We start from the raw sequence: 112,035 nt of genomic DNA, 5'->3' as shown, positions 1-112,035 counted from the left end.
CAGCGTTGCTGCGGCGCCGGCCAGCAACACGCAAATAATCAGCCAAAAAGCCATTAGGGTTTCTTCCTGTCAGTCTCTTGCAACAGCGCCGCCAGGCGCTGCCGTTCCCGTTCAGAGAATTCATCGTCCACCGCCGCGTCGGGCCGGCGACGGGTGCGCAGGATCACCACCGCCCCGCCTATCAGCACGAACAGCAGCGGGCCGATCCACAAGATCAGCGTCGCCGGCGTTACCGGCGGTTCGTAGGTGACGAAATTGCCATAACGCGCCACCATGTAGTCGATGATCTGCTGCTTGCTTTGCCCCTGCATCATCAGCTCATACACCTTGGTGCGCATGTCGGCGGCGATGATGGCGTTGGAATCGGCAATGCTGTTGTTCTGGCATTTAGGGCAACGCAGCTGTTCGGTCAACTCGCGATACTGCTGCTCCTGCTCGACGGAGTTAAAGCGATAGGTATCGATCGCCGCAGCGGCGCTCCAGCTCAGCAACGCGGCGCACAACAGGACAATCAGCCTCATGCCTCACCCCCGTACTTTCTATACAGCGGCAGCACTTCCTGCTGCCAGACGCGCTCGTTCATGTCGCCGGCGTGGCGATAGCGAATAATCCCCTGGCCGTCGATAAGGAAGGTCTCAGGCGCGCCGTACACCCCGAGATCCAAGCCCAGCATGCCATCGCCGTCATACAGGCTGAGGGCATAGGGATTGCCGAGGGAATTGAGCCAGGTCACCGCCTTGGCGCGATCGTCTTTATAGTTCAGGCCGACCACCCGCACGCCGCGCGCCGCCAGCGTATTGAGATACTGGTGCTCCGCGCGGCAGGTCGGGCACCAGGTCGCCCAGACGTTGAGCAATATCGGCTTGCCGTCGCGCAGCACCGCCTGATCGTAGGTTTTGCCCGGCTGATCCAACGATTCCAGCCTGAAGGTCGGCACCGGTTTGCCGATCAGCGCCGACTCCAGCATGGTCGGATCTTCGCCGCCGGCGTTGCGCGTCAGTTGCACCATCAGGGCCACCACCAGCAGCAGGAAGAGCACCAACGGGATAAACAGCAGCTTACGCTTCATGATTGCGCCTCCAGCTTGCCTTCACGCTTGAGCTTTTTGCTCATGCGATAACGCGGGTCGAGAATGCACAGCAGGCCGCCGATCGCCATAAAGACGCCGCCGAACCAGATCCAGCGCACGAAGGGTTTGTAATACAGGCGCACCGCCCAGGAGCCGTCTTCCAGCTCCTCGCCCAGCGCCGCGTACAGATCGCGGCTGAACCCGCCGTCGATCGCCGCCTCGGTCATCATGCTGCGCGCCACGCTGTAGTAGCGTTTCTCCGCGTGCAGCGTCGCCTCCGGCTTGCCGTTGCGCGTGACGTCGATGATACCGACGCCGCCGCTGTAGTTCGGACCGCGAATGTCGTGCACGTCGCGGAACACGAAGTGATAGTTGTGAATATCCACGCTGTCGCCGGCCTTCATCCGCACGTCGCGCTCCACGCTGTAGTTCTGGCTGAAGGCGATGCCGATCACCGTCACCGCCACGCCGAGGTGGCCGAGCACCATGCCCCAGTGGCTGCGGGACAGCTGCCGCAGGCCGCGCCAGAAACCGTGACGATGGGTGGCGCGCTCATGCAGCTCCATCAGCGTCAGGATGATCACCCACAGCGCCATAATCAGGCCCACCACCGTCATGCCGGCGATGCTGTCCTGCAACAGCCACGGCAGCAGAATCGACAGCACCAGCGTCACCAGCAGCGCCACGCCGAGGCGGCGCCACAGCTTGCCCGGCTCATCGCGGCGCCAGCGCACCAGCGGCCCGATGCCCAACAGCAGCGCCAACGGCGCCATCAGCCAGGTGAACATGGTGTTGAAGAACGGCTCGCCGATCGAAATGCTGCCCAGCCCCAACTGTTTGTGCACCAGCGGCAGCAACGTGCCCAACAGCACCACCAGCATGGCGGCGATCAGCAACACGTTGTTGCCCAGCAGGAAGGTCTCGCGCGAGAAGGTCTCGTGCTGCACCCGGCTGCGCACCTGGCCGCCCTTGACCGCGTACAGCAGCAGCGAACCGCCGATGACGATCACCAGATAGGCGAGAATAAACATGCCGCGCGCCGGGTCGGAGGCGAAGGAGTGCACCGAGACCAGCACGCCGGAGCGCACCAGGAAGGTGCCCAGCAGGCACAGCGAGAAGGCGGTGATCGCCAGCAACACCGTCCAGGCTTTGAACGTGCCGCGTTTCTCGGTCACCGCCAGCGAATGCATCAGCGCGGTGCCGGCCAGCCACGGCATAAAGGAAGCGTTCTCCACCGGATCCCAGAACCACCAGCCGCCCCAGCCCAGCTCATAGTAGGCCCAGGCCGATCCGAGCACGATGCCCAGCGTGAGGAACACCCAGGCGGCGGTGGTCCACGGGCGCGACCAGCGCGCCCAGGCGGTGTCGAGCCGGCCGGCCATCAGCGAGGCGATGGCGAACGCGAAGGCGACCGAGAAGCCGACATAGCCCATGTACAGCAGCGGCGGGTGGAAGATCAGGCCGATATCCTGCAGCAGCGGGTTGAGATCGCTGCCGTCGATCGGGAAGTTAGGCAGCGTGCGGGTGAACGGGTTGGAGGTCATGATGATGAACAGCAGGAAGCCGGCGGTGATCATGCCCATCACCGACAACACCCGCGCCACCGCGTCCTGTGGCATCGCCCGGCTGCACAACGCCACCGCCAGCGACCAGCAGCTCAGCAGCAGCACCCACAGCAGCAGCGAACCTTCGTGCGCCCCCCAGGTGGCGGCGATGCGGTAATACACCGGTAGTTGGGTATTGGAGTTGGTGGCCACGTAGGCGACGGTAAAGTCATTGACTACGAAGGCATGCACCAGGCACAGGAACGCCAGCGCAATCGCGGCGAACATGCCGTAGGTCAGCGGGCGGGCCACCGCCATCATGCGGCTGTCCTGCCGCGCCGCGCCCCACTGCGGGTAAATGCTCAGCAGCAGCGCGATCGCCAGCGCCAGGCACAGCAGAAAACTGCCCAGTTCCGGCATCATGACTTGGCGCCCTCCGCCTGCGGCGCGTTATACGCTTCCGCCGGCCCTTTGTGATTCTCTTTCATCGCGTCGGCCACTTCCGGCGGAGTGTATTTCTCGTCGTGCTTGGCCAGCACTTCGCGCGCATTGACCACGTTGCCCTCGCCCAGCACGCCCTGCGCCACCACGCCCTGCCCTTCGCGGAACAGGTCCGGCAGAATGCCGGTGTAGGTCACGCCGATCGCGCCGCGCGCATCGTAAATCTTGAAGCTGACCTGCAGCGTATTGGGATCGCGCTTCACCGAGCCGGGCATCACCATGCCGCCGATGCGCAGCCGCTGGCCAACCTCGGGCTTTTCATGGTTTTCGCCCTTGCCCTGCAGGATTTCACCCGGGGTGTAGAACAGATCGATGTTGGAGCGCAGCGCGTACAGCATCAGGGTTGCGGTCAGCGCGATGCCGATCAGCACAACGATCGCCAGATAAAGGCGGCTTTTACGACGTGGATTCACAATGATTTCTCCCGCGGTGCGGCGGATTTTTGTTTTGATTGTTGCGCATGGCGAATGCGCCGCTCGCGCGCCTGACGGCGGCCGATCTCGGCGAGCAATAGCCGCCGCTGCCAGACGGTGTGCGCCACCAGCCCCAACAGCGAAATCAGCGTGACGGCAACCGCCAGCCAGACATAGAAGGCATAACCGCCCATGGCGAAAAACGCCGGCCAGGAATCGAACGCGGCATTCATGACTGACGCTCCTTATTCACCAGCCCGGCAACCCACGGGCGTTGGCGCTCCTGGAACAGGATCAGATTGCGCAGGCGCATCAGCGTCAGCGTGACGAACAACAGCAGGTAGCCGAGGATCGCCCAGCGCAGCGGGGTGCGCATGCTTGGCGCGATGGATTGCTGCATGTTGGTCGAGCCCTGATGCAGCGTATTCCACCATTCGACGGAGAAATGGATGATCGGAATGTTCACCACGCCCACCAGCACCAGAATGCCGGCGGCGCGGCCCGCCAGGCGGCGGTCCTCGAAAGCGTTATACAGCGCGATGACGCCCATATAGAGGAACAGCAGCACCAGTTCGGAGGTCAGACGCGCGTCCCATACCCACCAGGTGCCCCACATCGGCTTACCCCAGGCGGAGCCGGTCACCAGCGCGATAAAGGTGAACACCGCGCCGATCGGCGCCATCGCCGCCACCACGGTATCGGACATTTTCATCTGCCACACCAGGCCGATAAACGCCGCCACCGCCATCGAGGCGTAGATGCCCATCGACCACATGGCCGCCGGCACATGAATATAAATGATGCGGAAGCTATCGCCCTGCTGATAATCCTTCGGCGCGAAGCCAAAGCCCCATGCCCAGCCAAGCAGCAGGCAGGCCGCCGCCGCCAGCCCCAGCCAGGGGATAAAGCGGCCGCAGACGTGATACAGCCGTTCGGGCCGCGCCAGTTGATGTAACCATTTCCACATTGTCGTCAGTGCTCACGGTAATTTTTATGCGTCGGCCGCTCCGAACGTTCGAAACGGCGAAAATCTTCTGTGGGGTACGCTCTTGTCGGCCTTGCCCCGTCTGTTCTCAATACGTTAGCTAGTGCACGCTCACTCGCAGCGCCGCCGCGGTGGCAAACGGCGCCAATGTTACGCTGCCCGCCAGCATCGCGCCGAGTATCGCCAGATAACCGTCGATCGGCATGCCCATCGAGGCGGCGTCGATCGCGCCGGTGGCGAAGATCAGCACCGGGATATACAGCGGCAGCACCAGCAGGCTGAGCAGCACGCCCCCTTTGCGCAGGCCGACGGTCAGCCCCACGCCGATAGCGCCGATCAGACTCAGCGTCGGCGTGCCGAGCAGCAGCGTACCCGCCACCGCCAGCCAGGTTTGCATATTAAGCGACAGCAGCAGCGCCACCAGCGGCGACAGGATCAGCAGCGGCAATCCCGTCACAACCCAGTGAGCACACACTTTGCCCAGCACCGTCATCGGCAGCGGCGTCGGCAGCAGCAACAGCTGCTCCAGCGAACCGTCGAGAAAGTCGTCGCGAAACAGCCGCTCCAGCGACAGCAGCGAGGCCAGCAGCGCCGCCACCCACACGATGCCCGGCGCAATGCGCGCCAGCAGCTGCGGTTCAGGGCCAATCCCCAGCGGGAACAGCGTGATCACAATCAGGAAAAACCACAGCGGGTTGACGATCTCCGACCCTTTACGGCAGGCGATCTTCAATTCGCGACGCACCAGAGTCAAAAACATCACAAACTCCCCGCGTCGTGTTCCGCCAAACGAATTTTGCCCACCGTTTGGCTGACGCCGGCCAAATCCTGGTGCGTGGTCAACAATACCATGCCGCCCCGCTGCGCATGTTGTTCAAAAAGGCTAATCAACTCGGCCACGCCCTGTTTATCGATTGCCGTCAACGGTTCATCGAGGATCCACAGCGGCGCCGCGCTCAGCCACAGGCGCGCCAGCGCCACGCGCCGCTGCTGCCCCGCCGACAGCTGCGCCACCGGCAGATCTTCGTAACCCACCAGCCCCACCTGCTCCAGCGCGCGCCAGATGGCCTGATGCTCGGCCGCGCCGCGCACCGCCTGATAAAACTGCAGATTTTCGAAGGGTGTCAATACGGCTTTGATGCCCGGTTGATGGCCGATAAACAGCAAATCTTGCTGATACGCCGCGCGATCGCGCAGCGTGTTGCGCCCGCGCCAGCACACCTCACCGCCGTCCGGCCGCGCCAGACCGGCGAGGATGCGCAGCAAACTGGTCTTGCCCGCGCCGTTCGGCCCTTCTACCTGAATGATATCGCCCGGCTGAACTGAAAAGCTTAGCTCGCTAAACAGGATGCGCTCATCGCGCACGCAACTCAGACTTTTGGCTTCCAGCATCAGGGAACTCATATTTTTCTTTGGGATAGCGAATCATAGCATAAGCCTTTCCCCACACGCAGCCTGCGGCGGGCGCGCCGAGGGGCCAATATGGCGAGCAGGATCAAGAATGCGTGGAAAAAATCGGCGGATTTTAACTCTTGTTACCTTTTTCTGTATTTCGCCGCATTTAGGCCGGGCAACTACGCTTAATGACGTGAACTCACCCTTATTGAGCAGGAGCGACAGCATGAACGAACAGCCACGCCAGAAGCACGAGCCGGATGAGACAATGCAGGTAGAGAGCGAAGAGCAGGAACAGGGCAAACGCGAAATCGAAGTCAGGGAAGAAAATTTGCCTTCGCGCGCGGCGGCGGTGCATGAGCAGATCCGGATGGAAGGCGAAAAAGAGCTGGAGCGCGACGGGCTGGCGCTGCTGTGGTCGGCGATCGCCGCCGGGCTGTCGATGGGCGCCTCGCTGGCGGCGAAAGGCATTTTCCACGCCCGCTTGCCGGACGATCCCAGCCGCTTTTTCATTGAGAACCTCGGCTACACCTTCGGTTTTATCATTGTCATTATGGCGCGCCAGCAGCTGTTTACCGAAAACACCGTCACGGCGGTGTTGCCGATCATGCATAAGCCCACGCCGCGCAACCTGCTTATCCTGCTGCGCCTGTGGGGCGTAGTGCTGCTCGGCAATCTGATCGGCACCGCGCTGGCGGCGCTGGCGTTTACCCATATGCCGCTGTTCGACGCCGAAACGCGCCGCGCCTTCATCAGTCTGGGCGAAGAGGTGATGCGCCATACGCCGGGAGAAATGTTCGCCAACGGCATCCTGGCCGGCTGGATCATCGCCACCATGGTATGGATGTTCCCGGCCGCCGGCGCGGCGAAAATCTGGGTGATCGTGTTGATGACCTACCTGGTGGCGATTTGCGATTTGACGCATATCGTGGTCGGCTCGGTGGAGATCCTGTATCTGGTGTTCAACGGCGCGATGGGATGGCAAGCATTCGTTTATCCGTTCGCCCTGCCGACGCTGGCGGGCAACATCATCGGCGGCACCTTTATCTTTGCGCTGATAAGCCACGCGCAAATCCGCAACGATTTGAGCGCCAAAAATAAGGCGGCGCGCGTGCAAGAGAAAAAACGGCGCCACGGCGGGGAAAAACCGTGATCGCCGTCGGTTAGCCGAGGAAATTTCGGCGCGAACTGGCGAGGTATTGAGCAAACGCGCCGCTAAGCGCTTATTCTGCGGGTAAAAAAAGGTATAATGCCCCGGCAGCTTTGGTTGCCGGTCCGCAGCGTCCCCGTAGTTAAACGGATATAACAAGCCCCTCCTAAGGGCTAGTTACTGGTTCGATTCCAGTCGGGGACGCCATTTTTCCTTATCGAGCCAATGCGCATCGACCGCCCGCGGCCCCTGCTTCAATCCCTTGCTCAGCCCTAATTTCATCCCTGCGGGTGCAGGCACGCCATCCAGGTCATTCCTGCCAACGCGATTGGCTGATGTTCCCGATTATTGGTCATCGCATTTCCTGAAAACATGAACAGAATAAATGCCAGCGTGAATTGAATGGCCCGTTTTCCTAAACCGGCAACGATGATTCGTCCAAAGGCAGACAGCCTTAAATACAGTAGCAGGAGTGCGTGGTGCCGTTTATTCATCGAATCGGGGCGATTTTCTCTATTCATGACGTCTCCTTTTCCATCACTACGTCACAGGAATAAGTATATCGACATTGATAACCTTACTGTTTGAATTTTCATCTCTATATAGCTCGATAAAGAAGCTTTCTCTCATTTTGACGTTGATAGCCGGCAAGTAAGCGTCATATATCCCCTCAAAAAAATTAACGTACTCAGGCAACTCGCCCATAAAGGGAATAACAATATATTTGCCCATTGGGATATAGAAGTTGAAGATGGAGTGAAAAACTGCCTGATCCTTGCCATTGGCATGGCATTTATTCCCCCTGCTTTTCTCTACATTATATGCCCCCCAATTTTTGCTTAGCCGTTTCTCATTAGTCTGCGCAATATCATTGGCATCTCTGTATTTCCTTATAGAATGGAAAATTAATGTTTTGTAATGCTTCAGCATCTCGATGTCATCCGGCATGACCGTATGATAGAAATAGGGTTTATTATCGTTGCCGTACGGGGGGATCTGCGTGGAAAAATCCCATCCCCGGCTGTTTCTAAAGCTGTTGGGCGTTTCGCCAAAGAAACGTTTGAATGCCCGGGTGTAGCATTGCTGAGAGGCAAACCCCGATGCCAAGGCGACATCCAATATGTTCCCTTGATGCTGTTTGAGCAAGACAGCCGATCGGCTCAGCTTTCTATTCCTGATATACGTCCCGAGCGTAATGCCAAAATAATGCTTAAACAACCGCTGTAAATGCCATTTAGAGTAACCCGAGATAATTGAAACCTTCTCAACCGAAAGTCCCTCCACAATATTCTTTTCCATATACTCCAATACTTGTAAAAGAATATCTCTTCTGTAATCCATGTGCGCTCCTTGCATTTATAAAATCCGTATCCTTTTCATTAAAATCGTTAAGCGAAGAAATTAAGTCATTAAGATTAATCCTAAAAAATCACACCCTCTTCTTTTTATTCTCACACCCTCCAAGAGGTCATTATATAAATAACTGAAAACGATCATGTTATATAAATCCACCCACAAGAAAATCGAAAAACAAAATTTAACGACACAAAGTGCATCTATTAAAGGAGCACTTGCGCCGCCAGTGAGAATCACACTTTCTGTTAAATTTTTTATCTTAAAGTGTTTTTTTATCGCATCAATTGCATGGCCGAATAGGAATTTCATCATCAGAAATGAAATCGCATTTTATAGCCTTGATTGTTGATAACACTTATTGCAGCTAATGGGTAAAGCCTGAGCCGTGGCTAAGGAAGCTGAGAGGAATAAACTCAAAGCCTGAACATCAGGCTTAATAATCACCTGTCGCAACAGTGAGTTTCTTTTTTATCTTTCCCTGCACAGAAAAAGCGGATGCATCAACAAATCATGTTAGAGGTCATATATTGCCTTCCCGTCCGGGGGGCATGGATGCTCCCGCACCGCGCCAGCCTCTCCGCCGTCAAGCGCCAAGCCGATACGCGCCATAGTTTGTTACCCTAACCGCCCGCTCCTCAAAAAAAAGCCCAGCACGCAAGGCTGGGCTTTTCATCCAATGTACGGATTAGTCCGTCAGGTTGTCGATCTCTGCCGCTCTGTGCTTACGCAACAGATACAGCAGCAAGGACACCCGTCGCTCGGTCCGTTCCGGGGTATCCGGCGGCAAGTTATAGCGCAAGGTGTAGCGCTCGTTGTTCTCGTTGCAAAAATCGATGACCAGTACGGGCGCGGACGCTCCCGCCACTTTTCGATAATTCAGCGAGATGCACGACAGGTTTTTGCCCATCTCAACTCACCGTGACGGTACGGCGGGTTGACTCGGCAATTCGCCCCACGCCGGCGCTCAACGCAGCGCCGAGCAGCAGTATCAGCAGTGAGCCCCACGCGGCGCGAGAGAGTTGCTTGGCCGCTTCATCAGCCGCTTCACGCGCTTTCTGCTCGGCCTCGGCCTTGAGTTTTTCCACCTTCTGCACCGCCTGCTGATAAGCCTGGGCGTAGTTATCGACGATTTGGCTCGCTTCATCACGGCTCTTGCCGGTGCGTGCCGCAACAATATTCACCAGCGCGTCCTTATCGGCGGCGCTCAACGTCGGCTCACCGGACTGCTTAACGCGCTCGAACCACTGCTTAAGCTCAGTGGCGGCCTGCGCCGGATCGGCCGCGGCATCCACGGCCGACTGTTTGCCGTCGGCGGCCGCCCGATTGGCTTTCTGCTCCAACCGAGCCGGATCCAGCTCCGGCTTACCGGTCTGCTTAAGCGTTGCGTTCAACTGGCTTTCCAGGTTTCCCCAGTCCAGGCTGATGCCCTTTTTATCCAACTGTTGCTTCAGGCTGTCGCCCACGCTTGGCGCCGCCGCCGCCAGGCCGCTGCCCGCCAGCGAGAGCCCTTTGCCAACCGCGTTGCCAGCCAGCCCCACCACACCGCTTGCCAGCGACACCATCAACCAGGTGGTCAGCAAGGTGGTGATCGCCCAGCTCAGCAGGCCATGCAAGCCGCCGCGATTCGGCGCGGTGCGGCCAGCGACGAATGCGCCCGCGGCCAGCGACGCCAGCGTTGAAACCAGCAGCCAGATCCCGGTGCCGGTGCCAAATCCGCTCAGCGGGTTGCCCTTTTGCATCATATCCACGGCCTGGGCACCGATCGCCGTCCCCAGCACGCTGAATATCAGATAAGTCACCAGCGCCACGGCACTCCCGGCCAATATCGAGCCCCATGACACCTGAAACGCAAAGCGATTTGATTCATAGACAGTGGTCATCGTTGTTCCTTATATTTTCTGGACAAGTGATTGCACGCACGGCACAAAACCGCGCAGACAAATTCAGTCTGCCGCGCGGCATCATCGGCCGTCCCGGTTCATTTGCACCAGAACGCCTGGTGCATTCACACCCTGCGAATACGCACGTTATGCACTAAGCTGCTCAGCGAGTAGCGTAACCCGCGGCCGCCTTAAGAGGCCGCTCCCCTTCTGTCTAGCGGAGAACACATGAGCCAATCCGTCTTGGCCAGCGAAACCAACCGCGGCCACCTGCAGCAAATCATCTCCGGCTTGTCCGACGGCGTGATCCTGACGGATACCGATCAAACCCTGCTATGGGCCAACGAGGCCGCGTTAGCCATGCATGGCGTGAGCCACCAGCAAGCCCTGGGGGCCAATGCCGGTGAGTACGCGGCGCGTTTTGCCCTGCGCTATCGCAACAACCATCCGCTGACTTTGGAACAGTACCCTTTGAACCGGGTTGCCGATGGCGAGACCTTCACCGATGTGGTGGTGGAAGTTCGCCAGGTCGACGATCCGGACAGTTTCTGGGTGCACCGCCTGCGGAGCCTGATCGTCACCGATCCGCAGGGGCAGCCGGAGCTGCTGGCGCTGATCATGAGCGACGCGACGGAGTGGGCCAGCGCCGAACAGCGCTTTGAAAAAACCTTTAACGCCAATCCGGCGCCGGCGGTCATCTGTCGGCTCAGCGATCTGCGCTACGTCAAGGTCAATCAAGGGTTCCTTGATATGACCGGTTACCAACGTGAACAGGTCTTGGGGCGTTCGGTTTATGAACTGGACGTCCTGCAACAGGCCGAGCATAAAGAGCTGGCCGTGCAGCGCCTGGGGGAAGGCGCCACCATTCCGCAGATGGAGGCCGAACTGAAACTGCCCGACGGAGGCAGCAAGCTGGTGGTGGTTGCCGGTCAGCCGTTGGACATCAATGAAGACGACTGCATGCTGTTCACGTTTACCGATCTCGAACCCCGGCGCCAGGCTGAATCGGCGCTGCGAGAAAGTGAAGAGCGGTTCGCCAAGTCTTTTCGCCTGAGCCCGGTGCCAACGCTGGTGTGTACTGCAGACGGGCGGCGCGTGCTGGATGTTAACGAAGCCTTCGTCCGCGCCATCGAATACAACGCCGAAGCCTTGATCGGCAAATCGGTCGACGAGATCCCGGTTTTTGACGATCCCGAGGCGGGCAGCCGTTTGTTTGCCGCCCTGGAAAAAACCGGCAATGTTGAAGGGATGGACATCCGGGTGCGCAAGAAAGGGAGCGAGTTAATCGACTGCGTGGCCTCGGCGGATGCCGTCAGCATCCATAATGCGCCCTGCTATCTGTTGGTGCTCATGGACATTACCGAACGCAAGCGCTCGGAGCTGGAGCTGGTGAACGCCATCGAGGAAGTGATGCAGGACGCCTCGTGGTTTAGCCAAACCCTGATCGAAAAACTGGCTAATGTGAAAAGCATCAATCGGTCCAACCAGGCCGGGTTTGCCGCCAGCGATCTCACCCCGCGCGAGCGCGATGTGCTGGGTTTGATCTGCGAGGGACTGCCGGACAAGAAAATCGCGGCGCGCCTCAATCTGGCGCTCAACACCATTCGCAATCATGTCGCGACGGTCTATTCCAAACTCGGCGTGCACAGCCGCAGCGAAGCCATCGTATGGGCCAGAGAACGCGGGCTGTTTACCGGCGGACCGGCCTCGATGAATGGCAAGTAGCCTGCAAATGCACTAGCCATACCGATGCAAACGCCCCTTATGAGCACCGAGTGAAGTGCATAACATGGCGGTGCAAATGCAGGCTTTCGCCCTGTGCGAATGCCAAACGGATCGAACCTAAGGAGCGCATCATAATGAACAGCGAAAAAGCCAATGGCATGATGGAAAAAGTGGCGGGCAAAGCGCAGGAAATCGCGGGCGACGTCAGCGGCAACGAACGTTGGCAGGCCGAAGGCGTCACGCGCCAGGCAGTGGGCGCGCTGCAAGAAAAATACGGCGACGCCCTGAGCTGCGCCGGCAGCATGATGAAGAAAAATCCCCTCGCCGCGTTGGCACTCGTTGCCGGCGCAGGTCTGTTGGCCGGCCTGCTGCTGCGCCGCCGTTGATGGGCGCCGACGAGCAAACCGCTTTTCCCTGAATGCCGTGTCCGGTGGGCAGCCACCGGGCACGGTTCTTTGGCCAGGCGGGGGATTGCGGCCTCCCTCTCGTTGGCATCCGGGCTTAACGCGTGCTCTGCGTCGCCATGCCACGGATTATTACGGCGAAACCGTTATATCCCGCAGGGAACATGAGCCTTTATCGTTCAGGCTGCCGCACACCGCCTTTACTGGCGGCTTAACGGCGCCTCTTTTATTATATTCGTCCTATTGCTGATTATCATCGCTCTCTCAATCAACGCCCCCAGCGCCTGTTATTTCCGCTTGTTATGCAAGCAAGTTAATTTACCCTCAACATAACGAAATTCCTCGACATAAAAACCGAACATATCAATCAGGCTGGGTTTATCCTCCGCGCCATTAAATGTTAATATTGCCGGATTATGCGCACGGAGAAATAGCATGTTCCCCAGTAAAAAACATTCGCAGCGGGCGACCCCGCTGACCAGCTATCAATTTTCCAGGCTGCATACTTTCGAATGCGTCGCCCGTCATTTATCTTTTGCGCTGGCGGCACAAGAATTGTCGATCACCCCCAGCGCCGTGAGCCACCGCATTAATTTGCTCGAAAAGGAATTGGGGTTTCTGCTATTCCAACGCTTTCATCGCAGAATTACGCTGACGCCGGAGGGCGAGCGCATGCAATGGGCGCTGAACAGCTCCTTCAACACCTTGAATCAGGAAATTCTGGACATCAAAAATCGCGAGTTGACGGGGACCTTGACCCTCTACTCGCACCCGTCCCTGGTGCAATGTCTGCTGCTGCCGCGCATCGGCGACTTTATCGCCCAGTACCCCACCATTCACCTCAACATTCTGACCGGGCAGGAAATCATCAACCTGGCCAACCGCGGCGTGGATCTGGCGATGTACTTCGGCAAACTGCGCTCGGGGCGGCATCTGGAAGAAGTCTTTATGCAGGAATCGATGGTGCCGATCTGCACGCCGCAGTACGCCGCCGCACACAATCTGTATGATGCGCCGGAAAACCTGGCTCACTGTACGCTGCTGCACGATCGCTACAACTCCGGCGAAGATGAGTGGCAAACCTGGTCACAACACTTTGCGCTGGGGCTGGATACCGACAGTAAAAGTATGGAGTTCGACCGCTCCGATCTTGCGGTGCTGGCCGCCACGCGGCACCTTGGCGTCGCCATGGGGCGGCTCAATCTGGTGCAGGATTGGATCAAAAGCGGTGAGCTGATCATCCCGTTCAGCAATATGACCGTGCCCTGTGAGCACTGCTATTTTACCTCGACCATCTCCGAGCGGCAGTGGCCGAAGATCCTCGCGTTTAAGCAGTGGATCATGAAGACCTTTCCTCTGGCCTGACGGCCAGAGGCTTATTTCCATATGTTGGGGGAATAAGAGAAGTGCAGCGCACAGGAATAAATGCGCCCGTCTTTTGAATAGGAGATGTATTTCCGATTTTTATCCCAGGTCAGCAGGGAATTATTGGCAAAGTAATAAACCTCCAGCGGCATCCCGTTAGCCAATTTCGACCAACCTCGGTTTCTTATCACGGTAAAGTCACCGTTATCGCTGAGCGTAATCAACGGCACGCCCCAGGCATAGCGGGATATTTGCATCTGAATAATGAATTGGCTTGCGCAGCTTATTTGGTAATTTTGTACATCAACATCCATAATTTATATTTTTGGTGCCACCCTACGGTCAAAATAAATAAGATATGAACAACTCACCACGATTAACCCCAGTACGATCAGCACGGCACCCAATACAAACTCAATTTGCAGCGGCTCGCCGAGCATGACGACCCCAGCCAGGATGCCGAATACCGGCGTCATAAAGGTGAGAATGCCCAGCGAAGAAGCCTGATAGCGGCTCAACAGTGAAAACCAGATCAGGTAGCTGAAAAACGACACGATCACCGTTTGGAACAGCAAACTGCTCCAGGCCACCGTGCTCATGACGACGTGCAAATTGCCCGACGCTATCGCCAGCAACGACAGCAGCACGCAGGCGCCCGTCAACTGGAACAGCAGCGTCTGTTTAGCCGGGCACTCCGCCAGACGCGTGGTACGGATCACCAGCGTAGAACCGCCCCAGGCGATCCCCGCCAGCAGGCCGTAGAGATCGCCCTTTAACCGAGCTGCGTCGCCGCTGCCCTCAGCCATGCCCGATATGGCCAACACCACGCCGCCAAAGGCGATGAGCATGCCAAGCCACTGCACCGGCGACAGGCGTTCCTGGCGAATCAGAAAATGCAGGCCGAGAGCGGAAAACAGCGGCGCGGTGTACAAAAACACCGCCATATGCGAAGCGCTGGTATAGCGCAGCCCTTCGGAGACAAAAAAGAACTCCAGCGCGAACAATGCCCCTACGCTCAAACCGGCGCTCAGCGTGGCGCGATCCCAGGTGAAGCACTCGCCGCGGCAACGCGCCAGCAGGTAAACCCCCAGCGCGGCGAGACCGGAGCGAATGGCAATTTGCAGCACCGCCGACACATCCGGCTCGGCGGCCTTGATCGCCACCTGCTGCATCCCCCAAATGGCGCATAGCATCACCATGGCGGCGGCAGCCCTGCCGTCGATACCGATTCTTGCATTCATAATAGGATTCCCGCCGCCGTTGAAATAATTACAGGCTGCCGTCGCGTTATTCTTTATACACCACGATTTCCTGATAAAGCTTAATAACTTCGCCATCGCTGTCGACGGAGTCGGTATATTCAGTTTGCTGCGCCAGGTGAATCACCTTCCAGCCTTTTCGCGCCAATTCAGGGATCGTCAGGCGTCCCACGTCGCGGCAGAAAAACAGCGTGTCGTCAGACAACCTTAACTTACTAACCTCTGCATAATCATAAGCTTGAGAATGGCAAACGTGCGACTCCGCCGCCATCGCCGGTAATGAAAACAGCCCCACCAACAGCATTAACAGATTTCTCATGGCGACCTCCCAATCGCTTATTCCTGCCAACCGATTACGCAAAAATGGCTCACGTTAATACGGCGGTGACAGGCTGGAATTAATTATCTCTTGCATGGCTGAAATTACAGGCTGGGGTTGGTGACTGACAAATGAAAAATATAAACCTTGGCGTTAAATGAATTCATCCGAGTGGAGAGAGAGGCAGAGCGGCCACTTTCACCGCACGAAATGGTCAAAAACCGGCCAATAATTAGCAAGAAAAGTAATTATTTATTTTACCGTTTATGCTACAAATGCCGCCCGCCGCTAAAAAACCAAAAAAACCGTCAAAATGCGCAAAAATGCAGCTTTCTGCGCAAAACATCGGCATGGCGGCGCTGATGAGGGCGGTCATACCTAAAACAGGGATAACACATGGCAATGAAATTGCGCGTAATGACTCAAGCGGTGGCGCTGGGTCTGGCGATCGGCAGCGCGTCGTTCGCCGCTCAGGCGGAAATCACCCTGCTGAAGCAAGATCCACAGGCCGGCGATCCGCTCAGCCGCCTTAACTTCACCGTTGGCGGCAGTATTCGTCCGCAGTTCAACAACATGACGGGCGACGGTGACAAGGGCTCGTACAAGCGTAACGGCTTCGACGGCGGCACCCGCTTCCGTTTCGCTGCGGACTACTATCTGTTCGACGATATCAGCTGGATCAGCTACTACGAGCTGGGCGTGAACATTCCGGCGCTGTTTGACTGGGATCACCACTATGCCGACGGCGCGAGAAACACCAGCCGCCGCATGCTGTACACCGGCCTGAAAAGCAATACCTGGGGCCAGATGACCTTCGGTCAGCAGAACAGCGTTTATTATGACGTGGTGGGCGCCAAGACCGATATCTGGGACTACGACATGCTGGCCCAGGCGCCGGGCAACGGCATCAACGGCGACTACGACGGCTCTTACCGTTCACGCAAAATGCTGAAGTACAAGAACCGCTTCGGCGATGCGGACGTTTACGCTTCGTACCTGTTCAGCGACAGCGACTACCTGCCGGGCAACGGCCTGCGCTACAAGCGCAAAGGCGGCGGCTCTCTGGGTGTGGATTACCACATTACGCCGGACCTGACCTGGGGCACCGCCTGGAACTATACCCGCGCCGAAATGCGCAATCCGTCCACCAGCGGCAGCAAGAGCTATGACCAGAACATTTTCGGTACCGCCATCAGCTGGAAACCGGACAACTGGACCCTGACCTTCGGCGGCGGTTACTACAACGACTTCCTGACCACCAAAAAAGCCGACGTTAATAATTACTTCGCCGGCGATGCGTGGGGTATCGAATACCTGGCCGGTTATACCGTGCCGGTTGGCCAGTACGCGGTGAAATCGGTGATGCCGTACTTCATGGGCGACCGCCTGGAATACATCACCGGCCGCAACTACCAGCGCATCGATAACGGCCTCGGGGTGACCGTACAGTTCGACTACGGTTTCCGCGTTGACGTGGAGCACGTACTGACATCGAGCACCGACAACCTCGGCGATATGACCGTGGTGCGTCTGCGCTACGATTTCTGATTACTCAGAATGCAAAAAAGGCCGCACAAGCGGCCTTTTTCGTTTATTGACGCAGCGTCAGAAGCCACCGCGCGCCGAGCGCCCGACCGCTTCGCCCAGTTGCCATACCGCCATGGCGTAATGGGTGCTGTGGTTATAGCGGGTGATGACGTAGAAGTTCGGCAGACCGTACCAATACTGGTAGCCGGTGCCGACATCCAGCCGCAGCAGGCTGGCCTCTTGGTTATCGCCGAGCGAACCCTGCGGGCTCAGGCCGGCTTCGGCCAGCGCGGCGACCGAGTAGCGCGTCTTGAAGCCGTTTTCCAACCCCGGCGCCTGGCCGTTGGCCTGAATGGCGACCGGCTCGCCTTTGGACCAGCCGTGCGCTTTGAAGTAATTGGCCACGCTGCCGATGGCATCGACCGGATCCCACAGGTTGATATGCCCATCGCCGTTGAAATCGACCGCATAGCTTTTGAAGGAAGAAGGCATGAACTGCCCGTAGCCCATCGCACCGGCGAAGGAGCCGCGCAACTCGAGCGGATCGTCGCCTTCGGTGCGCGACATCAGCAAGAAGGTTTCCAACTCACCGGCGAAGTAATCGGCGCGGCGCGGGTAGTCGAAGGCCAGCGTCGCCAGCGCATCGATAATGCGGGTTTTACCCATTACGCGGCCCCAACGGGTTTCCACGCCGATAATCCCCACGATAATCTCCGGCGGCACGCCGTACACCTGCCAGGCACGCTGCAGCGCATCCTGATATTGATTCCAGAACACTACGCCGTTTTGCACGTTATCCGGGGTGATGAACTTGTTGCGGTAGCGCAGCCAGGAGCCATTCGGCCCGGTTGGCCCCTGGGTAGACGGCGTCGGCGCCTGCCTGTCCATCAGCCGCAGCACCGAATCCAATCGCCGAGCCTGCGCCAGCACGTCGTGCAGCTGCTGCCGGTCAAAACCGTGTTCCTGCACCATCTTCTCGATAAAGCGCGCGGTATTCGGGTTATTGGCGAAATCCCCACCCAGCGGCGCGCCGCTGTGCGCCGGGCTCAGCAAAAAGCCGCCCTTTACCGGGGCGCTCTGCGGCGTAGCGGTGGTACTGGGTTTCGGCGTGCTGCTGCAGGCAGCAAGCAAGGTAATCAGCGGTAAAAGCGCAACCAGGTGACGCATCGGATATCCATATAGCCATGCAAGAGATAAGTGGGAGTTATGTTAATGCATTGTTCAACGCGAACAAACAGGATTATGCCGCCAATGACCGCGTCAGGTAGCCAAACGTGCCAAATTGTGACGTTTTGCACGGGCAAAGAACGCCCGGTGTGGCCGCGCTGAATCTCAACCGCAACTAAATGAGAAAAGTTATCACCTTGACGCCCACGTTTGCCCCGATAAAATGCCCGACTGCTTGCCACCCGGCTATCGCCGCAATGATCACGACAATGGACTGTGATGGAATCTCTCGGACAACTCGCCAAAGACCTGTACCGTGGGCGCATCTCGCGCAAACCGTTTATTTTCTCGCTGGCGATCTTCGCCATCGGTATCGTGCTGCTGTCGTTTCTGTCGACCTATCTGGATAAAAACCATTTTCGCGCCCACGCGCACGGCGACGGCGCCGAATTCGTCTCGGTGCTGCTGTATCTGCTGTGCATTATGGTGTGGGCGTTGTTCTGTTTCGGCCTGGTCACGTGGTTCATGGCCAAAACCGCGTTCCGACTCAACGATATCGGCCTGCCCGGTTGGGCGTTGGCCGTCGCGTGCTATGTTTGCTCGGTGCTCAACAACTACTCCCCCGGCCCGGCAGCGCGCTGGCTGCCGTTGTTCAGTCTGGCAGTCATGGTCTGCGCCCTACTGTTGCCGCCCGACGGGCTGCGACGCAAGCCGCGTGAACAGACCGATTGAGCGCCATGCCGCTCAAGGCTATGGCTATCCGCCGTCCGTGCCGTCACAATAGCGCCTCATTCAGGTTTTAATCAGGGATCGCCATGTTCAGCCATTACTTCGCCCATTACGCCTTCGATCGCGACAGCGACGCCTGGCAAATCGGTTTTCGCGACTTCCCCGAGTGGCAAACCGCCTGCTATAAACGCGAAGACATCGAACTGGAGGCGCAGGAAAGCCTGTTGGCCGCCATCGCCGCCACGATGGATGAAGGTTTGCCCCTGCCCGCCCCTTCCCCTCTGCAAGCCGATGAGTTGAGGGTACACCTGCCGGCGCTGGTGGCGCTGAAAATCGAACTGCACAACGCCATGCTGCGCAAAAACACCGGTAAAGCGGCGCTGGCGCGCAAGCTGGGTTTCAACGGCGGGCAAATGGAGCGGTTGCTGGATATCGGTTACGCCTCGAAGGTGGAAGCGTTGGAGCAGGCGCTGTATCTGTTGGGCTACGACGTGCGCGTGACAATAAGTGAAGTTTGCCAATAAGTTAGCAACAGGTAAGCAAAATATTATCCGCAGGGGCTAAATTTTCCTCCATTCGCGCCGATGTGATCGTTACCTAATCCTCTGTCGCAACAACGAAGGCTAAAAATGGAGTGGAGTCGCCGTCATATTTGGGCCGTTATTCTGCTGTCTTGTCTCGTTTTTTGGGTCATTCTGGCGACCGGCATCAACGCCGTCGCCTGATCGCCTGCCGCTGCATTGCTTCATCCCTTATTTTACAGCCCGCCACGGCGGGCTAGTTCCTGTCGCCCGCCGATAAAAAGCGTTATAAAACAGCGCGCCCTGTTCAAAAAACAGCCGAAAATTGTGATCAAAAACACAGTATTGAAATCAGACCAGTATTGAGAGTACATTAGCGCCGATCCTGTCGCGGTTCGGATTTTACCTCACGGAGCATGAGGCGCGACAACCGGACAACCCGCGCGCGAGGACGTTGTTCTTTCGTTTGGAAGAACCCGCCCGACAAACAGGTTGCCCATAAAACACTCAGCACAACAATCGGGATCATTGCTGGCGAGGACTCCAGACAGGAGTTGTTCAGTGAAATATTTTTTGATGGGCGTGTCATTCATGCTGGTTGCCTGGGTTGGCACCTTCATGTTGATGGTTGCCTGACCGGGAACACAGCCAAAGGGACGCGCGAGCGTCCCTTTGTCGTTTCCGTCGTTCGCCGTTATTTGCCCGGCATCATGCGGCGCAGGGTGTCGTCCTTGCGCAGGTAGTGGTGATACAGCGCCGCCAGCGCATGCGCGCCAATGATAAAGTAGCCGATATTCGCCAGCGTCTCATGAACCGTTTTAACCAGCTTGCGCATCACCGGATCCGGCGTCACCCATTGCGGTACCGGCCACCCCAGTAAAGTCCACGATTTCCCGCCGTAGGCCAGGGTTAACACGCCCAGCAGCGGCAACATCAGGAATACCACGTACAGCAGCCAATGGAAGATCTTGGCGCCCACTTCCTGCCATTCCTCCAGCGGCGGCGTGGTCGGCGGCGTCGCGTGGAGAGTGCGCACCGCCAGCCGAATCAGCATCAGGGCAAAAACCGAAGCCCCAAAATTAAAGTGCAGATTTTTGACCAGCGGCGCCCACGCCTCCGGCACCGAATCCTTCAGCAACATCGCCGCGTAGGTGAGGATCACCATCAGCAGCGTCAACCAATGTAAAACGATTTGCGATCGCGCGTAGCGGTTGCTCATACACTCTGTCCAAAAAATAAAATTCAGCGTAGTCGAGCATAATGGGGAAATAATGAAGAAAACCTTGGGGCGGGAAAAAATAAGGCCGGACAAACGTCCGGCCTGACAGGATTATTTGGTGCCGCCGCCTTTGCCCGGCATCAGCAACCCGTCCGCACGGAACATCGCCTTGATGCCGCGCACCGCCTGGCGGATACGGTCCTGATTTTCGATCAGCGCGAAGCGCACATGGGTATCGCCATAATCGCCGAAGCCGATGCCCGGCGAAACGCAAACCTTGGCTTCCGCCAGCAGGCGTTTGGCGAACTCCAGCGAACCGAGATGGGCATAAGGTTTGGGAATTTTCGCCCAGACGTACATCGACGCCTTTGGATTTTCCACCATCCAGCCGGCCTCATGCAGCCCCTTAACCAGCACGTTGCGGCGCTGCCGATACTGCTCGGCGATATCGCGCACGCACTGCTGATCGCCTTCCAGCGCGGCGATGGCCGCGACCTGCAGCGGCGTAAAGGTCCCGTAGTCGTGATAGCTCTTGATACGCGCCAGCGCGCTGACCAGTTCGGGATTGCCGACCATGAAACCGATGCGCCAGCCGGCCATGTTGTAGCTTTTCGACAGGGTGAAGAACTCCACCGCAATGTCTTTCGCCCCCGGCACCTGCATGATCGACGGCGCTTTCCAGCCGTCATAGACGATATCGGCATAGGCCAGATCGTGGATCACCAGCACGTTGTACTGCTTGGCCAGCGCCACCACCCGCTCGAAGAAATCCAGCTCCACGCACTGCGCGGTCGGGTTGGACGGGAAGCCGAGGATCATCATTTTCGGGCGCGGAATGGTTTCGCGAATGGCGCGCTCCAGCTCGCCGAAGAAATCCACGCCGTCCACCAGCGGCACCGAGCGCACCTGAGCGCCGGCGATCACCGCGCCGTAAATGTGGATCGGGTAACTGGGGTTCGGCACCAGCACGGTATCGCCGTGATCGAGGGTCGCCAGCATCAGGTGCGCCAGCCCCTCTTTCGAACCGATAGTGACAATGGCTTCGCTTTCCGGATCGATATCCACCTGATAACGATCGGCATACCAGCGCGAAATGGCGCGGCGCAGGCGCGGAATGCCGCGCGAGGTGGAATAACCGTGGGTGTCATCGCGCTGGGCGACGGCGCACAGTTTTTCCACGATGTGCGGCGGCGTCGGGCCGTCGGGGTTACCCATGCTGAAGTCGATAATATCCTCGCCGCGACGGCGTGCGGCCATCTTCAGTTCGGCGGTGATGTTGAATACGTAAGGGGGAAGGCGTTCAATGCGCGTGAAACGGCGCTGTGGACTGTTATCAGCCATAGGGGATTCCTCGATAAACGTTAGCGCCCGGACCGTCCGAGCGACGCTGGCCAGCGAACTGACCGAATATCGAACATAGCGCAGCGCCGACGAGCTTGTCGATACCCGGCGCGATATTTTTATTTGCCGCCCTGAAACTCCGCCGCCAGCAGCCCGAACAGCCAGTCGTCGCGCCACTCTCCCGCCAGGCGGAAGTTATCGCGCAGCGTGCCTTCCAACTGAAAACCGCACGACTCCAGCAGACCGCGCGAGGCGAGGTTGCCGGAGGTCACGGTAGCGGTCAGCTTGTGAAAACCGCAGGCGTTCACCGCAAAATCCAGCACCGCCCGCAGAGACTCCTTGCCATAGCCCTTGCCCTGCCCGGCAGGCAAACTGCCGTATCCCACCTCCGCTTGCCGATACGGCAGCCACTGCGGGCGAAAGCCGGTAATGCCCACCGCCTCCCCGCTGTGCTTCTCACGCATCACCAGGCACAGCCACTGATCGCCGTGTTTGTCCCAGGCCGGCAGCCGCGCGTCGAAACGCTCGCGGATCGCCGCTTCGCTGAGCGGATCGGCGATATAGCGGATCACCTCAGGATCCTGGTAAAGGCGCAGAAACAGCGGCCAGTCCTCGGCGGTTATCGACTGTAAGTACAAGCGTTCAGTGACCAGCTGCATAAAATCTCCGAAAAACGAAAAAGAGGAACTTACGAATGAAAGATATCTCTTTATTTTCCCCGATTGGTTGCCGATAATCATTCACGTTAAAACCACAAAACCATAACGTCTTGCCCGATTCCCTACAACTGCCCGCCGCAGTGACTCACGCGGCACCAGGAGAACACCATGGCCTCTTTAGTCATCGATGATATTCCGCAGACGATCGTTAACGTCAAGCGCCAGCTGCGCCAGGCCTTGCCGAACTACCGCGAAGTCTTTCAGGCGCTGGAGGAGAACATCCGCGGCCAGGTCGACCAGATCCGCCGCGAACTGGCCGCCGGCCATAATCCGGTGCCGCAGATCGACGCGGAAGATATCCTGCAGCAGCGCGTCAGCGATCAACAAATAGCGCTGATCAAACAGCGCGGCGCCTGCGCCATTCGCGGCGTGTTTCCCCGCGCCAAGGCCGAAGGCTGGAACCGGGAAATCGGCGACTATCTCGAGCGCAACAACTTCGTCGAGCGATTGAAAAACGCCGCCGAAGACAACTATTTCGGCAAGCTGGCCGCCAGCAAGCCACAGATTTACGGCATCTATTGGTCAAAACCGCAGGTTGAAGCGCGGCAGGACGCGCGCATGCATGCGGTGCAGGTGTTCCTCAACAGCCTGTGGGCCACCGAAAGCAACGGCAAGCAGCATTTCGATCCGACTCGCGTCGCCACCTACGCCGATCGCACCCGCCGCCGCCCGCCGAACTCCTCGTCGCTGGGCCTGTCGCCGCACGTCGACAGCGGCACCATCGAGCGCTGGCTGGACGAGAACTTCCGCTATGTGTATCGCCACGTCTTCTCCGGCAACTGGCAGCAGTACGATCCCTTCGCCGCCGACGGCCGCACCGAAGTGCGCGAAATAGCCTCCCCGGCAGTCTGCTCGATGTTCCGCACCTTCCAGGGCTGGACGGCGCTGACGCCGCAGCGCACCAACGCCGGCACGCTGAACCTGGTGCCGATCGCCAACGCCATGGCCTATGTGCTGCTGCGCGCGCTGCAGGACGACGTCGCCGATGACGATCTGTGCGATGCGGCGCCGGGTCGCGCGCTGTCGATCTCGGAAAAATGGCATCCCCTTTTATTAAGCGGGATTTCCCCTATTCCCGATCTGGAGCCGGGCGACACGGTCTTTTGGCACTGCGATGTGATCCACGCGGTGGAGAACGAACATAACGGCGAGTTCGACAGCAACGTGATGTACATCGCCGCCGCACCGGGCTGCGAGAAAAACGACGCCTATCTGCAGCGCCAGCTGCCGAGCTTTATCGACGGCAGAACGCCGCCGGACTTCGCCCCCGACGATTTCGAGGTCGATTTCGAGGGCCGCGCCACCGTCGAGCTGCTGACGCCGCTGGGCAAAGCGCAGCTCGGCATGCGCTGACCGCCGCCCCCAGCCACGGGCCTCTCTCGCTGTGGTATACTGCCGTCATCCGTAGGCCGCAGCGAGAACCCGTCGTGCACCCTTTTTTTGAAATGCTGTTGGCGGTGTTTGATCGCGCCGCGCTGATGTTGATCTGTCTGTTTTTCCTGACCCGCACCCGGCTGTTCCGCCAACTGCTGCAAAAAGAAGACCATACGCCGCTCGAGCTCGGCATCGTCACGGCAATCTTCTCGCTGTTCGCGCTGTTCAGCACCTACTCCGGCATCAACGTTGAGGGCTCGCTGGTCAACGTGCGCGTCATCGCCATCATGGCCGGCGGCATCCTGTTCGGCCCCTGGGTGGGGATCGTCACCGGCATCATCGCCGGGGTGCACCGCTATCTGATCGACATCGGCGGCATCACCTCGGTGCCCTGCCTTATCACCAGCATCATCGCCGGCATCAGCGCCGGTTACATCAACCTCAAGGTCAAAAAAGAGCAGCGCTGGCGCGCCGGCATCGTCGGCGGCATGCTGTGCGAATCCCTCACCATGCTACTGATCGTGCTGTGGGCCAAGCCGACCGAGCTCGGGCTCGACATCGTGTCGCAGATCGCGCTGCCGATGATCCTCGGCACGGTATGCATCGGCCTGATCGTGCTGCTGGTGCAGAGCGTCGAAGATGAAAAAGAAGTGATCGCCGCGCGCCAGGCCAAGCTGGCGCTGGATATCGCCCACAAGACGCTGCCCTATTTCCGCAACATCAACAGCGAATCGCTGGCCACCATCTGCGATATCATCCGCCAGGATATCCGCGCCGACGCAGTGGCGATCACCGATACCCATCAGGTGCTGGCTTACGTCGGCGTAGGGCGCGAAGCCTACCCGATCGGCCGCGAAGGGCTGAGCCGCGTCACTCGCGAAAGCATTCGCCACGGCAAAATCATCATCAAAAACAACCTGGAAAATCCGGCCGCGCCGCAGATCCATTCGCAGCTGGTGGTGCCGCTGTGGGAAAAAGGCGAAGTGACCGGCGCGCTGAAAATTTACTACTGCCACGCTCACCAGATCACCAACACGCTGAAGGTGATGGCGGTCGGGCTGTCGCAGATCATCTCCACCCAGATGGAGGTTTCGCGCATCGAGCATCTGCGCCAGATGGCGGATAAAGCCGAAATGCGCGCGCTGCAGAGCAAGATTAACCCACACTTCCTGTTCAACGCGCTGAACGCCATCTCTTCCTCCATCCGTCTGAATCCGGACACCGCGCGCCAGCTGATCATCAACCTGTCGCGCTACCTGCGCTACAACCTGGAGCTGAACGACGAACTGATCGATATCCGCAAGGAGCTGCATCAGATCCAGGATTACATCGCCATCGAACAGGCGCGTTTCGGCGCCAAGCTGACGGTGATTTACGACATCGACGACGACGTCTCGGTGCGCATTCCGAGCCTGCTGATCCAGCCGCTGGTGGAGAACGCCATCGTGCACGGCATCCAGCCCTGCAAGGGCAAAGGGGTAGTGGTGATCGCGGTGAAAGATCAGGGCGACCGGGTGAAGATTTCGGTGAAGGATACCGGCCACGGCATCAATCAGGAAACCATCGATCGGGTGGCGCGCAACGAGATGCCGGGCCACAATATCGGCCTGCTCAACGTACACCACCGCGTGTCGCTGCTGTACGGTGAAGGGCTGCATATCCGCCGCCTGGAGCCGGGCACCGAAATCGCGTTCTACATCAGCAAAAACGGCGGCAAGCTGCACCAGGAGCCGAGCGCGCCGCCGGTCGGGGAGGCCTCATGAAAGCCATTATCGTGGAAGACGAATTCCTCGCGCAGGAAGAACTCAGCTACCTGATCAAGAAACACAGCAATATCGATATCGTCGCCACCTTCGAGGATGGCCTCGACGTCCTCAAATACCTGCAGACCCACCAGGTCGACGCCATTTTCCTCGACATCAACATCCCGTCGCTGGACGGCGTGTTGCTGGCGCAAAACATCAGCAAATTCGCCCATCGGCCGTCGATCGTGTTCATCACCGCCTATAAAGAGCACGCGGTGGAAGCGTTCGAGATCGAAGCGTTCGACTATATCCTCAAGCCCTATCACGAGGCGCGCATCGTCACCATGCTGCAAAAGCTGGAGGCGCTGCATCATCGCCCCGCCGGCGCGACGGAGCCGGCCAGCGCGCCGAGCCGCGGCAGCCACAGCATCAACCTTATCAAAGACGAGCGGATCATCGTTACCGACATCAACGATATCTATTACGCCGCCGCCGATGAAAAGGTGACGCGGGTCTATACCCGCCGGGAAGAGTTCGTGATGCCGATGAACATCACCGAGTTTTACGGCCGGCTGCCGGAAGAGCATTTCTTCCGCTGCCACCGCTCTTACTGCGTTAACCTGGCGAAGATCCGCGAGATCGTGCCCTGGTTCAACAATACCTACATTCTGCGGCTGAGCGATCTCGAGTTTGAAGTGCCGGTCAGCCGCAGCAAGGTGAAAGAGTTCCGCAAGCTGATGCGCCTGTAAGCGCTTACCAGCGCGGGCCCGGACGATAGTAATACCCCGGCGGCGGCGGTGGCGGCATGCGGTAATGCGGCCGGTCGCGCCAGTCGCGCGGCGGCGGCCCGTAGTAAATCACCCGGGGCGGCGGGCCGTAATAGTACCCGCGCGGGCGTTCATACCGGCGGTGATCGGCCCACCAGCGCGGATCGCGCCAGCGATAGCCGTCCCAGTAATGGCCGCGATTGTCGCGATCGCCGATATGCAACGACAGGCCAGGCACGTTCACGCCGATGGAGACGTCGGCCTGGCTCGCCAGCGGCAGCGCCAGCAGCGCAGCCAGTAACAACAGCGTTTTTTTCATTTCATGGCTCCTGCAGAGCGGACCTTGTCCGATCGCAGATAACATAGCTCCGCGCTCACCGCCGCTCTATAGGCGCAATGCCGATTTACGCCTTTCAGACGCATCCTTCACAATTCCACCACAATCGTTCACCGGCGATTAACAATAAATCGTTGATATCTTTGATGTAGATCACGTGTCACCCCCGGCATTTCACGGGCTTTCAGGCGCAAAAACGGCAACTCACGCCGCATAAAATGCATTTCATTCCTTCCGTCGTGCAACTCATTCCCGATCCGCCGCCCGCCGCAGGGGCCGGCCATATAATAAGCCCATACCGCGGGAACGCTGATTCACCCCGCAAATTTCAGCCAACGGCTCACGCCCGGCAACGCACACACAGGAAGGAGACCGGCCATGAACACCAAACCGGCAAATCGCAGCTTAATCGTTCTCGGCACCATCATCTGTCAGATGGGTCTGGGCACCATCTACACCTGGAGCCTGTTCAACCAGCCGCTGGTCGACAAGTTCCACTGGGGGCTGGCGGACGTCGCCACCACCTTCTCCATCACCAGCTTCTTCCTGGCCTTCGCCACGCTGTTCGCCGGTAAGCTGCAAGAACGCTTCGGCATCCGCAACCTGACGCTGTGCTCCGGCATCCTGGTCGGCCTGGGCCTTATCGCCAGCGCCCACGTCAGCTCGCTCGACATGATCTACCTGCTGGCCGGCGTGGTGGTGGGCTTTGCAGTCGGTATCGCCTACATCTCCACCCTGTCCAACCTGATCAAATGGTTCCCGGCCAACAAAGGCCTGATTTCCGGCATCTCCGTCGGCGCCTTCGGCAGCGGCAGCCTGCTGTTCAAATACGTCAATGCCGCCCTGATCGCCGACGTCGGCGTTTCCGGCGCCTTCTTCTACTGGGGTGCCATCGTGATGGGCCTGATCGTCGTCGGCTCCCTGCTGCTGAAAGAGCCGGTGCTGGCGACCAACGCCGCACAGCCAGGCGCTAACGGTCTGGGCAACGACTTCAGCGTGCGCCAGATGCTGGCCACCAAAGAAGCCTACCTGCTGTTCACCATCTTCTTTGCCGCCTGCATGAGCGGTCTGTACCTGATTGGCATCGTGAAAGACATGGGCGTTCAACTGGCCGGGATGGACTTGGCCACCGCCGCCAACACCGTATCCGCCGTCGCCATCTTCAATACCGCCGGCCGCATCATCCTGGGCACGCTGTCCGATAAAGTGGGCCGTATGCGCGTCATCAGCTTCACCATGCTGGTTACCGTGCTGGCGATTGTCGCCCTGAGCTTCATGACCCTGAACCACACGCTGTTCTTCATCTGCGTCGGCGCGGTGGCCTTCTGCTTCGGCGGCAACATCACCGTGTTCCCGGCGATTGTCGGCGACTTCTTCGGCCTGAAAAATCACAGCAAGAACTACGGCATCATCTACCAGGGCTTCGGCCTGGGCGCGCTGGCCGGTTCGTTCGTCGCCAAATACTTCGGCGGCTTCCACGCCACCTTCATGGTGATTGGCGTCCTGTCCGCCGCCTCCTTGCTGATTACGCTGTTCATCAAAGCGCCGAAAGCCGTGGAAGTGGAAAGCGAAGAAACCGCACAGGCGGCAGAGCTGGCCAAAGCCTGATACCCCGCGAAAACGACAAGGGGCGCAACCTGCGGGTTGCGCCCCTTTTTTTATCGTGCCGCCGCGTTGCTTACAGCTGCATGCCCAGCGTCTGGCGCAGATGCGCGCCGGCTCCCAGCAGGCCCGGTTGGCCATGGGTTATCATGAACACCGGGATGTCGCTCACATAGTCGCGGAAACGCCCCTTGTCTTCGAAGGCGGCGCGGAAGCCCGAGGCCTTGAAGAATTCCATAAAGCGCGGCACGATGCCGCCGGCGATGTACACGCCGCCAAAGGTGCCCAGATTCAGCGCCAGGTTGCCGCCAAAGCGCCCCATGATCACGCAAAACAGCGACAGCGCGCGGCGGCTGTCGATGCAGCTGTCGGCCAGCGCCCGCTCGGTAATGTCCTTCGGCTCCAGTTTCTCCGGCAGGCGGTTGTCCGCCTTGACGATGGCGCGATACAGGTTGACCAGGCCCGGCCCGGACAGCACGCGCTCGGCGGAAACGTGCCCCACTTCACCGCGCAGCACCTCCAGAATAATGTCTTCTTCTTCGCTGTTCGGTGCGAAATCGACATGGCCGCCCTCGCCCGGCAGGCTGACCCAGCGGCGATCGACCTGCACCAGGTGGGCAACACCCAGCCCGGTGCCGGCGCCGTACACCGCGATCGGTTTGCCCGGCTGAGCCTCGCCGCCGCCAAACTGCAGCACGTCGTCAGGCGAAAGCATCGGGATCGCCATCGAGACGGCGGTGAAATCGTTGATCACTTCCAGATGACTCAACCCCAGGCTGGCCTTCATTTCTTTGATCGAGAACGCCCAGCTGTGGTTGGTCATCGCCACCCAGTCTTCGGTCACCGGGCAGGCGATCGCAATACAGGCGTCCTGCACCTCGATATCGCATTCTTTCAGGTAGTGGCGGATCACCGCCTCCAGGCTGTCGAACTCCAGGCCGGAATAAGTTTTCGCCTGGGTAATCTCACCCGTCGCAACAGTGCACAACGCCAGGCGGGCATTGGTGCCGCCAACATCACCTACGAGGGCATAGGTCATTGATTTCGTCTCCGCAAAATGAAAAATAAAAAGCTGCCCACACTGTAAAATCCTGCTGCGAAAACAACAATCACCCGCCTCGGATCTGCGCCCCAATAGCGATCCGGATCACAAAAAACGTTTCAGCTGGCCTGCCAAGCCGCGATTTGAAACAAATTGCGGCAAAAAACGCACTCCGGCGACTGTTAACCAGCATCGACGCCGGGCAATATCAATGCGTGCCTGCTCGCCGATAGTCTGGCAAGCTGTGGTCACTGCCCAATCACCCGCTCTCCCTGCCCTGCATGGAGGCATCGACAAGGGATTATCCATGCTGCATCCGCGCGCCAATGCCATGTTGGCCTTTGCTTTGCCTGCGCTGATTATCGGTTCCGCCTCCAGTCTGGTGCTGCTGTTGATGATGAAAGTCGCCGCTACGCTGCAGCAATGGCTGTGGGTGACGCTGCCCGACGCGCTGAGCCTGGACGCCCAGGCACCCTGGTGGCCGCTCGGCATGCTGACGCTGACCGGCGTGGCGGTCGGCCTGATCGTGCGCTATATGCCGGGCCATGCCGGGCCGGATCCGGCGACGGAATCGCTGATCGGCATGCCGCTGCCGCTCTCCGCCCTACCGGGGCTGGGATTGGCGCTGATCGTCGGCCTGGCCGGCGGCGTCAGCCTCGGGCCGGAGAACCCGATCACCGCCATCAATATCGCGCTGGTAGCGGCGGCGGGGGCGCGCCTGTTGCCTAAGGTGCCGCGCATGGACTGGATCATCCTGGCGGCCGCGGGCACCATCGGCGCGATGTTCGGCACGCCGGTCGCCGCCGCGCTGATTTTCTCGCAAACCCTGGCGGGCAATAACGAAACGCCGCTGTGGGATCGGCTGTTCGCCCCGCTGGTGGCCGCCGCCGCCGGCGCGGTCACCACCCAGCTGTTCTTCGTGCCCAATTTCGCCCTGCAACTCGACGCCTATGACGTAACCCGGCTGCCGGACATCTTCAGCGGCGCCATCGTGGCGCTGATCGCCATCGCGCTCGGCATGGTGGCGCTGTGGTGCTTCCCGCACGCGCACCGTCTGTTCCATTCGATGAAGAATCCGGTGTTGATGTTAGGACTGGGCGGTTTTGTCCTGGGCCTGCTGGCGCTGTTCGGCGGAGAGATTACCCTGTTCAAAGGGCTGGATGAAATGAAACGCCTCGTGGCAGACGGCAACTATTCGGTGCCGGCGCTGTTGACCATTACCCTGACCAAGCTGGCGGCGCTGGTGATCGCCGCTGCCTGCGGCTTTCGCGGCGGGCGCATCTTCCCGGCGGTGTTCGTCGGGGTGGCGCTGGGGCTGATGCTGCACCAGCATGTGCCTGCGGTGCCGGCGGCGATCACCGTCTCCTGCGCCATCATGGGGCTGGTGCTGGTGGTGACGCGCGACGGCTGGCTCAGCCTGTTTATGGCGGTGGCGGTGGTGCCGGATCTGCACCTGTTGCCGATCTTGTGCATCGTGATGCTGCCCGCCTGGCTGGCGCTGGCGGGCAAACCCTTGATGCTGGTGAACCGCCGGCAACCGCCGCACGACGATTAGGCCAGCGCGAACGCCGCGGCGGCGCGAGCGTGGATCGCGGTGGTGTCGAACACCGGCACCGAGGCATCCCGCTCGCTCACCAGCAAGCCTATCTCGGTGCAGCCGAAAATAATCCCCTGCGCGCCCTGTTGTTCCAGATCGCTGATGATCCGGCGATACTCGTCGCGCGAGGCGTCGCGAATTTTGCCGAGGCAGAGTTCGTCATAGATGATGCGGTGCACGATGTCACGATCGGCGCTGACCGGCGTCACCACGTCGATGCCGTGCAATTCCTGCAGGCGGCCGCGGTAGAAGGTCTGCTCCATGGTAAAACGCGTGCCTAGCAGCCCGACGCGGCGAATGTTTTTCTCCCGCACCTGCAGCGCCGTGGCATCGGCGATGTGAATCAGCGGCAGGCCGCTGGCCTGCTCGACCGCCTCCGCCACCTTGTGCATGGTGTTGGTGCAGATCACGATCGCTTCGGCGCCGGCGGCGCGCAAAGCCACGGCGGCGGCGGCCAGCAGCCGGCCGGCGCCATCCCAATCCCCCTGGTGCTGCAAGCGTTCAACCTCCTGAAAATCGACGCTGTAGAGTACGATTTTGGCCGAATGCAGCCCGCCGAGGCGCGCCTTTACCTGCTCGTTGATGGTGCGGTAATACGGAATGGTGGATTCCCAGCTCATGCCGCCCAGCAAGCCCAACACTTTCATCCTTCGTTCCTCAGCATTTTCCGACGATCCTCTGACCTTACCTGAGAATCGCCGGGCTGACGACGCCTTATTTGGCGCCGGAATTGATCGGCTGGCGCGCTTCGAACCAGCGCTGACGCAGCATGTCGTACAGCCAGTTGTAGGCCATGGTGTACGGCAGGAAGAACAGGAAGAAACCGATTTCCAGCATAAACGCCTGCGCCCAGGAAATGCTCAGCATCCAGGCGGCGATCGGCACGCCGATCAGGATAAAACCGGCCTCAAAGCCGACGGCGTGCAGCGCGCGCACCTTCAGGTTACGCACCACCCGGCTGACCGGCCACAGGCGGTCGAACACCGTGTTGTAAACCATGTTCCACAGCATCGCGACGGTGGACAGCATCACCGCCAACGCACCGACCTGCACCATTGAGCGGTTGAGCAGCCACGCGCCCAGCGGGGCGCAAACCATCACGGCGATGGCCTCGAAACCGACGGCGTGGACGATACGTTCAATGAGAGACTTGTTTTGCAGTTGCATACATCACCTTTTATTCAACAGTTGTTGCGAAAGCCAGGTGATTATCATCGCTTTTTTGGGTAGATTAAAAATAGATTCCATCGATAAAGTAGATATATGCACTATTCACCGGAAGCGTTACAGGCATTCGTGGAAGCCGCCGCACTCGGCTCATTTTCCGCCGCCGCGCGCAAGCTGCGCAAAAGCCAATCCACCGTCAGCACCGCCATCGCCAATCTGGAAGCAGACCTGGCCTTGACGCTGTTCGATCGCAGCGCGCGCCAACCGGTGCTCACCGCCGCCGGCCGCAAGGTGCTGGGGCACGTGCAGGAGATCCTCGCCGCCAGCGAGCGGCTCGACGCGCTGAGCATTCAGCTGGCGGGCAATGTCGAACCGCGCCTGAGCATGGTGTTTTCCGATACCTACCAGCCGAAGCATCACGACAGCCTGATGCAACGGTTTGAACAACGTTACCCAGAGATTGAACTGGAATGGATGATCGCCGAGGAAGGCGACGTTATCGATCTGCTGCAAAGCGGCCGCGCGCATTTGGGCATGGTGGAAGTGCAAAAAACCTATCCGCCGGATATCGCCTTCTCCCGGCTGCCTGAACAGACCGAAATGGGGCTGTTCGTCGCGCATGGGCATCCGCTGGCGCAGGTCGCCGCGCCGACTCCGGAGCAGTTATCCAGCACCCGTCAGCTGATCCTGAATACTTACACCGGCGCCGAAGCGGCCAGACAAGGCGGGCTGGTCTGGTCGGCGCCCAGCTATCTGCTGTTGCTGGAGATGGCGGAACAGGGATTCGGTTGGGCGGTGCTGCCGCACTGGCTGGTGCAACAATACGGCCACGGCAGGCTCACCCAGCTGCGCCCGCGCGGCTGGCCCAAACTGATTTCGGTGGATGCGGTATGGTCCAAACTGACCCCGCCGGGCCCGGCGGGGTACTGGATGCTGGAGCGATTGCTGGAAGACGACGCGGCTCAGGCGGCAGCGTTGCGCGACTGAATGACGCGCGAGATCGTCTCAAGCAGTTCGGGAATATCCATCTTCGGCAGCATCACTTCGATGAAAGCCAGCCGGTCGCCCTGCGCCGCCTCACTCAGCGCCTGGCGCAGCGCCTCCGGCTGACTGACCCGCAACGCCGTCACCGGCCGCCCACCGGCCAATGCCGTTGGCAGCTGCGTCCAGTTCCACCGCGCGATGTCGTTGTAACTCTGCTCCGGCCCGTGGATAGCGCGCTCAATCGTGTAGCCCTGATTATTCAGCACGAAGATCACCGGTTTAAGCCCATCTCGCAGCATCGATCCCAGCTCCTGCACGGTCAATTGCGCGGCGCCGTCGCCGATCAACAGCACCACCCGGCGCTGCGGTTCGGCGGTCTGCACGCCGAACGCCGCCGGTAAGGTATAGCCGATCGATCCCCAGAGCGCCTGCACGATCATCCGGCTGCCGCGCGGCAGCGTTAACGTGGCCGCACCAAAACAAGCCGTGCCCTGCTCGGCCAGCACGATATCCCCCGGCCGCAGGAAATCCTGTATCTGCCGCCAGAAGGCGTGCTGATCCAACCCTTCCCCATCGGCTTCCGGCAGCATCGGACGGGCGATCGTCGGTAACGGCCAGCGCGCCGCCAGCGACAGAGTCAGGCGGTGCAGCGCCTGCACGGCGGCGCACATCGGGATACGGCTGAACCGTTGACGACCGACCCAGGCTTCGAACGGTTGGATATCGATGCATTTTTCCGCCGGCAGATGATGCGTGAATCCCCCGGTGATGGTGTCGGTGAAGCGCACGCCGACGTTGATCACCACGTCGGCGTTTTCGATCGACTGTTGCACCGACGGATCGCAAGCGCCGCCGCAGTAGGTGCCGACAAAACCTGCGCGGTTCTCATCCAGCACGCCCTTGCCGAGCAACAGGCTGGCATGTGGGATCGCCACTTCCTGCATCCAGCTATCCAGCGCCGTTTCAACACCAAAGCGGTCCGCCAGAAAGTCCGCCAGCAATGACACTTGCCGCGCCGATTGCAGCTTTTCACGCGCTGCGGCGATAAACGCCTGCAATGCGCTCCGCGACAGCCTGGCCTGACGCAGCATCAGCGGCGCCGGTTTGGCCGGCAGCGGCGCTTGTGCGACGTCGCTGGGCAACATCAGGTAAACCGGGCGATGTTCCAGCAAGGCGGCGTCGATCAGGCGGTCGATCTCCCTGGCGGCGTTGTCGGCGGTCAGGTTGGCCTGTGCGACGCTGACTTCTTTGGCTATCCGCGCAAAGTGAGTGAAGTCGCCATCGCCCAGCGAATGGTGCAGCAAATCGCCGGCGCGCTGGGCGCGCAGCGCCGGTGTGCCCACCACGTGGATCACCGGCAGGTATTCGGCATAACTGCCGGCCACGCCGTTCAGCGCGCTCAGCTCCCCGACGCCGAAGGTGGTGAGCAGCGCCGCGGCCGGTTTGCAACGCGCATAGCCGTCGGCGGCGTAGGCGGCGTTCAGTTCGTTGGCGCAGCCTACCCAGGTGATTTGCGGATGCGCGATGACGTGATCGAGGAATTGCAGGTTGTAATCCCCCGGCACGCCGAAGACGTGGCGGATGCCAATCTGGGCCAGACGATCGAGCAGATAATCGGCCACCGTATAGATCTGAGTCATGATCATCACCTGTCTGCAGCTGAAGCGATTATCTTTAAGTATCGAAGATGCTGGTTAATTTTCGAACAGCGCTTTCCGTGTCGAGCGGCAACCTGGCGTTACATGCCGGCCTTGTGATCGCCCCCTCGGCGGCACGCTGTGAAAACGCATACACTCAAAACACGCCACTTCTTCGCCGACAAAGGATCACGATGTCCTACCCAGCCTCCCCCTCGCGTTATCAAGATATGGAGTACCGGCGCTGCGGCCGCAGCGGATTGAAGCTGCCCGCCGTCTCGCTCGGGCTATGGCACAACTTTGGCGACGCCACGCTGTACGACAACGCCCGCACCCTGATCCGCTGCGCCTTCGATCGCGGCATAACCCACTTCGATCTGGCCAACAACTACGGCCCGCCGCCCGGCGCCGCCGAGGAAAACTTTGGCCGCATTCTCAACGCCGATCTGCGGGCCTGGCGCGACGAGCTGATCGTCTCATCCAAAGCCGGTTACACCATGTGGCCCGGCCCCTACGGCGATTGGGGCTCGAAAAAGTATCTGGTCGCCAGCCTCGATCAGAGCCTCAGGCGCATGGGGTTGGAGTATGTGGATATCTTTTATCACCACCGGCCGGACCCGGAAACGCCGCTGGAAGAAACCATGGCCGCGCTGGATCTGTTGGTGCGTCAGGGCAAAGCGCTGTATGTCGGTTTGTCCAACTACCCGGCCGAGCGCGCGCGCCAGGCGTTCGACATCCTGCAGCGGCTCGGCACGCCGTGCGTGATCCACCAGCCCAAGTATTCGATGTTTGAACGCGGGCCGGAGGCGGAATTGCTGGATACGCTGGCGGATCATGGCGTCGGCGCGATCGCCTTCTCCCCGCTGGCGGGCGGCCTGCTGACCGATCGTTATCTGCACGGCGTCCCGCAAGATTCCCGCGCCGCCAGCGGCAGCCGTTTCCTGCAGCCGGAGCAGCTGACCGCCGACCGACTGGACAAGGTGCGCCGCCTCGATGCGCTGGCGCGGCAACGCGGGCAGAAGCTGTCGCAGATGGCGCTGGCCTGGGTGCTGCGCGGCGATCGCGTCACCTCGGTGCTGATCGGCGCCAGCAAGACTGCGCAGATAGAAGACGCGGTGGGCATGCTGGCCAATCGTCACTTCACTGAAGAAGAGCTTGCGCAGATTGAGAACATTTTATTGTAATCGCTTACAAATTCCGCCGCTCAATTGAGCGGCGATGCCCCAGAAAAATCTCAAATCTCGGCCTCCGGCACCCTTTTCAGAGTGGCTCTCAGATTCAACCCCATGCGCCGGCGCTATGATGCCGATATTGCAGTAAAAATAACGATAAGGCCGTTTTTTAAACTGATGAACGCGCTTCATAAAGTGATCAACGGCCAGGCCGCGCAAGCGGAAAGGAGAAGTCATGTTTAAACCTCTGCTCTTGGCCGCCATCTTGGCGGCGACGGTACTGCCCGCCGCACAGCAGGCGCACGCCGAAGGGATCAGCATCGATCTGATGCCGGGCGTTTCATTACGCATCGGCGATCAGGACAATCGCGGCCGTTACTGGGACGGTTACGACTGGCGCGATCGCGACTGGTGGCAAGGCCATCAGGGACGCTATCTCGGCGATCGCAGCCCGCGCGGCTATTACTGGGATGGCTATCGCTGGCGCGACCGCGACTACTGGCGCAAATATTACTACTCTCGCGACGGGCGCTATTACAAATGCGACCATCATTGCGACAAGCATTACTGGAAGAAAGAGAAAAAACATCACCACGATCATGACCGCGATCGCTGGCGCCGCCACGGCGATGACGACCGCGATTAACGACAACGGGCCGGCGCAACGCCGGCCCGCACTGTTTTCGCCTACAGCACGCTGCCGATCAGCAAGTAGCCATTCAACCCCACCACCACCAACACGATCAGCTTGCCCAGGTTTTGCACCACGGGGCCATTAACCATCTCCCCCATCAGCGCCCGATTGCCGGTGAAAGCCAGCAGCGGCACCAGCGCCAGCGCAATGCCGAAGCTGAGCAGCACCTGGCTCAGCACCAGAATGCGCGTGGCGTCCATCCCCAGCATGATAACGATAAACGACGGCAGCATGGTCACCGCGCGGCGCAGCCACAGCGGGATATGGAAATGCACGAACCCTTGCATCACCACCTGCCCCGCCAGCGTGCCCACCACGGTGGAAGAAAGACCGGCGGCCACCAGGCTCAGGCCAAACACGGTGGCGGCGGCTTGCCCGAGCAGCGGTTGCAGCGTCAGATAAGCCACGTCGAGATCGGCGATGCCGCTGTGGCCGCTGAAATGAAACGCGGCGGCGGCAGTGGCCATCATCGCCAGGTTGACGAATCCGGCGATGGTCATGGCGACGGCGACGTCGACTTTGGTGGCGGCATAGCGCTCCGCCTTGTCGTGCTCACCGCCGACTTGGGTGAGCGACGAATGCAGATAGATCACGTGCGGCATGATGGTGGCGCCCAATACCCCGGCGGCCAGGAATACCGCATCGCCGTTGGGCAAATCGGGCAACGCCATGCCTTTCAGCAGCGGCGCAAGCTGCGGCTGGGAGAACGCCAGCTCGACGATGTAAGCGGCGGCGACGAACAGCAGCAGGCCGCCGATCACCCACTCCAGCGGCTTTTGCCCGCGCTTTTGCAGCATCAGAATTAAAAAGGTGGCGATGCCGGTCAGCACCGCGCCCTGCAACAAGGAGACGCCGAGCAGCAGCTTGAAGCCGATCGCCGCGCCGATAAACTCAGCCAGATCGGTCGCCATGGCGATAATCTCCGCCTGCACCCAATAGGCCCACACCGCCGGCCGCGGAAAGCGATCGCGAATATGCTCGGCCAGATTTTTCCCGGTGGCGATCCCCAGCTTGGCGGACAACAGCTGAATCAGCATCGCCATCACGTTGGCCCAGACCACGACCCACAGCAGGCTATAGCCGAACGAGGCGCCGGCCTGGATATTGGTGGCGAAGTTGCCGGGGTCGATGTAGCCGATAGCGGCGATGAAGGCGGGCCCCATCAGCGAGAGTTTGATTTTTCTGGCGGAGCGACCGGAGGTGGTTTCAACCACGCGACTGTTCAGCATATGTTGAACCCTTACTGAAATTACGTTTATCTCCACTCTATATAAATGATAATAATTATCAAGCGCATTTAGAGCGGTAAAACTTATCTCTGCAATAGCCAACATTAACGGTTTTATCGAAGGGTTCGACACCGTACTTGCCGATTTCCGTGCTTTTGGGGTGGGATTTTGGCTGCAATACCCCTGAAAGACAGGTTAGCACAAGAATACGAATTTCCTATGTCTGAGTTAACATCTTGATTTTTTATGCTTTTGCGCAACACTTTAGGAGAACTCCCACTATGATTTTCCATATTTGCAATAGAAGTCTCGTTTTTAAACGTAGCGTTACATAAAATGACAGCCGAAATTCAGCCTGCCTCAAATTTGGAGCAAACATGTCCCATATTGCGCACTTTGCGTTGGCGATAGTGGTGGTGGCGATCCTGGCCCTGTTGGTGTGCCGCGATCGCAAAAGCATCCGCATTCGCTATGTTATTCAATTATTGGTTATCGAAGTACTGCTGGCCTACTTTTTCCTGCATTCGGAAGCGGGTTTGGGCTTCGTAAAAGGATTCGCCGCGCTGTTTGACAAACTGCTCGGGTTTGCGGGACAAGGGACTGATTTCGTGTTCGGCGGCATGGGCGACAAAGGCCTGGCGTTCTTCTTCCTGAAGGTGCTGTGCCCGATCGTCTTCATTTCGGCGCTGATCGGTATTCTGCAGTACATCAAAGTGCTGCCTTTCATCATCCGCATTATCGGTACCGTGCTGTCGAAAGTGAACGGCATGGGCAAGCTGGAGTCGTTCAACGCCGTCAGCTCGCTGATCCTGGGCCAATCCGAAAACTTCATCGCCTACAAGGATATCCTGGGCAAGATGTCGGAAAAGCGCATGTACACCATGGCAGCGACCGCGATGTCTACGGTGTCCATGTCCATCGTCGGCGCCTACATGACCATGCTGGACGCCAAGTTCGTGGTGGCGGCGCTGGTACTGAACATGTTCAGCACCTTTATCGTGCTGTCGTTGGTCAACCCGTATGACACCAATAAAGAAGAAGAGCTGCACCTCGGCAACCTGCACGAAGGCCAGAGCTTCTTTGAAATGCTGGGCGAATACATCCTGGCCGGCTTCAAAGTAGCGATTATCGTCGCCGCGATGCTGATTGGTTTCATCGCCCTGATCGCCGCGCTTAACGGCGTGTTCAGCGCCATCTTCGGCCTGAGCTTCCAGGAAATCCTCGGCTACTTCTTCTATCCGTTTGCCTGGATCATGGGTATTCCTAAGCACGAAGCCCTGCAGGTCGGCAGCATCATGGCCACCAAGCTGGTTTCCAACGAATTCGTGGCCATGATGGAACTGCAGAAAGTCTCTGCCGAGCTGTCGCCGCGCAGTCTGGGGATCCTGTCGGTGTTCCTGGTGTCCTTCGCCAACTTCTCTTCCATCGGCATCGTGGCCGGCGCGATCAAGGGCCTGAACGAACACCAGGGCAACGTAGTGTCCCGCTTCGGTCTGAAGCTGGTCTACGGCTCTACGCTGGTCAGCATCCTGTCCGCTTCCATCGCGGGTCTGGTGCTGGGCTAAGCCTGAAATTTACAGCAGTGATAAGGCGCCTGCGGGCGCCTTTTTTATTATTCTTCAGCCCTTAGTAACTCGTCCTATCCGCAAAGCGGAAGTCAATCTCAAAATCGGTTAGCGTCAAGCCATAACGCCGCTTATGCCGGTTTATATACAAAGGCAACGCGTTGAAAGAATCGCTTCTCCCGTTAATTTAGAGCCTGCGCGTTCCCATATCGCAATGAGATAAACGCAATATCATTGCAATGGCGATGAGCACATCCTTTCGGCTATGGACAAGGCGTGTCTTTATTCTGAGTTGATTTTATGAAATAACGTTAGTTGAAGGAATTCGCTAACAGCGTTGTAATTTCCTCAGAAATAATTGGCGACGCGTTGTAATAAGAATCTACACTTTCAACAACCACGATTTTTTTATTATCCTCACTCGCCGTCCAACAGGGTACGACCGCCAAGGTTCCTTCCGCATAGGAAAAGGAAGAGATAATGGTAAACAATGATTCGGATATAATGTCCAACTTCCTGCGATCACAATAAGCATCAATATCTAAACTTCGCATCAGCAAGTCAGCGGATTGCGGGACATGCACATCAGCCCCCACTCTAATGACAGTCCCATCAACAGAAGGGACAACCCATAGATTGTACTCTTTTTCCGTTATCAGTATCGGCGAGAGAAGATTTCCCACCGAGTGGGAAAGATAATAATCTCTAAATACCCGATTCACGGCAGGGCAAACTTGATAAATTGAACTTATCTCATTGATCTTATAGCCATTTGTGAATTTTATAATAGTGTCATATATACGCTTGTTTTCATCAAAAAAAATCACACCACTTTCAATGCTGTTTAAGTCTCCAATGTTTTTGTTTCTAAAAACATTGACACTGGTAAAGAACGCCAGCTCATCCTGAAAGTAGGAAAAAATCTCTGCCGTGTTTAGCAGAATGGAGTCATAACTCACAAAAACAGACTTGTTTTTGCAGTTAATGAAAGAGGGAAAATTGATGGCCCCATCATCACCGCAATTCTGCACCTCATAGGGCAAGTCATGCTGTTCGTAAAGGCGGGCAAGATGAGCGACTTCTGATCTTTCGATAATACGAATCATTTTCTCTTTTCTGCCAAACTCTCCGCTGGAGGACAGAATAAACTTTTCCCACATCCATTGTGACTGCGTGGAAAAACGGCTGAGGCGTTGATTATTCTCGTGAATGCGTCGCCACAGACAATGATTTCCAAAGGAGGTTTTAAAGTCATCATAATCACTGTCATCAAGGAAGAAATCGACGGAAATTCCTTTTCTGGCGCAAGCCAGGGCCGTCATTACCGCAGTTACCCCGCCGCCACCCACAATTGCGATATTTTTATTTTTTTTCATGGATAACCTCATCCAATAGTAACGAAACACTAACAATAGTTTCTTCAAGAAAACAACATCAATGTCAATAGATACAAACAGTCAACATTAATTAGCATATTAACTATCACGCAGTTAATCAGAATATAAAACTATTCACGTTGCTGAAATTTGAGATGAATTCGCAATCACTTAGCATAAAAAACCATATGTGTAGAATTATACTCTAAAAATATCGATATTGGCGCACATTAAGACTGCTGATTTTTTTTTCATGTAGACTGAATTTCATTAACAAATCACACCCGCAAGGAGGTCTAGTGACAGAATAAAAATCCAATAAAAAAACAAAAACAAGAATGTTATAAGAACTTAACATGTTAATGATGGCATCAATCACCTGAAAAGAGGGGGTTTATCACCCATTTACATATGATAGCGTGATGGTTGAAAATTTATAATTTACGCGCAGTTACTATACAAGGATATTTATATGAATAAGCATATGCAGAGATCCCTACTGCTTGCCGGCATTCCTTTGGCAATGTCCGTCATTGCCACAGCTACCGCAGCAGACGGCACCATAAACTTTACCGGTAATGTCACCGACCAAACCTGCACAGTTGAAGCAGGCAGTGCCAACCAAACCATTCCAATGGGCAACATCAGCGCTAAGGCATTCAAGACCGCTGGCGATACCGCTCTGCCGACAAAATTCAGCATTGCCTTAGCCGGCTGCCCTGAATCGGTAACAAAAGCGTCGGTAAAATTCGACGGCGCATACGCACAAGGCAATTCGACATTGTTGTCACTCAATGCGGAGAAAGGCGTGGCCACGGGTCTTGGCGTAGCCATCTATGAGGCCGATGGCACCACGCAAATTCCAATGGCTTCATTTTCTACAGCGCAGAGTGTGCAAAAAGATATCAGCAATGTCTTTACCTATGTCGCGAAATACATGGCGACATCAGACACCGTCACCGTCGGACCGGCGAATGCCACGACACAATTCAGCATCTCTTATAACTGATCATCTTAGTCTATCAGGTCAGCAAATATTGCCGGCCTGATAGCACGCGCCATCAAGGACGGCTTGCTTATGAAACAGAGTAAATATTATTTGCTGGCAATATTATTTTTTTCATACGGCGCCTCGGCAAGCGTAACGCTAGGCGGTACTCGTATCGTATACGAAGAAAGTAAAAAAGAAGCGAACATTTCAGTCAGTAATCAAGATAAAAATAGTCCCGTACTTATTCAAACATGGGTAGAAAGTTTCTCATCTGACGATAAAAAAGAGGTTCCATTTATTGTTACGCCCCCCTTATTCAGGTTGGAGGCAGAGCAAGAGAACATCCTTAGAATTATTTATTCTGGAGATAACCTGCCGCAGCATAAAGAATCAATATATTGGTTAAGCGTAAGATCGATACCATCAACCCAAAAATCAAAAGAGAACAAGTTACTCATTACCGTTCAAAACAGAATAAAAATATTTTACAGGCCTAAACATCTATCAAAAGATGAAGCCATTGACGCCTACAAAAAAATTCGTTTCTCACTGAAAGGAAAAACCTTAGAGGCAAAAAACCCAACGCCATTCCACGTCTCTTTTTACTCTGTAAGCATCGATGGTAAAGAAGTGAAAGAGGCCGACATGATTGCGCCGCAGAGCACTAAGAAGTGGTTATTGCCAAAAGAAATTCATGGTAAAGAAATAAGATGGCAAGCGATCAATGATTATGGGGGAATAACTCAGGCGATAAGCGCACCACTATAGTAAATTTGCAAGGGGATGCAAAAATGATGATAAGAAATAATACCACTCATAAAACATCGGTGTTGTTCTTTTGTGTTCTTTCTTCACCTGCGGCTCTCGCTGAAGATTATTTTGACCCCTCGGCATTAAACAGGAATCATCAGACTATTGTTGACTTATCCAAATTTAATAACGCGAGTCATCAACTGCCGGGCGATTACTGGGTAGATATCTATGTGAACAACGTGTTTTTTGCCAATCAAAAAGTGTCTTTCTATCATGCAGAAGGCATTTTGCAGCCCCGCATCCATCGCAGCGATCTCGATTCTTGGGGGGTTCGCATGGATAAAATAAAAACAGTCAATGACAGTGAACTGGCGGCATCCCCCATCAGTAAAATTATTCCTGGCAGCCAGGCTGTTTTTGATTTTAACAAACAAAGATTGGATTTAAATATCCCACAGGCATACATTGAAAATCATCCCAGGGACTGGGTTAACCCTGCACTTTGGGATGATGGCATCCGCGCCTTTTTGTTAGATTACAGTTTTAGCGGTACCGAGACGCGGAAAGCGAAAAATAAAGATAATCAATACTTAAATTTGCGCAGCGGTTTCAACTATGATGCCTGGCGCTTTAGAAACTATGCCACCTACTCAAGCCAAAACAGCGCCAAGTGGAAAAGCATTAACACCTATGCCGAACGCAGCTTTAGGGACAGTAAAAACACGCTGACCATTGGCGATAGTTCAACATCCGGCGACGTTTTTGACAGTTTCCAATTTCGCGGAGTGAAACTGGCAAGCGATCCGAGCATGTTGCCCGATAGCCAGAGAGGGTTTGCCCCGACGGTGAGAGGCATAGCGCAAAGCAATGCAGAGATCACTATAAAACAAAATGGCTATATGATTTATCAAACATATGTGCCTGCGGGGAGTTTTGAGATAACTGATATTTACCCTACCACTTCCAGCGGTGGGTTACAGGTGATCATCAAAGAAGCGGATGGTTCAGAAAGGAGTTTCTTTCAGCCTTTTTCCTCCGTTCCCATTATGCTCAGGGAGGACATGAAAAAAAATGAACTCACAATCGGAGAATATCGCTCTGCGCGGGACGATAGCCAAAATGCTAAGTTCCTGCAGTCATCCGTAATTTATGGTCTTAAAGATGATAAAACACTCTATGGCGGTGCCATTATTTCAGAAAAACACCAGGGAATCTCTTTCGGCATTGGCAGCAGTCTGGGGTTGCTGGGCTCCCTCTCTGCAGATGTCACGCATAGCAAAAGCCGGTTGGTCACCGGGCAGGATCGTAATGGGCAACAATATCGTATCCAGTATGCAAAAAATATTGAAACAACGGGTACCAACTTTACGCTGGCCGGCTATCAATACTCAACGTCAGGCTACTTAAGCTTTTCGCAACTAAATGATATGAATGCCAATCTTAAAAGAAAGTGGCTGACACGCGGCGTAAAAAGAAACAAGTTGGTTATCAATATTAATCAGCCTATACGAGACTTTGGCAGTTTATATATCAATGGTTATCAACAGAACTATTGGCACAGCGACGCCGTTGAACGAAATGTTCTAATGGGATTCTCCACGAACCAATTTGGGGTTAGCTGCAATATTGGGTTCGGCTACAATAGCAGCCGCTATACGGACAGACCCGACAAGATCGCCACGCTCAATGTTCAGATCCCGCTGAACAAATGGCAATCAAACAGCTGGGTAAATTATACCTCAAGCAAGAGCAGCAAAGGAAAACTCAATCAACAACTGGGGTTAAGCGGAACCGCGCTGGAAAATAATCAGCTCAGTTATAACGTTTCTGCATCCCAAAGCAGCAATCGCCCCGGCAATGCTGGCAACAGTTCTGTTTATTATCGCAGCAGATATGGCGAAATAGGCGCCGGATACAGCTTTGATAAAGATATGCAGCGAATAAACTACAGTCTGCGAGGCGGCGCCGTGGCTCATCGAAACGGCATTACATTGTCCCAATCGCTGGGTGACACTATTGCTTTAGTTGAGGTGCCAAATGCACGCGATGTTGAAGTCATCAACAGTACCGGCGTAACGACCGATTGGCGAGGTTACGCCGTGGTGCCCTATATCAGCAGCTATCATAAGAATCGAATTAATTTAAATCCGCAATCCTTTGATGACTCTGTTGAAATAGAAAAAAATAGCCAAACGGTCATCCCGACGAAAGGTGCGATTGTTGTTGCCAACTTTGCCTCTCAAATCGGCAATCGCATTATTTTTAACGTTGCCCACCAGGGTACAGCGATTCCTTTCGGTGCCGTTGCGACATTGCTTACCGACCGAGGCAAGACGGGCATCGTCGGCAATAACAACACGGTTTATATGAGCGGCATGCCCGACTCAGGAACAATAGCGTTGAGCTGGGGAGCAGAAAGAGGTTGCCAGGGTAATTACAATATTGCCTCTAACAACCCTGTATCAAGAATTAAGCGTATTAACTTGCAGTGTGAATAAGACAAACACAATAAACCCCTATCGCTTGCCATATTAAATTTTAGAACATGGTAGCCAGTAACAAGCAAACTGATAAATCACCTGCGAGAGAACATCGCCAAAGGACATCAGCATGACGACATCAAGGCTAATCACAGCCGCCCAGATCGCCAAAACAGTAAGCATTCTGGTCTTGTTATTTTCTTTTTCAGCCAAGGGAGACGGTGATTGCCGTGCAATATGGCACAATCCACTACGCATCGAGCAATCCAGCATTACCGTCCCGGCTGGCGCCAAAATAGGCGATCTTATCGGCCAGGGAGAATCTAACTTTTCAGTAAAATTACTGGAAAATAACACGGGCTTCTCCTTGGGTGAGCGAGGCGACTTGGTTATGCAGCCCTTCTCCGATCTGACTGCGACAGACTTAAAGTACAATGGCATCACTGTCTATGAAACGAGTTGGAAGGGCGTCGGCATTGCCATGTCGCTTAATGACAAACCGGGCCTCATCGAGTTCTATGGCCCCCGCGAGACGCCTGTCGGCTATATCCTGGGCGCTAACTTTAAACATTATCTTATCAAGACAGGCGATATACAGCCTGGTACCATGCCCTTGTTCGCGCCTTTCTTTTTCAACTATGCCTGCTTAAGAGCCTCAAATGCCAGGAGATTGGGTCACGTTTATTATCCTGCCGTCAATATTGCCGTCGAGGGCTGTCGCCTGAACACGCCGTCGAAACAGGTTATTTTAGACAAGGTTAATCGGCGGGTATTTTCCGGTCCTGGCAGCGTGGCCGGGAATACTCCCTTCAACATCGCTCTAGAGTGCAATGCCAACACAAAAGTTGACTTGGAAATACGCGGGGAAACGGTTAATGGTCATCATCAAGTTTTGGCGATTACGCCTTCCACAGAGGCTGCCACCGGCATCGGCCTACAGATTCTGCACAACGGCGCTCCCTTTGAGTTGGGTTCCGCAACCAACGTATTAAACGAAACATTAATAGGGATAAATGAAATCCCACTCAGTGCGCAATATTACCAAACTGAAGAGAAAATCACGCCGGGAGAAGTCAATGCCGTCGCTCATTTCACCGTCTCATATCGCTGATTTTAGTATTGTTATGACGTGCCAAGACAAAATCGGACGCAATAGCGGCAACGTCTAGTAAGGCTATCAAGGAAAAATTTTGCGTAAAAGCAGCGGACAAAGGCAGCTAAAAGGATATAAAGCAAAAAGCCGACCCTAAGGTCGGCTTTTCAAATGGTGGTGGAGCTAGACGGGATCGAACCGTCGACCTCTTGCATGCCATGCAAGCGCTCTCCCAGCTGAGCTATAGCCCCACAAAATTGGTACGCGTTGACCGGCGTTACGGTATTCCCCAACCTCTCTGAGAAGAAGGTTGGTGGAGCTAGACGGGATCGAACCGTCGACCTCTTGCATGCCATGCAAGCGCTCTCCCAGCTGAGCTATAGCCCCGTTCCACAATCACTTTGTGCTGTGAACGGGGCGCATAATATGAAACCCGCTCAAAGCTGTCAACGGCTAAATTGAATTACTGAATCAAGCGTTGAAAAAGCCGCCAAATCAGCATCTTTGGCGCCAAAAAATCATCACTTTGCGCAGAGTTCATCCATTTTGCGCGCTACTTCTCAAAATGGCAAAAGACCCTGCATATCACGTTGATTTTTAATTAACGGAATGTTAGCGAAATGCGCTTGAGTCGGGCTCCCGAGCGGCATAGACTGCCCGCGCCATAAACTTTATTACGATAAACCGAGTCCGTCATGTCTTTGCATTCACCAAAAGAAATCGCCGCCCTCGCCGTTCAGGCCGGGGTAAACAAAAGCCGCGCCCCTCTTGCTAATCTGCTGATTCTGGGCTTTCTCGCCGGCGCCTTTATCGCTACCGGCTTCCTGTTGGATATTCACGTCATCGGCACCCTGCCGGCCGAATGGGGCTCTTTCGGCGCGCTGTTGGGCGCCGCGGTGTTCCCTATCGGTTTGATCCTGACCATTCTGGCCGGCGGCGAACTGCTGACCGGCAACATGATGACCTTGCCAATGGCCTGGTTCGCCCGTGAAATTCCCGCCATCGCCGTGCTGCGCAACTGGTTTTGGGTCACCCTGGCCAACTTCGCCGGCAGCGTGGCCGTCGCCTACTTCTTCGGCCACCTGCTGGGCCTGACCGAAGGCGCGTTTTTACATAAGACGCTGGCGATCGCGCAGGCCAAAGTGGATGCGGACTTCCTGCACGCCTTCATTTCTGGCGTCGGCTGCAACTGGCTGGTATGCCTGGCGGTGTGGTTAGCCTTCGCCAGCAAAGATGTGCCGGGCAAAGTGATCGGCATGTGGTTCCCGGTCATGGCTTTTGTCGCCATCGGCTTCCAGCACGTGGTGGCGAATATGTTCATCATCCCGGCGGCCATCTTTGCCGGCGGCATGGGCTGGGAGCAGTATCTGCCTAATTTCGTCGCGGTATTTCTCGGCAATGCGCTGGGCGGCGCCGGCTTTGTCGGGTTGATGTATTTCCTCGCCTATCGCCCGGGATTGCCGGCCGGCGAACAAGCCTGATAAACGACAATAAAAAAGCCCCGGGATCGCTCTTCGGGGCTTTTTCTTTATGGATGGCGTATCAGGCTAATCAGGCCTGCGCTTCACGCTCGGCGATGTAAGCCAGCGCCATATCGATGCGCTGCAGCGAACGCTTCTGGCCGATCGCATGCACGGTCACGTCCATGCCCGGCGACTGGCCGGCGCCGGTCACCGCCACGCGCAGCGGCATGCCGACTTTGCCCATGCCGACGCCCAGCTCATCCGCCGTGCCCTGAATGGCATCGTGCACGTTTTCCGGCGTCCAGACGGTGATGGCGGCCAGCTTGGCGCGCACCGCTTCCAGCGGCTGACGCGCGACCGGACGCAGGTGCTTCTTGGCGGCGTCGGCGTCGAACTCGCTGAAGTCTTCGTAGAAGTAACGGCAAGACTCCGCCATCTCTTTCAGCGTCTTGCAGCGCTCGCCCAGCAGCTTGACGATATCCTTCAGTTCCGGCCCGTTGCGGGTTTCAATGCCCAGTTGCTCAACGTGCCATGCCAGATGCACCGCCACTTCTTCCGCCGGCATATGGTTAATGTAGTGGTGGTTCAGCCACTGCAGCTTCTCGGTGTTGAACGCGCTGGCGGATTTGTTGATCGCTTCCAGCGTGAAGAACTCTTTCATCTCGTAGATGGAGAAGATCTCCTGATCGCCGTGGGACCAGCCCAGACGCACCAGGTAGTTCAGCAGCGCCTGCGGCAGATAGCCGTCGTCGCGGTACTGCATCACGCCCACGGCGCCGTGACGTTTGGACAGCTTTTTACCGTCGTCGCCGAGGATCATCGACACGTGCGCGTATTCCGGCACCGGCGCGCCCAGCGCTTTCAGAATGTTGATCTGGCGCGGGGTGTTGTTGATGTGGTCTTCGCCACGGATCACGTGGGTGATTTCCATGTCCCAGTCATCGACAACGACGCAGAAGTTATAAGTTGGCGAACCGTCGGTGCGGCGGATGATCAGATCGTCCAGCTCCTGGTTGCTGAATTCGATCGGGCCACGAATTTTGTCGTCAAAGATCACCGACCCTTCCTGCGGGTTGCGGAAGCGCACCACATGCGGCTCGTCGTCGGTGTGGCTGCACTGGCTGTCGCGGCAGTGGCCGTCGTAACGCGGCTTCTCGCCGTTTTCCATCTGCTTCTCGCGCAGCGCTTCCAGACGTTCCTTGGAGCAATAGCATTTATAGGCGGTGCCCTGCTCCAGCATTTCGTCGATGACCGCATTGTAGCGATCGAAACGCTTGGTCTGGAAGTACGGGCCTTCATCCCAATCCAGGTTCAACCAGTTCATGCCATCCATAATTGCGTCGATCGCGTCCTGGGTAGAGCGTTCCAGATCGGTATCTTCGATACGCAGAACGAACTCACCGCCCGCATGGCGGCTGAACAACCAGGAATAAAGTGCGGTACGCGCGCCGCCGACGTGAAGATAGCCGGTCGGGCTCGGTGCAAAACGGGTTTTGATTTTCATTGGGTTCACTGCCTTATTACGCAACGCGTGTCGGCGATGGCCGACGATTGCTCGGAATTGAAAAAAGAGTGGACGACATTGTATCACCACGTGCTAATTCCTCAACGCCGACACGATATTGCGCCGGTCGATTTCGCGCGTTTTGCGGCGAGTTTCGCATAGCGTTGCGCAAAGAATCGACGCCGTTGGCGATAATTATCGCGCCCTGCCTAAATTTGCGGCGAACGATTGAAATCATTTTAAAAACCGTTGACTCACTTTGAACTATCCCTATAATGCGACTCCAACAAGACGGGGCGATTAGCTCAGTTGGTAGAGCATCTCCTTTACACGGAGGGGGTCGGCGGTTCGAGCCCGTCATCGCCCACCATCTTGTTGAGAAAAATGAGAACGAATGAGGGTGATTAGCTCAGTTGGTAGAGCATCTCCTTTACACGGAGGGGGTCGGCGGTTCGAGCCCGTCATCACCCACCATCATTCTCTCGTTTAGCAGTGCCTGGAAGTCCTGAAGTGGGTGATTAGCTCAGTTGGTAGAGCATCTCCTTTACACGGAGGGGGTCGGCGGTTCGAGCCCGTCATCACCCACCACTTCTGCGGGTCGTTAGCTCAGTTGGTAGAGCAGTTGACTTTTAATCAATTGGTCGCAGGTTCGAATCCTGCACGACCCACCAATTCAGAAAAAAGCGCCTTTTGGCGCTTTTTTCGTTTCTGCCGTTCGCCTCCCTTTCTTCATTCGCCACGCGCTGAGATACGAATGGTTATCATTTTGACGGCTTGAATGGTAAATTAGCGGGCATAACACTACCCAGCAATCCGCACGCGGATTGATACGCCTTTGTGCAAGGAAAGAAAGAGCCCGCTCATGACCCTATCCTTACGTCAGCTGTTCATTTCAGTTATTGCCGCCGCGGCCTTGCTGCTCAGCGGTTGCGGCCCGGACGACAAGAGCGACGGGCAGAAACCGTCCGCCCCCGCTGCCGACAGCAGTTGGCCGCGCACCATCGATAGCGCCAAAGGGAAGTTCACGCTGGAAAAACCGCCGCAGCGCATCGTGTCCACCAGCGTCACCATCACCGGCACATTGCTGGCTATCGACGCCCCGGTGGTCGCCAGCGCCGCCACCAGTCCAAATCCCCTGGTGGCCGATCAACAAGGCTTCTTTACCCAGTGGAGCGAAGTGGCCAAACAGCGCCACGTCGAACGGCTGTATCAGGTGGAACCCAATGCCGAAGCCGTCGCCGCCGCCGCGCCGGATTTGATCGTCGTCGCCGCGACCGGCGGTGATTCGGCGCTGAAACTGTACGATCAGCTGTCCGCCATTGCGCCGACGCTGGTGCTCGATTACGGCGACAAAAGCTGGCAACAGCTGGCCAGCGAACTCGGTGAGATCACCGGTCACGAAGCCGGCGCCAAACAGGCGGAAGATCGTTTCGAACAGCGCGTGGAACAAGTGAAGCAGGCGATTACCCTGCCGCCGCAGCCGACCACGCCGCTGGTGTATGCCGACAACGGCCGCGAAGCCATGCTGTGGACGCCGGGCTCCGCCCAAGGCAAGCTGCTGACCCAGCTCGGCTTCCAGCTGGCTACCCCGCCGGAAAGCGCCAAAGGCAACGCCAGCATGGGGAAACGCCATGACATCATCCAGATCTCCGGCGAAAAAATGGCCGAAGGCCTGAACGGCAAAACCCTGATCCTGTTCGCCACCAATGAGCGCAAAGTGCAAGAGGTGCTGGCCAACCCGTTCCTCAAACATCTGGAACCAGTGGAACAGCGGCACGTCTACGCCGTCGGCAACGATACCTTCCGCCTCGATTACTACAGCGCCACCAACATGCTGAACCAAATCGAACGGCTGTTCAAAAAGCCCTGAATCACGCCGTCGGCAGGCCAGTCCCCTGCCGACGCTTTTCGCAAACGGGGCAACCATTCACATTCAATCAATTGAAATATCAATAGTTATTAACATCGTCCACGCGCCTTCGCCACCAACCGGCGGGTGCATGCGGGCGTAAACTCGTGTTACTATTGGCGCCCTTCACGAACGCAAATAACAATGAGAATAAAAATCATAAAGGAGTTACCGGTGTGAACGTACCCACTCCGACTGAGCGGACGCTTTCGTCCGCACCGCACGCAGCTTACGCCAGTGGCTTCAAACGCATCGCCGGGTTCGGTATCGGCTTGGCGTTGTTGTTGCTGTGCATCATTGCCAGCCTGATGCTGGGTTCCAAAGCCATCCCCTTCCATACCGTCTGGCTCAGCCTACAGGGCGCCGCGAGCGGCTCCGACAGCACCATCATTCTCAACGCCCGGGTGCCCCGTACGCTGGCGGGCATTTTGGCCGGCATGGCGCTCGGCGCCGCCGGCGCGCTGATTCAGGCATTGACGCGCAACCCGCTGGCCGATCCCGGCGTGCTCGGCATCAACGCCGGCGCCAGCTTCGCCGTGGTCATCGGCATCATGTTTTTCGGCGCCGCCACCACCGAAAGCTATATGGCCTACGCCTTTGTCGGCGCGGCCGTGACCACCCTGCTGGTCTACCTGATAGGCACGCTGGCGGGCGGGCGCATCAACCCGGTGCGGCTGACGCTGGCCGGCGTGGCGATCGGCGCGGTGCTGGTCGGCATCACCACCGGGCTGTCGCTGATCGATCCGCAAACCTTCGACCAACTGCGCTTCTGGCAGGCCGGCACGCTGGATATCCGCACGCTGGCCACCCTGCCGGTGACCGCCCCCGCCATTTTGCTCGGCTGCCTGCTGACGCTGCTCATCGCCCGGCCGCTGAATACCATCGGCATGGGGGAAGATCTGGCTATCGCGCTCGGCGCGCGCGTAGTGCTGACTCAGGCGATCGCAGTGATCGCCATTACGCTGCTGTGCGGCGCGGCGACCGCCACCGTCGGCCCGATCAGTTTCATCGGCCTGATGGTGCCGCATATCGCCCGCTGGTGGGTCGGCCCCGACCAACGCTGGATCCTGCCCTACTCCATGCTGCTGGCGCCGATTTTACTGCTGTGCGCCGACGTGGTCGGCCGCTTGCTGGCGGCCGGTGAACTGCGGGTTTCCATCGTGGCGGCCTTCATCGGCGCGCCGGTGCTGATCTGGCTGGTGCGCCGCAAGAAAACGCTGGGGGGTCTGTGATGAGTCTGCCGCACACGCTGCATATCGGCCGCCCGGACGGCGTCATCAACGGGCGCCTGCCGCTGCGCCTGCTGCTGATCAACCTTTCACTGTTGGCGCTGTGTCTGGCGATGGCCGTCGCCGCCCTGTGCTACGGCACGCTGCAACTTTCGCTGGAGCAGGTTTTTGCCGCGCTGACCGGCGAGGCGCCGAAAAACCTGGTCACCGTGGTCACCCAATGGCGCTTGCCGCGCATCGCCATGGCGCTGCTGTTAGGCGCCGCGCTCGGCATGAGCGGCGCCATCTTCCAGTCGATTATCCGCAACCCGCTCGGCAGCCCGGACGTGATTGGCTTTAACATGGGGGCTTACACCGGCGCGCTGATCGCCATCACCCTGTTCAACGGCGGCTATTACTACATCGCCGGCGGCGCGCTGGCCGGCGGCATTCTCGCCGCGCTGGCCATCTACCTGCTGGCCTGGCGACAAGGCATCGCCGGCTTCCGGCTGATCATCGTCGGCATCGCCATCAGCGCGGTGCTGGTCTCCACCAATACCTGGCTGATCATCACCACCTCGCTCGAGCGCGCCATGGACGCCGCCATGTGGCAGGCCGGCTCGCTCAACGGCATGACCTGGCAGAAAGCCCAGCCCGCCACGGCGTTCATCCTGCTGGCGGCCGCGGCCGCGCTGTTGATGGGCAAACGGCTGCAGCTGCTGGAAATGGGCGACGACACGGCGCGCGCGCTGGGCGTGAACGCCGAAGGCAGCCGGCTGTGGCTGATGCTGTTCGGCGTCACCCTCACCGCCGCCGTCACCGCCACCGCCGGGCCGATTTCCTTTATCGCGCTGGCGGCGCCGCAAATCGCCCGCCGCTTGGCCGGGCAATCCTCGGTCACCCTGACGTCCTCGGCGCTGATGGGCGCGGCGCTGCTGCTCGGCGCCGACGTGGTGTCCCAACATCTTTTCGCGCCGATCCAACTGCCGGTCGGGATCGTGACCGTCTGCATCGGCGGCCTGTACCTGATTTGGCTGCTCATCCGTGAGGCCCGCAGATAGATAATGAAGAGTGATAATGCCATGAGCCACCGCCTGCACGCCTCGCACCTGAAGCTGGGCTACGACAATAAAATCATCGCTGACGATCTGAGCGTGGCGATCCCCGACGGCGCCTTTACGGTGATCGTCGGGCCGAACGCCTGCGGCAAATCGACGCTGTTGCGCGCCCTGTGCCGCCTGCTGAAACCCAGCGCCGGCGAGGTGATGCTGGACGGCAAGAACATCAGCAGTTTCGCCACCAAGGCGCTGGCGCGCGAGCTTGGCCTGCTGCCGCAAACCTCGATCGCACCGGACAGCATCACCGTGGCGGACCTGGTGTCGCGCGGCCGCTATCCGCACCAGAGCCTGCTGAAACAGTGGACACAGGCCGACAAACAGGCGGTGGAAGCCGCCATGGCGGCCACCAACGTCAGCCAACTGGCGGATCGCAGCGTCGACGAGCTGTCCGGCGGGCAGCGTCAGCGCGTCTGGGTAGCGATGGCGTTGGCGCAGCAAACGCCGCTGCTGCTGCTGGATGAACCGACGACGTATCTGGACATCGCGCACCAGATCGAGCTGCTGGATCTGTTCCGCCAGCTCAACCGCGAGCGCGGTCAAACCTTGATCGCGGTGCTGCACGATCTCAACCACGCCTGCCGCTATGCCGATCACATCATCGCCATGCGCGATGGCAAGATCGTGGCGGAAGGGAAACCGGCGGAGATCATTACCGCCGAACTGGTGGAGCGGGTGTTCGGCATGCCGTGCATGATCATCGACGATCCGCTGTCACACACGCCGCTGGTGATCCCGCGCGGCCGCTATCACTGCGACGCGCCGCAGGCATGAAAAAGGCCGGGTTATCCCGGCCTTGTCGTTACTTCTCCAGCGACACCTGCTTGAAGATGTGTTTGCCGAACGGGTCGATTTCGTAGCCTTTTACTGCCTTGCGCACCGGTTCGAAGATAGTCGAGTGCGCGATCATCAGCGCCGGCATCTGATCGTGCATCATCACCTGCGCCTGCTGATACATCGCCACCCGTTTGGCGTGATCGTTCTCCTCACGCGCCTGCAGGATCAGTTGGTCGAACGGTTTATAGCACCATTTCGCCGAGTTGGAGCCGCCGAGCGAAGCGCAGGTGAACAGCGGGCCGAAGAAGTTGTCCGGATCGCCGTTGGCGGTGGTCCAGCCCATCAGCGCGGTCTGGTGTTCGCCGTTTTTAATCCGCTGTAAATACTCGCCCCACTCGAAGGTGACGATTTTGGCGCGCACGCCGATTTTGGCCCAGTCGGCCTGGATCATCTCCGCCATGCGTTTGGCGTTGGGGTTATAGGGCCGCTGCACCGGCATCGCCCACAGATCGATGTCGAAGCCCTGCTCCAGCCCGGCCTCCTGCAACAGCTGCTTCGCCCGCTCCGGTGAATACGGGTAGTCTTCAAGCTGCGCGTTGCTGCCCCATTGAGCCGGCGGCAGTAGGTTCTTGGCCGGCTGACCGGCGCCGTGGAACACCGCGTCGATGATCGCCGGCTTGTTGACCGCCAGCGCCAACGCCTGGCGCACCTTAACGTTATCCAACGGTTTCTTCTGGGTGTTGAACGCCAGGAAGCCGATATTCAAGCCGGATTTTTCCATCACCTGGATGTTGCCGTCCTGCCGCATGCGCGCCAGATCCGCCGGATTGGGGAACGGCATCACCTGGCATTCGTTCTTTTGCAGCTTGGCGTAACGCACCGCCGCATCCGGCGTGATCGAGAACACCAGCCGATCAAGCTTCGGCTTGCCTTCCCAGTAGCGGTCGAACGCCTTATAGAGGATTTTCGCGTCCTTCTGGTACTGCACCAGCTGGAACGGCCCGGTGCCGATCGGATCGTTGTCCACCCGCTGCGGCGTGCCGGCCTTCAGCATCGCGTCGGCATATTCCGCCGATAAAATGGTGGCGAAATACATGCCCAGATCGGCGACGAACGGCGCCTCGGCGCGGGAGAGCTCAAAGCGCACGGTGTGGTCATCCACCTTGACGATCCGGTCAATCAGCGTGCCGAACTCCATCGACTCGAAGTTGGTGTAGGCGCCATTGGAGACCTTGTGATACGGGTTGTTGGCGTCCTTCTGGCGCATAAACGAGAAGATGACGTCATCGGCGTTGAAATCGCGGGTGGGCGTAAAATATTTATTGCTCTGGAATGCCACGCCCTTGCGCAGATGGAAGGTATAGCGCTTGCCGTCTTCGCTCACCTCCCAGCTTTCCGCCAGGCTGGGTTGCAGCTCGACGGTGCCGGGTTTGAAATCCACCAGTCGGTTGTAGATCGCCGCCGAACTGGCGTCTACCGTGGTGCCGGAGGTGAACAGCTGCGGGTTGAAGCCTTCCGGCGAGCCTTCGGAACAGTAGACCAGCGTATTGGCCCGCGCGCCGCCGGCAATCGCCAACGCCAGCAGCCCGATCGTTATTGCTTTTCTTTTCATTGCGCTATCCCCAGTGGTGAAAAAACAGCCGAACGGATAGCAATAAATCATGCAGTTAGCGATGTAAAGGACAAATTCCGCACATAAAAACGGGCAGGCGCGCAAGCGGCCTGCCCCGGTGAAACGGCGCGAGGATGATGAAATTAAATCATCTGGCTGAAGTTCATCTGCGCCATCAGCTTATAGTTATCGGCGTAGTCGACCGGAATGGCCACCACCACCGGCCCCTGGATCTCCATCGCCTTGCGCAGCATCGGCCGCAGATCTTCCACCGACTGCACGGCGAAACCAACCGCGCCGCAGGATTCCGCGTAGGCCTTGAAGTCGATCGGCCCGAACTCCACGCCGGATTTGCGCTGGTATTTGTTCACTTCCTGCATTTCCACCATGTTGTAAGCGTTATCGACCCAGATCACGTGCACGATGTTGTTTTTCAGCCGCACCGCGGTCTCCAGCTCCATGCTCGACTGCATGAAGCCGCCGTCGCCGGAGATTGACACCACCTTGTCGCCGGGGCGCACCAGCGCCGCGCCGATGGCCCACGGCAGCGCTACCCCCATGGTTTGCTGGCCGTTGGAGATCAACAGCTGGCGAGCGCGGAAGCTGTAAAGATAGCGGGCGATCCAGATGTGGAAACTGCCCATGTCCACGCACAGCGTCACGTCGTCGCTGACGATGTCCTGCAGCTCCTTGACGATGCGCAACGGATGGATCGGCATGCCGCCGCGGCGCGCGGCGCGTTCCGCCAATTCGGCGCGCTGGCGGCCGAGATCGGTCAGGATCAGTTCCACCTCCGCCGGGACGCAGACCGCCTCATTGAACGCTTCGGTCATCATGTTCAGCGTGGCGCTGATGTTGCCCACCAGCTCGACGTCCGGCCGATAGCAGGTATCGATGTCCGCCGGCAGCACGTCGATATGCACCAGCTTCAGCCGCCCGTGGCTGTTCCACATGCAGGGATCGTATTCGATCGGATCGTAGCCGACGCTGACCACCAGATCGGCCTTTTGCAACAGCTGATCGGCCGGCTGGTTGTTGAACAGGCCGACGCGGCCGGCGAAACGGGCAAAGTGATTGACGTCAATCACCCCCGCCGCCTGATAGGTGCCGACCACCGGCATATGGGTGCGGTACAGCAGATGGCGCACCGCCTCGCTGTTCTCCGGCCGGCTGGCCTGCAAGCCCAGCAGCAGCACCGGGCATTTGGCCTGGCGGATCAGTTTCACCGCCGCCTGAATGTCGTCCGCCGCCGCGGCCCCCATACGCGGCAAGCGGCAGCCCGCCAGCACCGGCGCCGTGACCGGCTCATTGACGATATCCATCGGCAGGCTGACGAACGACGCCCCCGGCCGGCCGAACTCGGCGCGGCGGAAGGCGTTGGCGATCACCTCGGAAATCGCCGAACCGGCATGCACTTCGGCGCAGTACTTGGTCACCGGCCGGAACATGCTGACGGTATCCATGCTCTGATGCGTCTGCTTCAGGCTGTCGGCGCGCTTCACCGCCCCGCCGAAGGCCACCACCGCGTCCCCCTCCGAGGTGGCGGTGGCCAGCCCGGTGATCAGGTTGGAGCTGCCCGGCCCGGAGGTGACCAGCGCCACCCCGGCCTTGCCGGTCAGGCGGCCGACCGCCGCCGCCATAAAGGCCGCGTTGGCCTCATGCCGCACCACTACCGTTTCGATCGACGGCGCATCTTCCAGCGAATCGAACACCCGGTCGATCTTGGCGCCCGGAATGCCGAAAACGTGTTTGACGCCCTGCGCTTCCAGGTTTTTCACCACCAAGTCGGCGCCGCATTGCCAGTCATTGCCTGTTTTTTCCTGTGCCATGGTTCCACCTCCTAAGAAAACGATCGCCGGGATTAGCCCTCGGCGGAACGAATCGCGCGATCCAAATCCTCTGGACAGAGGTTGGCGCGCAAGAAATCCGCATCATGCGGCAACTGAAGATTGAGACGGGTGATGACGCCGAACTGCAGGCGGCCATGATCGAGCTGGTAATCCAGCACGTGGCCGCCGCCGCTGCGGTCGTCGGTAACGAAGTGTTCATGATAGCCGGCCACGCCGATGCCCTGCATATAATCGGGCGAGCGGAAGCCGACCAGCGTGCCGCGCCGCTGATGGAACGAGAAGGTCGGCTGCTCTTCTATCGCTTCCAGCATTGGGCGGTAAGGCCGTTCCTGACGCGGCACGGTGCGGGTTTCGACATGGCTGAACTCACCGTCGACCCGCACCGCGCAGAACAGGTTCGGCGAGGCGACCTGTTCATCGATGCATTGGTGCAGTTGCGCCTTGGTGATCGGCCGATCGAATTGCTGGCTGACGCTGGGCTGGAAAAAGGTGACGACGGCGAAAGGAGTTTTCTGTTGCAAACCGGCCGGGCGGGCGCTGCCGTCGGCGCGCAGCTGGTGTATTTCCTGATCGAACGCGATCAGTTCGCCATCCAGATGATTGAAGGTGCCGAGGCCGAAATCGCCGTGTTTCAGCAATTCGGCGATGGTGGTCTCCCCTTCATAAACCCCGTCGATGAGCGCGCTCATCAGCGAGATTTGATAGATTTCGCCCTCCCCGGCGTTGATCGACTGCCTGGCGAAACCCTGCGCCAAATGGCGCGCACAGGAACACCCGTGTTTTTCGTTCATGCTGACTCCTCCACCAGCGCGGAACTGCGGTTCCACGCGTTCAAAAGACCCGCCGACGGCGGGCCAAGATGTCCCTCAGGCGCGTTCATCAGTTGGAACGATTCAGCCTGAGGCGACAAAAAAACCGGCACGGCTGGCCGGCCGATATCCAGAAACAACAAGAAGATAAGTGAAAGTAAAGACTCACTAATCATTGAGGCCGAGTCGGATATCAAATTGAACGGTTAATCTGGTGTTGGAGCGACAATCAACGCCACAGGCGGCTGACGCAGCCTGGGAAAAACATCTGCTACTTGGTGCTAAACGCCGCGAGGTTTATGCGTTTTTTCTCTATGCGGCCGGGATGCGGCGGCGCTGAAGCCCGTCGTTAACCCGCAATCAGAGTAGCCGCAGCATCGCCAACAGAGAAGCGGGTATTCATAAGAAACGCTTTTGCATATAATGCAAAAATGAATGACGCCCGCTATGTAGAACATCTGCCAATCTTTCTCGACGTGGCCCGCCTGGGCAGCTTTTCCGCCGCCGCGCGCCAGCTGGGTATGGTGCCTTCTTCGCTGGTGCGCCATATCGATGCGCTGGAAAGCGCGCTCGGCGCGACGCTGTTCGTGCGCTCCACCCGCGGCCTGTTGCTGACCGACGCCGGCGAGCTGCTGCTGGCACGCGCCGCCGCGCTGATAACGGACATTACCGGCATTCGCGCCGAGCTGAACGCGCTGAACGAAACGCCGCAGGGCACGCTGCGCATCAGCTGCCTGCCGACCTTCGGCAAAACCTATGTGCTGCCGCTGCTGCCGACGCTGGCGGAACGTTACCCTCAGCTGTGGGTCGATCTCGATCTGACCGAACGCCAGACCGATCCGACCCAGGAACGGCTGGACGCCGCCATCCGTATCGGCGAGCAGAAGGACAGCGCGCTGTACGCCAGCCGCATCGCCACCCAACGCTGGGTGATGTGCGCCAGCCCCGGCTACGTCGCCCGCTATGGCCTGCCGAGCGATCTGGAGGCGCTGCCGCAGCACCGGCTGATCGCCCGCTACCACAAACAACAGCCGGCCTGCTGGGCGCAGATCCTCGACGCGGCGTTGATGAACCGCTGCACCATGGCGCTGCGTTGCGATGACTTCACCGCGCAGCGTCAGGCGGCGCTGCTAGGCCTCGGCATCGCCTTTCTGCCCAACTGGGTGGTGGGGCCGGACGTGCAGCATGGGCGGCTGGTGCAGATGCTGGAAGATCCGCGCCATGAACAGCAAGGCATCTATCTGCTGCGGCCGGTGGCGAAGGTATCCGCCCGCCTGGCGGCCTTCACCGCCCTGCTGCAGCAAACCATCGGTCAACCGCCCAACTGGGCGTAAAGCGGGGTGACGCGGCCGCGCAGCGCCGGGCTGTCGCTCTCGTCTTTCAGTTCGACGCCGGTCAGCCTTCGCCGGCACGCCTGTTCCAGCAGCCAGGCCAATTTGAACGCCGCTTGCGGATAATCCAGCCCCTCCGGCCGCACATTGGAGATGCAGTTGCGCTCTGAGTCCCTTCTGCGCGCGTTCGGCTCCCAGGTCAGATAAACGCCCAGGCTGTCCGGCGACGACAGCCCCGGCCGTTCGCCGATCAGCACCGCCACCGCCTGGGCCTGCAGGCACTCGCCGATCTCATCCCCCAGCGCCACTCGCGCCTGATGCGCCAACACCACCGGCGCGATCGCCAGCCCCAACGTATCGAGATAGGGCCGCAGCGCCTGCAGCAGCGGCAATGCCTGGCGGTGCACCGCCTTGGAGGAGAGGCCATCCGCCACCACCAGCAGCAGATCGGTCCGGCGCGGCGGCACGCCGAGCAGCAGGCGGCGGCTGTCCGGCGCCAATCGCCGCCCCAGATCCGGACGGCGCAGATAGGCGGCGCGGTCCACGGCCTGGCTGTGCACCGCCAGCGTGGGCCAACCGGCATCGTGCAGATCCGCCGCCAGCCGTTCGCTCTCGAATGGCTGATGCACCGCGTCGCGCGCCTGGGCATGGGCCAGGCCGAAGCGCAGCAGCTCGTCGGTCGGCAGACTGGCGCCGGTGCGCCCCAGCGCGATGCGCGCGTCGGTAAAGGCGCGCAGCGCGTCCCAACTGTTGACGTGAACCGGTTTGCTCATGTCCGTTCTCCCTGCAGCGCCAGCAACAGCGGGTGATTGGCGGCGGCGTCGCGCAGCCGTCCGCGCTCGTCGGTGATGTTCATCGCCGCCAGCCAGGCGGCGAATTCCGGCGCGTGCTTCAGCCCCAGCAGTTCACGGATATAGAGCGCGTCGTGGAACGAGGTGCTTTGGTAATTGAGCATGATGTCGTCCGCGCCCGGCACGCCGATCAGGAACGTCAGCCCGGCGGCGGCCAACAGCGTCAGCAGCGTGTCCATATCATCCTGATCGGCCTCGGCATGGTTGGTGTAGCAGACATCGCAGCCCAGCGGCAGGCCGAGCAGCTTGCCGCAGAAGTGGTCCTCCAGCCCGGCGCGGATAATTTGTTTGCCGTCATACAGGTATTCAGGGCCGATAAACCCCACCACGGTGTTGATCAGCAGCGGTGAGAAATGCCGCGCCACCGCATAGGCGCGCGCCTCGCAGGTCTGCTGATCGACGCCGTGATGCGCGTTAGCCGACAGGCAACTGCCCTGCCCGGTTTCGAAGTACATTACGTTATCGCCCAACGTGCCGCGCTTGAGGCTCAGCGCCGCCTGCTGCGCCTCCGCCAGCAGCGCCAGACTGATGCCGAAACCGCGATTGGCCGCCTCGGTGCCGGCGATCGACTGAAACACCAGATCCACCGGCGCGCCGCGCTCCATCAGCCGCAGCGTGTTGGTCACGTGGGTCAGCACGCAGGATTGGGTGGGTATGGCGAAGCGCTGGATCACATCGTCCAGCATGTAGTTAAGTTTTTCCAGCAGCGGCAGGCTGTCGCTGGCCGGATTGATGCCGACCACCGCGTCGCCGCTGCCGTACAGCAAACCGTCCAGCATGCTGGCGGCGATGCCTTGCAGGCTGTCGGTCGGGTGATTGGGCTGCAGCCGCACGCTGAGGTGGCCCGGCAGGCCAATCGTATTGCGAAAGCGCGTCACCACCCGGCATTTCTTCGCCACCAGGATCAGATCCTGATTGCGCATGATCTTGCTTACCGCCGCCGCCATCTCCGGCGTAATGCCGGCGGCCACCTGCGCCAGCATGGCGCTGTCCGCCTGCTCGCTCAGCAACCAGTTGCGAAAATCGCCGATCGTGAGGTGCGAGATGGGCTCAAAGGCGGCGGCGTCGTGGCTATCGATGATCAGGCGCGTCACCTCGTCCTGCTCGTACGGCACCAGCGGCTGCTGCAGGAACACCTTGAGCGGCACATCCGCCAGCGCGATGTGCGCCGCCATGCGCTCTTCGGCGCTTTCCGCCGCCACCTCCGCCAGATAATCGCCGGAACGCGCCGGCGAAGCTTTCGCCATCAGCTGGCGCAGGTCGCCGAAGCGATAGCCGCGTTGGCCCAACGTTGCCTGATACATAGCCCCCCTCCCTTGCCCTGAGTGACGAGATAAAAGCCCTGCACCAAGTGTAGTCAGTGAAGCAAGAAAATTAATTTGCCTGCTATCGCCGCCATCGCGCATCCCCCCATTTCACCCGCCGCCGCTTCGGGTTACAGTAGCCGCGAAAACGGGAGGGGTGATGGATCCGCAACGGCAAATTATCGAATGGCTGCAACAAGATAACACTCGCATGGCGGCCCTGCGCACCGTGCGCCGGCTCGGCCTGAATGACTGGTGCCTCGGCGCCGGCTTTGTACGCAATCTGGTGTGGGACCGGCGGCATGGCTACGCCGTGGCGACGCCGCTCAACGATATCGACGTGATCCACTTCGATGCGGAGCGGACGGACGCCGAACGCGATCGCATGCTGGAGGCGCGGCTGCAGCAGTGGCTGCCGCAGCCGTGGTCGGTCAAGAACCAGGCGCGCATGCACCTGCGCAGCGGCCGCGCGCCCTACCGCAACAGCGAAGAGGCCATCAGCTTCTGGACCGAAGTGGAAACGGCGATCGGCGCGCGCCTGAACGCCGACGACAGCATCACGCTGGTCGCCCCTTTCGGGCTCGCGGCGCTGTTCAACGACACCATTACCTTCAACGTGAAAAATGGCGATCGCACGGCCTATGCCCAGCGGGTGCTCGACAAAGGCTGGCTGCTGCGCTGGCCGCGTCTGCAGCAGGTAAAGATTTAGCCGCCGCTGCCGATACCCTGAACAGCGAGATCCAGACTCAGGGAGAGCAACCATGTCGACCACCATCACCATGATAGTACCGATCAAGAATACCGTCCCCGGCGTCAGCAACGTGTTCAGCGCGCCGGGCCATCAGGGCGAATTGCTGATGGCCAAACCGGTCAACAACCAGCCGCAAGGCGGCAAGATGGAGAAAAACGAACGCGCCAACGGCAATGACGAACCGGTCAACCTCAATGAAAGCCGCGCTTCGGCGCGCATCAAGGCGCTGAACCGGCAGATTCAGGCGCTGCAGCAAAAGCTGGTGGAACTGAAGGATTCCGACGCCGATCCCAAAGAGATCGAAAAGCAGAAACAGCTGATCGAAGCGCAGATCAAGATGTTGCAGGCCGAGATCGCACGCATCCAGAAAGAAGAAATGGAAAAGCAGCAGCAGGAGCAAATGGAAAAAGCCGCGGCGAAATCCGGCGACGGCGTAAACCGCCCAACGCCGCTCAACGCCGTGGACGTCTATATCTGAGTCAATATGCCGCGTTTTCCCGCCGGCGCTGTTGCAGCAGCGCCGCCTGCTGACGCGCCACCTGCCAGATGGCCTCCGCCGCCGGCGTCAGTGAGCGGTTCTTGCGCCGCACCAGCATCAGCGCGCGGTTAATTTCCGGCACCAGCCGCCGCACCCGGAGTCGACCCCCTTCCGGCAACGGCAGCGCCAACGCCGGGAAAATGCTGATGCCAATCCCCTCCGCCACCATCGGGAACAACGTGGCCGGATGGCCGATTTCCTGCACCACCTGCGCCTCCACGCCCTGCTGTCTCAGCGCACTGTCGATCAGCGGCCGGCTGCCCGACGCATAGTCCTGCAACACCAGGCGGCAGCCGTTTAGCGCCGACCAACGCACCTCTTGCTGCTCAGCAAACGGGTGGTCGTCGCGGCACAGCAGCAGAAACGGTTCATGCAGCACCGCTTCGCACTCCAGATCCACCGCCTGCACCGGATCGACCACGATACCGAAATCCACCTCGGCGTTACGCACGCTGTGCAGCACCTGCTGCTGCGCCTGATCGCGCAGCATGATGCGGATCTCCGGGTATTCACGCTCGCCGGCGGCGATGCACTGCGGCATCAGATGGGCGGAAATGGTTTGGCTCGTCGCCACCCGCACCGTGCCGCTGCGCTGTACGCCAAAGCTGCGCGCATCCAGCAAAGCGGCCTGCAGTTCGTCCAGCAGTCGCTCGACCCGGTTGGCCAACCGCAGACCGGCGTCGGTCAACACCACTTCACGCGTGGTGCGATCCAGCAGCCGCACGCCGACCTCCGCTTCCAGCTCTTTCACGCTGTGGCTGACCGCCGATTGCGTCAGGCCGATCGCCTCACCGGCGCGGCTGAAGCTGCCGTGGCGGGCGATGGCGACGAACACCCGCAGCTGTTTGAGTGAATAATTCATGTGTTTTATTCATATATGAATTAAATAAATCAATTTAATTATTATATATCCGCGCGGGAGAATAGCCCCATCGATTTTCTACCCTGAGCGCACCGCCATGAGATTTCTGCCCGATCGTTTTACCCTGACGCTGATCGCTACCGTGCTGCTGGCGTCGTTCCTGCCGGCGCGCGGCGAGTTCGTCGGCTGGCTCAACGCCCTGACCATCGCCGCCATCGCCCTGCTGTTCTTCATGCACGGCGCCAAGCTGTCGCGCGAGGCCATCCTGGCCGGCAGCAACAACTGGCGGCTGCATCTGTGGGTGATGTGCAGCACCTTCATCATTTTTCCGGCGCTGGGCGTGCTGTTTGCCTGGTGGGCGCCGATCGACGTCAGCCCCGAGCTGTACGCCGGTTTCATCTACCTGTGCATCCTGCCGGCCACCGTGCAATCGGCCATCGCCTTCACCTCACTGGCGGGCGGCAACGTCGCGGCGGCGGTATGCAGCGCTTCCGCCTCCAGCCTGCTCGGGATCTTCGTGTCGCCGCTGCTGGTCGGCCTGCTGATGAACGTGCACGGCGATACCGGCGGCCTGCGGCAGGTCGGTTCGATCGTGCTGCAGCTGCTGGTGCCGTTCGTCGCCGGTCACCTGCTGCGGCCGCTGATCGGCGGCTGGATCGAACGCCATCGGCCGCTTATCGGTAAAACCGATCAGACCTCGATTCTGCTGGTGGTGTACGCCGCCTTCAGCGAGGCGGTGACGCACGGCATCTGGCATCAGGTAGGGATGGGCTCACTGGCGTTTATCGTCGGCGGCAGCATCGTGCTGCTGGCGATCGTGCTGGTGGTGAACACTTACATGGCGCGCTGGCTGGGGTTCAGCAAAGCGGACGAGATCACCATCGTATTCTGCGGTTCGAAGAAGAGCCTGGCGAACGGCATTCCGATGGCCAATATCCTGTTCCCGGCGGCGACGGTGGGGATCATGGTGCTGCCGCTGATGGTGTTCCATCAGGTGCAGCTGATGACCTGTGCGGTATTGGCGAAAAGGTATCAGCGCAAGCAGCAGGCGCAACAGGCGGTGCCCAACGCGCAGGCGACGCGCGGGTAAAAAAAGACGGGCCAAGGCCCGTCAGTTCAGTTTTTCTTCAGCGGCTTGACCAGGTGGTCAAGCCCTTCGATTTTAATCGCCAGCGTCATCTCCATCAGCATGCCGAGCTTGCCTTTGGGGAATTCGCCCTTGCGCGCGAACCACAGCAGGTACTCTTCGGGCAGATCGATCAGCACCCGCCCCTGGTACTTGCCGAACGGCATCACGGTATTGGCGATCTCCAGCAGGTTTTCTTTTTCCATCACTCACCCAGCAAGCGGATCATCTCCGCTTCGTCGATCACGGCGATACCCAGCTCCTGCGCCTTCGCCAGCTTGGAGCCCGCCGCCTCGCCGGCGATCACCAGATCGGTTTTCTTCGACACGCTGCCGCTGACCTTGGCGCCCAGCGCCGTCAGGCGATCTTTGGCCTCGTCGCGCGACAGCTGGCTCAGCGAGCCGGTCAGCACCACGGTTTTGCCGGCGAACGGGCTGTCTATCTCTTCCGCCACCACCACCACCGGCGCCGGCCAGTGGATGCCGATCTCGGCCCCCACCAGCTCGTTGATCACCTGCTGATTGAGCGCTTCATCGAGGAAGTTGCGCGTGTGTTTGGCCACCACTTCGCCGACGTCCGGCACCTCTTTCAGCGCCTCAATGTCGGCGGCGAACAGCTTCTCGAGCGATCCGAAATGCGCGGCCAGGTTGGCGGCGGTCGCTTCGCCGACCTCGCGAATGCCGAGCGCATACAGGAAACGAGCGAAGGTGGTCTGCTTGGATTTCTCCAACGCGTTGACCAGATTCTGCGCCGATTTCGGCCCCATGCGATCCAGGCCGGTCAGAATGCCGGCGGACAGCCGGAACAGATCGGCCGGGTTCTTCACGTACTCCTTGTCCACCAGCTGCTCGATGATCTTGTCGCCCATGCCTTCAACGTCCAGCGCGCGGCGGGAAACGAAATGCTTTAACGCCTCTTTGCGCTGCGCGCCGCAGATAAGACCGCCGGTGCAGCGCGCCACGGCCTCGCCTTCCACGCGCTCAACGTCGGAACCGCACACCGGGCAGTGCAGCGGGAACACCACTTCGCGCGCATCCTGCGGCCGACGGTCTTCCAGCACGCCCACCACCTGCGGGATCACGTCGCCGGCGCGGCGCACGATCACCGTATCGCCGATGCGCAGCCCCAACCGCTCAATTTCATCGGCGTTGTGCAAGGTGGCGTTGCTGACGGTCACCCCGGCCACCAGCACCGGCTCAAGGCGCGCCACCGGCGTAATCGCGCCGGTGCGGCCAACCTGAAACTCCACTTCGCGCACCACGGTGATCTGCTCCTGCGCTGGGAATTTGAACGCCGTCGCCCAGCGCGGCGCACGCGCCACGAAGCCCAGCGTTTCCTGCAGATCGATGTCGTCAATCTTGATCACCACGCCGTCAATATCGAAACCGAGCTGTGCGCGGTCCCGCTCGACCTGGCGATAGAACGCCAGCACTTCCTCGCTGCCGGTACGGCGCTGGGCGCGATCGCTGACCGGCAGGCCCCAGGCCTTGAACTGCATCAGGCGTTCAAAGTGGCTGCGCGGCAGCTCGCCGCCTTCCAGCAGGCCAACGCCATAGCAGAAGAAGGTCAGCGGGCGTTTAGCGGTAATGCGCGGATCGAGCTGGCGCAGCGAGCCGGCGGCGGCGTTGCGCGGGTTGGCGAACACCTTGCCGTCTTTGCGCCGCGCCTCTTCGTTCATCTGTTCAAACCCGGCCTGCGGCATGAACACTTCGCCGCGCACTTCCAGCCGGCGCGGGATGTTGTCGCCGGTCAGGCGCAGCGGGATGGCGCGAATGGTGCGCACGTTGGAGGTGATGTTCTCGCCGGTGGTGCCGTCGCCGCGCGTCGCCGCACGCACCAGCTCGCCGTCTTCATACAGCAGGCTGACCGCCAGGCCGTCCAGCTTCAGCTCGCAGCAGAAGGTCAGCGGATCGCTGCTCTTGAGCCTGTCCTGCACGCGCTTGTAAAACGCCAGGAAGCTCTCTTCGTCGAACACGTTGTCCAGCGACAGCATCGGCACTTCGTGACGCACCTGGTCAAACGCCGCCAGCGGCGCCGCGCCCACGCGCTGGGTCGGCGAATCGGCGGTGATCAGCTCCGGATGCGCGCTCTCGAGCTCGCGCAGCTCGCGCATCAGGCGGTCATATTCCGCATCCGGCACTTCGGGCGCATCCAGCACATGATACTGGTATTCATGATGGCGCAATGTGGCTCGTAGTTGATTGATTTGTTGGATTATCGATTCCATGGCTCACCATCAAAGATAAAAAACCCCCGGCTAGCGGGGGCTTTGTTGTTACGGATGTTCAGTGCGCGCGGCAACCCGGTCAGGCGTTGTTTTCCAACACTTCACGGATGCGCGCTTTGTAGGTTTCCAGCTTCTGCGGCGTCATCATGCGGCGCTCGTCGTCCAGCACCACACCGCCCACGTCGTCGGCGATGCGCTGCGCCGACTGCAGCATCAGCTTGAAGTTCTGATTGGCGTCGCCGTAAGACGGCACCATCATGAACATCGACACGCCCGGCGTGGAGAAATCGGACATCATGTCAGGATCGAACGACCCCGGCTTGACCATGTTCGCCAGGCTGAACAGCACCGGGCCGCTGCCGGCCGGGCTGATATGGCGGTGGAAGATGCCCATCTCGCCAAACTGGAAGCCCGCCTGCAACACGCTCTGCAGCAGCACTTCGCCGCCGATCACGCCGCCCTGGTGGGCCGCGACGTGCAGCACCAGCACGGTCTCTTTGAGTTTAGCCTGTACTGGCGCAGCGGCCGGCTGTTGCGGCTGCGGCGCAGGTTCCGACACAGGCTTCACTTCCGGCGCTTGCTGCACCGGGGCGGGTTCGGCGTGGAATGCCGGTTCCGCCGCCAGCGGCGCCTCATGTTCATGCGGCAGATCGTCAACGCGCGGCTCGCGGCGCGCGGCCGGTTGCGGTTGCTGCGGCTCGGCCGGTTCTTCGTCCGGCGCGTAGTTGTTCAGCAGGATGTCATCGTACTCCGGCCGCTGAGACAGCGGAGGCAGCGTCTGATGAGCAGCCGGCTGAACGGCGCGGGGCACAGGCGCAGCCGCCGGAGCGGGCTTCGGCGCGGCCACGGGTTCTTCGCGTGCGGCATCGAAATGGCCGAATGACGGCTCGTCTTGCGGGTGAGCGGCGCGTACGCGCACCTCACCGACGCCTTCTTCGAGATCGTCGATCGGAGTTTGTTCACGTTCCTTTTGGGAACGTTTGGCTGGGCGATCACGGAAGAGCGCTGACCGTTCTTTGCGACTGGTCCACAGACCGTGCAATAACAGCGCTATTATGGCGATCGCGCCAACAACGATTAATATCAGACGCAAATCCTGCATCATTGCTATCTCTGTTGTTCCAATACATTGCCACCGCGGCAAACATTCACTCTTTAACTCTATTTGCCCGCGCACACAAGTGCAAGTCCGTGCTGAACTTTATGCCAATAAAGATGATTATACTGCCTTTTTCTGCTGGTTTTTCAGCCAACCCTACCCTAGCCAGTGGAAAATCATCCCTATATGATAATGATGCCTGTTCAGACAACGAGATAACTTAAGATATGTCCTATACGCAGCCCCCTTCCCGTTCCACCAGCGGCATTCATTATTTTGCCGAAGGCTGGCGCCTGATTTCGCGCCCGGGGATTAAACGCTATGTGGTCCTGCCGTTGCTGGTCAACGTGCTGCTGATGGGCTCCGCTTTCTGGTGGCTGTTCAGCCGCCTCGGCGACTGGATCCCGGCGATGATGAGCCACGTGCCCGACTGGCTGCAATGGTTGAGCTACCTGCTGTGGCCGCTGGCGGTCATTTCGGTGCTGCTGGTGTTCAGCTATCTGTTCAGCACCCTCACCAATCTTATTGCCGCCCCGTTCTGCGGCCTGCTGGCCGAACAGCTCGAAGGCAGCCTGACCGGCAAACCGCTGCCGGACACCGGCCTGCTCGGCATCGCCAAAGACCTGCCGCGCATCATGGCGCGCGAATGGCGCAAGCTGATGTATTACCTGCCGCGCGCGCTGCTGCTGCTGGCGCTGTACTTCATGCCCGGCATCGGCCAGACGGTGGCGCCGGTGCTGTGGTTCCTGTTCAGCGCCTGGATGCTGGCGATCCAGTATTGCGACTATCCGTTCGACAACCACAAGGTGAGCTTTGCCGATATGCGCCGCGCATTGCGCCAGCACAAAACCGACAATCTGCAGTTCGGCGCGCTGGTCAGCCTGTTCACCATGATCCCCATCCTCAACCTGGTGATCCTGCCGGTCGCCGTCTGCGGCGCCACCGCGATGTGGGTCGATCGTTATCGCTCGCAATTCGTCCGATAATCGCCGTTTTTTACCGCCGGCAGCGCGGGAATTTTCGACAGGGCGCGCATTTCGCGCCCTTATCATTGTGCTTAAAACTTATTTCCTAATAACATATAGATATACCAATTCTTTACTTCCCTGCCGGTACTGTTAGCGTATGCTTTCGATGTTCCCCACATTTTCATAGAGTTAAAGGACGGGCTATGAGCAAGATATATGAAGACAACTCATTAACAATCGGCCATACGCCGCTGGTTCGTCTGAACCGTATCGGCAACGGACGCATTCTGGCCAAGGTTGAATCACGCAACCCGAGCTTCAGCGTCAAATGCCGCATCGGTGCCAATATGATTTGGGATGCGGAACAACGCGGCGTGCTGACCGCCGGCAAGGAACTGGTGGAGCCGACCAGCGGCAACACCGGCATCGCGCTGGCCTTCGTGGCCGCCGCGCGCGGCTACAAGCTGACGCTGACCATGCCGGAAACCATGAGCATCGAGCGCCGCAAGCTGCTCAAGGCGCTGGGCGCCAATCTGGTGCTGACCGAAGGGGCGAAAGGCATGAAAGGCGCCATCGCCAAAGCGGAAGAGATCGTCGCTACCGATCCGAACCGCTACCTGATCCTGCAGCAGTTCAGCAACCCGGCCAACCCGGCCATCCATGAAAAAACCACCGGTCCGGAAATCTGGGAAGACACTGACGGGGAAGTCGACGTGTTCATCTCCGGTGTCGGCACCGGCGGCACGCTGACCGGCGTCAGCCGCTACATCAAGAACACCAAAGGCAAAGCCATCACCACCGTGGCGGTCGAGCCGACCGACTCGCCGGTCATCAGCCAGGCGCTGGCCGGTGAAGAGCTGAAGCCGGGCCCGCATAAAATTCAGGGCATCGGCGCCGGCTTCATTCCAGGCAACCTCGATCTGGACCTGGTGGATCGCGTCGAAAAAATCTCCAACGACGAAGCCATCAGCATGGCGCGCCGTCTGATGGACGAAGAGGGCATCCTGGCGGGCATCTCCTCCGGCGCAGCGGTCGCGGCGGCGGTAAAACTGGCCGAAGAACCGGCGTTCGCCGACAAGACCATTGTGGTTATCCTGCCCTCTTCCGGCGAACGTTATCTCAGCACCGCGCTGTTTGCCGATCTGTTCACCGAGCAGGAATTGCAGCAGTAATTCCGGCACTGCACAAATCGCTAAAAAAGCACCCCACGGGGTGCTTTTTTGTGGACTGGATCAAACTTTATAGCAGTCCAAGATTGCTTTTGCCCTTCGCCTTTAGTATTTAACGGTGCATTATTTCGATGCGCAAAATTAATCACTCTCCGAGCCCGGTCAAGGCTGAATCGATTTACTCATCTGTCGCCGACGCGGCGAATCGGGCATAATGGGGAGCGGATTGGAACGACGTCAAAAGCCGAGTTTTTTGATCTGAAGTGCCTAACGCGTCGTTTTCTGTTGCATCAACGTTCGCCCCTGTCCATAGTCAGGCGCTATAACCAGACAAGCTAAAGTCAGGCCCCTGGGCTAAACTTTAGCTCCACAACATTAATCCAATAAGTTGGGGAAACATCAATGTTCCAGCAAGAAGTTACTATTACCGCTCCGAATGGTCTGCATACTCGCCCTGCCGCTCAGTTCGTTAAAGAAGCCAAAGGCTTCACGTCTGACATCACCGTAACCTCCAACGGCAAAAGCGCCAGCGCCAAAAGCCTGTTCAAACTGCAAACTCTGGGGCTGACTCAAGGGACCGTAGTGACCATCGAAGCTGTTGGTGAAGACGAGCAGAAAGCCGTTGAGCACTTGGTAAAACTGATGGCAGAGCTTGAGTAATCGGCCCGTCTTTTTAGTTAACACCAGTCAAGAGTAAGGTAGGGTTATGATTTCAGGCATTTTAGTATCACCGGGCATCGCTTTTGGTAAGGCTCTCTTGCTGAAAGAAGACGACATTGTCATCAACCGGAAGAAAATCTCTGCTGATCAAGTAGAGCAGGAAGTCTCGCGTTTTCTGGCCGGCCGCGCGAAAGCGTCCGAACAGCTGGAAGCGATCAAGACCAAAGCTGGCGAAACCTTCGGCGAAGAGAAGGAAGCTATCTTCGAAGGCCACATCATGTTGCTGGAAGACGAAGAGCTTGAGCAGGAAATCATAGCCCTAATCAAAGACGATCTGGCCTCCGCAGACGCCGCCGCCTACACCGTGATCGAAGGCCAGGCCAAAGCGCTGGAAGAGCTGGACGACGAATACCTGAAAGAACGCGCCGCCGACGTGCGCGACATCGGCAAACGCCTGCTGCAGAACATTCTGGGCATGCCTATCGTCGATCTGGGCTCCATTCAGGACGAAGTGATCCTGGTGGCCACCGATCTGACCCCGTCCGAGACCGCACAGCTGAACCTGGACAAAGTGCTGGGCTTCATTACCGATCTCGGCGGCCGCACCTCCCACACCTCTATCATGGCGCGCTCCCTGGAGCTGCCGGCGATCGTCGGCACCAGCGACGTGACCAAGCAGGTGAAGAACGACGACTATCTGATTCTGGACGCGGTTAACAACCAGATTTACGTTAACCCGACCGCTGACGTTATCGATCAGCTGAAAGCCGCCCAGAACCAATACATCACCGAGAAAAACGATCTGGCCAAGCTGAAGGACCTGCCGGCGATTACGCTGGACGGCCATCAGGTTGAAGTCTGCGCCAACATCGGCACCGTGCGCGACGTCGCGGGTGCAGAGCGCAACGGCGCGGAAGGCGTCGGCCTGTATCGTACCGAATTCCTGTTCATGGACCGCGACTCGCTGCCAACCGAAGACGAGCAGTTCCAGGCTTATAAAGCCGTGGCGGAAGCCATGGGCTCGCAGGCCGTGATCGTCCGCACCATGGACATCGGCGGCGACAAAGACCTGCCGTACATGAACCTGCCGAAGGAAGAGAACCCGTTCCTCGGCTGGCGCGCCATCCGCATCGCGATGGACCGCCGTGAAATTCTGCACGCCCAGCTGCGCGCCATCCTGCGCGCCTCGGCGTTCGGCAAACTGCGCATCATGTTCCCGATGATCATCTCCGTGGAAGAAGTGCGCGATCTGAAAGGCGAAATCGAGACGCTGAAGGCGCAGCTGCGCGAAGAAGGCAAGGCGTTTGACGAGAGCATCGAAGTGGGCGTGATGGTGGAAACACCGGCTGCAGCGGTCATCGCTCACCACCTGGCGAAAGAAGTCGACTTCTTTAGTATTGGGACAAACGATCTAACCCAGTATACTCTGGCGGTAGATCGCGGCAACGAGCTGATTTCTCATCTCTATAACCCGATGTCCCCATCAGTGCTTGGCCTGATCAAACAGGTTATTGATGCATCTCACGCGGAAGGCAAGTGGACCGGCATGTGCGGCGAACTGGCTGGCGATGAGCGTGCTACACTGTTGTTATTGGGCATGGGGCTGGATGAGTTCAGCATGAGTGCGATTTCAATCCCGCGCATCAAGAAAATTATTCGCAACACGAATTTCGAAGATGTGAAGGCGTTGGCAGCGCAAGCCTTGGCACAGCCAACGGCACAAGACCTGATGAATTGCGTCAATAAATTCATCGAAGAAAAAACGCTCTGCTAAACTTCCACGACACTGGAACGCCGCCCAATTTAATGCTTAGGAGAAGATCATGGGTTTGTTCGATAAACTGAAATCTCTGGTTTCTGATGACAAGAAAGACACGGGCACTATCGAGATCGTCGCTCCCCTTTCTGGCGAAATCGTCAATATCGAAGATGTGCCGGACGTAGTGTTCGCTGAAAAAATCGTTGGCGACGGTATCGCCATCAAACCGGCCGGCAACAAAATGGTTGCTCCGGTTGACGGCACCATCGGTAAGATTTTCGAAACCAACCATGCATTCTCTATCGAATCCGACAGCGGCATTGAGCTGTTCGTCCACTTCGGCATCGATACCGTAGAACTGAAAGGCGAAGGCTTCAAACGCATCGCCGAAGAAGGTCAGCGCGTCAAGAAAGGTGACGTCGTTATCGAGTTCAACCTGCCACTGCTGGAAGAGAAAGCCAAGTCTACCCTGACGCCGGTCGTTATCTCCAACATGGACGAGATCAAAGAGCTGATCAAACTGTCCGGCAGCGTGACCGTTGGCGAAACCCCGATCATCCGCATCAAGAAGTAATCGCGAATGAGCATGATAAACGGCGCCCTCGGCGCCGTTTTTTTTATCCCCTTCGTCGTATCCCAATCTCGCTACGTTATGACGACCAACGCGGGATACGCAGGGTAATGATCAGCCCCTCTTTGTCGCCGTTGCGCGCCTCAACCTGGCCGCCGTGCGCCAACACCACCTTGCGGGTAATCGCCAGCCCCAGGCCGTAGCCCTTGCCCGACTGCGCCGACTTCACGCGCACGAATGGATCGAAGATGCTCGACAGTTTCGACTCCTCTACGCCCGGCCCCTGATCGCTGACGGCGAGCTGGAACTGGTTGTCGATGCGCAACAGCGCCACAGTCACCCGCTGGCCCTGGCTGGAGAAGCGCAGCGCATTGCGCACAATGTTGTCCACCGCGCGCCGCATCAGCTCCGCATTGCCCTTGACGGTATACTCCACGTCCGACTCGGCCTGCAGCACGATCTCCACGCCGGGCACCTGCGCCTCGTAGCGCGCATCGCTCACCACCGCGTCCACCAGGCCGTACAGATCGAAGTACTCCTCGTCCGGCAGGCTGCTGTGTTCGGTGCGCGACAGCGCCAGCAGCTCGCCGATCATTTTGTCCAGCCGCCCCGACTCATGTTCGATGCGCTTGAGCGAGGTTTCGACGTTGCCGGCATTCTGCCGCGCCAGGCCGATCGCCAACTGCAGGCGCGCCAGCGGCGAACGCAGTTCGTGCGAAACATCGTGCAGCAGCTGCTCGCGGGCGCTGACCAGCAGTTCCAGCCGCTCGGCCATGGTGTCGAAATCGCGCGCCACGTCGGATAGCTCGTCATGACGGCGCCGCATTTTCGGGAACAGCCGCACCGACAGATCGCCCTGCGCCACCCGATCCAGGCCGCCGCGCAGCTGACGCATCGGCCGGGTCAGGTTCCAGGCCAGTACGGCGCTGAACAGCAAACCGCCCAGCCCGCCGACCCACAACATCGGCGCAGGAATATTAAAGAAATGGGAACGCCGCTCCGGCCGATACTCTTCGCGCAGCCCGCGCACGTTATAACTCAGCCAGTATCCCTGCCCTTCCCCGGTCTGCACCCAGGCGGAAATCGCTTTCGGCATCCGCCGCCCTTCAAACAGCGGCTCTTCCGGCGCGGGCGGCGGCGGTTGAGTCATCGGCGTAACCGACAGCAGACGCCTGTCGTCCTCGGGCCAGTCGCGCATCAGCGCTTCCAGCGCCGGCATGCCGCCGCTGCGCAATTGGGTGGCGGCGGAGGTCAGCTGCAGGCCGATCGCCCGCCGCGCCATGGCGTTCTCCGGCGGCACATAGCGATCGCCATAAAGAGAAAATGCCACCCACAGGGCCTGCGTCATGATGAGAAAGGTCAGCCAAAAGCCGAGCAAAATTTTCCAGAACAGTCTTCCGCGCATGTCAGGTTACCGGATGCGATAGCCGATGCTGCGCACCGTTTCGATGCTCAGCGTATTGCCGGCCAACGCGCTCAGCTTCTGGCGGATATTGCTGATATGCACATCCACGCTGCGGTCATAGGCTTCACGCGGGCGCCCCAGCCCCTTCTCGGACAATTCGTCCTTAGACACCACGCGGTCCGGCGCGCGCAGCAACAGCTCCAACAGATTGAATTCCGAAGCGGTCAGATCAAACGCCTTGCCGCGCCATTCGCTGCTGCGGGTTGACGGATTCAGCGTCAGCTCGCCAACGCTGATGGCGGCCTCGTCGTCCGCTTCTTGCGGCCGTTCTTCGAAACGGCGCAGCACCGCGCGCAAACGCGCCACCAATTCGCGCGGATAGCAGGGTTTGGGCATGTAATCGTCGGCGCCCATCTCCAGACCAATCACCCGATCGATGTTGTCACCTTTGGCGGTCAGCATGATGATCGGCAGCCGGCTCTTTTTGCGCACGTCGCGCAGCACGTCGATGCCGCTCATATCCGGCAGCATGATGTCGAGGATCATCGCGGTATAGTCGCCCGACAGCGCGCCCTCTACCCCCGCCTTACCGGTCAGTACCAGCGTGGCGTCGAAACCTTCGCCCGTCAGGTATTCGCTCAGCATGGTGCCAAGCTCCAGGTCATCGTCGACCAGTAAAATTTTCATGCCTTGCTCCTTCACCGATTTTCGTTATTTTCCCGCCAATTTCGCTGGTCCGCAGCCAGTTTTACTCAATCCTTACACATCGCTCCTGGCGTCTCGCCACCGTTAGTGTGGCTGCTGTCGCGGGATTTCTCTACTTCAGTCATGGCATTGGCGCACGAGCAAGCGGCAGCCGCCGCAAGCGGGGCTGCCATCTGTCGAAAGGAAAGTGGAAAGGTTTTCCCGACGGAGTACACCGTCGGGAGGGCACGCTCAGCCGAACACGCCGGTAGACAGGTAGCGATCGCCACGGTCGCAGACAATCGCCACCACCACGCTGCCGGGGTGAGCCGCGGCGACGCGCAAGGCGCCGACCACCGCACCGCCGGAGCTGACGCCGCAGAAGATGCCTTCACGCTGCGCCAGCTGGCGCATGGTCTGCTCGGCATCGCCCTGTTCGATATCCAGCACCTGATCCACCAACTCCGGGCGGAAAATACCCGGCAGGTAAGCGGGTGCCCAGCGGCGAATGCCGGGGATGCTGCTGCCCTCCGCCGGCTGCAGGCCGATGATCTGCACCTGCGGATTCTGGCTCTTCAGGTAACCGCCCACGCCGGTAATGGTGCCGGTGGTGCCCATGCTGGAAACGAAATGCGTGATGCGCCCTTCGGTTTGACGCCAAATCTCCGGGCCGGTGGTGGTGAAATGGGCGTAGGGATTGTCCAGGTTGTTGAACTGATCCAGCACCTTGCCCTGCCCCTGACGCTGCATCTCCAGCGCCAGATCGCGCGCCCCTTCCATGCCCTGCTCACGGCTGACCAAGATCAGCTCGGCGCCGTAGGCACGCATCGCCGCCTGCCGCTCCAGGCTCATGTTCTCCGGCATCAGCAGCTTCAGCGTATAGCCTTTCAATGCAGCGATCATCGCCAGCGCAATGCCGGTGTTGCCGCTGGTGGCCTCAATCAGCACGTCGCCGGGCCTGATCTCACCGCGCAGCTCCGCCTGCTGGATCATCGCCAACGCAGCGCGATCCTTCACCGATCCCGCCGGATTGTTGCCTTCCAGTTTGACCCATACCTCGCTGCCCGCCTGGGCGGCCAGCCGTTGCAGTTTTACCAGCGGGGTATTCCCGATGCATTGTTCGAGCGTTGTCACGATCTTTGCCTGTGTGTTGGTGTGCGTAAAGTAAAAAGGCAACCCTGGGGTTGCCTTGAAGAAAAGGGCTGCTAAAACCTATCAGGCGCTTTTGGCTAACGCAACAGGTTGCAGCAGTTGATCGCCGGCATACAGCCGCGCATTGAGGCTGCCGACGTAATAACGGCCGCCGCGCACCGGCGTGGCGTTGCCTTCCGGCAGCACCACGCCGATCGGTTCCTGGTGCCAGCCGATCGGCTGCACCGTCAGCTGCCAGAAGTGGCCGCGCGGGCTGACTTCCAGCACCTGAACCGGCAGCGGGCAACGTTCGCTGCTTTCGGTCGCCACTTCCATTTCCCACGGGCGCAGGAACAGATCGACGCTGCCCTGATGCATCGGCTGGAACGACAGCGGCCACTGGTGCGCACCGACGAACAGCTGGGAGCCGCGAATTTCGCCGTTCAGACGGTTCACTTCCCCCATGAATTCCAGCACAAAGCGGCTCGCCGGCTCGCGCATAATCTCCTCCGGCGAGCCAACCTGTTCGATATTGCCCTGGCTCATCACCACGATGCGGTCGGCCACTTCCATCGCCTCTTCCTGATCGTGGGTGACGAACACGCTGGTGAATTTCAGCTCTTCATGCAGCTGACGCAGCCAGCGGCGCAGCTCTTTGCGCACCTGCGCATCCAGCGCGCCGAACGGTTCATCCAGCAGCAGAATCTGCGGTTCCACCGCCAGGGCGCGCGCCAGCGCCACGCGCTGTTTCTGGCCGCCGGACAGCTGCGACGGATAGCGGGTAGCCAGGTGGCCCAGCTGCACCATGTCCAGCAGCTGAGTGACTTTCTGTTTGATCGCCGCGGCGTTCGGGCGCTCGCGGCGCGGCAGCACGGTCAGGCCGAAGGCGATGTTGTCGAACACCGTCATGTGGCGGAACAGCGCATAGTGCTGAAATACGAAGCCCACGCGCCTGTCGCGCGCGTGCATGTGGCTGACGTCGGTGCCGTGGAAGCCCAGCTTGCCGCCGCTCTGGCTTTCCAGCCCGGCGATGATGCGCAGCAGCGTGGTCTTGCCGGAACCGGACGGCCCGAGCAGCGCCACCATTTCGCCGGAAGCAATATCGAGCGAGATATCGTTCAATACCTTGGTGCGACCGAAGGACTTGTTGATGCCGTTAATCTCAATGCTCATGATTTTCCTCCCGCTCGAGACGCGCGTTTTGACGTTCCAGACGCCACTGCAGCGCGCTCTTCAAAAATAGGGTAACGATCGCCATCAGGGTCAACAGGGCGGCGGCGGTAAAGGCCCCGACGGTGTTGTAATCCTGCTGCAACAGCTCGACCTGCAGCGGCAGGCTGTAGGTTTCGCCGCGAATCGAACCGGACACCACCGACACCGCGCCGAACTCGCCGATGGCGCGCGCGTTGGTCAGCACCACGCCGTACAGCAGCGCCCAGCGAATGTTGGGCAGCGTCACGCGGCGGAACATTTGCCAGCCGGACGCCCCCAGCAGGATGGCGGCCTCATCTTCCTGGCTGCCCTGGCTGAGCATCATCGGCACCAGCTCGCGCACCACGAAGGGACAGGTGACGAAAATGGTCACCAGCACCATGCCCGGCCAGGAGAACATGATCTGGATGTTATGCGCATCCAGCCAGCCACCCAGCAGGCCGTTGCTGCCGTAAAACAGCAGATAAATCAGCCCCGCCACCACCGGTGAAACGGCGAACGGGATATCGATCAGCGTCAGCAGCAGCTGGCGGCCGGGGAAGGTAAAACGCGTCACCAGCCACGCCAGCAACGTGCCGAACACCAGGTTGAACGGCACGGTGATCAGCGCGATCAGGACCGTCAGCCAAATGGCGTGCAGCATGTCCGGATCGAGCAAATTGCTCCACATCGCGCCGAATCCTTTGGAGAAGGCCTCGGCGAAAATCGATATCATCGGCACCACCAGCAGCAGCACCGAAAACAGCGTGCCGATGCCGATCAGCGTCCACTTGCCCCAGTTGACGCGCGGGCGCTCGGCGCCGTTGAAGGCGGAAATATCAGCCATCAGTGCCCTCCTCCCAAACGTCTGCCGAAGCGGCTTTGCAAGACGTTAATGCTGAACAGCAGCAGCAGCGACGCCGCCAGGATCACCGAGGCGATGGCGCTGGCCGCCGGGTAATCGAACTCCTGCAAACGCACAAAAATCATCAGCGAGGTCACTTCCGTCTTCCAGGCGATGTTGCCGGCGATGAAAATCACCGCCCCGAACTCGCCCAGACTGCGGGTAAAGGAAATGGCGGTGCCGGCCAGCAGCGCCGGCGCCACCTCAGGCAACACCACGCGGCTAAAACTCTGCCAGCGCGTGGCGCCCAGCGTCTCGGCCGCCTCTTCGTACTCCGGCCCTAACTCTTCCAGCACCGGCTGCACGGTACGCACCACAAACGGCAGGCTGGTGAACGCCATCGCCACCGCGATCCCAAGCCAGGTGAAGGTGACCTTGATGTCGAAGTGCGCCAGCCACTGCCCGTACCAGCCCGTGGTGGAAAACAGGCCGGCCAGCGTCAGGCCGGCTACCGCCGTCGGCAGCGCGAACGGCAGGTCGATCAGGCCATCCAGCAGCGAACGGCCGGGAAAGCGGTAGCGCGTCAGGATCCAGGCCATCAGCATGCCGAACACCGCGTTGAACAGGCTGGCGACAGCGGCCGCCAGCAGCGTCACTTTGTACGCCGCCACCACCTGCGGGTTGGAAATCACTTCCCAATATTGCGCCAGGCTCATCTGCGCCAGCTGCATCACCAGCGCACTGAGCGGCAGCAGCAGGATCAGACAGGTATAAAACAGGCTGCTGCCGAGGCTGAGGCCAAATCCGGGCAGCACCCGCTTACTGGACGACAACGCCAACATTTACTTGCGCCCTGCCGCTAACAGCTGATCCAGCTCGCCGCCGGTGGCGAAGTGGGTTTTCATCACCTGCGGCCAGCCGCCGAATTGATCTTCCACGCGGAACAGTTGGGTGTCCGGGAATTGCCCCTTGGCCGCCGCCATCGCTTTCTGGTCATACACGCGGTAGTAGAAACTGGTGATCACCTGCTGCGCCGCCGGGCTGTAGAGATAGTTCAGATAGGCTTTGGCCGCTTGTTCGGTGCCGTTGCGCGCGACGTTTTTGTCGACCCAGGCCACCGGGAACTCCGCCAGAATATCGACCGGCGGCACGATCACTTCGTACTTGTCTTCACCGTATTGCTTGCGGATGTTGTTCACTTCGGACTCAAAGCTGATCAGCACGTCGCCCAAACCGCGCTCGACGAAGGTGGTGGTCGCGCCGCGGCCGCCGGTATCGAACACCAGCACGTTTTTCAGGAAACGGGTCATGAAGGCGCGGGTCTTGGCCGCATCGTTGCCGTCGGCCTGGCTGGCGGCGCCCCAGGCGGCCAGATAGGTGTAACGGCCGTTGCCGGAGGTTTTCGGGTTCGGGAACACCAACTTCACGTCGTCGCGCACCAAATCGTTCCAGGTGTGGATGCCCTTCGGGTTGTCCTTGCGCACCAAAAACGCCATGGTGGAATAGAACGGCGAGCTGTTGTTCGGCAGACGCGACTGCCAGTCCGCCGGGATCAGCTGCCCGCGATCGTGCAGGATCTGCACGTCGGTGACCTGGTTGTAGGTCACCACGTCGGCGCGCAGGCCCTGCAGGATCGCCAACGCCTGCTTCGACGAGCCGGCGTGCGATTGTTTGATGGTCAGCTTGTCATTCGGATGCTGCTGATTCCACTGCTGTTCAAAGCCGGGATTCAGCGCGACGAACAATTCACGGGAAACGTCATAAGAGCTGTTCAGCAATTCCGCCGCCGACGCGGCGCCGCTCGCCAACAGCGCAGCCGCCAGCCAACTTTTCAGCACGAGATTTTTAACCCGGTTTTGTTTCATTCTGCACCTTATCACTGAGTCATTCCTTCAGGCTTTCGCCTTATTGACGACCAGTGTATTTATAACTCGGTGCGGAGCTGTAACGCTTTTATATACCGTTTAGTGATTTACAAGCATCAAACGCTATAAGGCAGGAAATGCGAGGCGTTTTGGGGCGGGAAAACAGACCGAAGCCGGACGCGCCGGCTTCGGCAACGGCGTCAAAGTGACAGCAGGCGCGTCAGCGATGGCGCAAAGTAGTAGCTGCCGGTGACCGCACGGCTGAAACGCAGCATTGCGTCGCGTTTGCCGTCCAGATCGCCGAACATGCTCAGCAGCTGCTGCTCGATATTGTGCAGGCGCGCGCAATAGGCGATGAAGAACAGGCCGTGCTTGCCGCTGGCGGTGCCGTAAGGCAGGCTCTGGCGCAGAATCTTCAGGCCCTTGCCGTCCTCTTTCAGATCGACACGGCTGACGTGCGAAGTATCCGGACGCCGATCCGCCGGCAGCTCTTCGCTGTCGTGCTTGGTGCGGCCGATGATCTGCTCCTGCTGTTCGGTGGTAAAACGCTGCCACTGGCGCAGGTTGTGCTCGTAACGTTGCACCAGCACGTAGCTGCCGCCCGCATCCTCTTCACCCTCGGCGATCGTCGCCACTGCCGGGCGCTGGTCGCCCTGCGGGTTTTCGGTGCCGTCGATGAAGCCGCTCAGATCGCGCTCTTCCACCCAGCGGAAGCCGTGGGTTTCTTCCTCAATCTTGATGACGCTGCCGAACGCCGCCAGCGCGGCCTGCGCCAGCGTGAAGTTGACGTCGTGGCGCAGCGACTGGATGTGGATCAGCATATCGCGCTGGGTGGCCGGCGCCAGCCCTTTGCCGAGCGGCGTGAACGGCTTCAGCTCTTTCGCGCCCTGGCCGCTGGAGAGATCGTGCCAGACGTCGTAGCCGAAAGCGATCACCGCGCCGAGGCGCGCATCGGGGAACTGCTGCTGCAGCTCGCTCAGCGTCTGACAAAACTGTTTGCAGCCCTGGCGCAAATCGGCGAATTCGCCCTGTACGCTGGCTTCCATAAAAATGGCGAAACGGCAGTGCTCCAGCAGAATGCCGCTCTGAACCTGTGTCATGTTGTTATCCTCAATACCAGAATCCGGCAACAGGTAAGGTATGGCGGTTGACGCGCGGGGTCCCTGTTACAAACGCGCGCTATCATACCGCAAGCACAGGCGATTGCCTTGCAGCAGCGCAAAGAAAATAGGGGTAATGATTTGGACAAGCAGGCGCCGGGAACCGGCGCCCGTTGAACGCGTTACTGCTGCGGCTTGGCGTGCCAAATGATTTTGCTGACCGTCCAGCTTTTCAGGGTGTCGTCCGGCGGGATGATATCCTGCGCTCCGGCCCACTTGCCGCTGAAGATGTAGGTGACGTATTTGCTCTGCTCCGCCACGCACTCCACTTTACCGGCGTCTTCACCGCTGCCCGGCTTACAGGAGCCAAACGCCTTGCTGTACATGTCGCCAAACGGCGTGCCGAGCTTGTTGCCCCACTCCGTCGCCACTTTCGGATCCATCACGTCCACCCGCTGCAGGCGCCCTTTCGGTTCGCCGGTGATCACCAGCTTCACTTCGTCGCCGGACAGCGCCTGATAGTAAGAGACGATCTGGCCGTTGTTAGTCGCCATGCCGCCGCGCAGGCGGTAGTTGCCGTCCAGCCCGTCGTTGATGGCGCTTTCCGACATCGGCGTGCCGGCGTTGAGCTTGCCGACGCCCTTGGCGCCGACTTCCAGGCTGCTGCCGAACCAGTTAAACGGCGACAGGCTGGACCAAGAGAAATTAGACATGCTCGAACAGCCGGTCAGTAACAGCGGAAGCCCTAACAACAGGGGGCGAATATTCATCTCTAGCTCCTTAGACATCAATGGCATGGGGCGGGTCACCCGCTCCTGCCGCATTCGGCGTTTTGCTGCGTGCCAGCCTCTCACAACGGCCCGCACTACGCCAACGGTTGCCAGCTTGGAGTGCGGAAAATGCGAAAAGTGCCGCACTTCTCGGCAATTAGTCGGCGCGCTCCGCTGGCGCGAAACAGGCTTTCAGACGCGCATTCAGCAGCAGATAGCTCAGCGCCAGCGCGTCGAGCAGCGCCAACGTCAGCTCCAGCCCCGGCGCATCGCCGTCCTGGCGCCACAGGCTGAACAGCGAGCCGCCGAACGACGCCAGCAGCGAGACAGCCAGCCCCCAGCGCCAGCCGCGCCACAGTCGCGGCCACTGGTGGCGACGGCCGCTCAGCAAAAACGCCAGCGCCGCCGGCAGACCGAGCAGCATGCCGTACCAAAAGCGTTGGGTATCCGGATAAAACAACGCCAACAAGCTTTCGCCCTGCTCGCGCGAAGCGCCGGCCATCACGAACAACAGCCAGGTGCGCGCCTGCAAAATCAGCACGGCCCAAAATCCCAGCGGCAGCCGCAGCGCGCCGTGCTGATCGTAATCGTCCGGGGAAAACCGGGGTGAGAATGGCTTCAACGCTCGTTCCTTGCCAACAGAATAAAGACTATGGCTACAGATGGGCGCCGGCGATGGGAATTTCAATGCGTCGGCTTAAGAAGCTCTTAAGATCGGCGTGTTTTAATCCTTATCACTTAGCAAGCACCCGATATCAGCGGGATGTGATTTTCGATAACGATAAGGAAGCGCAACATGAAAAAACTGACTCTGGCCACTCTGATCGCGCTGTGCAGCGCACCGGTACTGGCGCAACAAGGCGGGTTCCTCGATCCGGCCGCGCCGCAGGCTCAAACGCAAACCACCGCACAAGGTGGTTTCTCCGGCCCCAGCGCGGCGCTGACCACCGTGGACAAGGTGAAATCGCTGAGCGACGACACCTGGGTGATGCTGCAGGGCAACATCGAACAGCGCATCGGCGACGAAACCTATACCTTCCGCGACGCCACCGGCACCCTGACGGTCGATATCGACCGCAAACGCTGGAACGGCCAGACCGTTACGCCGAAAGACAAGGTGCAGCTGGAAGGGAAAGTGGATAAAGACTGGAACAGCCTCGAAGTGGACGTGAAAACCGTCAAAAAGCTGCCGTAATGCGTTGCGGCGGGCGGGGCAACGCCGCCGCCCGCCGCTCGATCAATATTCCTGATCTTCGATCAGCCGCTTGCCCAGGCTGGTGATGCCCTGGATCTCGTAGCCGAGCTTCTCGTACATCTCAACCACCGTGTCGTTGTCTTCGCGCACCATAATCTGGATCTTCGGGCAGCCGCGGGCGATCAGCTTCTTCTCCAGACGGTTGATCAACGCATTGGCGATGCCGCGCCCGCGATAGTCAGGGTGCACCCCGAGGTAATACGCCGATCCGCGGTGGCCGTCATAGCCGCCCATCACCGAACCGACTACTTCGCCGCCGACTTCCGCCACCAGGAACAGCTCCGGGTCGTGGTTCAGCTTGCGCTCGATGTCCATTTCCGGATCGTTCCAGGGCCGCAGCAGATCGCAGCGCTCCCACAGGGTAATGACTTCTTCAAAGTCGTCTTGTCGAAATACGCGAATTTCCATCGATGTTGGCCGCTGTTAATTAAGGTGTTTATCTGATTATCGCGTGATTATTCACTTACGCAATATCAAACTGCGATTTACCGCGCTATTTGCCCCGAAATCGCCGGTAACAGGCGTAATAAATGGAAATAGTTATCGGGTCGATTAATGATAATCAATACGATATAACGTCGCGAAATAGAATCGTCGACGGAGCGTTGCGTAATGAAAAAGCAGGGTAAACCATTCCTCAATTTTAAGCCGCTTGCCGTTTCCCCTACGCGACGCCAACTGTTGCTTTCCGGCCTGGCGGTCGCGCTGTTCGGCGTGAAAAACCCAAGCGCCAAGGCGGAAGGCCTGCTGCGCAATCAGCACAGCAAACCGGCGGCGAAACCGGCCGGCGGCAAAAAGCGGGTGATGATCGATCCCGGCCACGGCGGCATCGACTCCGGCGCGGTCGGCCACGAAGGCTCGCAGGAAAAACACATCGTGCTGGAAATCGCCAACCACGTGCGCCGTTTCCTGCATGAGCACGATCACATCGAGGCGCGCCTGACGCGCGAAGAAGACGAATTCATTCCGCTGTTCCAGCGGGTGGAGATCGCCCACCAGCACCAGGCCGATCTGTTCATTTCCATTCACGCCGACGGTTTTACCAGCCCGTCGGCCTCCGGCGCTTCGGTATTCGCCCTCTCCAACCGCGGCGCCAGCAGCGCCATGGCGCGCTACCTGTCCAACCGTGAAAACGCCGCCGACGACGTAGCGGGCGGCAAATACAAGGATCAGGACAACTACCTGCAGCAGGTGCTGTTCGATCTGGTGCAAACCGACACCATCAACAACAGCCTGACGCTCGGCCGCCACGTGCTCGGCCAAATTCGTCCGGTACAACATCTGCACAGCGACAGCACCGAACAGGCGGCGTTCGCGGTGCTGAAATCCCCGTCCATTCCCTCGGTACTGGTGGAAACCTCGTTCATCACCAACCCGAACGAAGAACGGCTGCTGGGCACCACCGCGTTTCGCGAGAAAATCGCCCGCGCCATCGCGGACGGCATCGTCAACTTCTTCGACTACTTCGACGCACACCAACGCAAACCCCGCTGATGCCGCGGGCGGCGAATAAGAGTATACTCAGCGCCTTGTTCAGCCAGACGCTATAAAGACCCCGCATGAGTTTACCTAACATCGCTGAAGTAAAATCCTTCCTGCTGGCGCTGCAGGATCATATCTGCGCGCAGCTCGCCCAGGCCGATGGCGCCGCCGTGTTCACCGAAGACCAATGGACGCGTGAAGAAGGCGGCGGTGGCCGCAGCCGTGTGCTGACCAACGGCGCGGTGTTCGAACAGGCGGGGGTCAATTTCTCGCACGTCTCCGGCGCCACCCTGCCGGCCTCGGCGACCGCGCACCGTCCGGAACTGGCCGGGCGCAGCTTCCAGGCGATGGGTGTCTCCCTGGTTATCCATCCGCTCAGCCCCTACGTGCCCACCAGCCACGCCAACGTGCGCTTCTTCATCGCTGAAAAGCCGGGCGAAGCGCCGGTATGGTGGTTCGGCGGCGGCTTTGATCTGACGCCGTTCTACGGCTTCGCAGAGGATGCCGTGCACTGGCACCGCACCGCAGCCGAGCTGTGCGCGCCGTTCGGCGACGAGGTCTACCCCAAATATAAACAGTGGTGCGACGATTACTTCTTCATCAAGCATCGCAACGAAGCGCGCGGCATCGGCGGCCTGTTCTACGACGATCTGAACACCCCGGATTTCGACCATTGTTTCGCCTTCACCCGCGCGGTGGGCCAGGGCTTCCTCGACGCCTACCTGCCGATCGTCGAAAAACGCAAGGCCTTGACCTGGGGCGAGCGCGAGCGCCAGTTCCAGCTGTATCGCCGCGGCCGCTATGTGGAGTTCAACCTGGTGTGGGATCGCGGCACGCTGTTCGGGCTGCAAACCGGCGGGCGCACCGAGTCCATCCTGATGTCGATGCCGCCGTTGGTGCGTTGGGAATATAACTACCAGCCGGACACAGGCAGCCCGGAAGCGGCGCTGGCGCGCGATTTCCTGCCGGTGCGCGACTGGCTGCAGGAGCCGAAATAATGCAGATTTGGGTCGATGCGGACGCCTGTCCGAACGTGATCAAAGAGGTGCTGTTCCGCGCCGCCGATCGCACCGCCATCACCGTGACGCTGGTGGCGAACCAACCGCTGCGCACGCCGCCGTCGAAATACATCCGTTCGCTGCAGGTGGCGGCCGGCTTCGACGTGGCCGATAACGAGATCGTGCGCCGCTGCGAAGCGGGCGATCTGGTGATCACCGCCGACATTCCGCTGGCGGCGGAGGTGATTGAGAAAGGCGCGGTGGCGCTGAACCCGCGCGGCGAACGCTATACGCCGGACACCATTCGCGAGCGCCTCAACATGCGCGATTTTATGGATACCCTGCGCGCCAGCGGCATTCAGACCGGCGGCCCGAACGCCCTGAACCAGCGCGACCGCCAGCAGTTCGCCAACGAGCTGGACAAATGGCTGCTGCAGGCGAAACGGGCGCAGTGACTGCGCCCTGCTCTGCTGCGGTTTAGAAGCGCACCTCCCCGCCGAAGATATAGGTGCGCCCACGGGCGGTGTTGGTCGGCGTCTCATACTGCGACTGCGACGGCAGCGAGTTCATCTTGTTGAGCGCGTCCGAATAGTCTCTGTCCATCAGGTTTTGCACGCTGAGCTTCAGCAGCAGATTGCGATTCACCTGATAGGTGCCGTACAGATCGATAATGGTCGGAATATGCGGCGCCGGCTCCTTCAGCAACTGCTCATTCTCATCGTAATCAGAGTCCGGCGACAGGCGCACCGACTTGCCGGTGTATTTCACCACCCCGCCCAGCGTCAGTTTTTCGTCCAGCAGGCGCACCCCGCTGTCCAGCGTGAAGTAGAATTCCGGCAGCTCGCTGATATCGCCCGCGCCGAATACGTTGCTGGCCTGGTTGGTCGGCTGGGAGGTATGCTCCTTGCTTAACGACAGCTTGGTGAAGGCGAAACCGGCGTCGTACAGCGCTTCAAGCTCCACCCCGCGCGTTTTGACCGGATCGGGAGCATTGCTGTACATGGTCATGCTGACGTTGATGTCCGCGTTATCCCACTCTTCCTGCGTCGCCTGCGAACGGTTGCACTTCTGACGGTTTTTACACACCAGGTAGGTTTGGCTGGATATGTAGTTTTTGATCCTGGTTTCGAAATAGACCGCTTTCAGTTGGAAGCTGTCCTGCTTGAACAACAGATCGTGAGCATTGGCGTTGAACCCGCCCTGCCAGGTCTCCGCTTTTTCACCCTTCAGGAACGGGTTCATCGACTGGCCGCCGCTGTTGGCGAAGAACACTTCCTGGATATTCGGCCCGCGCATCGACTTGCTGTAGCTGACGAACGGCTGCAGCCACGGCGTCACCTGCGCCGACAGCATGACCGACGGGTTGAAGCCGTGTTCGTTGCGGTTGATAGTGCCGGCGCCCTGAGGGAAGCACTCTACGCGCTCATCACAGGCCGGCTTGTAGCCGGAGAGGCGATAGGCAGTGTAGTTCAGGTCGACATTTCCCTGCCAGATGCCGTAGTTGGCCTGCAACCCACTGTACAGGCTGGAGATATCTTGTTTGCCGGCAATGCCCACCGGCATGCTTTCCGCCTGATCCTGATCCGTCACCAGCCCGGATGCCTTTTTCTTATACTCGTTGCGTACCAGCTTGCCGCCGTAGCTGAAGGCGAAATCAATATCCCGCAGGCTGAAACGGCTGGTGTTGTTGATATCCAGCGCATCGGAAATGTTTTTCGCCGTACTGTCGCTGAACCCCGCCATGTTGTTGGACATGAACTTCTGCTCACCGCGACTGGTGCTGGCGGTCAATTTGAAATCGATCAGTTCCGAGAACGGCGCGTAGTGGTATTTGAGGTAAAAATCGTCGCTGTCGATGTGGCGGCGGGTGATTTTATTCTGGTAGCGGCGCGCCGACAGTTCGATGCTGTTGAAGGCATCCGGCTTGATGTCCACTTTGAACAGCTGAGATTTCGGGTTCTGGCGGTAGGTTTTATCGACGTTGAACATCTCGCTGTCGAAACCGGCGCCGTTTTTGTAGTTGGAGGTGATGGAGCTGCCGCTGATCGCCGCCATCGCCCCCAGGCTGCCGCCGTCGGCAAAGGCGGCGGTTTTGGCGCCCACGGCGATCATGCCGCTGCGACCGATGCCGTTATTGCCCACCGAGAATTTGGTGCGTACGCCGAACGGGTTGTCGCCAAAGACTACGTCGTCCACGCCGATAGTGCGGAAGTTGGCGCTGCCCGCCAAGGCGTTAACGCCGTCGGAACCGGTGGCGTTGCCGCGCGCCACATCGACGCCGACGATAAAGTTCGGATCGATCAGCGCCCCGAACTGGCTGGTGGGCATGCCGCCGTGCGCTGCATCGCTCGGGGAGTTGCCGTAGTAGTTTTGCGTAATGCCGTCGACCATGGTGTTGACCCGGCCGAAGCCGCTCAGGCCGCGGATATTGACGCTGACCGATCCCTGGCCGGGGTCGATCTGGGTATAGGTGCCCGGCATGCTGCGCAGAATGCTGTCCACCGACTCCAGATTTTGGTTCTCGTCGCGCGAGCTGAACGCGCCCGGCCTCGCCAACGCGTCTTTTTCGCTGCTTTTGCCGCCGTCGGCGGCCGAGACGTTGAGCGGGCTGAACGCCACGCTGCCTTTATTGTTTTCCGCCTGTTCCTGCGCGGCCACAGCCTGCCCGTGCAGCACCAGTCCCGCGCCGATCAGGCTCGCTATCATTTTAATTTTCATATATCCCCAGAAATAGCCAATAAGGTTTGATGGCCGACAATGCCCAGCAAAAAGCCCGCCGAAAGCGCGGTATAAAAGGTTGTTATTGTTTTATTGCGCCGCAGCGTGCCGCGGCGCTGAAGGTTATTTCTGCGCCCGCCGATCCGCCGCCAGAATAAAGGCGTACTCCAGCGCGCCGTTTTCCAGCCGCGCCAGGCGGCCCGATTTGCCGCCGTGGCCGGCGGTCATGTCGGTGGAGAGCAGCAGCAGCGAATCGCCCTGTTTGAAACGCCGCAGCTTCGCCACCCATTTGGCCGGCTCCCAATACTGCACCTGCGAGTCGTATAAACCGCTGGTGACCAGCAGGTTCGGGTAGCGCTGTTTGCGCACGTTGTCATACGGGCTGTAGGACTTCATCAGCGCATAGGCGGCCGGCTGGTGCGGGTTGCCCCACTCCTCGTATTCGCCGGTAGTGAGCGGAATGCTGTCGTCCAGCATGGTGGTCACCACGTCGACGAAAGGCACCTGCGCCACCACCGCGTTGTACAGCTGCGGCGCCTGATTGATCACCGCCCCCATCAGCAAACCGCCGGCGCTGCCGCCCATGGCGTAGATGCGCCCCGGCTGGCCGTAGCCGCCGTTGATCAGCGCCTGGGTGGCGTCGATGAAATCGTTGAAGCTGTTCGGTTTGTGCGTCAGCTTGCCCTGTTTGTACCAGCTCTGCCCCAGTTCGCCGCCGCCGCGCACGTGGATCAGCGCATAGACGAAGCCGCGATCCAGCAGGCTGATGCGGTTCGCGCTGAACGCCGGATCCATGCTCATGCCGTAAGCGCCATAGCCGTAGACCAGCAGCGGGTTATGGCCGTTCTTGAACAGCGGCTTGCGGTACACCAGCGAGACCGGCACCTTCACGCCGTCGCGCGCCGTGACCCAGATGCGCTCGCTGTGATACAGGCTGGGATCGACGCCTTTCACTTCCTGCTGCTTGAGCAGAGTGCGCTCGCCCTTGTTCAGATCCCACTCATAGGTGCGGGTCGGCGTGGTCATCGCCGAATAGCCGTAGCGCAAACGATCGCTGTCCGGCTCCGGGTTATAGCCCAGCCAGGCCATGTAGCTGGCGTCGTCGAACGGGATGGCGCGCTCGGTTTTGCCATCCCAGCTGATTTGCCGCAGCTGCACCAGCCCGTTGGCGCGTTCCTGCACCACCAGCCAGTCGCGGAACAGGCTGAAGCTTTCCACCTCATGCTGCGCCTGCGGCGCAATCAGCGTCTGCCAAGGTTTGCCCGCCGCCGCCGTGCGGTACAGGCCAAAGTTCGGATCCTGATGGTTGGAACGCAGATAGAACTCGCCGCGGTAGTGATCGAGATAATACTCGCGGCCGTTTTGCCGGGCGGCGAACAGCTGCGGCTCGCGCTGCGGCTGGCTGGCGTCGATCAGGCGCACTTCGGACGTGGTGTTGCCGCTGATGGTCAGAATCAGGTAATCGCGCGAAGAAGAACGGCCGAGGCTGAGGTAGAACGCCGGATCGTTTTCCTGGTACACCAGCTTATCTTCCGCCGTCGGCGTCCCGTACTGATGGCGATAAACCTGGTACGGCAACAGCGTTTGCGGGTGGTTACGCACGTAGAACAGGGTTTGGCTATCGTTGGCCCATACCATGTTGCCGGAGGTGTTTTCCAGCGTTTCCGGCGACCAGCGTTCGCTGTCTATCTCGCGCAGGGAGATGCGGTATTGGCGGCGGCCCTGCAGATCTTCGGCCACCGCCAGGCGGCGGTTGTCCAGGCTGACGTCCATCGCCCCCAGGCGATAATAGGCATGGCCGGCCGCGCGCTGATTGGCGTCCAACAGGGTTTGCCACGGCGCGTCGGCGGTGAGCGCCTGGCGCTGATACCGCGCGAAATCTTTACCGGCGGCGTAGCTTTCCTGATAGCGATAGCCGTTGAGCTGATACGGCACCGAACGATCGTCAGGGTTCATACGGCCCAGCATCTCCTGATACAGCGTGGCGCGCAGCGTCTGGTACGGCGCCATCATCTGCTCGGTGTAGCGGTTCTCCGCCTTCAGGTAGTCCAGCACCTTCCGCTCTTTTCGGCTGTCGTCGCGCAGCCAGTAGTAATCGTCGGTACGCGTCTCGCCGTGGGCCGTCAGCGCTTTCGGCGCCCGTTCCGCCAACGGCGGCTGCGGTTGCGCCAGCGCGGCGCCTGCGATGCCTAAAGAAAGCCAGAGCGCGGCCGCGATGCGACGGCGCGGGGTAAATAACAGCGGATTCATAATCCCTCACGAAGTTTGAAGAGCCGGACGGCGGCGCTGCCGCGTCTGCGGGCATTAACGGCGGGCATTCAGCTCCGCCAGATTGAAATCGATCGGCATCCTTACCCTGACGGCCCCCTGCTGCAGCATCTCCGGCGGCGGCGGCGGCAACGGCTGCGCGCGCGACACCACCGCCACCGCTTCCCGATCCAATGACGCGGTGCCGGAACGGATCTGCAGGGTCACGTTCGATACCCGCCCCTGCGCATCGACGCTGAAACTGACCTGCGGCATGCCGCTGCGCCGGCGGTTGCGGGCATCCGGGGGATACTCTTTGATGCGGTTCAGTTTGCCCTTCACCAGGCTCTCCCACGACAGCTTGGCCTGCGCGTTGCTGTTGGCGTCGCTGTTGATCGGAGCGGCGGTTTGGTGAGAGAGCGTCTGCGCCTGCGGCGCAGCGGCGCTGGATGCGGCGGCGTTGCGCGTCTCTTTCGCCTGTTCCTGCGGTTTCGGCTGCGCTTTTTGCGGGGGACGGTGCTCGGCGCGCTTCTTGTCCGCCGTCACGATCTTCGCTTTATCGGCGCGCGCCAGCTTGGGCAGATCCGGCTGTTGCTGCTGTTCCGCCGGCTGCGCCGCAGCGGATTCCGCCTGTTGCACGCCCAGCGGCAACGGTTTGCTTTCCGGCGCTTCAATCTGCGCCGCCCAGCTCATCATCACCGCCGGCGGCGGCAGCTCGACCGGCTCGAGCGCCGTCTGCGGCCAATAAAACAGCAACGCTAACGCCGCGTGCGCCGCCAGGGCGAGCAGCAAGCCGCGCGCCCAGCGCGGCTGCGCAAAGGCCGGAGGGGGATAAGACTGACTTAACATAGGGGCATTAGCTTACTTAATTGCGAATGATTGCAGATCACATTTACTAATGATAATCATTTGCAACTATAATTAACACCCCTTTTCACTGCCTTAACGTATTCATTTCACTGATGGTGTGATCCACAGGTAGTCCGCCGTGTGCGCGTCAACCTGTACGCCCGGCTCCGCCAGCATCAGCACCGTCGGCGCCGCCGCCGGTTGCAGATCCCGCACGTGCAGCGGCACGCCCACCGATTTGGCGGCGTGATAACCGCCGGCGATCAATAGCGCGGGCGTCGGCGCCGCCAGCAGGCGCTCCGCCATGCGCCTGTCGCGCTGTTGCTGGATTGCCAGCATCGCATGCAGCTGCGCGGCCTCAATCTGGCCGCCGTGCGAAGTGCGGATGGTCTCTTCCAGCGCCTTGCGCACCGCCGGCTGCGACGAGAGCTGCCCCGCCGGAAACTGCGGCTGCTGATAGAACGCCGCGATCTCGCTGCGATCCAGGTTGGCCGACCACAGCGGGTAAGGCGCGCGCATCGCCGCCATCGTCACCCCGCCATACAGTTCCCACTTCCAGCCCGGCTGCCAGGCGATCAGCTCCGCCACGCGGCCGTCACGCACCGTGGGATCGCTCTGCAGCCACTGCTTGACCTTGTCGACCTGCGCCTGCTGGTTCGGGTTGATCATCTCCATCAGCACGCTGCCCTGCGGCCGCCGTTGCGGCAGCTGCTGCACCAGCCATTGCTCAATCTGATGGTGGTAAGGATTGTCATGCTTTTCCCCCACGATCACCCGCGGCTGCTGCGCCAACCGCGTCAACAGCTGCTCGGGCGTCAGGGTCACGCCGCTGTGCAGATCGGTGATATTCCCCATGCTCGCGACGTCGCTGGCCGGCGTCTTCACCGGCGTTTGGCTGCAGGCGCCGAGCGCCAACGCCGCCAATAAAATCAGATATCTCATCATGTTGCCCCATTAGCGAAAATGGCGACATTATAGATAATAATTATCATTTTCATATAGATCTGACCTGACGATTTTTTTACGCGGCGATCGCCGGTGACGCATTGCGTTGAAACGGCATTGCGGGTATAACCAATAGCCATTCAGATATTTAGACGTCTATACGGATAGATTATTATGCACTCATCGGCGCCCGCCGCAGGGCAGTTCAAACGCAGCATGAAGGCCCGGCATCTGGTGATGCTGTCGCTAGGCGGCGTGATCGGCACCGGGCTGTTTTTCAATACCGGCTACATCATCTCCACCACCGGGGCGCTCGGCACGCTGCTGGCCTACCTGATCGGCGCGCTGGTGGTATATCTGGTGATGCTGTGCCTGGGCGAGCTGTCGGTGGCGATGCCGGAAACCGGCGCCTTTCACGTCTATGCTTCGCGCTATCTGGGGCCGGCCACCGGCTATGCCGTCGCCTGGCTGTATTGGCTCACCTGGACGGTGGCGCTGGGCTCCAGCCTGACCGCCGCCGGATTCTGCATGCAGTACTGGTTCCCGCAGTCGCCGGTGTGGCTGTGGTGTCTGATCTTCTGCGCGGCCATTTTCCTGCTCAACGTGGTGACCACCCGCTTTTTTGCCGAAAGCGAGTTCTGGTTTTCGCTGATCAAAGTGGTGACCATTCTGGCGTTTATCATTCTGGGCGGCGCCGCCATGTTCGGCCTGCTGCCGATGAAAGACGGCACGCCGGCGCCGTTCCTGCACAACCTGACCGCTTCCGGCTGGCTGCCGCACGGCACGCTGCCGATCCTGATGACCATGGTGGCGGTGAACTTCGCCTTCTCCGGCACGGAACTGATCGGCATCGCCGCCGGTGAAACCGAGAACCCGGAGAAAGTCGTGCCGCTGGCGATCCGCACCACGGTGATCCGCCTGATGCTGTTCTTTATCGGCACGGTGTTTGTGCTGGCGGCGTTGATCCCCATGGATCAGGCGGGGATCGTCAAAAGCCCGTTCGTGCTGGTGTTTGAACGCATCGGCGTGCCTTACGCCGCCGATATCTTCAACTTCGTGATCCTGACCGCCATCCTGTCGGCGGCCAACTCCGGCCTGTACGCCTCGGGGCGCATGCTGTGGTCGCTGGCCCACCAGCGCACCCTGCCGGCCTACTTTGCGCGCGTCAATGCGCGCGGCATTCCGATCAACGCCCTGACCTTCAGCATGCTCGGCGGCGTGCTGGCGCTGCTGACCAGCGTGATCGCGCCGGATACGGTGTTCGTCGCCCTGTCGGCGATCTCCGGCTTTGCGGTGGTGGCGGTGTGGCTGAGCATCTGCGCCGCCCACTATGCTTTCCGCCGCGCCTATCTGCGCAGCGGCCAGCCGATAAGCGGCCTGAAATACCGTGCGCCCGGCTATCCATTGACGCCGATCCTCGGCTTTGCGCTGTGCCTGCTGGCCTGCATCGGGCTGGCGTTCGATCCGGAGCAGCGCATCGCGCTCTACTGCGGGCTGCCGTTCGTCGCCCTGTGCTACCTCACCTATTTCCTGACCCGGCGCGCCGGGCAAAAAAACGCTTTAGGAGAACAACATGTCGGTTAACAACCCCGTCGCTCGTTTGCTGGCCGAACGGCCGACGCTGATCCTGGACGGCGCGCTGGCCACCGAGCTGGAAGCGCGCGGCTGCGATCTGACCGATCCGCTGTGGTCGGCCAAGGTGCTGATTGAAAATCCCGAGCTTATCTATCAGGTGCATCTCGATTATTTCAACGCCGGCGCCCAATGCGCCATCACCGCCAGCTATCAGGCCACGCCGCAGGGCTTCTCGCGCCGCGGCCTGGATCAGGATCAATCGCTGGCGCTGATCGCCAAAAGCGTACAGCTGGCGCAACGCGCGCGGGGCGATTATCTGGCCGCACACCCGCAGGCGGCGCCGCTGTTGATCGCCGGTTCGGTGGGCCCGTACGGCGCCTATCTGGCCGACGGCTCGGAATACCGCGGCGACTACCGGCTGGCGCAGAATGACATGATTGCCTTCCACCGCCCGCGCCTCGCCGCGCTGGCCGCCGCCGGCGTCGATCTGCTGGCCTGCGAAACGCTGCCGTCGTTCGCTGAACTGCAGGCGCTGCTGACGCTGCTGCAGGAGTTCCCGACGCTCGGCGCCTGGTTCGCCTTCACCCTGCGCGACAGCCAACATCTCAGCGACGGCACGCCGCTGACGGAGGTCCTGTCCGCGCTGCGCGGCAATCCGCAGGTGTTGGCCATCGGCATCAACTGCATCGCGCTGGACAAGGTCGCCCCGGCGCTGCGCCAACTGGGCGCGCTGGCCGACAAACCGCTGCTGGTCTACCCGAACTCCGGCGAGCATTACGATGCCGTCAGCAAAACCTGGCACGCCTGCGGCGGCGAGCACGGCAGCCTGGCCGATCAGGCGACGGAGTGGCGCACGCTCGGCGCACAATTGATCGGCGGCTGTTGTCGCACTACGCCGCAGGATATTCGCGCCATCGCCGCGCGCTGTAAGAAATGAGCAGGGGGGTTATTCGGTTAGCCGGCGTAAGTGTTCAGCGGCTTGTTCTACGTTGAGGCGGCCTTGAGCTGCTTCAACCGTAATTTCGACCAGTTCTGCGTCTTCCCGCAGTGCAATGCCATTAATACCGAGAAATAGCGCCATGCTTTGGAAGGCCGTACGTTTGTTGCCATCAAGAAAAATGTGACCGTGGCTGATGGCGATGAGATAGAGCGTGGCCAAGCGGTATACGTCTGTGACGTTCTCGTAGTGGTAAGCATTGAGCACGCGGTTGGCTACAGCCTCAACTTTGCTGCCTTCCTGGCGGCCGTGAGGCACAATTTCAGCATTGAACTCCGCAATATCCTCTGCGGTCAAAAAGATCATCTATTCGCCAGCGCCTTAATCGTATCCGCGTGTTTAGCCTGAATGCGCGCTTTCACTTTGGCTTTGACCAAAACCTCATAGTCGGCCTTACTGATGATGTAAACCTCATCGTGTCCGCGGCGCGTCACTTCCACCGGCTGTTTTTGCGCTTCCAAAAGCACCTCGGCCAAATTGTTTCTCGCCGCCGTGTAGCTAATCGTAGTCATTTTCTTTACCTGTACATGTACATATTTGACGATTATTTGTACCACGTCCGCTGGAAATAAAAAAGCCCCCGGCGCCAACGGCGCAGGGGGCCAGTCATTCAACCCGGGCTTACAGCGGTTCGGTCTGGGCTTCCACCACCGCCAGCGCCACCATGTTGACGATGCGGCGCACCGAGGCGATCGGCGTCAGGATGTGCACCGGTTTGGCCACCCCCATCAGCACCGGCCCGACGGTCACCCCTTCCGAGCAGGAGACGCGCAGCAGGTTGTAGCTGATGCGTGCCGCTTCCATATTCGGCATGATCAGCAGGTTGGCCGAGCCTTTCAGCGGGCTGTCCGGCATCAGATCGTGACGGATGCTTTCCACCAGCGCGGCGTCGCCGTGCATTTCACCGTCGATCTCCAGCTCCGGCGCCAGCTCGTTCACCAGCTCCAGCGTTTTACGCATCTTGCGCGCCGCCGGGCAATCAGACGAACCGAAGCTGGAGTGAGACAGCAGCGCCACCTTCGGCTCGATGCCGAAACGGCGCACGGTTTCCGCCGCCATCAGGGTGATCTCCGCCAGCTGTTCCGGCGTCGGATCGTCGTTGACGTAGGTGTCAGCGATGAAGGTGTTGCCGCTCGGCAGCAGCAGCGCGTTCATCGCGCCGGCGACGTGCGCGCCTTCACGGAAGCCGAACACGTTCTTCACCACGTCGTAATGCTCGTGGTAGCTGCCGATGGTGCCGCAGATCATCGCATCCGCTTCGCCGCGGTGCAGCATGATGGCGGCGATCAGCGTCGGGTTGCCGATCACCGCGCGGCGTGCCTGCTCTTGCGAAACGCCGCGGCGTTTCATGATCTGGTAGTACTCGCCCCAGTATTCGTTGAAGCGCGGATCCGACTCGTTGTTCACCACTTCGAAATCTTTGCCCGGCGTCAATTGCAGGCCCAGCTTTTTCAGGCGCATCTCGATCACGCTCGGACGGCCGACCAGGATCGGGAAAGCCAGCCCCTGCGACACCAGCTCTTGCGTGGCGTGCAGCACGCGCTCTTCCTCACCTTCCGCCAGCACCACCCGCTTCACCTCTTTGCGCGCCTGCGAGAAGATCGGTTTCATGAACAGGTTGGTTTTGTAGACGAACTCCGCCAGCTTCTCCACGTAGGCGTCGAAGTCTTCGATCGGGCGCGTCGCCACGCCGGAGTCCATCGCCGCCTTGGCCACCGCCGGCGCGATCTTGACGATCAGACGCGGATCGAACGGTTTCGGAATGATGTATTCCGGCCCGAAGGAGAGATCCTGATCGTCATACGCGGAGGCTACCACGTCGCTCTGTTCCGCCAGCGCCAGATCGGCGATGGCATGCACGCAGGCCAGCTTCATCTCTTCGTTGATGGTGGTGGCGCCCACGTCCAGCGCGCCGCGGAAAATGAACGGGAAGCACAAGACGTTGTTCACCTGGTTCGGGTAGTCGGAACGGCCGGTACAGATGATGGCGTCCGGGCGCACCGCTTTGGCCAGCGGCGGCAGAATTTCCGGTTCCGGGTTGGCCAGCGCCATGATCAGCGGATCGCGCGCCATGGTTTTCACCATATCCTGCGTCAGCACGCCCGGGCCGGAGCAGCCGAGGAAGATGTCGGCGTTCGGGATGGCGTCGCCCAACGTGCGCTGGCCGTTATCCTCGATGGCGTAGGCGGCTTTGGTCTGTTCCATATTGGCGTCGCGGCCTTTATAGATGACGCCCTTGGAGTCGCAGACGGTGATGTTCTGTTGACGCAGCCCCAGCGCCACCAGCAAGTTCAGGCAGGCGATGGACGCCGCGCCGGCGCCGGACACCACCAGCCGCACGTCGGAGATGTTCTTCTTCACCACGCGCAGGCCGTTGAGCACCGCGGCGGTGGTAATGATCGCCGTGCCGTGCTGGTCGTCGTGGAACACCGGGATCTTCATGCGCTCACGCAGTTTCTGTTCGATGTAGAAACACTCCGGCGCCTTGATGTCTTCCAGGTTGATGCCGCCGAAGGTCGGTTCCAGCGCGGCGATAATGTCGATTAATTTGTCAGGGTTATGCTCATCCACTTCGATATCAAATACATCGATACCGGAAAACTTCTTGAACAAAACGCCCTTGCCTTCCATCACCGGCTTACCGGCCAACGCGCCGATATTGCCCAGACCCAGTACCGCCGTGCCGTTGGAAATCACCGCCACCAGGTTGCCGCGCGCGGTGTATTTGTAGGCCGCCAGCGGATCTTCGGCGATCTCGAGGCAAGGCGCGGCGACGCCCGGCGAATAAGCCAGCGCCAGATCGCGCTGGGTCGCCAACGGTTTGGTTGGGGAAACCTGGATCTTCCCTGGGACAGGAAACTGATGGAAATCAAGGGCACTCTGTTTGAGCTGTTCGTCCATTATGGATTCCTTTGTTTTTTGCTTTTATGTTGAGGTAAGGCTTTGAGGCTGCGCCCTGCCGTGGGCCATGGCGCCCAGGTACAATGACAGGGCACAGCCTTGAAGTATAGTGAGAGAAACATCACAAACTTTGAAGCGCGCCATAACCTTGGTCGAAAGACCGTTTTAAAAGTAAAAAAAGAAGGCCTGCGGGACAAGTCAGACAAGTGCCGCCGTCAGCGCGGCGGCAGCGTGGCGCGCCAGGCGTTGAGCGTCTCCACCTGACCGGCGCAAATGTGTAACGAGGTTTGTAACGCCAGGGCATAGCTTACCGCATCGCCCCAGGTCTCCCCCTGCAGCTGCGGCTGCTCACAGGGAGCGAATACCGACTCAGGGGGCAACAGCGGCACGGCCTGCGGCGCCGGCGGCCGGGCGCAGGAGCTCAAACACAGCGCCAGGCAGAGGCTGAGCGGCGCAGGGATCGTTTTTAATCGCTTCACGGTATTTCCTCTGATAAGCCTCGTGTTGCTGGCGCAGCTGCTGTTCCTGCCGCTGCTGCGCCGCCATCAGCGCACGATTTTGCGCATCCTGGGTCTGCAGGGTGGCGATTAGCCCGGCCTGCTGCGCCAGGCTTTTTTGCAATTCCGCCGCCAGTTGCCGCGCGGACACCAACTGGTGCGACAGCAACGCGCTGTAGCCGCCGAGGCAGATGGCCGCCAGCAACAGCAGCAGCAACCCGCCCTGCATCAGTTTTTGCAGCCAGCCGCTCATGCCGGATAGTCCCGAAACGGCAGCTGGAAGTGCGGGCCGTCCTTGAGGGTCTTCCATTCGCCGCCCCATTCGACGTTGATGCCGTATTCACGCGCCGCGCGCCGCACCGCCACCGCAATTTGCGCGTAGTAATCCCACTCCCAGGAGACCACGCCCGCCGGCATCGCCACCACGTCCACCGCGTGCCCGGTCAGATGGCGGCTGCGCAGCGTTTGGCTGTTGCCGGCGCGCACCATTTCCCGCTGGCGCGCCATGCTGCGCAGCCCCTCGCTAACGGAAAACGGCACCAGGGAATAGCGCAGCGCCAGACGAATAACGCGCACCAGATCCGGATGCACGCCGCGCAGGTTCTCTTCGCTGCGGGCGGTAAAGCGAATCTCTTCGATGTCATTTAACATTTTTAAACCCCGTTTTTTTGCCGATGAATTTTTTAATTAAGGCGTTGATGTAATCCGCCCCCATAAAGCCAATCAATACGCTGGCCAAATTCGCCCAGTTTAATTCCAGGCCCATCAGCGCCAGCGCATCGCGCACCGTCCAGGCCAATAACGCGCACATCGCCGCATTCAATAAACGTCGCCGAATACCCACGTTGCGATAGGCGCCGTGTAATAGCGCCATCACGCCGGCCAGAATGGCGTTCAATACCGGCTGAAGATATTCACATACTCGCTGGACTATTAAGCCAACAGCGTCAGGCTCTATGCTGGACATAGCTCATCTCCTTTTTTATTTTTAATTAAATGCCAATCACGGCCGGTGGGACATCGGATACTCAGAATCTAGTTAAGGATGCTATTACAAAGCAAATGAATAAATACAGGCCCTATGGTCGAATTCATTCATGCTGAATGCTGGCACAACACATAAACGCCAAGGCAGGCGGCAGTGAATAAAAAATTCATTCTTATCGTGATTTGTTTCGACTGTTATTTCTGCGAAAAATAAACATTAATGGCAACGGGAAATATTTCCCCATCGAAAAACATCCACTCTGGAGAAATGCCATGTCCACACGTAAAGCCGTTATTGGGTATTATTTTATTCCGACCAACCAAATCAATAATTACACCGAGACCGATACATCTGTCGTGCCGTTCCCGGTTTCCAACATCACGCCGGCCAAAGCCAAACAGCTGACGCACATTAACTTCTCGTTCCTGGATATCAACGGCAATCTGGAATGCGCCTGGGATCCGGCCACCAATGACGCCAAGGCGCGCGATGTGGTCAACCGTCTGACCGCGCTCAAAGCGCACAACCCCAGCCTGCGCATCATGTTCTCCATCGGCGGCTGGTACTACTCCAACGATCTGGGCGTGTCGCATGCCAACTACGTCAACGCGGTGAAAACTCCGGCGTCGCGCGCCAAGTTCGCCCAATCCTGCGTGCGCATCATGAAGGATTACGGCTTCGACGGCGTGGACATCGACTGGGAGTACCCGCAAGCCTCGGAAGTGGACGGTTTCATCGCCGCGCTGCAGGAGATCCGCACCCTGCTGAACCAGCAAACCGTCGCCGACGGCCGCCAGGCGTTGCCGTACCAGTTGACCATCGCCGGCGCCGGCGGCGCCTTCTTCCTGTCGCGCTATTACAGCAAGCTGGCGCAGATCGTCGCGCCGCTCGATTACATCAACCTGATGACCTACGATCTGGCCGGCCCCTGGGAGAAGGTAACCAACCACCAGGCGGCGCTGTTCGGCGATGCGGCCGGGCCGACCTTCTACAATGCGCTGCGCGAAGCCAACCTGGGCTGGAGCTGGGAAGAGCTGACCCGCGCCTTCCCCAGCCCGTTCAGCCTGACGGTCGACGCCGCGGTGCAGCAACACCTGATGATGGAAGGCGTGCCGAGCGCCAAAATCGTGATGGGCGTGCCCTTCTACGGCCGCGCCTTCAAGGGCGTCAGCGGTGGCAACGGCGGGCAATACAGCAGCCACAGCACGCCGGGCGAAGATCCGTACCCGAACACCGATTACTGGCTGGTGGGCTGCGAAGAGTGCGTGCGCGACAAGGATCCGCGCATCGCCTCCTATCGCCAGCTGGAGCAGATGCTGCTGGGCAACTACGGCTATCAGCGGCTGTGGAACGACAAGACCAAAACGCCTTACCTGTATCATGCGCAGAAAGGGCTGTTCGTCACCTATGACGATGCCGAGAGCTTCAAATACAAAGCGAAATACATCAAGCAGCAGCAACTGGGCGGCGTGATGTTCTGGCATCTGGGTCAAGACAACCGCAACGGCGATCTGCTGGCCTCGCTGGATCGCTATTTCAACGCCGCGGACTACGACGACAGCCAGCTGGATATGGGCACCGGGCTGCGCTACACCGGCGTCGGCCCCGGCAACCTGCCGATCATGACCGCGCCGGCTTATGTGCCGGGCACCACTTACGCGCAGGGCGCGCTGGTGTCCTATCAGGGTTACGTCTGGCAGACCAAGTGGGGTTACATCACCTCGGCGCCCGGTTCTGACGGCGCCTGGCTGAAGGTGGGCCGCGTGGCGTAAGCCGTAAAAAAACCCCGTAGCCGAATGCTGCGGGGTTTTCATTGAGTTAACCGTTTGATTTTCGCGTCCCTTCGTCTCTATTCCTTCAGTTGTGGCACCAAGGATAACCGCCATCCCGCACCACTTCGCGGCCCATCAGGCTGTAGACATCGCTTTTGCGCGTCAGCCGCTCATGCCACCAGTTAAACCCGGCGCCCTTGCTGGCCGGGTGCCACGCCAACCAAATCATTTCGTCGCCCTTTTGCATCTCCACCGGCACCGTCACCAGTTCGCCGCTGGCCAATTCCTTTTCGATCAAAGCAGGCGGCAGAAAAGCGTGGCCGATGCCGCGTTTGAGCAGCGCCAGGTTGCTTTCCACGTCGCATACCACCAACTGACGCTGCAAGGGCAGCGTGCCGTGATTGCGCTTGGGCAGCTCATGGCTGCTGTCGGCGATCACCACCACGATGTCGTTCAACCGCTGTTTCTTGCACACCGGCTTTCTCTGCGCCGCGAACGGGTGCGAAGGCGACACGCACAGCACAAAGTTGAGCTTGCCGAGCATCAGGGTTTTGGCCTGCACGCTGTCGGGAATTTGGCCGATGGCGATGATCAGATCCGCCCGGTTGTTCTTCAGCGCATCCCAGGTGCCGTTCAACGCTTCCCGCTGCACCGAGATACTGGCGTTCGGGCAATGCTGAATATAGTCGCGGATATCCTGCGTCAGGGTTTCCAACGGGAAGAAGGTGTCTACCGCCAGGCGGATATTATTGTCCAGCTTGGGGATGTTGCGCACCCGGCTTTCCAGATCCTGCACCGCATTTAATATCCAGCTGCCTTCCTGCAGGAGAAATTCCCCTTCATCCGTCAGGGTAATCATGGGGCCATTGCGATGAAAAAGTTTCACGCAGAGTTTGCTTTCAATATTGGAAACCCGATAAGAGATCGCCGAAGGCGTTTTATGCAGCGCCTCCGCCGCCATAGAGAAAGATCCGGTGCTCTTGATGGTGCTGATTATTTTAATCGCGTCCAGGGATAATCTAGTCATACAAATTCCTCTTTAAAATAAAATAAGAAAAATGACACTAAATTCCCAAGGTGGTGGCGCACAAAAAACGATCAAATCGAACAAGGGTACTCATAGCAACAAGCAATATACTTCATAAATGAGAGCGCTATCTTAAATACTATTCATCACGACCTGATATAAAATTCATCATAGCGCCCTACTTTTACACAGCGACAGTTAAATAAATTCAGCCTAACGATCAAAGTTCGTCATCATAATAATTTTCGTTAATAGCCGTTAAAACATTCCGCTCTATCGCATGACCAGAATGATAAAAATAAAACAAGCCGACAAGAAGGGTTATTTCTAATTGCGTTATTAGTCTCTCATTTTGTCGGTGAAATACGCTCAACTTACAACATAATTTCAGTCAGGAGTGACTTATGAACAAAACTTCCCGTACCCTGCTCTCTCTGGGCCTGCTGAGCGCGGCCATGTTCGGCGTTTCGCAACAGGCGAATGCTCACGGTTATGTCGAGTCGCCGGCCAGCCGCGCCTACCAGTGCAAACTGCAGCTCAACACCCAGTGCGGCAGCGTGCAGTACGAACCGCAGAGCGTCGAAGGCCTGAAAGGCTTCCCGCAGGCCGGTCCGGTTGACGGCCATATCGCCAGCGCCAACAAGTCCACCTTCTTCGAACTGGATCAGCAAACGCCGACGCGCTGGAACAAGCTCAACCTGAAAACCGGCCCGAACGCCTTTACCTGGAAGCTGACCGCGCGTCACAGCACCACCAGCTGGCGCTATTTCATCACCAAGCCGAACTGGGACGCTTCGCAACCGCTGACCCGCGCTTCCTTTGACCTGACGCCGTTCTGCCAGTTCAACGACGGCGGCGCCATCCCTGCCGCGCAGGTCACCCACCAGTGCAACATACCGGCAGATCGCAGCGGTTCGCACGTGATCCTTGCCGTGTGGGACATAGCCGACACCGCCAACGCCTTCTATCAGGCGATCGACGTCAACCTGAGCAAGTAATCCGTCAAAAGGGGGACATCTCTGGAGGGTTCAGCCTGGCGCTGAACCCTTTTTTTGCAGGTGCCGCTATTGCGACATATTGAGGATAGTGCGCACATTGAGCGCGCTGGTGGCGATAATATCGATGGCGCCGGTGCGCAGCGCGCCCAAAATCGCCAGCGCCTTGGTATTCTCGGAGGCAATGGCGATCACGCAAGGAATTTTGCGCAGCTCATCAATGCTCAGCCCAATCACACGGTCATTCATCACCGTGTCGACATGCTGCCCCTGGGCATTGAAAAAGTCATAGCCGGCGATGTCGCCGATCACGCCCTGATTAAGGCTGGCGTCGATAATCTCGTGCGGCGTAAACCACCCCAATTTCACCATATAGCTGTTTTCATTCATGTCGCCAATGCCGACTAACGCCACATCGGCCTTACGCGCGCGATCCAGGGTTTCCTTGATCGTGCCGTTCTGCATGAAGGCGTCTTTCAACGCGCGATTTTCGACGTAGGCCGGCGCATAGAGCGTCTCGCTGCTGCCGCCGAACTTCTTCGCCAAACGCCGGCTGATGTGGTCGGCGTTGATCGCATCCCCCGGGCGGTGGGTGCCGCCGATGCCGCAGATGAACTTGCAGTTGCGCTCCGTCACGCTGCCGACGTGATCGGCGATCGCCGCCACGTTGCGTCCCTGCCCGACCGCCAACACCATATCGTCTTTCAGCGACATCGCCAGGTAGTTGGACACCAGCGCCGCCACCTGCCGACGCTGTTCCTCTTCGTCCTGATGATCGAGCGCGATCAGCGCGCGGCTGATGGGAAAACGTTCCATCATCTGCTGTTCCAGCCGGGTGCTGAACACCGGGTGATAACGCACGTTGATCTCGACGATGCCTTCTTCCTTGGCGCGCTTGAGCAAACGACCGACTTTGATCCGTGAGATGCCGAACTTTTTGGCGATCTCTTCCTGCGTGATCTCATCCTGATAATAAGCAACGGCGATTTCGGTCAGCAGTTCGTTATCCTGGGACACAGTTTGTTTTTCCATCCGTTAGACGTTTCCCCACGGCAGGCCGGTTAATCATGGCGGAGGGACGATACACGCCCCTCCGACAATGCTGAATGCCCGCTAGTATAACGCGTTCAGGCGGCAACGGTATTCAGTCGTTGCTCCACCTCGTCCGCCAATCGGGTCAAGAGCAGGCAGCAAGATACCGCGCCGGCGTCCAGTACGCCGCGCGAACGCTCACCCAGACGGCTGGCGCGGCCGATTTTCGCCACCAGCTCGCGCGTGGAATCGCGCCCGCGCGCCGCGGCGATCCTCATCTGTTCCAGCGCAGCGGCGAAGTCGTCACCGCGCCCCGCCGCCTGCTCAAACGCCGCTACCGCCGGTATCAGCGTATCCATCAGACACTTGTCTCCCACGCCCGCGCTGCTGATGTCCTGCAGTTCGCGCAATCCGCCGTGCAACATCGCCAAAAATGCCTGCTTATCCAGCACGCTGCGCTCGCGCACGCTCTCCGCCATGCCCATGAACAGGCTGCCGTACAGCGGCCCCATCGAACCGCCGATGCCCTCCATCAGCGCATCAGAAACCGCATCGAACGCCTGCGCCAGCGTGAGCTCGCGGCCGCGAATGGCATCGCCGCACATCGCGAATCCCTTCGACATGTTAATGCCGTGGTCACCGTCACCGATGGCGCCGTCAATTTCGCTCAGGTATTCGCGGTTGCTGACAATGGTTTCTATCAGCCCCGTAACGATCTCACTGCCGTACCGGGTTGAAATTTGTTCCGTCATGATTCACTCCACCTGGGTTAAGCCTAAAGATTGCGCCGGCATGTCCAGCAGCGTTTTCAGTTCGTCATCCAGCGTCATCAGCGTCAGCGTCACGCCCATCATTTCCAGCGACGTGAAGTAATTGCCGACATAGCGCCGATGCACCCGCACGCCTTTCGCCGTCAACCGACGCTCTATTTCGGCATAATAGATATACAGCTCCATCACCGGCGTGGCGCCAAGCCCGGAGATCAGCAACGCCACCTCCTGCCCCTGTTCCAGCGGCATGTCGTTGAGCACGAAATCGAGCATGGTGCCGGCCATCGCCGACGCCGACTGGATCGGCGATACCTCAATGCCCGGTTCGCCGTGATGGCCGATGCCGATCTCCATCTTGCCGTCTTCAATATGAAAATTGGGTTTGCCGACCGCGGGAATGGTGCAGGAACTGAGGCCGACGCCGATCGAACGACACCGGTCGATGGCTTTTTGCGCCGCGCCGATCACGCCGTCCAGATCGTATCCCTTGGCCGCCGCCGCCGCGCCGACCTTCCACATCAGAATTTCTCCGGCCACGCCGCGCCGTTTATCGATCTCACTGGCCGGCGCCGAGGCGACGTCATCGTTAGCCACCACGGTTTTCACCCGTATGCCGGCCGCCGTGGCCTTCTTGATCGCCATCTTGACGTTCATGTTGTCGCCGGCGTAGTTGCCGTACAGGCAAGCGACGCCCGCACCGCTGTCCGCCGCCTTGAAAGCGTCGAGAAAAGCCCCCGCCGTAGGCGATGAAAAAATCTCGCCAATCGCGACGGCATCCAGCATGTTTTTGCCGACATAGCCCAGAAACGCCGGCTCATGGCCGGAACCGCCGCCGGTGACGATGCCCACTTTGCCGGCGATCGGCGCCGGCGGATATTTCAACACCCGCGCATTGTCGGTGGCGGCGTAATAGTCCGGGTGGGCCAGCTTATAGCCCTGAATGGCGTCTTCCACTACGTGATCGGGATCGTTAATGATTCTGTTCATCGCGGCCTCTCTGTCGCCTGAATAAGAAATTATTGAATGGTGTAACCGCCGTCGACCACCAGGTTGGCGCCGGTGATCATCGCCGCCGCGTCACCGGCCAAAAACAGGGCGCTGGCGGCGATATCTTGCGGCTCAGCAAAGCGCCGCAGCGGAATTTTCTGCTTCATCTGCTCAGCCACCTCGCCAGACCAGGCTTTGCGCCCCAGCTCCGTCAAAACCACGGTGGGTGAAATGGCGTTGACCCGCACGCTGTGTGGCCCCCACTCCAGCGCCAGCACCTGGGTCAAGCCGATAACGCCCGCTTTGCTGGCGCAATAGGCCAGGTGATTAGGCAATGCCACCACCCCGGCCTGCGAGGCGAGATTGATGATGCTGCCGCCGCGCTGGCGAATGAAACGGCGGCCCACCGCCTGGCAGGTGAGAAACACGCCTTTCAGATTGACCGCCAGGGTTGCATCCCACGCCGTTTCCGGCAGTTCCTCAGCGGGATGCAGCGCAACGATGCCGGCGCTGTTGACCAGCACGTCCAGCCGCCCGAAATGCGCCTCAATCTGCGCCACCGCCCGCTCCACCGACGCGGCATCGGTGACGTCGGCCACGACACCCAGCGCCGCCTCGGCGTCCAGCTGTCGCGCCACTTCCGCAACCTGCGGCGCACGATCGAGCAGCGCCACGCGCGCGCCGTTTTGCAGATAGCGTTCGGCGATAGCGAGGCCGATCCCCGCAGCGCCGCCGGTAATCAGCGCCACCTTGCCCTGCAGCGAGAGCTCGCGCGGCGCCGTAGTTTGATGATTAATCATATATTTCCCCTTAAAACTGTGAACTTCGCCCTCGGTCAGGATATTTTCGCCAAACTCGCGCCGCGTTCTTCCGACGCCGTCGCGCTTTCCTTCGGCAGCGTGACAAATTTCATCAGCACGCCGCTGAACAGGTACAAGCCGGTAAAGATCCAGATCACGCCAACGGTGCCGAGACTGCCGATAAACAGCCCCACCACCGCCGGGCCGACAAAGGTGCTCAGGCCGGCGCCCAGATTGAGAATCGACATCGCCGCGCCCTTATTGTCCGGCGCCAGCGACGGCATGATGGCCGACAGCGGCACGAACGCCGCCAGGCAGGCGCCGAACAAACCGGCGGCGCAAACGGTCAGCAGGTAGTTGGCGCCGAAGAATTGCGGCACGTAGTAGAACATCAGCGTGGTCAAGGCGCAGCCGACGCAGCCGAACCACATCACCACATTGCGCCAGCCGAGACCGTCGCTGATCACGCCGAAAATCAGGTTGAAAATGATGTTGACCGTCCACAGCGCGGCGTACATCTGCAGCCAATGCGTGCGGGTGAATCCCATATCCATCATGTACATGGGCATGAATACGACGAAGCCGTATGCCGCGGAGGTATTAATGGTGCGCACGATGCCGCCCAGGCCGATCTTCGGGTTTTCAAACGCGATGGTGATGCCTTTCAAGACGTAACCCAGCGACGCCTTTTCACGGTTGCCGCTCTGTGCCGCGCCTTCGTCGCGATTGAGCATCAGCGCAATCACCGCGCCCAGCACGACGAAAATCAGCGCGCTCCACAGCGTGTGGATCTCGCCGAGATAAGGCAGCATGATGCTGGAATACAGCACGCCCAGCACGCTGAGCCCGCCGCTGTAAACGAACCAGAAAATCCCCACCGCCGACCCCAGTCTTTCCGGCGGCGCCTCATACGCCACCCACACCAAAAAACCGTAGGCGAACAACGGATAACCCAAGCCGCGCAGCGCATAGGTCGGCACCATGATCGCCAGGTTGTTGCTCGGCAGGCCGAACGTCAAAAAGCACACCGAACCGAACAGAAACAGCAGCAGGCCGGCCAACATCACCCGCCGGGCGGTAAAGATTTCCGCCAGCACGCCGGAAAACCAGGCGGCGATCGCGGCCGCAAAGCCATAAACGCTGAACAGCAGCGCCGATTCCTGAATGCTCAGCCCCTTGCCGATCAAATAAGGCGACAGCCATCCTTGTTCCAGCCCTTCGCCCATCATGAACACCAACACGCCGGCATAGCCCAGCAGCAGTTTCGGTGACAGACCAATGCGATGAATCAGTCCATGCAACATAGAACACCCCAGCACATGTGATTATGGAGGCGCAGGCTCGCCCGCACCCGAAGAACGATGCAGGTTTCAGAGGTTCGGATTAAGCACCACTTTGATTGAACCGATGCCGCGCTTCATCAGCTCGAAGCCATCGGCGAACTGTTCCAGCGGCAGCGTATGCGTCACCACGCCTTCGGTCGGCAGATCGCCATTGGCGATGCCTTCGATCACCAGCGGGTAGCAGTAAGGGCCGAGGTGCGAACCGAGCACGTCCAGCTCTTTGCGGTCGCTGATGATGCTCCAGTCGACGGTCACCGGATCCTTGAACACGGAAAATTCCACGAAGGTGCCGAGTTTGCGGATCAGCGTCAGGCCCTGTTCCACGGACTTTTGGGCGCCGGTCGCCTCGATGTAGATGTCGCAGCCGTAGCCGTCGGTCATCGCTTTAACCGCCGCGGGCACATCGTCACGGGTCGGGTTCAGCGTCACATCCGCGCCGAAGCGCTTCGCCAGCGCCAGACGCTCGTCGGACAGATCCAGCACCACCAGCTTCGAGGGCCCGGACTTTTTGATCGCCCCGATCATGCCCAGCCCCAGAGTGCCGGCGCCGGCCAGCACCACGACATCGCCCAGTTTGATATTGGCGCGTTGCACCGCATGGAAGGAGCAAGCATAGGGTTCGATCAGAATGGCTTTTTCGATCGGCAGATCGGCCGGCACGTGATAGTTAATCGCCTCTTTGGTGAACTTCATGTACTCGGCCATGCCGCCATTGACGTTTTTCTGGAAACCGTACAGGTCATGCTTTTCGCACATCCAATACTGGCCGCGGTTGCAGAAGCGGCATTGCCAACAGGGAACGATCTGTTCTGATATCACCCGATCGCCGAGATTGAAGCCCTCGACGCCTTCGCCGTATCCCACCACGTGGCCGATAAACTCATGACCGGGGATCATCGGCGCCTTGATGTATGCCGGTTGTTTTTCATCGCCCCAGAAGCTGGGCGCCCCTTCGAACGCTTTAACATCGCCGGCGCAGATGCCGCAGGCCTCGATCTTCACCAGGATCTCTTTCGGGCCGATCTTCGGTACCGGCACCTGTTCCAGGCGGTAATCTTTCGGGGCGTACGCCACAACCGCCTTCATGATCTCGGGGATACCGTCCGCCATTTTCGCCTCTGTCATGCAGGTCTGACACATAGCACTCTCCTCTGGTAGGGTGACTCTTTATGATCAATAACACAAACAAAGAACAAATGAACACTAACGTCACACGTTCAATTTGCCCACAGAGAACTTACCAAACTGTGATATCGCTCAAAAACCCGTCTACATGAGGATAAATAACGATTAAAACCCCTTTTTTAGTGACAACCGTCACCTTTTAAAGGGGGAGCAGAAAAATCAGGTAAAAAACAAAAGAACATCAATTGAACATTTGATTAAACAGGGATACGGTAATGAACGTGGCGCCACCGAGGATCGCCGCCCTTTTCGTTACCAATCAGGAGACCGCTATGCTGCCTATCGCCATCGGCGCCGACGATGCCGCCATTGAACTGAAGGATCTGATCGTCGCCCACCTGCAACGACGGGACATTCCCGTCATTGACTACACGACGGATCGCACCGCAGAAACGGGGATCTATCCCGATATCGCCTATCGCGTCGCGCAGGCGATACGGGAGGAAAAACATCGGCGGGGGATCCTGCTGTGCGGCACCGGCATCGGTATGAGCATCGTGGCCAATAAAGTGCCCGGCATTCGCGCGGCGCAGTGTCACGATACCTACTCCGCCCAACGGGCGCGCAAAAGCAATGATGCGCAGATCATCACGCTGGGCGCGCGGGTCATCGGCGCCGAACTGGCGAAAACCATCGTCGATGCCTGGCTGGAATCGGAGTTTGAAGGGGGAGGATCGGCGCCGAAAGTCGAGCGGATCGGCTATTACGAAAACGCGGTCGGTCGGCGTTAAACCGCCTGCAGTCTCGATGGCGGTCGCGCGCAAGCCGCGCTCCGCCTGGGTTTATTCGTCATTCATTGTTATTATCCATCGCAACAATCAGAAAAAGCGCATTTTCATTCTCGATCCGATGATGCAGTGTGTTCCCCCTATGATGAAAAAGGTTCTCATTTCCCTACGTTGAGCTTGGTCAAGGAGCTTATCAATGAATCAATTAGACGCACTCAAGCAGCTGACCACGGTGGTCGCCGACAGCGGCGATATCGAATCCATCCGCCAGTTCGAACCCCAGGACGCCACCACCAACCCTTCGCTGATCCTGAAAGCCGCCGCGCTGCCGCAGTACAAAGCGCTGATCACCGAAGCGCTGGAGTATGCCCGCCGTCAGGGCGGCAGCAAGGAAACCCAGCTGATCAACGCCAGCGATAAACTGGCGGTCAACATCGGCGTCGAGATCCTCAAAAGCGTGCCGGGCCGCATCTCCACCGAAGTGGACGCCCGCCTGTCGTTCGACCGCGGCATGTGCGTCGCCAAAGCGCGCAAACTGATCGGCATGTATCAGGAACAGGGCATCGACAAATCGCGCATCCTGATCAAGCTGGCTTCCACCTGGGAAGGCATCAAAGCCGCCGAAGAGTTGGAAAAAGAAGGCATCAACACCAACCTGACGCTGCTGTTCTCCTTCGCTCAGGCCCGCGCCTGCGCCGAAGCCGGCGTGTATCTGATCTCGCCGTTCGTCGGCCGCATCTATGACTGGTACCAGGCTAAACAGCCTGCCGCCGACTACGACGCCGATCAGGATCCGGGCGTGAAATCGGTGCGCACCATCTATGAATACTACAAGCGTCATCGTTACCAGACGGTGATCATGGGCGCCAGCTTCCGCAAAGTTGAGCAGATCCTGGCGCTGGCCGGCTGCGATCGCCTGACCATCGCGCCGAACCTGCTGGAGCAGCTGAAAAACAGCGAACAGCCGGTCGAGCGCAAGCTGACCCCGTCGACCGAGGGCTTCCACCAACCCGCTCCGCTGGCCGAAGCGGAATTCCGCTGGCTGCACAATCAGGACGCCATGGCGGTAGAAAAACTCGCCGAAGGCATCCGCCTGTTCGCCGTCGACCAGCAAAAGCTGGAAGACATGTTGGCCGCTCAACTGTAATCGCACTGGAGTTTCGTTATGTCTTCTCGTAAAGAGCTTGCCAACGCCATCCGCGCACTCAGCATGGACGCCGTACAAAAAGCAAATTCCGGCCACCCGGGGGCCCCTATGGGCATGGCGGACATCGCCGAAGTCCTGTGGCGCGACTACC

Annotated in this window: 113 protein-coding genes and 7 tRNA genes (1 of these 120 only partly in view); 51 read left to right on the top strand and 69 right to left on the bottom strand. The window is 59.2% G+C overall.

Annotation, left to right across the window (positions count from 1 at the left end; all coding sequences use genetic code 11):
* The 9 genes from ccmI to ccmA all read right to left on the bottom strand — a co-directional run.
* Positions 1-54, bottom strand: partial view of a c-type cytochrome biogenesis protein CcmI gene (gene ccmI, locus IMX17_RS00600; RefSeq protein ID WP_182264095.1) — the beginning only. 1,161 nt of this gene lie to the left of the window's left edge; the window shows 54 of its 1,215 coding nt (coding positions 1-54); the start codon lies at positions 52-54; its stop codon lies off the left edge, out of view.
* Positions 54-521, bottom strand: coding sequence for a cytochrome c-type biogenesis protein (locus IMX17_RS00595; RefSeq protein ID WP_033632470.1), 468 nt, complete (start codon positions 519-521; stop codon positions 54-56). The genes ccmI and IMX17_RS00595 overlap by 1 nt, the downstream gene beginning before the upstream one ends.
* A complete protein-coding gene (locus IMX17_RS00590) occupies positions 518-1,069 on the bottom strand; it encodes a DsbE family thiol:disulfide interchange protein (protein WP_033632469.1) in 552 nt (183 codons plus the stop codon). The genes IMX17_RS00595 and IMX17_RS00590 overlap by 4 nt, the downstream gene beginning before the upstream one ends.
* Entirely contained in the window at positions 1,066-3,036 is a 1,971-nt protein-coding gene (locus IMX17_RS00585; protein WP_033632468.1) for a heme lyase CcmF/NrfE family subunit, read from the bottom strand. The genes IMX17_RS00590 and IMX17_RS00585 overlap by 4 nt, the downstream gene beginning before the upstream one ends.
* The gene (gene ccmE, locus IMX17_RS00580) at positions 3,033-3,527 is read right to left on the bottom strand and encodes a cytochrome c maturation protein CcmE (protein ID WP_004936264.1); all 495 of its coding nucleotides are present in this window, start codon (positions 3,525-3,527) and stop codon (positions 3,033-3,035) included. Before ccmE ends, IMX17_RS00585 begins: the two co-directional genes overlap by 4 nt.
* Complete coding sequence (gene ccmD / locus IMX17_RS00575) at positions 3,524-3,760, bottom strand: heme exporter protein CcmD (protein ID WP_033651976.1); 237 nt, start codon at positions 3,758-3,760, stop codon at positions 3,524-3,526. The genes ccmE and ccmD overlap by 4 nt, the downstream gene beginning before the upstream one ends.
* Positions 3,757-4,494 carry a heme ABC transporter permease gene (locus tag IMX17_RS00570; RefSeq protein ID WP_004936270.1) on the bottom strand — a complete coding sequence of 246 codons (738 nt, stop codon included), beginning with the start codon at positions 4,492-4,494 and terminating at the stop codon, positions 3,757-3,759. Before IMX17_RS00570 ends, ccmD begins: the two co-directional genes overlap by 4 nt.
* Positions 4,495-4,612: 118 nt before the next feature.
* Positions 4,613-5,272 carry a heme exporter protein CcmB gene (gene ccmB, locus IMX17_RS00565; protein WP_049200134.1) on the bottom strand — a complete coding sequence of 220 codons (660 nt, stop codon included), beginning with the start codon at positions 5,270-5,272 and terminating at the stop codon, positions 4,613-4,615.
* Positions 5,272-5,904 (bottom strand): cytochrome c biogenesis heme-transporting ATPase CcmA, encoded by a 633-nt coding sequence (ccmA, locus tag IMX17_RS00560; RefSeq protein WP_015378626.1) that lies wholly within the window; start codon positions 5,902-5,904, stop codon positions 5,272-5,274. Before ccmA ends, ccmB begins: the two co-directional genes overlap by 1 nt.
* 229 nt (positions 5,905-6,133) lie before the next feature.
* Between ccmA and IMX17_RS00555 the strand changes: the two genes are divergently transcribed.
* Positions 6,134-7,060, top strand: a complete 927-nt coding sequence (locus IMX17_RS00555; RefSeq protein ID WP_046896283.1) for a formate/nitrite transporter family protein — start codon at positions 6,134-6,136, stop codon at positions 7,058-7,060.
* Positions 7,061-7,189: 129 nt separating this feature from the next.
* A tRNA-Arg gene (locus IMX17_RS00550) sits at positions 7,190-7,264 on the top strand.
* 71 nt (positions 7,265-7,335) lie between these two features.
* Here the strand turns inward: IMX17_RS00550 and IMX17_RS00545 are convergent.
* From IMX17_RS00545 to IMX17_RS00530, 4 genes are all read right to left on the bottom strand, one after another.
* The gene (locus IMX17_RS00545) at positions 7,336-7,578 is read right to left on the bottom strand and encodes a hypothetical protein (RefSeq protein ID WP_182264094.1); all 243 of its coding nucleotides are present in this window, start codon (positions 7,576-7,578) and stop codon (positions 7,336-7,338) included.
* A 19-nt stretch (positions 7,579-7,597) separates the two neighbouring features.
* Positions 7,598-8,398: a helix-turn-helix domain-containing protein gene (locus tag IMX17_RS00540; protein ID WP_089197288.1), complete on the bottom strand. Its 801-nt coding sequence runs from the start codon at positions 8,396-8,398 to the stop codon at positions 7,598-7,600.
* Positions 8,399-9,098: 700 nt separating this feature from the next.
* Entirely contained in the window at positions 9,099-9,320 is a 222-nt protein-coding gene (locus tag IMX17_RS00535) for a hypothetical protein (RefSeq protein WP_033643922.1), read from the bottom strand.
* A gap of 1 nt (position 9,321) precedes the next feature.
* Entirely contained in the window at positions 9,322-10,293 is a 972-nt protein-coding gene (locus IMX17_RS00530) for a hypothetical protein (RefSeq protein WP_033643923.1), read from the bottom strand.
* A 228-nt stretch (positions 10,294-10,521) separates the two neighbouring features.
* Between IMX17_RS00530 and IMX17_RS00525 the strand changes: the two genes are divergently transcribed.
* The 3 genes from IMX17_RS00525 (at position 10,522) to dsdC (ending at position 13,787) form a co-directional block, all read left to right on the top strand.
* Positions 10,522-12,018, top strand: a complete 1,497-nt coding sequence (locus IMX17_RS00525) for a PAS domain S-box protein (protein ID WP_046896278.1) — start codon at positions 10,522-10,524, stop codon at positions 12,016-12,018.
* 134 nt (positions 12,019-12,152) lie between these two features.
* Positions 12,153-12,404 carry a CsbD family protein gene (locus IMX17_RS00520; RefSeq protein ID WP_033643925.1) on the top strand — a complete coding sequence of 84 codons (252 nt, stop codon included), beginning with the start codon at positions 12,153-12,155 and terminating at the stop codon, positions 12,402-12,404.
* A 453-nt stretch (positions 12,405-12,857) separates the two neighbouring features.
* Positions 12,858-13,787: a DNA-binding transcriptional regulator DsdC gene (dsdC, locus tag IMX17_RS00515; RefSeq protein WP_193549223.1), complete on the top strand. Its 930-nt coding sequence runs from the start codon at positions 12,858-12,860 to the stop codon at positions 13,785-13,787.
* Between the two features lie 11 nt (positions 13,788-13,798).
* On the opposite strand, the gene IMX17_RS00510 is transcribed toward dsdC, so the two are convergent.
* The 3 genes from IMX17_RS00510 to IMX17_RS00500 are packed head-to-tail and all read right to left on the bottom strand — an operon-like array spanning position 13,799 to position 15,365.
* The gene (locus IMX17_RS00510; RefSeq protein WP_046896275.1) at positions 13,799-14,101 is read right to left on the bottom strand and encodes a hypothetical protein; all 303 of its coding nucleotides are present in this window, start codon (positions 14,099-14,101) and stop codon (positions 13,799-13,801) included.
* Positions 14,102-14,104: 3 nt separating this feature from the next.
* Positions 14,105-15,028 carry a DMT family transporter gene (locus IMX17_RS00505; RefSeq protein ID WP_193549222.1) on the bottom strand — a complete coding sequence of 308 codons (924 nt, stop codon included), beginning with the start codon at positions 15,026-15,028 and terminating at the stop codon, positions 14,105-14,107.
* A 46-nt stretch (positions 15,029-15,074) separates the two neighbouring features.
* Positions 15,075-15,365 (bottom strand): hypothetical protein, encoded by a 291-nt coding sequence (locus tag IMX17_RS00500; protein WP_033632459.1) that lies wholly within the window; start codon positions 15,363-15,365, stop codon positions 15,075-15,077.
* 396 nt (positions 15,366-15,761) lie between these two features.
* Between IMX17_RS00500 and IMX17_RS00495 the strand changes: the two genes are divergently transcribed.
* Positions 15,762-16,913 carry a porin gene (locus tag IMX17_RS00495; RefSeq protein ID WP_033632458.1) on the top strand — a complete coding sequence of 384 codons (1,152 nt, stop codon included), beginning with the start codon at positions 15,762-15,764 and terminating at the stop codon, positions 16,911-16,913.
* 57 nt (positions 16,914-16,970) lie between these two features.
* Here the strand turns inward: IMX17_RS00495 and mltB are convergent, their stop codons facing one another.
* A complete protein-coding gene (mltB, locus tag IMX17_RS00490; RefSeq protein ID WP_033632457.1) occupies positions 16,971-18,059 on the bottom strand; it encodes a lytic murein transglycosylase B in 1,089 nt (362 codons plus the stop codon).
* A gap of 279 nt (positions 18,060-18,338) precedes the next feature.
* On the opposite strand from mltB, the gene IMX17_RS00485 reads away from it, so the two are divergent.
* From IMX17_RS00485 to ypdK, 3 genes are all read left to right on the top strand, one after another.
* Entirely contained in the window at positions 18,339-18,791 is a 453-nt protein-coding gene (locus tag IMX17_RS00485) for a DUF805 domain-containing protein (protein WP_193549221.1), read from the top strand.
* 83 nt (positions 18,792-18,874) lie between these two features.
* A complete protein-coding gene (locus tag IMX17_RS00480; RefSeq protein WP_033651988.1) occupies positions 18,875-19,312 on the top strand; it encodes an antitoxin HicB in 438 nt (145 codons plus the stop codon).
* Positions 19,313-19,870: 558 nt separating this feature from the next.
* The gene (gene ypdK, locus IMX17_RS00475) at positions 19,871-19,945 is read left to right on the top strand and encodes a membrane protein YpdK (protein WP_099782600.1); all 75 of its coding nucleotides are present in this window, start codon (positions 19,871-19,873) and stop codon (positions 19,943-19,945) included.
* 58 nt (positions 19,946-20,003) lie between these two features.
* Here the strand turns inward: ypdK and IMX17_RS00470 are convergent, their stop codons facing one another.
* The 3 genes from IMX17_RS00470 to IMX17_RS00460 form a co-directional block, all read right to left on the bottom strand.
* Entirely contained in the window at positions 20,004-20,528 is a 525-nt protein-coding gene (locus IMX17_RS00470; protein ID WP_033643933.1) for a cytochrome b, read from the bottom strand.
* A 111-nt stretch (positions 20,529-20,639) separates the two neighbouring features.
* A complete protein-coding gene (gene alaC, locus IMX17_RS00465; protein WP_193549220.1) occupies positions 20,640-21,869 on the bottom strand; it encodes an alanine transaminase in 1,230 nt (409 codons plus the stop codon).
* A gap of 119 nt (positions 21,870-21,988) precedes the next feature.
* Positions 21,989-22,528, bottom strand: a complete 540-nt coding sequence (locus IMX17_RS00460; protein ID WP_046896271.1) for a GNAT family N-acetyltransferase — start codon at positions 22,526-22,528, stop codon at positions 21,989-21,991.
* A gap of 168 nt (positions 22,529-22,696) precedes the next feature.
* On the opposite strand from IMX17_RS00460, the gene IMX17_RS00455 reads away from it, so the two are divergent.
* The 3 genes from IMX17_RS00455 (at position 22,697) to IMX17_RS00445 (ending at position 26,456) form a co-directional block, all read left to right on the top strand.
* Positions 22,697-23,941 carry a DUF1479 domain-containing protein gene (locus tag IMX17_RS00455; protein ID WP_046896270.1) on the top strand — a complete coding sequence of 415 codons (1,245 nt, stop codon included), beginning with the start codon at positions 22,697-22,699 and terminating at the stop codon, positions 23,939-23,941.
* Positions 23,942-24,033: 92 nt separating this feature from the next.
* On the top strand, positions 24,034-25,725 hold the full coding sequence (locus IMX17_RS00450) for a sensor histidine kinase (protein WP_025303750.1): 1,692 nt from the start codon (positions 24,034-24,036) through the stop codon (positions 25,723-25,725).
* Positions 25,722-26,456, top strand: a complete 735-nt coding sequence (locus IMX17_RS00445; RefSeq protein ID WP_025303751.1) for a LytTR family DNA-binding domain-containing protein — start codon at positions 25,722-25,724, stop codon at positions 26,454-26,456. The genes IMX17_RS00450 and IMX17_RS00445 overlap by 4 nt, the downstream gene beginning before the upstream one ends.
* A gap of 4 nt (positions 26,457-26,460) precedes the next feature.
* On the opposite strand, the gene IMX17_RS00440 is transcribed toward IMX17_RS00445, so the two are convergent.
* Entirely contained in the window at positions 26,461-26,793 is a 333-nt protein-coding gene (locus IMX17_RS00440) for a DUF2502 domain-containing protein (protein ID WP_046896269.1), read from the bottom strand.
* A gap of 396 nt (positions 26,794-27,189) precedes the next feature.
* On the opposite strand from IMX17_RS00440, the gene IMX17_RS00435 reads away from it, so the two are divergent.
* A complete protein-coding gene (locus IMX17_RS00435; RefSeq protein ID WP_033643939.1) occupies positions 27,190-28,419 on the top strand; it encodes an OFA family MFS transporter in 1,230 nt (409 codons plus the stop codon).
* Between the two features lie 70 nt (positions 28,420-28,489).
* Here IMX17_RS00435 and glk read toward each other — a convergent pair whose 3' ends face one another.
* The gene (glk, locus tag IMX17_RS00430) at positions 28,490-29,452 is read right to left on the bottom strand and encodes a glucokinase (protein ID WP_193549219.1); all 963 of its coding nucleotides are present in this window, start codon (positions 29,450-29,452) and stop codon (positions 28,490-28,492) included.
* Between the two features lie 310 nt (positions 29,453-29,762).
* Here glk and IMX17_RS00425 point away from each other — a divergent pair, with 310 nt between their 5' ends.
* Positions 29,763-31,010, top strand: coding sequence for an ion channel protein (locus IMX17_RS00425; RefSeq protein ID WP_046896268.1), 1,248 nt, complete (start codon positions 29,763-29,765; stop codon positions 31,008-31,010).
* Here IMX17_RS00425 and IMX17_RS00420 read toward each other — a convergent pair.
* Both IMX17_RS00420 and IMX17_RS00415 read right to left on the bottom strand, forming a co-directional pair.
* Positions 31,007-31,699: an aspartate/glutamate racemase family protein gene (locus IMX17_RS00420; protein WP_019453821.1), complete on the bottom strand. Its 693-nt coding sequence runs from the start codon at positions 31,697-31,699 to the stop codon at positions 31,007-31,009. The two genes, IMX17_RS00425 and IMX17_RS00420, sit on opposite strands and share 4 nt — an antisense overlap.
* A gap of 67 nt (positions 31,700-31,766) precedes the next feature.
* A complete protein-coding gene (locus IMX17_RS00415; protein WP_033632446.1) occupies positions 31,767-32,219 on the bottom strand; it encodes a multidrug/biocide efflux PACE transporter in 453 nt (150 codons plus the stop codon).
* A 96-nt stretch (positions 32,220-32,315) separates the two neighbouring features.
* Here IMX17_RS00415 and IMX17_RS00410 point away from each other — a divergent pair, with 96 nt between their 5' ends.
* Positions 32,316-33,206, top strand: coding sequence for a LysR family transcriptional regulator (locus IMX17_RS00410; protein WP_033632445.1), 891 nt, complete (start codon positions 32,316-32,318; stop codon positions 33,204-33,206).
* Here the strand turns inward: IMX17_RS00410 and IMX17_RS00405 are convergent.
* Positions 33,182-34,843, bottom strand: coding sequence for an alpha-keto acid decarboxylase family protein (locus tag IMX17_RS00405; protein ID WP_193549218.1), 1,662 nt, complete (start codon positions 34,841-34,843; stop codon positions 33,182-33,184). The genes IMX17_RS00410 and IMX17_RS00405 overlap by 25 nt on opposite strands.
* 191 nt (positions 34,844-35,034) lie before the next feature.
* Between IMX17_RS00405 and mgrA the strand changes: the two genes are divergently transcribed.
* The gene (mgrA, locus tag IMX17_RS00400; protein WP_046896267.1) at positions 35,035-36,024 is read left to right on the top strand and encodes an L-glyceraldehyde 3-phosphate reductase; all 990 of its coding nucleotides are present in this window, start codon (positions 35,035-35,037) and stop codon (positions 36,022-36,024) included.
* On the opposite strand, the gene IMX17_RS00395 is transcribed toward mgrA, so the two are convergent.
* Entirely contained in the window at positions 36,016-36,249 is a 234-nt protein-coding gene (locus IMX17_RS00395; RefSeq protein WP_127897177.1) for a hypothetical protein, read from the bottom strand. The genes mgrA and IMX17_RS00395 overlap by 9 nt on opposite strands.
* On the opposite strand from IMX17_RS00395, the gene IMX17_RS00390 reads away from it, so the two are divergent.
* Entirely contained in the window at positions 36,248-36,658 is a 411-nt protein-coding gene (locus tag IMX17_RS00390) for a DUF2502 domain-containing protein (protein WP_046896266.1), read from the top strand. The genes IMX17_RS00395 and IMX17_RS00390 overlap by 2 nt on opposite strands.
* A gap of 41 nt (positions 36,659-36,699) precedes the next feature.
* On the opposite strand, the gene IMX17_RS00385 is transcribed toward IMX17_RS00390, so the two are convergent.
* Positions 36,700-37,935: an Nramp family divalent metal transporter gene (locus IMX17_RS00385; RefSeq protein ID WP_046896265.1), complete on the bottom strand. Its 1,236-nt coding sequence runs from the start codon at positions 37,933-37,935 to the stop codon at positions 36,700-36,702.
* A 377-nt stretch (positions 37,936-38,312) separates the two neighbouring features.
* Here IMX17_RS00385 and IMX17_RS00380 point away from each other — a divergent pair, with 377 nt between their 5' ends.
* On the top strand, positions 38,313-39,500 hold the full coding sequence (locus tag IMX17_RS00380) for a NupC/NupG family nucleoside CNT transporter (protein WP_004936373.1): 1,188 nt from the start codon (positions 38,313-38,315) through the stop codon (positions 39,498-39,500).
* Between the two features lie 311 nt (positions 39,501-39,811).
* Here the strand turns inward: IMX17_RS00380 and IMX17_RS00375 are convergent, their stop codons facing one another.
* Positions 39,812-40,876 (bottom strand): hypothetical protein, encoded by a 1,065-nt coding sequence (locus IMX17_RS00375; RefSeq protein WP_046896264.1) that lies wholly within the window; start codon positions 40,874-40,876, stop codon positions 39,812-39,814.
* 472 nt (positions 40,877-41,348) lie between these two features.
* Here IMX17_RS00375 and IMX17_RS00370 point away from each other — a divergent pair, with 472 nt between their 5' ends.
* The 4 genes from IMX17_RS00370 to IMX17_RS00355 all read left to right on the top strand — a co-directional run bounded on the left by IMX17_RS00370 (position 41,349) and on the right by IMX17_RS00355 (position 46,211).
* Positions 41,349-41,885, top strand: a complete 537-nt coding sequence (locus IMX17_RS00370; protein WP_049866699.1) for a fimbrial protein — start codon at positions 41,349-41,351, stop codon at positions 41,883-41,885.
* Positions 41,886-41,954: 69 nt separating this feature from the next.
* Positions 41,955-42,635: a molecular chaperone gene (locus IMX17_RS00365; RefSeq protein WP_046896263.1), complete on the top strand. Its 681-nt coding sequence runs from the start codon at positions 41,955-41,957 to the stop codon at positions 42,633-42,635.
* A gap of 23 nt (positions 42,636-42,658) precedes the next feature.
* A complete protein-coding gene (locus IMX17_RS00360; RefSeq protein ID WP_193549217.1) occupies positions 42,659-45,118 on the top strand; it encodes a fimbria/pilus outer membrane usher protein in 2,460 nt (819 codons plus the stop codon).
* Positions 45,119-45,230: 112 nt separating this feature from the next.
* Entirely contained in the window at positions 45,231-46,211 is a 981-nt protein-coding gene (locus tag IMX17_RS00355) for a fimbrial protein (protein ID WP_052759889.1), read from the top strand.
* Positions 46,212-46,368: 157 nt separating this feature from the next.
* On the opposite strand, the gene IMX17_RS00350 is transcribed toward IMX17_RS00355, so the two are convergent.
* Together IMX17_RS00350 and IMX17_RS00345 are read right to left on the bottom strand one after the other, a co-directional pair.
* Positions 46,369-46,444 (bottom strand) — tRNA-Ala (locus IMX17_RS00350).
* A 60-nt stretch (positions 46,445-46,504) separates the two neighbouring features.
* Positions 46,505-46,580, bottom strand: a tRNA-Ala gene (locus IMX17_RS00345).
* Positions 46,581-46,888: 308 nt separating this feature from the next.
* On the opposite strand from IMX17_RS00345, the gene IMX17_RS00340 reads away from it, so the two are divergent.
* Positions 46,889-47,674 carry a formate/nitrite transporter family protein gene (locus tag IMX17_RS00340; protein WP_044030747.1) on the top strand — a complete coding sequence of 262 codons (786 nt, stop codon included), beginning with the start codon at positions 46,889-46,891 and terminating at the stop codon, positions 47,672-47,674.
* 70 nt (positions 47,675-47,744) lie between these two features.
* Here the strand turns inward: IMX17_RS00340 and gltX are convergent, their stop codons facing one another.
* Positions 47,745-49,160, bottom strand: coding sequence for a glutamate--tRNA ligase (gltX, locus tag IMX17_RS00335; protein WP_193549216.1), 1,416 nt, complete (start codon positions 49,158-49,160; stop codon positions 47,745-47,747).
* 294 nt (positions 49,161-49,454) lie between these two features.
* Here gltX and IMX17_RS00330 point away from each other — a divergent pair.
* The 8 genes from IMX17_RS00330 (at position 49,455) to IMX17_RS00295 (ending at position 54,166) form a co-directional block, all read left to right on the top strand.
* Positions 49,455-49,530, top strand: a tRNA-Val gene (locus IMX17_RS00330).
* 28 nt (positions 49,531-49,558) lie between these two features.
* Positions 49,559-49,634 (top strand) — tRNA-Val (locus IMX17_RS00325).
* Between the two features lie 38 nt (positions 49,635-49,672).
* Positions 49,673-49,748: transfer RNA gene (locus tag IMX17_RS00320), tRNA-Val, on the top strand.
* Between the two features lie 7 nt (positions 49,749-49,755).
* A tRNA-Lys gene (locus IMX17_RS00315) sits at positions 49,756-49,831 on the top strand.
* Between the two features lie 191 nt (positions 49,832-50,022).
* Complete coding sequence (gene fepB, locus IMX17_RS00310) at positions 50,023-51,030, top strand: Fe2+-enterobactin ABC transporter substrate-binding protein (RefSeq protein ID WP_046896262.1); 1,008 nt, start codon at positions 50,023-50,025, stop codon at positions 51,028-51,030.
* Between the two features lie 215 nt (positions 51,031-51,245).
* Positions 51,246-52,301, top strand: a complete 1,056-nt coding sequence (gene fepD, locus IMX17_RS00305; protein ID WP_046896261.1) for a Fe(3+)-siderophore ABC transporter permease — start codon at positions 51,246-51,248, stop codon at positions 52,299-52,301.
* Positions 52,301-53,338: an iron-enterobactin ABC transporter permease gene (gene fepG / locus IMX17_RS00300; protein WP_193549215.1), complete on the top strand. Its 1,038-nt coding sequence runs from the start codon at positions 52,301-52,303 to the stop codon at positions 53,336-53,338. Before fepD ends, fepG begins: the two co-directional genes overlap by 1 nt.
* A gap of 21 nt (positions 53,339-53,359) precedes the next feature.
* The gene (locus IMX17_RS00295) at positions 53,360-54,166 is read left to right on the top strand and encodes an ABC transporter ATP-binding protein (RefSeq protein WP_004936408.1); all 807 of its coding nucleotides are present in this window, start codon (positions 53,360-53,362) and stop codon (positions 54,164-54,166) included.
* 28 nt (positions 54,167-54,194) lie between these two features.
* On the opposite strand, the gene IMX17_RS00290 is transcribed toward IMX17_RS00295, so the two are convergent.
* From IMX17_RS00290 to budA, 3 genes are all read right to left on the bottom strand, one after another.
* Complete coding sequence (locus IMX17_RS00290; RefSeq protein ID WP_193549214.1) at positions 54,195-55,781, bottom strand: ABC transporter substrate-binding protein; 1,587 nt, start codon at positions 55,779-55,781, stop codon at positions 54,195-54,197.
* 143 nt (positions 55,782-55,924) lie between these two features.
* On the bottom strand, positions 55,925-57,610 hold the full coding sequence (gene alsS / locus IMX17_RS00285; RefSeq protein WP_033643950.1) for an acetolactate synthase AlsS: 1,686 nt from the start codon (positions 57,608-57,610) through the stop codon (positions 55,925-55,927).
* Between the two features lie 32 nt (positions 57,611-57,642).
* Positions 57,643-58,422: an acetolactate decarboxylase gene (budA, locus tag IMX17_RS00280; RefSeq protein ID WP_033643951.1), complete on the bottom strand. Its 780-nt coding sequence runs from the start codon at positions 58,420-58,422 to the stop codon at positions 57,643-57,645.
* Between the two features lie 449 nt (positions 58,423-58,871).
* Here budA and IMX17_RS00275 point away from each other — a divergent pair, with 449 nt between their 5' ends.
* Entirely contained in the window at positions 58,872-59,774 is a 903-nt protein-coding gene (locus IMX17_RS00275) for a LysR family transcriptional regulator (RefSeq protein WP_046896258.1), read from the top strand.
* Here the strand turns inward: IMX17_RS00275 and eutC are convergent.
* Together eutC and IMX17_RS00265 are read right to left on the bottom strand one after the other, a co-directional pair.
* Positions 59,753-60,544: an ethanolamine ammonia-lyase subunit EutC gene (gene eutC, locus IMX17_RS00270; RefSeq protein WP_046896257.1), complete on the bottom strand. Its 792-nt coding sequence runs from the start codon at positions 60,542-60,544 to the stop codon at positions 59,753-59,755. The two genes, IMX17_RS00275 and eutC, sit on opposite strands and share 22 nt — an antisense overlap.
* Positions 60,541-61,926 (bottom strand): ethanolamine ammonia-lyase subunit EutB, encoded by a 1,386-nt coding sequence (locus IMX17_RS00265; RefSeq protein ID WP_193549213.1) that lies wholly within the window; start codon positions 61,924-61,926, stop codon positions 60,541-60,543. Before IMX17_RS00265 ends, eutC begins: the two co-directional genes overlap by 4 nt.
* A gap of 160 nt (positions 61,927-62,086) precedes the next feature.
* Here IMX17_RS00265 and IMX17_RS00260 point away from each other — a divergent pair, with 160 nt between their 5' ends.
* Positions 62,087-62,635 carry a nucleotidyltransferase family protein gene (locus tag IMX17_RS00260; protein ID WP_193549212.1) on the top strand — a complete coding sequence of 183 codons (549 nt, stop codon included), beginning with the start codon at positions 62,087-62,089 and terminating at the stop codon, positions 62,633-62,635.
* Positions 62,636-62,687: 52 nt separating this feature from the next.
* Positions 62,688-63,155: a FlxA-like family protein gene (locus IMX17_RS00255; protein ID WP_021505617.1), complete on the top strand. Its 468-nt coding sequence runs from the start codon at positions 62,688-62,690 to the stop codon at positions 63,153-63,155.
* A gap of 1 nt (position 63,156) precedes the next feature.
* Here IMX17_RS00255 and IMX17_RS00250 read toward each other — a convergent pair whose 3' ends face one another.
* The gene (locus IMX17_RS00250) at positions 63,157-64,077 is read right to left on the bottom strand and encodes a LysR family transcriptional regulator (protein WP_046896254.1); all 921 of its coding nucleotides are present in this window, start codon (positions 64,075-64,077) and stop codon (positions 63,157-63,159) included.
* A gap of 97 nt (positions 64,078-64,174) precedes the next feature.
* Between IMX17_RS00250 and IMX17_RS00245 the strand changes: the two genes are divergently transcribed.
* Positions 64,175-65,167: a bile acid:sodium symporter family protein gene (locus tag IMX17_RS00245; protein ID WP_033652554.1), complete on the top strand. Its 993-nt coding sequence runs from the start codon at positions 64,175-64,177 to the stop codon at positions 65,165-65,167.
* A gap of 26 nt (positions 65,168-65,193) precedes the next feature.
* Here the strand turns inward: IMX17_RS00245 and IMX17_RS00240 are convergent, their stop codons facing one another.
* From IMX17_RS00240 to zipA, 3 genes are all read right to left on the bottom strand, one after another.
* Entirely contained in the window at positions 65,194-65,409 is a 216-nt protein-coding gene (locus tag IMX17_RS00240; RefSeq protein ID WP_033654988.1) for a DUF3820 family protein, read from the bottom strand.
* Complete coding sequence (gene ligA, locus IMX17_RS00235) at positions 65,409-67,430, bottom strand: NAD-dependent DNA ligase LigA (RefSeq protein WP_069100649.1); 2,022 nt, start codon at positions 67,428-67,430, stop codon at positions 65,409-65,411. Before ligA ends, IMX17_RS00240 begins: the two co-directional genes overlap by 1 nt.
* A gap of 79 nt (positions 67,431-67,509) precedes the next feature.
* The gene (gene zipA / locus IMX17_RS00230) at positions 67,510-68,535 is read right to left on the bottom strand and encodes a cell division protein ZipA (protein ID WP_193549211.1); all 1,026 of its coding nucleotides are present in this window, start codon (positions 68,533-68,535) and stop codon (positions 67,510-67,512) included.
* 221 nt (positions 68,536-68,756) lie between these two features.
* Between zipA and cysZ the strand changes: the two genes are divergently transcribed.
* The 5 genes from cysZ (at position 68,757) to crr (ending at position 73,659) form a co-directional block, all read left to right on the top strand.
* The gene (gene cysZ, locus IMX17_RS00225; RefSeq protein ID WP_182265496.1) at positions 68,757-69,515 is read left to right on the top strand and encodes a sulfate transporter CysZ; all 759 of its coding nucleotides are present in this window, start codon (positions 68,757-68,759) and stop codon (positions 69,513-69,515) included.
* Positions 69,516-69,700: 185 nt separating this feature from the next.
* The gene (gene cysK, locus IMX17_RS00220) at positions 69,701-70,669 is read left to right on the top strand and encodes a cysteine synthase A (RefSeq protein WP_016926786.1); all 969 of its coding nucleotides are present in this window, start codon (positions 69,701-69,703) and stop codon (positions 70,667-70,669) included.
* 399 nt (positions 70,670-71,068) lie between these two features.
* Complete coding sequence (ptsH, locus tag IMX17_RS00215; protein ID WP_024484477.1) at positions 71,069-71,326, top strand: phosphocarrier protein Hpr; 258 nt, start codon at positions 71,069-71,071, stop codon at positions 71,324-71,326.
* Between the two features lie 46 nt (positions 71,327-71,372).
* On the top strand, positions 71,373-73,100 hold the full coding sequence (gene ptsI, locus IMX17_RS00210) for a phosphoenolpyruvate-protein phosphotransferase PtsI (RefSeq protein WP_004936461.1): 1,728 nt from the start codon (positions 71,373-71,375) through the stop codon (positions 73,098-73,100).
* Between the two features lie 49 nt (positions 73,101-73,149).
* On the top strand, positions 73,150-73,659 hold the full coding sequence (crr, locus tag IMX17_RS00205; RefSeq protein ID WP_004936467.1) for a PTS glucose transporter subunit IIA: 510 nt from the start codon (positions 73,150-73,152) through the stop codon (positions 73,657-73,659).
* A gap of 76 nt (positions 73,660-73,735) precedes the next feature.
* Here crr and IMX17_RS00200 read toward each other — a convergent pair whose 3' ends face one another.
* The 10 genes from IMX17_RS00200 to IMX17_RS00155 all read right to left on the bottom strand — a co-directional run bounded on the left by IMX17_RS00200 (position 73,736) and on the right by IMX17_RS00155 (position 83,268).
* Positions 73,736-75,061 (bottom strand): ATP-binding protein, encoded by a 1,326-nt coding sequence (locus IMX17_RS00200; RefSeq protein WP_046896251.1) that lies wholly within the window; start codon positions 75,059-75,061, stop codon positions 73,736-73,738.
* 6 nt (positions 75,062-75,067) lie between these two features.
* On the bottom strand, positions 75,068-75,748 hold the full coding sequence (locus tag IMX17_RS00195; protein WP_033652557.1) for a response regulator transcription factor: 681 nt from the start codon (positions 75,746-75,748) through the stop codon (positions 75,068-75,070).
* A 249-nt stretch (positions 75,749-75,997) separates the two neighbouring features.
* Positions 75,998-76,879, bottom strand: a complete 882-nt coding sequence (gene cysM, locus IMX17_RS00190; protein ID WP_033644334.1) for a cysteine synthase CysM — start codon at positions 76,877-76,879, stop codon at positions 75,998-76,000.
* 81 nt (positions 76,880-76,960) lie between these two features.
* Positions 76,961-78,049 carry a sulfate/thiosulfate ABC transporter ATP-binding protein CysA gene (gene cysA / locus IMX17_RS00185; RefSeq protein ID WP_046896250.1) on the bottom strand — a complete coding sequence of 363 codons (1,089 nt, stop codon included), beginning with the start codon at positions 78,047-78,049 and terminating at the stop codon, positions 76,961-76,963.
* A complete protein-coding gene (gene cysW / locus IMX17_RS00180; RefSeq protein ID WP_182265498.1) occupies positions 78,039-78,914 on the bottom strand; it encodes a sulfate/thiosulfate ABC transporter permease CysW in 876 nt (291 codons plus the stop codon). Before cysW ends, cysA begins: the two co-directional genes overlap by 11 nt.
* On the bottom strand, positions 78,914-79,753 hold the full coding sequence (cysT, locus tag IMX17_RS00175) for a sulfate/thiosulfate ABC transporter permease CysT (RefSeq protein ID WP_193549210.1): 840 nt from the start codon (positions 79,751-79,753) through the stop codon (positions 78,914-78,916). Before cysT ends, cysW begins: the two co-directional genes overlap by 1 nt.
* The gene (locus IMX17_RS00170; RefSeq protein WP_046896247.1) at positions 79,754-80,776 is read right to left on the bottom strand and encodes a sulfate ABC transporter substrate-binding protein; all 1,023 of its coding nucleotides are present in this window, start codon (positions 80,774-80,776) and stop codon (positions 79,754-79,756) included.
* Positions 80,777-80,976: 200 nt separating this feature from the next.
* Positions 80,977-81,876 carry a Dyp-type peroxidase gene (locus tag IMX17_RS00165; RefSeq protein ID WP_046896246.1) on the bottom strand — a complete coding sequence of 300 codons (900 nt, stop codon included), beginning with the start codon at positions 81,874-81,876 and terminating at the stop codon, positions 80,977-80,979.
* A 182-nt stretch (positions 81,877-82,058) separates the two neighbouring features.
* On the bottom strand, positions 82,059-82,646 hold the full coding sequence (locus IMX17_RS00160) for an RpoE-regulated lipoprotein (RefSeq protein ID WP_094141701.1): 588 nt from the start codon (positions 82,644-82,646) through the stop codon (positions 82,059-82,061).
* Between the two features lie 157 nt (positions 82,647-82,803).
* Positions 82,804-83,268, bottom strand: a complete 465-nt coding sequence (locus IMX17_RS00155) for a DUF2919 domain-containing protein (RefSeq protein ID WP_033652563.1) — start codon at positions 83,266-83,268, stop codon at positions 82,804-82,806.
* Between the two features lie 174 nt (positions 83,269-83,442).
* On the opposite strand from IMX17_RS00155, the gene IMX17_RS00150 reads away from it, so the two are divergent.
* The gene (locus tag IMX17_RS00150; protein ID WP_046896244.1) at positions 83,443-83,841 is read left to right on the top strand and encodes a YgiW/YdeI family stress tolerance OB fold protein; all 399 of its coding nucleotides are present in this window, start codon (positions 83,443-83,445) and stop codon (positions 83,839-83,841) included.
* Between the two features lie 42 nt (positions 83,842-83,883).
* Here IMX17_RS00150 and IMX17_RS00145 read toward each other — a convergent pair whose 3' ends face one another.
* Positions 83,884-84,309 carry a GNAT family acetyltransferase gene (locus IMX17_RS00145; RefSeq protein WP_004936504.1) on the bottom strand — a complete coding sequence of 142 codons (426 nt, stop codon included), beginning with the start codon at positions 84,307-84,309 and terminating at the stop codon, positions 83,884-83,886.
* A gap of 204 nt (positions 84,310-84,513) precedes the next feature.
* Between IMX17_RS00145 and amiA the strand changes: the two genes are divergently transcribed.
* From amiA to IMX17_RS00130, 3 genes are all read left to right on the top strand, one after another.
* Positions 84,514-85,395, top strand: coding sequence for an N-acetylmuramoyl-L-alanine amidase AmiA (gene amiA, locus IMX17_RS00140; RefSeq protein WP_193549209.1), 882 nt, complete (start codon positions 84,514-84,516; stop codon positions 85,393-85,395).
* Between the two features lie 65 nt (positions 85,396-85,460).
* The gene (hemF, locus tag IMX17_RS00135) at positions 85,461-86,381 is read left to right on the top strand and encodes an oxygen-dependent coproporphyrinogen oxidase (protein WP_046896242.1); all 921 of its coding nucleotides are present in this window, start codon (positions 85,461-85,463) and stop codon (positions 86,379-86,381) included.
* On the top strand, positions 86,381-86,836 hold the full coding sequence (locus tag IMX17_RS00130; protein WP_004936514.1) for a YaiI/YqxD family protein: 456 nt from the start codon (positions 86,381-86,383) through the stop codon (positions 86,834-86,836). Before hemF ends, IMX17_RS00130 begins: the two co-directional genes overlap by 1 nt.
* A gap of 22 nt (positions 86,837-86,858) precedes the next feature.
* Here the strand turns inward: IMX17_RS00130 and IMX17_RS00125 are convergent, their stop codons facing one another.
* The 4 genes from IMX17_RS00125 to IMX17_RS00110 all read right to left on the bottom strand — a co-directional run bounded on the left by IMX17_RS00125 (position 86,859) and on the right by IMX17_RS00110 (position 93,137).
* Positions 86,859-89,099: a TonB-dependent receptor domain-containing protein gene (locus IMX17_RS00125; protein WP_182265499.1), complete on the bottom strand. Its 2,241-nt coding sequence runs from the start codon at positions 89,097-89,099 to the stop codon at positions 86,859-86,861.
* 123 nt (positions 89,100-89,222) lie between these two features.
* Positions 89,223-91,349 carry a S9 family peptidase gene (locus IMX17_RS00120; RefSeq protein WP_193549208.1) on the bottom strand — a complete coding sequence of 709 codons (2,127 nt, stop codon included), beginning with the start codon at positions 91,347-91,349 and terminating at the stop codon, positions 89,223-89,225.
* Positions 91,350-91,403: 54 nt separating this feature from the next.
* On the bottom strand, positions 91,404-92,195 hold the full coding sequence (locus IMX17_RS00115; protein ID WP_182265500.1) for a TonB family protein: 792 nt from the start codon (positions 92,193-92,195) through the stop codon (positions 91,404-91,406).
* A gap of 102 nt (positions 92,196-92,297) precedes the next feature.
* Positions 92,298-93,137 carry a ChaN family lipoprotein gene (locus IMX17_RS00110; RefSeq protein WP_046896239.1) on the bottom strand — a complete coding sequence of 280 codons (840 nt, stop codon included), beginning with the start codon at positions 93,135-93,137 and terminating at the stop codon, positions 92,298-92,300.
* 177 nt (positions 93,138-93,314) lie between these two features.
* Between IMX17_RS00110 and mmuP the strand changes: the two genes are divergently transcribed.
* Positions 93,315-94,724: an S-methylmethionine permease gene (gene mmuP / locus IMX17_RS00105; protein ID WP_046896238.1), complete on the top strand. Its 1,410-nt coding sequence runs from the start codon at positions 93,315-93,317 to the stop codon at positions 94,722-94,724.
* Positions 94,714-95,652 carry a homocysteine S-methyltransferase gene (mmuM, locus tag IMX17_RS00100; RefSeq protein ID WP_046896237.1) on the top strand — a complete coding sequence of 313 codons (939 nt, stop codon included), beginning with the start codon at positions 94,714-94,716 and terminating at the stop codon, positions 95,650-95,652. The genes mmuP and mmuM overlap by 11 nt, the downstream gene beginning before the upstream one ends.
* Before the next feature lie 9 nt (positions 95,653-95,661).
* Here the strand turns inward: mmuM and IMX17_RS00095 are convergent, their stop codons facing one another.
* The 7 genes from IMX17_RS00095 to IMX17_RS00065 form a co-directional block, all read right to left on the bottom strand.
* The gene (locus IMX17_RS00095; protein ID WP_193549207.1) at positions 95,662-96,018 is read right to left on the bottom strand and encodes a type II toxin-antitoxin system death-on-curing family toxin; all 357 of its coding nucleotides are present in this window, start codon (positions 96,016-96,018) and stop codon (positions 95,662-95,664) included.
* Positions 96,015-96,326, bottom strand: a complete 312-nt coding sequence (locus IMX17_RS00090) for a type II toxin-antitoxin system Phd/YefM family antitoxin (protein ID WP_227414437.1) — start codon at positions 96,324-96,326, stop codon at positions 96,015-96,017. The genes IMX17_RS00095 and IMX17_RS00090 overlap by 4 nt, the downstream gene beginning before the upstream one ends.
* A 7-nt stretch (positions 96,327-96,333) precedes the next feature.
* Positions 96,334-98,613: an NADP-dependent oxaloacetate-decarboxylating malate dehydrogenase gene (maeB, locus tag IMX17_RS00085; protein ID WP_016926766.1), complete on the bottom strand. Its 2,280-nt coding sequence runs from the start codon at positions 98,611-98,613 to the stop codon at positions 96,334-96,336.
* 215 nt (positions 98,614-98,828) lie between these two features.
* Positions 98,829-99,002, bottom strand: coding sequence for a hypothetical protein (locus IMX17_RS00080; RefSeq protein WP_004936544.1), 174 nt, complete (start codon positions 99,000-99,002; stop codon positions 98,829-98,831).
* Complete coding sequence (locus IMX17_RS00075; protein WP_182074332.1) at positions 98,983-99,363, bottom strand: DUF2570 family protein; 381 nt, start codon at positions 99,361-99,363, stop codon at positions 98,983-98,985. The genes IMX17_RS00080 and IMX17_RS00075 overlap by 20 nt, the downstream gene beginning before the upstream one ends.
* A complete protein-coding gene (locus tag IMX17_RS00070; protein WP_046896235.1) occupies positions 99,360-99,761 on the bottom strand; it encodes a M15 family metallopeptidase in 402 nt (133 codons plus the stop codon). Before IMX17_RS00070 ends, IMX17_RS00075 begins: the two co-directional genes overlap by 4 nt.
* The gene (locus IMX17_RS00065) at positions 99,751-100,077 is read right to left on the bottom strand and encodes a phage holin, lambda family (protein ID WP_033643982.1); all 327 of its coding nucleotides are present in this window, start codon (positions 100,075-100,077) and stop codon (positions 99,751-99,753) included. The genes IMX17_RS00070 and IMX17_RS00065 overlap by 11 nt, the downstream gene beginning before the upstream one ends.
* A gap of 293 nt (positions 100,078-100,370) precedes the next feature.
* Here IMX17_RS00065 and IMX17_RS00060 point away from each other — a divergent pair, with 293 nt between their 5' ends.
* A complete protein-coding gene (locus tag IMX17_RS00060; RefSeq protein ID WP_046896234.1) occupies positions 100,371-101,870 on the top strand; it encodes a glycosyl hydrolase family 18 protein in 1,500 nt (499 codons plus the stop codon).
* A gap of 85 nt (positions 101,871-101,955) precedes the next feature.
* On the opposite strand, the gene IMX17_RS00055 is transcribed toward IMX17_RS00060, so the two are convergent.
* A complete protein-coding gene (locus IMX17_RS00055; protein ID WP_025303805.1) occupies positions 101,956-102,897 on the bottom strand; it encodes a LysR family transcriptional regulator in 942 nt (313 codons plus the stop codon).
* 404 nt (positions 102,898-103,301) lie between these two features.
* On the opposite strand from IMX17_RS00055, the gene IMX17_RS00050 reads away from it, so the two are divergent.
* Positions 103,302-103,895, top strand: coding sequence for a lytic polysaccharide monooxygenase (locus IMX17_RS00050; protein ID WP_074055733.1), 594 nt, complete (start codon positions 103,302-103,304; stop codon positions 103,893-103,895).
* A gap of 66 nt (positions 103,896-103,961) precedes the next feature.
* On the opposite strand, the gene IMX17_RS00045 is transcribed toward IMX17_RS00050, so the two are convergent.
* The 6 genes from IMX17_RS00045 to IMX17_RS00020 all read right to left on the bottom strand — a co-directional run bounded on the left by IMX17_RS00045 (position 103,962) and on the right by IMX17_RS00020 (position 109,964).
* The gene (locus IMX17_RS00045) at positions 103,962-104,924 is read right to left on the bottom strand and encodes a sugar-binding transcriptional regulator (RefSeq protein ID WP_004936575.1); all 963 of its coding nucleotides are present in this window, start codon (positions 104,922-104,924) and stop codon (positions 103,962-103,964) included.
* A gap of 95 nt (positions 104,925-105,019) precedes the next feature.
* On the bottom strand, positions 105,020-105,676 hold the full coding sequence (gene dhaL / locus IMX17_RS00040; RefSeq protein WP_033643985.1) for a dihydroxyacetone kinase subunit DhaL: 657 nt from the start codon (positions 105,674-105,676) through the stop codon (positions 105,020-105,022).
* A gap of 3 nt (positions 105,677-105,679) precedes the next feature.
* Positions 105,680-106,681 (bottom strand): dihydroxyacetone kinase subunit DhaK, encoded by a 1,002-nt coding sequence (locus IMX17_RS00035; protein WP_046896232.1) that lies wholly within the window; start codon positions 106,679-106,681, stop codon positions 105,680-105,682.
* A gap of 29 nt (positions 106,682-106,710) precedes the next feature.
* Positions 106,711-107,481 (bottom strand): SDR family oxidoreductase, encoded by a 771-nt coding sequence (locus IMX17_RS00030; protein ID WP_046896231.1) that lies wholly within the window; start codon positions 107,479-107,481, stop codon positions 106,711-106,713.
* 35 nt (positions 107,482-107,516) lie between these two features.
* The gene (locus IMX17_RS00025; protein ID WP_046896230.1) at positions 107,517-108,785 is read right to left on the bottom strand and encodes an MFS transporter; all 1,269 of its coding nucleotides are present in this window, start codon (positions 108,783-108,785) and stop codon (positions 107,517-107,519) included.
* A 66-nt stretch (positions 108,786-108,851) separates the two neighbouring features.
* Positions 108,852-109,964: an alcohol dehydrogenase catalytic domain-containing protein gene (locus tag IMX17_RS00020; protein ID WP_288445097.1), complete on the bottom strand. Its 1,113-nt coding sequence runs from the start codon at positions 109,962-109,964 to the stop codon at positions 108,852-108,854.
* A gap of 317 nt (positions 109,965-110,281) precedes the next feature.
* Between IMX17_RS00020 and rpiB the strand changes: the two genes are divergently transcribed.
* The 3 genes from rpiB to IMX17_RS00005 form a co-directional block, all read left to right on the top strand.
* Positions 110,282-110,740, top strand: a complete 459-nt coding sequence (rpiB, locus tag IMX17_RS00015) for a ribose 5-phosphate isomerase B (RefSeq protein ID WP_033643988.1) — start codon at positions 110,282-110,284, stop codon at positions 110,738-110,740.
* Positions 110,741-110,933: 193 nt separating this feature from the next.
* The gene (gene tal / locus IMX17_RS00010; RefSeq protein ID WP_016926754.1) at positions 110,934-111,884 is read left to right on the top strand and encodes a transaldolase; all 951 of its coding nucleotides are present in this window, start codon (positions 110,934-110,936) and stop codon (positions 111,882-111,884) included.
* Positions 111,885-111,902: 18 nt separating this feature from the next.
* Positions 111,903-112,035, top strand: a 133-nt coding sequence (locus IMX17_RS00005) for a hypothetical protein (protein WP_139159286.1), incomplete at its 3' end; no start/stop codon positions are given.

Origin of the sequence: Serratia sp. X3 (genome assembly GCF_014982455.1) — a bacterium.
GTDB lineage: Bacteria > Pseudomonadota > Gammaproteobacteria > Enterobacterales > Enterobacteriaceae > Serratia > Serratia ureilytica.
The sequence above is the reverse complement of the archived record's forward strand: the minus strand, read 5'-3'. Positions and strand labels throughout refer to the sequence as shown.

Coding starts and splice junctions, on each gene's coding strand:
- IMX17_RS00595 (WP_033632470.1), bottom strand. CDS start 521: ATGAGGCTGATTGTCCTGTTGTGCGCCGCGTTGCTGAGCTGGAGCGCC.
- IMX17_RS00450 (WP_025303750.1), top strand. CDS start 24,034: ATGCTGTTGGCGGTGTTTGATCGCGCCGCGCTGATGTTGATCTGTCTG.
- rpiB (WP_033643988.1), top strand. CDS start 110,282: ATGCTGCCTATCGCCATCGGCGCCGACGATGCCGCCATTGAACTGAAG.
- IMX17_RS00390 (WP_046896266.1), top strand. CDS start 36,248: ATGTTTAAACCTCTGCTCTTGGCCGCCATCTTGGCGGCGACGGTACTG.
- IMX17_RS00505 (WP_193549222.1), bottom strand. CDS start 15,028: ATGAATGCAAGAATCGGTATCGACGGCAGGGCTGCCGCCGCCATGGTG.
- IMX17_RS00120 (WP_193549208.1), bottom strand. CDS start 91,349: ATGAATCCGCTGTTATTTACCCCGCGCCGTCGCATCGCGGCCGCGCTC.
- IMX17_RS00520 (WP_033643925.1), top strand. CDS start 12,153: ATGAACAGCGAAAAAGCCAATGGCATGATGGAAAAAGTGGCGGGCAAA.
- IMX17_RS00355 (WP_052759889.1), top strand. CDS start 45,231: ATGACGACATCAAGGCTAATCACAGCCGCCCAGATCGCCAAAACAGTA.
- IMX17_RS00455 (WP_046896270.1), top strand. CDS start 22,697: ATGGCCTCTTTAGTCATCGATGATATTCCGCAGACGATCGTTAACGTC.
- IMX17_RS00525 (WP_046896278.1), top strand. CDS start 10,522: ATGAGCCAATCCGTCTTGGCCAGCGAAACCAACCGCGGCCACCTGCAG.
- IMX17_RS00555 (WP_046896283.1), top strand. CDS start 6,134: ATGAACGAACAGCCACGCCAGAAGCACGAGCCGGATGAGACAATGCAG.
- mltB (WP_033632457.1), bottom strand. CDS start 18,059: ATGCGTCACCTGGTTGCGCTTTTACCGCTGATTACCTTGCTTGCTGCC.
- IMX17_RS00025 (WP_046896230.1), bottom strand. CDS start 108,785: ATGTTGCATGGACTGATTCATCGCATTGGTCTGTCACCGAAACTGCTG.
- IMX17_RS00375 (WP_046896264.1), bottom strand. CDS start 40,876: ATGAAAAAAAATAAAAATATCGCAATTGTGGGTGGCGGCGGGGTAACT.
- IMX17_RS00160 (WP_094141701.1), bottom strand. CDS start 82,646: ATGAATATTCGCCCCCTGTTGTTAGGGCTTCCGCTGTTACTGACCGGC.
- IMX17_RS00425 (WP_046896268.1), top strand. CDS start 29,763: ATGCTGCATCCGCGCGCCAATGCCATGTTGGCCTTTGCTTTGCCTGCG.
- amiA (WP_193549209.1), top strand. CDS start 84,514: ATGAAAAAGCAGGGTAAACCATTCCTCAATTTTAAGCCGCTTGCCGTT.
- IMX17_RS00060 (WP_046896234.1), top strand. CDS start 100,371: ATGTCCACACGTAAAGCCGTTATTGGGTATTATTTTATTCCGACCAAC.
- eutC (WP_046896257.1), bottom strand. CDS start 60,544: ATGAGCAAACCGGTTCACGTCAACAGTTGGGACGCGCTGCGCGCCTTT.
- IMX17_RS00260 (WP_193549212.1), top strand. CDS start 62,087: ATGGATCCGCAACGGCAAATTATCGAATGGCTGCAACAAGATAACACT.
- budA (WP_033643951.1), bottom strand. CDS start 58,422: ATGAACGAAAAACACGGGTGTTCCTGTGCGCGCCATTTGGCGCAGGGT.
- ccmA (WP_015378626.1), bottom strand. CDS start 5,904: ATGCTGGAAGCCAAAAGTCTGAGTTGCGTGCGCGATGAGCGCATCCTG.
- IMX17_RS00290 (WP_193549214.1), bottom strand. CDS start 55,781: ATGAAAAGAAAAGCAATAACGATCGGGCTGCTGGCGTTGGCGATTGCC.
- IMX17_RS00065 (WP_033643982.1), bottom strand. CDS start 100,077: ATGTCCAGCATAGAGCCTGACGCTGTTGGCTTAATAGTCCAGCGAGTA.
- crr (WP_004936467.1), top strand. CDS start 73,150: ATGGGTTTGTTCGATAAACTGAAATCTCTGGTTTCTGATGACAAGAAA.
- IMX17_RS00200 (WP_046896251.1), bottom strand. CDS start 75,061: ATGCGCGGAAGACTGTTCTGGAAAATTTTGCTCGGCTTTTGGCTGACC.
- IMX17_RS00095 (WP_193549207.1), bottom strand. CDS start 96,018: ATGATCTTTTTGACCGCAGAGGATATTGCGGAGTTCAATGCTGAAATT.
- IMX17_RS00530 (WP_033643923.1), bottom strand. CDS start 10,293: ATGACCACTGTCTATGAATCAAATCGCTTTGCGTTTCAGGTGTCATGG.
- IMX17_RS00485 (WP_193549221.1), top strand. CDS start 18,339: ATGGAATCTCTCGGACAACTCGCCAAAGACCTGTACCGTGGGCGCATC.
- cysA (WP_046896250.1), bottom strand. CDS start 78,049: ATGAGCATTGAGATTAACGGCATCAACAAGTCCTTCGGTCGCACCAAG.
- maeB (WP_016926766.1), bottom strand. CDS start 98,613: ATGGACGAACAGCTCAAACAGAGTGCCCTTGATTTCCATCAGTTTCCT.
- mmuP (WP_046896238.1), top strand. CDS start 93,315: ATGCACTCATCGGCGCCCGCCGCAGGGCAGTTCAAACGCAGCATGAAG.
- IMX17_RS00385 (WP_046896265.1), bottom strand. CDS start 37,935: ATGCTGAACAGTCGCGTGGTTGAAACCACCTCCGGTCGCTCCGCCAGA.
- IMX17_RS00420 (WP_019453821.1), bottom strand. CDS start 31,699: ATGAAAGTGTTGGGCTTGCTGGGCGGCATGAGCTGGGAATCCACCATT.
- IMX17_RS00240 (WP_033654988.1), bottom strand. CDS start 65,409: ATGGAAAAAGAAAACCTGCTGGAGATCGCCAATACCGTGATGCCGTTC.
- IMX17_RS00460 (WP_046896271.1), bottom strand. CDS start 22,528: ATGCAGCTGGTCACTGAACGCTTGTACTTACAGTCGATAACCGCCGAG.
- IMX17_RS00125 (WP_182265499.1), bottom strand. CDS start 89,099: ATGAAAATTAAAATGATAGCGAGCCTGATCGGCGCGGGACTGGTGCTG.
- IMX17_RS00075 (WP_182074332.1), bottom strand. CDS start 99,363: ATGAGCGGCTGGCTGCAAAAACTGATGCAGGGCGGGTTGCTGCTGCTG.
- IMX17_RS00590 (WP_033632469.1), bottom strand. CDS start 1,069: ATGAAGCGTAAGCTGCTGTTTATCCCGTTGGTGCTCTTCCTGCTGCTG.
- IMX17_RS00295 (WP_004936408.1), top strand. CDS start 53,360: ATGAGCCACCGCCTGCACGCCTCGCACCTGAAGCTGGGCTACGACAAT.
- IMX17_RS00055 (WP_025303805.1), bottom strand. CDS start 102,897: ATGACTAGATTATCCCTGGACGCGATTAAAATAATCAGCACCATCAAG.
- ccmD (WP_033651976.1), bottom strand. CDS start 3,760: ATGAATGCCGCGTTCGATTCCTGGCCGGCGTTTTTCGCCATGGGCGGT.
- IMX17_RS00500 (WP_033632459.1), bottom strand. CDS start 15,365: ATGAGAAATCTGTTAATGCTGTTGGTGGGGCTGTTTTCATTACCGGCG.
- IMX17_RS00245 (WP_033652554.1), top strand. CDS start 64,175: ATGAGATTTCTGCCCGATCGTTTTACCCTGACGCTGATCGCTACCGTG.
- cysT (WP_193549210.1), bottom strand. CDS start 79,753: ATGTTGGCGTTGTCGTCCAGTAAGCGGGTGCTGCCCGGATTTGGCCTC.
- glk (WP_193549219.1), bottom strand. CDS start 29,452: ATGACCTATGCCCTCGTAGGTGATGTTGGCGGCACCAATGCCCGCCTG.
- cysK (WP_016926786.1), top strand. CDS start 69,701: ATGAGCAAGATATATGAAGACAACTCATTAACAATCGGCCATACGCCG.
- IMX17_RS00255 (WP_021505617.1), top strand. CDS start 62,688: ATGTCGACCACCATCACCATGATAGTACCGATCAAGAATACCGTCCCC.
- IMX17_RS00110 (WP_046896239.1), bottom strand. CDS start 93,137: ATGAGATATCTGATTTTATTGGCGGCGTTGGCGCTCGGCGCCTGCAGC.
- IMX17_RS00150 (WP_046896244.1), top strand. CDS start 83,443: ATGAAAAAACTGACTCTGGCCACTCTGATCGCGCTGTGCAGCGCACCG.
- IMX17_RS00440 (WP_046896269.1), bottom strand. CDS start 26,793: ATGAAAAAAACGCTGTTGTTACTGGCTGCGCTGCTGGCGCTGCCGCTG.
- IMX17_RS00545 (WP_182264094.1), bottom strand. CDS start 7,578: ATGAATAGAGAAAATCGCCCCGATTCGATGAATAAACGGCACCACGCA.
- fepG (WP_193549215.1), top strand. CDS start 52,301: ATGAGTCTGCCGCACACGCTGCATATCGGCCGCCCGGACGGCGTCATC.
- IMX17_RS00045 (WP_004936575.1), bottom strand. CDS start 104,924: ATGGAAAAACAAACTGTGTCCCAGGATAACGAACTGCTGACCGAAATC.
- ptsI (WP_004936461.1), top strand. CDS start 71,373: ATGATTTCAGGCATTTTAGTATCACCGGGCATCGCTTTTGGTAAGGCT.
- IMX17_RS00480 (WP_033651988.1), top strand. CDS start 18,875: ATGTTCAGCCATTACTTCGCCCATTACGCCTTCGATCGCGACAGCGAC.
- IMX17_RS00340 (WP_044030747.1), top strand. CDS start 46,889: ATGTCTTTGCATTCACCAAAAGAAATCGCCGCCCTCGCCGTTCAGGCC.
- IMX17_RS00405 (WP_193549218.1), bottom strand. CDS start 34,843: ATGACTCAGATCTATACGGTGGCCGATTATCTGCTCGATCGTCTGGCC.
- IMX17_RS00020 (WP_288445097.1), bottom strand. CDS start 109,964: ATGTGTCAGACCTGCATGACAGAGGCGAAAATGGCGGACGGTATCCCC.
- IMX17_RS00035 (WP_046896232.1), bottom strand. CDS start 106,681: ATGAACAGAATCATTAACGATCCCGATCACGTAGTGGAAGACGCCATT.
- dsdC (WP_193549223.1), top strand. CDS start 12,858: ATGTTCCCCAGTAAAAAACATTCGCAGCGGGCGACCCCGCTGACCAGC.
- IMX17_RS00365 (WP_046896263.1), top strand. CDS start 41,955: ATGAAACAGAGTAAATATTATTTGCTGGCAATATTATTTTTTTCATAC.
- ccmB (WP_049200134.1), bottom strand. CDS start 5,272: ATGTTTTTGACTCTGGTGCGTCGCGAATTGAAGATCGCCTGCCGTAAA.
- IMX17_RS00535 (WP_033643922.1), bottom strand. CDS start 9,320: ATGGGCAAAAACCTGTCGTGCATCTCGCTGAATTATCGAAAAGTGGCG.
- IMX17_RS00585 (WP_033632468.1), bottom strand. CDS start 3,036: ATGATGCCGGAACTGGGCAGTTTTCTGCTGTGCCTGGCGCTGGCGATC.
- fepB (WP_046896262.1), top strand. CDS start 50,023: ATGACCCTATCCTTACGTCAGCTGTTCATTTCAGTTATTGCCGCCGCG.
- IMX17_RS00435 (WP_033643939.1), top strand. CDS start 27,190: ATGAACACCAAACCGGCAAATCGCAGCTTAATCGTTCTCGGCACCATC.
- cysW (WP_182265498.1), bottom strand. CDS start 78,914: ATGGCTGATATTTCCGCCTTCAACGGCGCCGAGCGCCCGCGCGTCAAC.
- IMX17_RS00570 (WP_004936270.1), bottom strand. CDS start 4,494: ATGTGGAAATGGTTACATCAACTGGCGCGGCCCGAACGGCTGTATCAC.
- IMX17_RS00195 (WP_033652557.1), bottom strand. CDS start 75,748: ATGAAAATTTTACTGGTCGACGATGACCTGGAGCTTGGCACCATGCTG.
- IMX17_RS00145 (WP_004936504.1), bottom strand. CDS start 84,309: ATGGAAATTCGCGTATTTCGACAAGACGACTTTGAAGAAGTCATTACC.
- IMX17_RS00115 (WP_182265500.1), bottom strand. CDS start 92,195: ATGTTAAGTCAGTCTTATCCCCCTCCGGCCTTTGCGCAGCCGCGCTGG.
- IMX17_RS00495 (WP_033632458.1), top strand. CDS start 15,762: ATGGCAATGAAATTGCGCGTAATGACTCAAGCGGTGGCGCTGGGTCTG.
- IMX17_RS00275 (WP_046896258.1), top strand. CDS start 58,872: ATGAATGACGCCCGCTATGTAGAACATCTGCCAATCTTTCTCGACGTG.
- alsS (WP_033643950.1), bottom strand. CDS start 57,610: ATGGCACAGGAAAAAACAGGCAATGACTGGCAATGCGGCGCCGACTTG.
- IMX17_RS00050 (WP_074055733.1), top strand. CDS start 103,302: ATGAACAAAACTTCCCGTACCCTGCTCTCTCTGGGCCTGCTGAGCGCG.
- IMX17_RS00030 (WP_046896231.1), bottom strand. CDS start 107,481: ATGATTAATCATCAAACTACGGCGCCGCGCGAGCTCTCGCTGCAGGGC.
- cysZ (WP_182265496.1), top strand. CDS start 68,757: ATGTCCTATACGCAGCCCCCTTCCCGTTCCACCAGCGGCATTCATTAT.
- IMX17_RS00130 (WP_004936514.1), top strand. CDS start 86,381: ATGCAGATTTGGGTCGATGCGGACGCCTGTCCGAACGTGATCAAAGAG.
- mgrA (WP_046896267.1), top strand. CDS start 35,035: ATGTCCTACCCAGCCTCCCCCTCGCGTTATCAAGATATGGAGTACCGG.
- IMX17_RS00415 (WP_033632446.1), bottom strand. CDS start 32,219: ATGCAACTGCAAAACAAGTCTCTCATTGAACGTATCGTCCACGCCGTC.
- mmuM (WP_046896237.1), top strand. CDS start 94,714: ATGTCGGTTAACAACCCCGTCGCTCGTTTGCTGGCCGAACGGCCGACG.
- IMX17_RS00250 (WP_046896254.1), bottom strand. CDS start 64,077: ATGAATTATTCACTCAAACAGCTGCGGGTGTTCGTCGCCATCGCCCGC.
- tal (WP_016926754.1), top strand. CDS start 110,934: ATGAATCAATTAGACGCACTCAAGCAGCTGACCACGGTGGTCGCCGAC.
- IMX17_RS00170 (WP_046896247.1), bottom strand. CDS start 80,776: ATGAAACAAAACCGGGTTAAAAATCTCGTGCTGAAAAGTTGGCTGGCG.
- IMX17_RS00265 (WP_193549213.1), bottom strand. CDS start 61,926: ATGTATCAGGCAACGTTGGGCCAACGCGGCTATCGCTTCGGCGACCTG.
- zipA (WP_193549211.1), bottom strand. CDS start 68,535: ATGATGCAGGATTTGCGTCTGATATTAATCGTTGTTGGCGCGATCGCC.
- IMX17_RS00070 (WP_046896235.1), bottom strand. CDS start 99,761: ATGTTAAATGACATCGAAGAGATTCGCTTTACCGCCCGCAGCGAAGAG.
- gltX (WP_193549216.1), bottom strand. CDS start 49,160: ATGAAAATCAAAACCCGTTTTGCACCGAGCCCGACCGGCTATCTTCAC.
- IMX17_RS00370 (WP_049866699.1), top strand. CDS start 41,349: ATGAATAAGCATATGCAGAGATCCCTACTGCTTGCCGGCATTCCTTTG.
- IMX17_RS00360 (WP_193549217.1), top strand. CDS start 42,659: ATGATGATAAGAAATAATACCACTCATAAAACATCGGTGTTGTTCTTT.
- dhaL (WP_033643985.1), bottom strand. CDS start 105,676: ATGACGGAACAAATTTCAACCCGGTACGGCAGTGAGATCGTTACGGGG.
- IMX17_RS00165 (WP_046896246.1), bottom strand. CDS start 81,876: ATGACACAGGTTCAGAGCGGCATTCTGCTGGAGCACTGCCGTTTCGCC.
- alaC (WP_193549220.1), bottom strand. CDS start 21,869: ATGGCTGATAACAGTCCACAGCGCCGTTTCACGCGCATTGAACGCCTT.
- IMX17_RS00540 (WP_089197288.1), bottom strand. CDS start 8,398: ATGGATTACAGAAGAGATATTCTTTTACAAGTATTGGAGTATATGGAA.
- ligA (WP_069100649.1), bottom strand. CDS start 67,430: ATGGAATCGATAATCCAACAAATCAATCAACTACGAGCCACATTGCGC.
- IMX17_RS00395 (WP_127897177.1), bottom strand. CDS start 36,249: ATGACTTCTCCTTTCCGCTTGCGCGGCCTGGCCGTTGATCACTTTATG.
- IMX17_RS00445 (WP_025303751.1), top strand. CDS start 25,722: ATGAAAGCCATTATCGTGGAAGACGAATTCCTCGCGCAGGAAGAACTC.
- IMX17_RS00470 (WP_033643933.1), bottom strand. CDS start 20,528: ATGAGCAACCGCTACGCGCGATCGCAAATCGTTTTACATTGGTTGACG.
- IMX17_RS00510 (WP_046896275.1), bottom strand. CDS start 14,101: ATGGATGTTGATGTACAAAATTACCAAATAAGCTGCGCAAGCCAATTC.
- hemF (WP_046896242.1), top strand. CDS start 85,461: ATGAGTTTACCTAACATCGCTGAAGTAAAATCCTTCCTGCTGGCGCTG.
- ptsH (WP_024484477.1), top strand. CDS start 71,069: ATGTTCCAGCAAGAAGTTACTATTACCGCTCCGAATGGTCTGCATACT.
- IMX17_RS00380 (WP_004936373.1), top strand. CDS start 38,313: ATGTCCCATATTGCGCACTTTGCGTTGGCGATAGTGGTGGTGGCGATC.
- IMX17_RS00410 (WP_033632445.1), top strand. CDS start 32,316: ATGCACTATTCACCGGAAGCGTTACAGGCATTCGTGGAAGCCGCCGCA.